110 protein-coding genes, 1 tRNA gene and 5 pseudogenes (2 of these 116 only partly in view) are annotated in these 111,057 nt (G+C 59.2%); 66 read left to right on the top strand and 50 right to left on the bottom strand.

Annotated features, from left to right (window positions below; translation table 11 throughout):
• On the bottom strand, nt 1–82 hold the 5' end (the start) of the coding sequence (locus tag BK658_RS19715; protein WP_123583734.1) for a helix-turn-helix domain-containing protein. Its footprint begins 767 nt before the window's first position; only the first 82 of its 849 coding nucleotides appear in the window; its start codon is at nt 80–82; its stop codon lies beyond the left edge, outside the window.
• Nucleotides 83–260: 178 nt separating this feature from the next.
• Between BK658_RS19715 and BK658_RS19710 the strand changes: the two genes are divergently transcribed.
• The 3 genes from BK658_RS19710 to BK658_RS19700 all read left to right on the top strand — a co-directional run bounded on the left by BK658_RS19710 (nt 261) and on the right by BK658_RS19700 (nt 2,434).
• The gene (locus tag BK658_RS19710; RefSeq protein WP_123583733.1) at nt 261–659 is read left to right on the top strand and encodes a DUF3224 domain-containing protein; all 399 of its coding nucleotides are present in this window, start codon (nt 261–263) and stop codon (nt 657–659) included.
• Nucleotides 660–952: 293 nt separating this feature from the next.
• The gene (locus tag BK658_RS19705; RefSeq protein ID WP_123583732.1) at nt 953–1,537 is read left to right on the top strand and encodes an eCIS core domain-containing protein; all 585 of its coding nucleotides are present in this window, start codon (nt 953–955) and stop codon (nt 1,535–1,537) included.
• A 132-nt stretch (nt 1,538–1,669) separates the two neighbouring features.
• A complete protein-coding gene (locus BK658_RS19700) occupies nt 1,670–2,434 on the top strand; it encodes a tetratricopeptide repeat protein (protein ID WP_123583731.1) in 765 nt (254 codons plus the stop codon).
• Between the two features lie 36 nt (nt 2,435–2,470).
• On the opposite strand, the pseudogene BK658_RS30830 reads toward BK658_RS19700, so the two are convergent.
• Nucleotides 2,471–2,596: pseudogene (locus BK658_RS30830) on the bottom strand (GNAT family N-acetyltransferase); the annotation flags it as partial.
• Nucleotides 2,597–2,857: 261 nt separating this feature from the next.
• Here BK658_RS30830 and BK658_RS30365 point away from each other — a divergent pair.
• Complete coding sequence (locus tag BK658_RS30365; protein ID WP_123583794.1) at nt 2,858–3,244, top strand: hypothetical protein; 387 nt, start codon at nt 2,858–2,860, stop codon at nt 3,242–3,244.
• A 77-nt stretch (nt 3,245–3,321) separates the two neighbouring features.
• Here BK658_RS30365 and BK658_RS19690 read toward each other — a convergent pair whose 3' ends face one another.
• Nucleotides 3,322–3,483: a DUF2986 domain-containing protein gene (locus tag BK658_RS19690; protein ID WP_123583730.1), complete on the bottom strand. Its 162-nt coding sequence runs from the start codon at nt 3,481–3,483 to the stop codon at nt 3,322–3,324.
• A gap of 110 nt (nt 3,484–3,593) precedes the next feature.
• A complete protein-coding gene (locus tag BK658_RS19685) occupies nt 3,594–4,334 on the bottom strand; it encodes a Mut7-C RNAse domain-containing protein (protein WP_123583729.1) in 741 nt (246 codons plus the stop codon).
• 208 nt (nt 4,335–4,542) lie between these two features.
• On the opposite strand from BK658_RS19685, the pseudogene BK658_RS30825 reads away from it, so the two are divergent.
• Both BK658_RS30825 and BK658_RS30820 read left to right on the top strand, forming a co-directional pair.
• A pseudogene (locus BK658_RS30825) lies at nt 4,543–5,736 on the top strand (HAMP domain-containing protein); the annotation flags it as partial.
• Nucleotides 5,737–5,823: 87 nt separating this feature from the next.
• A complete protein-coding gene (locus BK658_RS30820) occupies nt 5,824–6,591 on the top strand; it encodes a methyl-accepting chemotaxis protein (protein WP_404943192.1) in 768 nt (255 codons plus the stop codon).
• 268 nt (nt 6,592–6,859) lie between these two features.
• Here BK658_RS30820 and BK658_RS19675 read toward each other — a convergent pair whose 3' ends face one another.
• Nucleotides 6,860–8,458 carry a winged helix-turn-helix domain-containing tetratricopeptide repeat protein gene (locus BK658_RS19675; protein WP_123583727.1) on the bottom strand — a complete coding sequence of 533 codons (1,599 nt, stop codon included), beginning with the start codon at nt 8,456–8,458 and terminating at the stop codon, nt 6,860–6,862.
• 259 nt (nt 8,459–8,717) lie between these two features.
• Here BK658_RS19675 and BK658_RS19670 point away from each other — a divergent pair, with 259 nt between their 5' ends.
• From BK658_RS19670 to BK658_RS19655, 4 genes are all read left to right on the top strand, one after another.
• Entirely contained in the window at nt 8,718–9,479 is a 762-nt protein-coding gene (locus tag BK658_RS19670) for an SDR family oxidoreductase (protein ID WP_123583726.1), read from the top strand.
• 82 nt (nt 9,480–9,561) lie between these two features.
• Complete coding sequence (locus tag BK658_RS19665; protein WP_123583725.1) at nt 9,562–9,975, top strand: cupin domain-containing protein; 414 nt, start codon at nt 9,562–9,564, stop codon at nt 9,973–9,975.
• A gap of 97 nt (nt 9,976–10,072) precedes the next feature.
• Nucleotides 10,073–11,170, top strand: a complete 1,098-nt coding sequence (locus BK658_RS19660) for an HlyD family secretion protein (RefSeq protein WP_123583724.1) — start codon at nt 10,073–10,075, stop codon at nt 11,168–11,170.
• Complete coding sequence (locus BK658_RS19655; protein WP_123583723.1) at nt 11,167–12,762, top strand: DHA2 family efflux MFS transporter permease subunit; 1,596 nt, start codon at nt 11,167–11,169, stop codon at nt 12,760–12,762. Before BK658_RS19660 ends, BK658_RS19655 begins: the two co-directional genes overlap by 4 nt.
• Before the next feature lie 82 nt (nt 12,763–12,844).
• Here BK658_RS19655 and BK658_RS19650 read toward each other — a convergent pair.
• A pseudogene (locus BK658_RS19650) lies at nt 12,845–13,050 on the bottom strand (ubiquitin family protein); the annotation flags it as partial.
• Between the two features lie 91 nt (nt 13,051–13,141).
• Between BK658_RS19650 and BK658_RS19645 the strand changes: the two are divergent.
• The 6 genes from BK658_RS19645 (at nt 13,142) to BK658_RS19620 (ending at nt 19,026) form a co-directional block, all read left to right on the top strand.
• A complete protein-coding gene (locus tag BK658_RS19645; protein WP_123583722.1) occupies nt 13,142–13,873 on the top strand; it encodes a GntR family transcriptional regulator in 732 nt (243 codons plus the stop codon).
• Nucleotides 13,874–14,010: 137 nt separating this feature from the next.
• Complete coding sequence (locus BK658_RS19640) at nt 14,011–15,294, top strand: MFS transporter (protein WP_123583721.1); 1,284 nt, start codon at nt 14,011–14,013, stop codon at nt 15,292–15,294.
• A gap of 28 nt (nt 15,295–15,322) precedes the next feature.
• The gene (locus tag BK658_RS19635) at nt 15,323–16,168 is read left to right on the top strand and encodes an amidohydrolase family protein (protein WP_123583720.1); all 846 of its coding nucleotides are present in this window, start codon (nt 15,323–15,325) and stop codon (nt 16,166–16,168) included.
• A gap of 157 nt (nt 16,169–16,325) precedes the next feature.
• Nucleotides 16,326–17,657, top strand: coding sequence for an MFS transporter (locus BK658_RS19630; protein WP_123583719.1), 1,332 nt, complete (start codon nt 16,326–16,328; stop codon nt 17,655–17,657).
• A 319-nt stretch (nt 17,658–17,976) separates the two neighbouring features.
• The gene (locus tag BK658_RS19625) at nt 17,977–18,285 is read left to right on the top strand and encodes a GFA family protein (RefSeq protein ID WP_259740108.1); all 309 of its coding nucleotides are present in this window, start codon (nt 17,977–17,979) and stop codon (nt 18,283–18,285) included.
• Between the two features lie 258 nt (nt 18,286–18,543).
• Entirely contained in the window at nt 18,544–19,026 is a 483-nt protein-coding gene (locus tag BK658_RS19620; protein WP_123583718.1) for a DUF2867 domain-containing protein, read from the top strand.
• Nucleotides 19,027–19,048: 22 nt separating this feature from the next.
• On the opposite strand, the gene BK658_RS19615 is transcribed toward BK658_RS19620, so the two are convergent.
• Together BK658_RS19615 and BK658_RS19610 are read right to left on the bottom strand one after the other, a co-directional pair.
• Nucleotides 19,049–19,909 carry a CAP domain-containing protein gene (locus tag BK658_RS19615; protein ID WP_123583717.1) on the bottom strand — a complete coding sequence of 287 codons (861 nt, stop codon included), beginning with the start codon at nt 19,907–19,909 and terminating at the stop codon, nt 19,049–19,051.
• A 283-nt stretch (nt 19,910–20,192) separates the two neighbouring features.
• Nucleotides 20,193–20,738 (bottom strand): DinB family protein, encoded by a 546-nt coding sequence (locus tag BK658_RS19610; RefSeq protein ID WP_123583716.1) that lies wholly within the window; start codon nt 20,736–20,738, stop codon nt 20,193–20,195.
• 74 nt (nt 20,739–20,812) lie between these two features.
• Between BK658_RS19610 and BK658_RS30605 the strand changes: the two are divergent.
• Nucleotides 20,813–20,911 (top strand): annotated as a pseudogene (locus tag BK658_RS30605) (recombinase family protein); the annotation flags it as partial.
• Between the two features lie 331 nt (nt 20,912–21,242).
• Complete coding sequence (locus tag BK658_RS19600) at nt 21,243–21,683, top strand: hypothetical protein (RefSeq protein ID WP_123583715.1); 441 nt, start codon at nt 21,243–21,245, stop codon at nt 21,681–21,683.
• A gap of 115 nt (nt 21,684–21,798) precedes the next feature.
• Here BK658_RS19600 and BK658_RS19595 read toward each other — a convergent pair whose 3' ends face one another.
• Entirely contained in the window at nt 21,799–22,278 is a 480-nt protein-coding gene (locus tag BK658_RS19595; protein WP_123583714.1) for a VOC family protein, read from the bottom strand.
• Between the two features lie 138 nt (nt 22,279–22,416).
• Here BK658_RS19595 and BK658_RS19590 point away from each other — a divergent pair, with 138 nt between their 5' ends.
• Entirely contained in the window at nt 22,417–22,953 is a 537-nt protein-coding gene (locus BK658_RS19590; RefSeq protein WP_123583713.1) for a dihydrofolate reductase family protein, read from the top strand.
• A gap of 361 nt (nt 22,954–23,314) precedes the next feature.
• The gene (locus tag BK658_RS19585; protein WP_123583712.1) at nt 23,315–23,686 is read left to right on the top strand and encodes a DUF6124 family protein; all 372 of its coding nucleotides are present in this window, start codon (nt 23,315–23,317) and stop codon (nt 23,684–23,686) included.
• Between the two features lie 104 nt (nt 23,687–23,790).
• Here the strand turns inward: BK658_RS19585 and BK658_RS19580 are convergent, their stop codons facing one another.
• A complete protein-coding gene (locus BK658_RS19580; RefSeq protein ID WP_123583711.1) occupies nt 23,791–24,504 on the bottom strand; it encodes a cupin domain-containing protein in 714 nt (237 codons plus the stop codon).
• A 69-nt stretch (nt 24,505–24,573) separates the two neighbouring features.
• The gene (locus BK658_RS19575) at nt 24,574–25,431 is read right to left on the bottom strand and encodes a GNAT family N-acetyltransferase (protein ID WP_123583710.1); all 858 of its coding nucleotides are present in this window, start codon (nt 25,429–25,431) and stop codon (nt 24,574–24,576) included.
• Nucleotides 25,432–25,673: 242 nt separating this feature from the next.
• Between BK658_RS19575 and BK658_RS19570 the strand changes: the two are divergent.
• The 13 genes and pseudogenes from BK658_RS19570 to BK658_RS19505 all read left to right on the top strand — a co-directional run.
• Nucleotides 25,674–25,832: pseudogene (locus BK658_RS19570) on the top strand (aldehyde dehydrogenase family protein); the annotation flags it as partial.
• 527 nt (nt 25,833–26,359) lie between these two features.
• A complete protein-coding gene (locus BK658_RS19560) occupies nt 26,360–27,028 on the top strand; it encodes a haloacid dehalogenase type II (protein ID WP_123583709.1) in 669 nt (222 codons plus the stop codon).
• A gap of 55 nt (nt 27,029–27,083) precedes the next feature.
• Nucleotides 27,084–28,358 carry an NAD(P)/FAD-dependent oxidoreductase gene (locus BK658_RS19555; protein ID WP_123583708.1) on the top strand — a complete coding sequence of 425 codons (1,275 nt, stop codon included), beginning with the start codon at nt 27,084–27,086 and terminating at the stop codon, nt 28,356–28,358.
• A 92-nt stretch (nt 28,359–28,450) separates the two neighbouring features.
• Entirely contained in the window at nt 28,451–30,088 is a 1,638-nt protein-coding gene (locus tag BK658_RS19550) for an ABC transporter substrate-binding protein (RefSeq protein WP_123583707.1), read from the top strand.
• 48 nt (nt 30,089–30,136) lie between these two features.
• Nucleotides 30,137–31,093, top strand: a complete 957-nt coding sequence (locus BK658_RS19545) for an ABC transporter permease (RefSeq protein WP_123583706.1) — start codon at nt 30,137–30,139, stop codon at nt 31,091–31,093.
• On the top strand, nt 31,090–31,965 hold the full coding sequence (locus BK658_RS19540) for an ABC transporter permease (protein WP_123583705.1): 876 nt from the start codon (nt 31,090–31,092) through the stop codon (nt 31,963–31,965). The genes BK658_RS19545 and BK658_RS19540 overlap by 4 nt, the downstream gene beginning before the upstream one ends.
• 1 nt (nt 31,966) lies before the next feature.
• Nucleotides 31,967–33,808 carry an ABC transporter ATP-binding protein gene (locus BK658_RS19535; RefSeq protein WP_123583704.1) on the top strand — a complete coding sequence of 614 codons (1,842 nt, stop codon included), beginning with the start codon at nt 31,967–31,969 and terminating at the stop codon, nt 33,806–33,808.
• Nucleotides 33,805–34,113 carry a (2Fe-2S)-binding protein gene (locus BK658_RS19530; RefSeq protein WP_123583703.1) on the top strand — a complete coding sequence of 103 codons (309 nt, stop codon included), beginning with the start codon at nt 33,805–33,807 and terminating at the stop codon, nt 34,111–34,113. Before BK658_RS19535 ends, BK658_RS19530 begins: the two co-directional genes overlap by 4 nt.
• Complete coding sequence (locus BK658_RS19525; RefSeq protein WP_123583702.1) at nt 34,095–35,486, top strand: FAD/NAD(P)-dependent oxidoreductase; 1,392 nt, start codon at nt 34,095–34,097, stop codon at nt 35,484–35,486. The genes BK658_RS19530 and BK658_RS19525 overlap by 19 nt, the downstream gene beginning before the upstream one ends.
• Nucleotides 35,483–36,637, top strand: a complete 1,155-nt coding sequence (locus BK658_RS19520) for an NAD(P)/FAD-dependent oxidoreductase (RefSeq protein ID WP_123583701.1) — start codon at nt 35,483–35,485, stop codon at nt 36,635–36,637. Before BK658_RS19525 ends, BK658_RS19520 begins: the two co-directional genes overlap by 4 nt.
• A complete protein-coding gene (gene argE / locus BK658_RS19515; protein WP_123583700.1) occupies nt 36,634–37,791 on the top strand; it encodes an acetylornithine deacetylase in 1,158 nt (385 codons plus the stop codon). The genes BK658_RS19520 and argE overlap by 4 nt, the downstream gene beginning before the upstream one ends.
• Before the next feature lie 257 nt (nt 37,792–38,048).
• A complete protein-coding gene (locus BK658_RS19510; protein WP_123583699.1) occupies nt 38,049–39,506 on the top strand; it encodes an NAD-dependent succinate-semialdehyde dehydrogenase in 1,458 nt (485 codons plus the stop codon).
• Between the two features lie 26 nt (nt 39,507–39,532).
• Nucleotides 39,533–40,612 carry a tartrate dehydrogenase gene (locus BK658_RS19505; protein WP_123583698.1) on the top strand — a complete coding sequence of 360 codons (1,080 nt, stop codon included), beginning with the start codon at nt 39,533–39,535 and terminating at the stop codon, nt 40,610–40,612.
• Nucleotides 40,613–40,671: 59 nt separating this feature from the next.
• Here BK658_RS19505 and BK658_RS19500 read toward each other — a convergent pair whose 3' ends face one another.
• From BK658_RS19500 to BK658_RS19480, 5 genes are all read right to left on the bottom strand, one after another.
• Nucleotides 40,672–42,159, bottom strand: coding sequence for an aldehyde dehydrogenase family protein (locus BK658_RS19500; RefSeq protein WP_123583697.1), 1,488 nt, complete (start codon nt 42,157–42,159; stop codon nt 40,672–40,674).
• Between the two features lie 266 nt (nt 42,160–42,425).
• Complete coding sequence (locus BK658_RS19495) at nt 42,426–43,283, bottom strand: GNAT family N-acetyltransferase (RefSeq protein WP_123583696.1); 858 nt, start codon at nt 43,281–43,283, stop codon at nt 42,426–42,428.
• Nucleotides 43,284–43,342: 59 nt separating this feature from the next.
• Nucleotides 43,343–44,527, bottom strand: coding sequence for an NAD(P)/FAD-dependent oxidoreductase (locus BK658_RS19490; protein ID WP_123583695.1), 1,185 nt, complete (start codon nt 44,525–44,527; stop codon nt 43,343–43,345).
• Nucleotides 44,528–44,609: 82 nt separating this feature from the next.
• A complete protein-coding gene (locus BK658_RS19485) occupies nt 44,610–45,029 on the bottom strand; it encodes a RidA family protein (RefSeq protein WP_123583694.1) in 420 nt (139 codons plus the stop codon).
• Entirely contained in the window at nt 45,019–46,155 is a 1,137-nt protein-coding gene (locus BK658_RS19480; protein ID WP_123583693.1) for a DSD1 family PLP-dependent enzyme, read from the bottom strand. Before BK658_RS19480 ends, BK658_RS19485 begins: the two co-directional genes overlap by 11 nt.
• 95 nt (nt 46,156–46,250) lie before the next feature.
• On the opposite strand from BK658_RS19480, the gene BK658_RS19475 reads away from it, so the two are divergent.
• Complete coding sequence (locus BK658_RS19475; protein ID WP_123583692.1) at nt 46,251–47,135, top strand: LysR family transcriptional regulator; 885 nt, start codon at nt 46,251–46,253, stop codon at nt 47,133–47,135.
• 190 nt (nt 47,136–47,325) lie between these two features.
• Here the strand turns inward: BK658_RS19475 and BK658_RS19470 are convergent, their stop codons facing one another.
• The gene (locus BK658_RS19470) at nt 47,326–48,252 is read right to left on the bottom strand and encodes a 2-hydroxyacid dehydrogenase (RefSeq protein WP_123583793.1); all 927 of its coding nucleotides are present in this window, start codon (nt 48,250–48,252) and stop codon (nt 47,326–47,328) included.
• 272 nt (nt 48,253–48,524) lie between these two features.
• Between BK658_RS19470 and gabT the strand changes: the two genes are divergently transcribed.
• The 3 genes from gabT (at nt 48,525) to BK658_RS19455 (ending at nt 51,103) form a co-directional block, all read left to right on the top strand.
• A complete protein-coding gene (gene gabT, locus BK658_RS19465; protein ID WP_123583691.1) occupies nt 48,525–49,817 on the top strand; it encodes a 4-aminobutyrate--2-oxoglutarate transaminase in 1,293 nt (430 codons plus the stop codon).
• Between the two features lie 95 nt (nt 49,818–49,912).
• Nucleotides 49,913–50,569 (top strand): HAD family hydrolase, encoded by a 657-nt coding sequence (locus BK658_RS19460; protein ID WP_123583690.1) that lies wholly within the window; start codon nt 49,913–49,915, stop codon nt 50,567–50,569.
• A gap of 45 nt (nt 50,570–50,614) precedes the next feature.
• Nucleotides 50,615–51,103 carry an Lrp/AsnC family transcriptional regulator gene (locus BK658_RS19455; protein ID WP_008055821.1) on the top strand — a complete coding sequence of 163 codons (489 nt, stop codon included), beginning with the start codon at nt 50,615–50,617 and terminating at the stop codon, nt 51,101–51,103.
• A 64-nt stretch (nt 51,104–51,167) separates the two neighbouring features.
• On the opposite strand, the gene BK658_RS19450 is transcribed toward BK658_RS19455, so the two are convergent.
• Together BK658_RS19450 and BK658_RS19445 are read right to left on the bottom strand one after the other, a co-directional pair.
• The gene (locus BK658_RS19450) at nt 51,168–51,569 is read right to left on the bottom strand and encodes a hypothetical protein (protein ID WP_123583689.1); all 402 of its coding nucleotides are present in this window, start codon (nt 51,567–51,569) and stop codon (nt 51,168–51,170) included.
• A gap of 100 nt (nt 51,570–51,669) precedes the next feature.
• Nucleotides 51,670–51,975 carry a panthothenate synthetase gene (locus tag BK658_RS19445; RefSeq protein ID WP_123583688.1) on the bottom strand — a complete coding sequence of 102 codons (306 nt, stop codon included), beginning with the start codon at nt 51,973–51,975 and terminating at the stop codon, nt 51,670–51,672.
• 314 nt (nt 51,976–52,289) lie between these two features.
• Between BK658_RS19445 and BK658_RS19440 the strand changes: the two genes are divergently transcribed.
• The 3 genes from BK658_RS19440 to BK658_RS19430 all read left to right on the top strand — a co-directional run bounded on the left by BK658_RS19440 (nt 52,290) and on the right by BK658_RS19430 (nt 54,386).
• Nucleotides 52,290–53,303: a GlxA family transcriptional regulator gene (locus BK658_RS19440; protein WP_185019860.1), complete on the top strand. Its 1,014-nt coding sequence runs from the start codon at nt 52,290–52,292 to the stop codon at nt 53,301–53,303.
• Between the two features lie 163 nt (nt 53,304–53,466).
• The gene (locus BK658_RS19435; RefSeq protein WP_123583686.1) at nt 53,467–54,120 is read left to right on the top strand and encodes a peroxiredoxin; all 654 of its coding nucleotides are present in this window, start codon (nt 53,467–53,469) and stop codon (nt 54,118–54,120) included.
• A 191-nt stretch (nt 54,121–54,311) separates the two neighbouring features.
• A tRNA-Gln gene (locus tag BK658_RS19430) sits at nt 54,312–54,386 on the top strand.
• Nucleotides 54,387–54,465: 79 nt separating this feature from the next.
• Here BK658_RS19430 and BK658_RS19425 read toward each other — a convergent pair.
• The 3 genes from BK658_RS19425 to BK658_RS19415 form a co-directional block, all read right to left on the bottom strand.
• Complete coding sequence (locus BK658_RS19425) at nt 54,466–55,380, bottom strand: LysR family transcriptional regulator (RefSeq protein ID WP_123583685.1); 915 nt, start codon at nt 55,378–55,380, stop codon at nt 54,466–54,468.
• A 90-nt stretch (nt 55,381–55,470) separates the two neighbouring features.
• The gene (gene mug / locus BK658_RS19420; RefSeq protein WP_123583684.1) at nt 55,471–55,995 is read right to left on the bottom strand and encodes a G/U mismatch-specific DNA glycosylase; all 525 of its coding nucleotides are present in this window, start codon (nt 55,993–55,995) and stop codon (nt 55,471–55,473) included.
• Nucleotides 55,996–56,032: 37 nt separating this feature from the next.
• Nucleotides 56,033–56,656, bottom strand: coding sequence for a TetR/AcrR family transcriptional regulator (locus tag BK658_RS19415; protein ID WP_123583683.1), 624 nt, complete (start codon nt 56,654–56,656; stop codon nt 56,033–56,035).
• A 257-nt stretch (nt 56,657–56,913) separates the two neighbouring features.
• On the opposite strand from BK658_RS19415, the gene BK658_RS19405 reads away from it, so the two are divergent.
• The 5 genes from BK658_RS19405 to BK658_RS19385 all read left to right on the top strand — a co-directional run bounded on the left by BK658_RS19405 (nt 56,914) and on the right by BK658_RS19385 (nt 63,102).
• The gene (locus tag BK658_RS19405) at nt 56,914–58,050 is read left to right on the top strand and encodes an HlyD family secretion protein (RefSeq protein WP_123583681.1); all 1,137 of its coding nucleotides are present in this window, start codon (nt 56,914–56,916) and stop codon (nt 58,048–58,050) included.
• On the top strand, nt 58,050–59,549 hold the full coding sequence (locus BK658_RS19400) for a DHA2 family efflux MFS transporter permease subunit (protein ID WP_123583680.1): 1,500 nt from the start codon (nt 58,050–58,052) through the stop codon (nt 59,547–59,549). Before BK658_RS19405 ends, BK658_RS19400 begins: the two co-directional genes overlap by 1 nt.
• A gap of 19 nt (nt 59,550–59,568) precedes the next feature.
• The gene (locus BK658_RS19395) at nt 59,569–61,065 is read left to right on the top strand and encodes an efflux transporter outer membrane subunit (protein WP_123583679.1); all 1,497 of its coding nucleotides are present in this window, start codon (nt 59,569–59,571) and stop codon (nt 61,063–61,065) included.
• Between the two features lie 64 nt (nt 61,066–61,129).
• Nucleotides 61,130–62,080, top strand: coding sequence for an aldo/keto reductase (locus BK658_RS19390; RefSeq protein WP_123583678.1), 951 nt, complete (start codon nt 61,130–61,132; stop codon nt 62,078–62,080).
• A gap of 65 nt (nt 62,081–62,145) precedes the next feature.
• Nucleotides 62,146–63,102 (top strand): LysR family transcriptional regulator, encoded by a 957-nt coding sequence (locus BK658_RS19385; RefSeq protein ID WP_123583677.1) that lies wholly within the window; start codon nt 62,146–62,148, stop codon nt 63,100–63,102.
• A 44-nt stretch (nt 63,103–63,146) separates the two neighbouring features.
• Here BK658_RS19385 and BK658_RS19380 read toward each other — a convergent pair whose 3' ends face one another.
• Nucleotides 63,147–63,419 (bottom strand): DUF2790 domain-containing protein, encoded by a 273-nt coding sequence (locus BK658_RS19380; RefSeq protein WP_123583792.1) that lies wholly within the window; start codon nt 63,417–63,419, stop codon nt 63,147–63,149.
• Between the two features lie 201 nt (nt 63,420–63,620).
• Complete coding sequence (locus BK658_RS19375) at nt 63,621–64,379, bottom strand: sulfite exporter TauE/SafE family protein (RefSeq protein ID WP_123583676.1); 759 nt, start codon at nt 64,377–64,379, stop codon at nt 63,621–63,623.
• Nucleotides 64,380–64,503: 124 nt separating this feature from the next.
• On the opposite strand from BK658_RS19375, the gene BK658_RS19370 reads away from it, so the two are divergent.
• Entirely contained in the window at nt 64,504–65,433 is a 930-nt protein-coding gene (locus BK658_RS19370) for a LysR family transcriptional regulator (RefSeq protein ID WP_123583675.1), read from the top strand.
• A 149-nt stretch (nt 65,434–65,582) separates the two neighbouring features.
• Here the strand turns inward: BK658_RS19370 and BK658_RS19365 are convergent, their stop codons facing one another.
• Genes BK658_RS19365 through BK658_RS19355 form a run of 3 tightly spaced genes read right to left on the bottom strand, consistent with a single transcriptional unit; the run spans nt 65,583 to nt 68,629 of the window.
• A complete protein-coding gene (locus BK658_RS19365; protein WP_123583674.1) occupies nt 65,583–65,933 on the bottom strand; it encodes a RidA family protein in 351 nt (116 codons plus the stop codon).
• Between the two features lie 28 nt (nt 65,934–65,961).
• Entirely contained in the window at nt 65,962–67,206 is a 1,245-nt protein-coding gene (locus BK658_RS19360; protein WP_123583673.1) for an NAD(P)/FAD-dependent oxidoreductase, read from the bottom strand.
• A gap of 4 nt (nt 67,207–67,210) precedes the next feature.
• Nucleotides 67,211–68,629, bottom strand: coding sequence for an aminotransferase-like domain-containing protein (locus BK658_RS19355; protein WP_123583672.1), 1,419 nt, complete (start codon nt 68,627–68,629; stop codon nt 67,211–67,213).
• 339 nt (nt 68,630–68,968) lie between these two features.
• Here BK658_RS19355 and BK658_RS19350 point away from each other — a divergent pair, with 339 nt between their 5' ends.
• The 9 genes from BK658_RS19350 (at nt 68,969) to hutH (ending at nt 78,879) form a co-directional block, all read left to right on the top strand.
• On the top strand, nt 68,969–70,402 hold the full coding sequence (locus tag BK658_RS19350; RefSeq protein ID WP_123583671.1) for an amino acid permease: 1,434 nt from the start codon (nt 68,969–68,971) through the stop codon (nt 70,400–70,402).
• 84 nt (nt 70,403–70,486) lie between these two features.
• Complete coding sequence (locus BK658_RS19345; protein WP_123583670.1) at nt 70,487–71,452, top strand: ABC transporter substrate-binding protein; 966 nt, start codon at nt 70,487–70,489, stop codon at nt 71,450–71,452.
• Between the two features lie 48 nt (nt 71,453–71,500).
• Nucleotides 71,501–72,277: an amino acid ABC transporter ATP-binding protein gene (locus tag BK658_RS19340; protein ID WP_123583669.1), complete on the top strand. Its 777-nt coding sequence runs from the start codon at nt 71,501–71,503 to the stop codon at nt 72,275–72,277.
• A 3-nt stretch (nt 72,278–72,280) separates the two neighbouring features.
• Nucleotides 72,281–72,961, top strand: a complete 681-nt coding sequence (locus BK658_RS19335; RefSeq protein WP_123583668.1) for an amino acid ABC transporter permease — start codon at nt 72,281–72,283, stop codon at nt 72,959–72,961.
• Nucleotide 72,962: 1 nt separating this feature from the next.
• The gene (locus BK658_RS19330) at nt 72,963–73,610 is read left to right on the top strand and encodes an amino acid ABC transporter permease (RefSeq protein ID WP_123583667.1); all 648 of its coding nucleotides are present in this window, start codon (nt 72,963–72,965) and stop codon (nt 73,608–73,610) included.
• Nucleotides 73,611–74,503: 893 nt separating this feature from the next.
• Nucleotides 74,504–75,472, top strand: a complete 969-nt coding sequence (locus tag BK658_RS19325; protein WP_123583666.1) for an ABC transporter substrate-binding protein — start codon at nt 74,504–74,506, stop codon at nt 75,470–75,472.
• A gap of 70 nt (nt 75,473–75,542) precedes the next feature.
• Nucleotides 75,543–76,394, top strand: a complete 852-nt coding sequence (locus BK658_RS19320) for an ABC transporter permease (protein WP_123583665.1) — start codon at nt 75,543–75,545, stop codon at nt 76,392–76,394.
• Nucleotides 76,391–77,215 (top strand): quaternary amine ABC transporter ATP-binding protein, encoded by an 825-nt coding sequence (locus BK658_RS19315; RefSeq protein ID WP_123583664.1) that lies wholly within the window; start codon nt 76,391–76,393, stop codon nt 77,213–77,215. The genes BK658_RS19320 and BK658_RS19315 overlap by 4 nt, the downstream gene beginning before the upstream one ends.
• A 140-nt stretch (nt 77,216–77,355) precedes the next feature.
• The gene (gene hutH, locus BK658_RS19310) at nt 77,356–78,879 is read left to right on the top strand and encodes a histidine ammonia-lyase (protein ID WP_123583663.1); all 1,524 of its coding nucleotides are present in this window, start codon (nt 77,356–77,358) and stop codon (nt 78,877–78,879) included.
• A 235-nt stretch (nt 78,880–79,114) separates the two neighbouring features.
• On the opposite strand, the gene BK658_RS19300 is transcribed toward hutH, so the two are convergent.
• A complete protein-coding gene (locus BK658_RS19300; RefSeq protein WP_123583662.1) occupies nt 79,115–80,029 on the bottom strand; it encodes a LysR family transcriptional regulator in 915 nt (304 codons plus the stop codon).
• A gap of 109 nt (nt 80,030–80,138) precedes the next feature.
• Here BK658_RS19300 and BK658_RS19295 point away from each other — a divergent pair, with 109 nt between their 5' ends.
• The 4 genes from BK658_RS19295 to BK658_RS19280 all read left to right on the top strand — a co-directional run bounded on the left by BK658_RS19295 (nt 80,139) and on the right by BK658_RS19280 (nt 83,704).
• On the top strand, nt 80,139–80,951 hold the full coding sequence (locus BK658_RS19295; RefSeq protein ID WP_123583661.1) for a phytanoyl-CoA dioxygenase family protein: 813 nt from the start codon (nt 80,139–80,141) through the stop codon (nt 80,949–80,951).
• 87 nt (nt 80,952–81,038) lie between these two features.
• Nucleotides 81,039–82,007, top strand: coding sequence for an ABC transporter substrate-binding protein (locus tag BK658_RS19290; protein ID WP_123583660.1), 969 nt, complete (start codon nt 81,039–81,041; stop codon nt 82,005–82,007).
• 102 nt (nt 82,008–82,109) lie between these two features.
• Nucleotides 82,110–83,228 (top strand): S-(hydroxymethyl)glutathione dehydrogenase/class III alcohol dehydrogenase, encoded by a 1,119-nt coding sequence (locus BK658_RS19285; protein ID WP_123583659.1) that lies wholly within the window; start codon nt 82,110–82,112, stop codon nt 83,226–83,228.
• A 92-nt stretch (nt 83,229–83,320) separates the two neighbouring features.
• Nucleotides 83,321–83,704: a VOC family protein gene (locus BK658_RS19280; RefSeq protein WP_123583658.1), complete on the top strand. Its 384-nt coding sequence runs from the start codon at nt 83,321–83,323 to the stop codon at nt 83,702–83,704.
• 188 nt (nt 83,705–83,892) lie between these two features.
• Here BK658_RS19280 and BK658_RS19275 read toward each other — a convergent pair whose 3' ends face one another.
• The 3 genes from BK658_RS19275 to pcsA all read right to left on the bottom strand — a co-directional run bounded on the left by BK658_RS19275 (nt 83,893) and on the right by pcsA (nt 85,485).
• Nucleotides 83,893–84,297, bottom strand: coding sequence for a cupin domain-containing protein (locus BK658_RS19275; RefSeq protein WP_123583657.1), 405 nt, complete (start codon nt 84,295–84,297; stop codon nt 83,893–83,895).
• A 73-nt stretch (nt 84,298–84,370) separates the two neighbouring features.
• On the bottom strand, nt 84,371–84,772 hold the full coding sequence (locus tag BK658_RS19270; RefSeq protein ID WP_123583656.1) for a DUF488 domain-containing protein: 402 nt from the start codon (nt 84,770–84,772) through the stop codon (nt 84,371–84,373).
• An 11-nt stretch (nt 84,773–84,783) separates the two neighbouring features.
• Nucleotides 84,784–85,485, bottom strand: a complete 702-nt coding sequence (pcsA, locus tag BK658_RS19265; RefSeq protein ID WP_404943190.1) for a phosphatidylcholine synthase — start codon at nt 85,483–85,485, stop codon at nt 84,784–84,786.
• Nucleotides 85,486–85,810: 325 nt separating this feature from the next.
• On the opposite strand from pcsA, the gene BK658_RS19260 reads away from it, so the two are divergent.
• Together BK658_RS19260 and BK658_RS19255 are read left to right on the top strand one after the other, a co-directional pair.
• Nucleotides 85,811–86,509 (top strand): AzlC family ABC transporter permease, encoded by a 699-nt coding sequence (locus tag BK658_RS19260; protein WP_123583654.1) that lies wholly within the window; start codon nt 85,811–85,813, stop codon nt 86,507–86,509.
• On the top strand, nt 86,509–86,820 hold the full coding sequence (locus BK658_RS19255; protein ID WP_024264669.1) for an AzlD domain-containing protein: 312 nt from the start codon (nt 86,509–86,511) through the stop codon (nt 86,818–86,820). The genes BK658_RS19260 and BK658_RS19255 overlap by 1 nt, the downstream gene beginning before the upstream one ends.
• 9 nt (nt 86,821–86,829) lie before the next feature.
• On the opposite strand, the gene BK658_RS19250 is transcribed toward BK658_RS19255, so the two are convergent.
• The 6 genes from BK658_RS19250 to BK658_RS19225 form a co-directional block, all read right to left on the bottom strand.
• On the bottom strand, nt 86,830–87,738 hold the full coding sequence (locus BK658_RS19250) for a MurR/RpiR family transcriptional regulator (protein ID WP_123583653.1): 909 nt from the start codon (nt 87,736–87,738) through the stop codon (nt 86,830–86,832).
• 120 nt (nt 87,739–87,858) lie between these two features.
• Nucleotides 87,859–88,623 (bottom strand): ABC transporter ATP-binding protein, encoded by a 765-nt coding sequence (locus BK658_RS19245; protein WP_123583652.1) that lies wholly within the window; start codon nt 88,621–88,623, stop codon nt 87,859–87,861.
• A gap of 18 nt (nt 88,624–88,641) precedes the next feature.
• A complete protein-coding gene (locus tag BK658_RS19240; RefSeq protein ID WP_123583651.1) occupies nt 88,642–89,754 on the bottom strand; it encodes a succinylglutamate desuccinylase/aspartoacylase family protein in 1,113 nt (370 codons plus the stop codon).
• A gap of 9 nt (nt 89,755–89,763) precedes the next feature.
• Nucleotides 89,764–90,459, bottom strand: coding sequence for an ABC transporter permease (locus tag BK658_RS19235; protein WP_123583650.1), 696 nt, complete (start codon nt 90,457–90,459; stop codon nt 89,764–89,766).
• A 17-nt stretch (nt 90,460–90,476) separates the two neighbouring features.
• Entirely contained in the window at nt 90,477–91,166 is a 690-nt protein-coding gene (locus tag BK658_RS19230) for an ABC transporter permease (protein ID WP_123583649.1), read from the bottom strand.
• Between the two features lie 185 nt (nt 91,167–91,351).
• Nucleotides 91,352–92,128, bottom strand: coding sequence for an ABC transporter substrate-binding protein (locus BK658_RS19225; protein ID WP_019689781.1), 777 nt, complete (start codon nt 92,126–92,128; stop codon nt 91,352–91,354).
• A 286-nt stretch (nt 92,129–92,414) separates the two neighbouring features.
• Between BK658_RS19225 and BK658_RS19220 the strand changes: the two genes are divergently transcribed.
• A complete protein-coding gene (locus tag BK658_RS19220; protein ID WP_123583648.1) occupies nt 92,415–93,200 on the top strand; it encodes a sulfite exporter TauE/SafE family protein in 786 nt (261 codons plus the stop codon).
• Nucleotides 93,201–93,254: 54 nt separating this feature from the next.
• Here BK658_RS19220 and BK658_RS19215 read toward each other — a convergent pair whose 3' ends face one another.
• On the bottom strand, nt 93,255–94,301 hold the full coding sequence (locus BK658_RS19215; protein ID WP_123583647.1) for a class I SAM-dependent methyltransferase: 1,047 nt from the start codon (nt 94,299–94,301) through the stop codon (nt 93,255–93,257).
• Nucleotides 94,302–94,845: 544 nt separating this feature from the next.
• On the opposite strand from BK658_RS19215, the gene BK658_RS19210 reads away from it, so the two are divergent.
• Nucleotides 94,846–95,391: a DUF4174 domain-containing protein gene (locus BK658_RS19210; protein ID WP_123583646.1), complete on the top strand. Its 546-nt coding sequence runs from the start codon at nt 94,846–94,848 to the stop codon at nt 95,389–95,391.
• Nucleotides 95,392–95,516: 125 nt separating this feature from the next.
• On the opposite strand, the gene BK658_RS19205 is transcribed toward BK658_RS19210, so the two are convergent.
• From BK658_RS19205 to BK658_RS19195, 3 genes are read right to left on the bottom strand one after another with little or no spacing between them, the layout of a single operon-like run.
• The gene (locus BK658_RS19205) at nt 95,517–96,698 is read right to left on the bottom strand and encodes an acetyl-CoA C-acetyltransferase (protein ID WP_123583645.1); all 1,182 of its coding nucleotides are present in this window, start codon (nt 96,696–96,698) and stop codon (nt 95,517–95,519) included.
• Nucleotides 96,699–96,721: 23 nt separating this feature from the next.
• Complete coding sequence (locus tag BK658_RS19200) at nt 96,722–97,381, bottom strand: CoA transferase subunit B (RefSeq protein ID WP_123583644.1); 660 nt, start codon at nt 97,379–97,381, stop codon at nt 96,722–96,724.
• Between the two features lie 36 nt (nt 97,382–97,417).
• On the bottom strand, nt 97,418–98,116 hold the full coding sequence (locus tag BK658_RS19195; protein ID WP_123583643.1) for a CoA transferase subunit A: 699 nt from the start codon (nt 98,114–98,116) through the stop codon (nt 97,418–97,420).
• Between the two features lie 148 nt (nt 98,117–98,264).
• On the opposite strand from BK658_RS19195, the gene BK658_RS19190 reads away from it, so the two are divergent.
• Nucleotides 98,265–99,149, top strand: a complete 885-nt coding sequence (locus tag BK658_RS19190) for a LysR family transcriptional regulator (RefSeq protein WP_123583642.1) — start codon at nt 98,265–98,267, stop codon at nt 99,147–99,149.
• Nucleotides 99,150–100,159: 1,010 nt separating this feature from the next.
• Nucleotides 100,160–100,492 carry a hypothetical protein gene (locus BK658_RS19185; RefSeq protein ID WP_123583641.1) on the top strand — a complete coding sequence of 111 codons (333 nt, stop codon included), beginning with the start codon at nt 100,160–100,162 and terminating at the stop codon, nt 100,490–100,492.
• A 153-nt stretch (nt 100,493–100,645) separates the two neighbouring features.
• Here the strand turns inward: BK658_RS19185 and astA are convergent, their stop codons facing one another.
• The 7 genes from astA to BK658_RS19150 form a co-directional block, all read right to left on the bottom strand.
• Complete coding sequence (gene astA / locus BK658_RS19180) at nt 100,646–101,680, bottom strand: arginine N-succinyltransferase (protein ID WP_123583640.1); 1,035 nt, start codon at nt 101,678–101,680, stop codon at nt 100,646–100,648.
• Between the two features lie 31 nt (nt 101,681–101,711).
• Nucleotides 101,712–102,728 carry an arginine N-succinyltransferase gene (locus tag BK658_RS19175; RefSeq protein ID WP_123583639.1) on the bottom strand — a complete coding sequence of 339 codons (1,017 nt, stop codon included), beginning with the start codon at nt 102,726–102,728 and terminating at the stop codon, nt 101,712–101,714.
• A gap of 131 nt (nt 102,729–102,859) precedes the next feature.
• Nucleotides 102,860–104,209, bottom strand: coding sequence for an APC family permease (locus BK658_RS19170; protein ID WP_123583638.1), 1,350 nt, complete (start codon nt 104,207–104,209; stop codon nt 102,860–102,862).
• A gap of 144 nt (nt 104,210–104,353) precedes the next feature.
• A complete protein-coding gene (locus BK658_RS19165; RefSeq protein ID WP_123583637.1) occupies nt 104,354–105,106 on the bottom strand; it encodes an N-formylglutamate amidohydrolase in 753 nt (250 codons plus the stop codon).
• On the bottom strand, nt 105,090–106,442 hold the full coding sequence (locus tag BK658_RS19160; RefSeq protein ID WP_123583636.1) for a type I glutamate--ammonia ligase: 1,353 nt from the start codon (nt 106,440–106,442) through the stop codon (nt 105,090–105,092). Before BK658_RS19160 ends, BK658_RS19165 begins: the two co-directional genes overlap by 17 nt.
• On the bottom strand, nt 106,439–107,083 hold the full coding sequence (locus BK658_RS19155; protein WP_123583635.1) for a cysteine hydrolase family protein: 645 nt from the start codon (nt 107,081–107,083) through the stop codon (nt 106,439–106,441). Before BK658_RS19155 ends, BK658_RS19160 begins: the two co-directional genes overlap by 4 nt.
• 2 nt (nt 107,084–107,085) lie before the next feature.
• Nucleotides 107,086–107,940, bottom strand: coding sequence for a MurR/RpiR family transcriptional regulator (locus BK658_RS19150; RefSeq protein WP_123583634.1), 855 nt, complete (start codon nt 107,938–107,940; stop codon nt 107,086–107,088).
• Nucleotides 107,941–108,196: 256 nt separating this feature from the next.
• Between BK658_RS19150 and cobF the strand changes: the two genes are divergently transcribed.
• Nucleotides 108,197–108,964 carry a precorrin-6A synthase (deacetylating) gene (gene cobF, locus BK658_RS19145; protein WP_123583633.1) on the top strand — a complete coding sequence of 256 codons (768 nt, stop codon included), beginning with the start codon at nt 108,197–108,199 and terminating at the stop codon, nt 108,962–108,964.
• A 9-nt stretch (nt 108,965–108,973) separates the two neighbouring features.
• Here cobF and BK658_RS19140 read toward each other — a convergent pair whose 3' ends face one another.
• Together BK658_RS19140 and xthA are read right to left on the bottom strand one after the other, a co-directional pair.
• Nucleotides 108,974–110,314, bottom strand: a complete 1,341-nt coding sequence (locus tag BK658_RS19140; RefSeq protein WP_123583791.1) for a substrate-binding domain-containing protein — start codon at nt 110,312–110,314, stop codon at nt 108,974–108,976.
• 183 nt (nt 110,315–110,497) lie between these two features.
• Nucleotides 110,498–111,057, bottom strand: partial view of an exodeoxyribonuclease III gene (xthA, locus tag BK658_RS19135; RefSeq protein ID WP_123583632.1) — the 3' portion only. It continues 253 nt past the right edge of the window; the window shows 560 of its 813 coding nt (coding positions 254–813); its start codon lies beyond the right edge, outside the window; the stop codon is at nt 110,498–110,500.

The following is a 111,057-nucleotide window of genomic DNA, read 5'->3' as shown; positions in this document are numbered from 1 at the left end:
GCGGGCTCGTCAATCGCTGATTAAGGACGCCTCGTGCGGGCTGCAGGATAACAGTAGAGGTCGGTCGTGTTTTTCCAATCATCTTCGATCGCCATCTGCTCCAATGCAAATCAGGGATAGGTCCGACTGTGTGGACCGGTCAAATAGGCCGCTGATCTCGGCATAGGTGGACTGTAAACAGTCGAGGGATTAGCGTCGACAACAACTGTGTCTGGTTTAGGCCGTACGGCATTACCTGGATTTTTAATGGAGATGACAGCATGCAAGCCAAGGGAACATTCGACGTCCAACTACCCGTCCACTCCGTTGCGCCCGGTACCGAGGCCGCTCAACTGAGCAGAAAGGCCATACACAAAACGTTTCAGGGAGACTTGGTGGCCAATAGTCTGGGAGAGATGCTTGCCTCCCTCTCGACAATCCCGGGATCTGCCGGCTATGTGGCGATGGAGCGGGTTGAGGGTAATCTGGCGGGAAGGCCAGGCAGCTTTGTGTTGATGCATTTTGGAATTATGGACAGAGGCCAGCGAACACTGACCATTCAGGTCGTACCTGACTCGGGTACCGGCGAGTTGGAGGGACTCAGCGGCACGATGGAAATAGATATTCGTGATGGGCAGCATTTCTACCTGTTCAACTATCAACTCATGCCAACGCGCTGAATTGTGATGAAGCGCAAACGCATAATCCTGATATCGGCCATCACCGTATTGACGTTACCAGCCGCGGTGCTGGCTTTCGTGAAGCCGCTCCGAGTCGTTGCCCCCTTGCTCGTTCCATCTGGGATGCAGCGCGCAGTGTGAATTGAAAAGCTGGGGAGTCTGTGACTGGACGTTATTCGAACTGGACCCGAAGCAGCCATCGAAAAGAGACCGATAGGGATGCGCTAAAGTTATGCGGGTCGTCGATCAATAGTGACCCACTGTTCGCGCTGCATCCGTCCCTGGAGCGCCCAATGCCGCCCAACATCACGCGCCTGGTGGCGCTGTTTGTTCTGTGCCTGACTCTTGAAGTGCCAGCCCAGACCAACGGCTGCCCAGCCGGCGAGAAACAAGTGTGCCTGGACGGCTGCATCTGCCTGCCGGATCTGGGGCAGATGCCTGATGGCATCTACCAGATCGCGGCACCTGCCCTGGCACTGTGGCTGACCCAAGCCCGTGCTGAAGCAGCCAACGCCGGCATCCAGCCCATTCCACCGCACATCCGGGAGCAGTTGCTGCGCTGGTACGACCCCAGTGTCCTCGATGCCGCGCGCTACAAAGTCAGCGACAACGGTCAACTCAGCGCCGCCACCGCCATGCTGCAAAACCCCGATGTCGGTGCCGTGACGCTGATCGACATCATCCTCTTCCGGGACGCTCAAACCGCAGAACAGGACATCGCGCTTTGGGCTCACGAACTCAAGCATGTGCAGCAGTATCAGGAATGGGGGGTAGAAGGATTTGCCCAGCGGTATACACAAGATTTCAATGCTGTGGAGGCGCCGGCTTATGCCATACAGGCTGAGGTCAGACGGTCGGTGCGGGCAGGGACTCACTGAAGATTGCCACGTTGAAGAGAGCCAAATCCCTTGTTCCAAGGCTGATGCTGCGGGAACTTCAGGGTACTCGCCAGGTCAGTTGGGAGCTGTTTTACGGCAGTGCCGTCCAAAATCAGTCGAGTCCGCCCCCTGATGCCAACCAAAAGTTTTCTGCCGGGTCTCATCCTGGTGTTCTGCGCCGTCGCGTCGCTTGGTTCGGTTGCTGCCGAGCGAAGAGCGCCCTCGCAAAGCAACAGCGCATCAACCACCCTGATCGAAACGGCCTCGCGGCAGTATGGAGACGGCCAGTTGGACCAAGCCGCCGCCACGCTGGAGCGTGCCCTGCATATCCAGCCGAACAATCCCGCGACACTGCATTACCTTGGCGTATTGCGTCTTCAGCAGGGTCAGTACCAGCAGGCTGAAACGTTGGCCGTGCGCTCGAACATGCGGGTAGGTAGCAACGTCGCGTTACGCAACCGCAACTTCCAATTGATCCAGGCGGCGCAGCAGGCCCAGGCTTCGAGTACCCCACCCAACGCCAAAGAGGACCCGGTCGTCGTACAGAAGATGCTGGAAGAGGAGGCCCAAAGGCGCCGCGACGCAGAAATGGCCGTTGCTGAACAATCCACTCTGGATACTGGGCGCGACGCTAGTAACTTCGCTCAGGCAAAGGCTGATTGGGTATCGGATTCATCGACGGCTGGCAGACCGCGGCCCGAAGGACAATTGCAAATGACTTCCGTCGAGCCAGAGCCGGCGTACGACGAGGTTGAGATTCCCCGCGGCCATTTGCCGCCTCCGGGTAAATGCCGAATCTGGTTTCCTGATCGCCCGCCGGGGCATCAGCCCGCACCCGGCAGCTGCAAGAAGCTGCGATATCGGGTTCCGTTAGGGGCCTACTTGGTACGCGGTTGAGTTTCTGAGTGTCCACCTCTGGCCGATTGCTGCCTGTCAGCAAGGGCGGTTTCTGATCCAAAGCATTGTCTGAACCGTGATATGCGGATGACTTTCTAACGGTTCCCATTCATCCAGGAAAGCAAACCCCTGCTTCAGATAGAAGTTCGAGGCTCTTGTGCTGTCGGCGGATTTATCTCGCCATAGCTAGGAGGTTCAAGCTCATTTCTGCGCCTGTCCCGGCAAGCCTTCGGGTCAGGAAGTGTGTCGCATCCATCTATTGTTTGAGTGCCCCGTCGGTTATTTATGCAGCGGCTTCCTAGAACTTTTCCCTATTTACTGGTCTATGTGGATACGCACATAAAGCTCGGTAAGCGCGACCCGAAGGTTTCCCGCAGCCAAATGGCGCCACGTCCAATTGTCAATCAGAGGTTGTCTTCGCCCATGAAATTTCATGTCCCACGGATGGTGCTCCTCAGCCTGTTCGCGTTTGCGGCAGTGGGCTCGGCATCAGCAACACAGATGAAGACCTCAACCCCTGTTTTCGCAACTGAGGTCGCAGCCGTTCAGGCTCCGGTCCAGGCTGCCGGAAACCCTTGGCCAAGCTTGGCCAGTACGGCCGGCAAGCAGCCAGGGCCGTTGCTTGCCGATGACGACCGATACTGGCGTGACGGCCGTTGGCACGATCGTAGGGAGGATTGGCGCCGAGACGAATGGCGTAGGGAGGAATGGCGCAGAGAACAAGAGCGTCGGGAAGCTGAACGCCATCGTGATTGGGAGCGCCATCATGAGCACCGCTACGATGACGATCACCGCTACTATCGTCGCTAGTGCGTAGCCGCGAGATAAATCCGCCGACAGCACTGCCTGCTGATTTGTAAATTCAGGTGGTGCTTAAGCTGCATCGATCAGCTCTCGGAAGAAGTGATTGAGTCGTGACTGGCTTCAGCCGCCAGCTTCAATCGGTCAGCTTTGCAAATGTATTTAGACTTGCTTTTCGGTGCCAATTTGGCGCTGGCCTTTTTGGCGTTAGCCTTTAATAACTGATTTATTTTTTTACGACGATTCATCTTTTCTACTCGGTTTGTACGTTTTCGAATGATATCAGCTTAAATATTGGGCCAGAGCCTTGTGGTGTGCATGTGAGCGCTTTTGACCGTTATCTGCCCGAAGCGCTCGACTATCGGTCCAGCAAAGGTGCCAGTAGGGCACACATGCCACGCCAGTGCGAACCCTCCCAGTAAATCCGTTGGCAGGCGTCACAGCGCACGAAGTGCGAATAGAGGGCGCCAACGCGTGGCGGAACTAGCGGACGGGCCAGTTCCGGGCTGATTTCGTGCAGCGGCAGGTTGCAATGCAGGCACAGGCTGAAGGGCCGTGCGCTACGCGCCAGGTCTAGGCGCTCGTACACCTCGCGCAGCTGCAGCGACGGTTTCAGGGCATGCACGTAACAGCCATGGCTGATGATCCGGCGCTTGAGCAGTTCGCGGTCGCGGGTTAGCACGATGCGTCCTTGCTGCGCAGCGATCTCGGCGATCTCGCCATCCTCGAAGCGATTGTCGTAGAGGGTGTCGAAGCCGCTCATGCGCAGCAGGTTGGCCAGCCCGCCAAGGTGCGCATCAGCGACGAAGCGCAGCACCCGTAAAGGTTGCGCACGAACCTTAAGCAGCGGGCTGATGTCCAGCGTTTCGAACTTGGGATACACCGCCAGCCGGTCACCGTCGAAGATCACCCGCTCGAAGCCCACCGACTCGCCGTTGAGCAGTACCAGTTCGACCTCGGTGTGCGGTATCCCGAGCGCCTCGATCATGTGCTTGACCGTCGCCCCTCGCGCGCACTCGCAGGTAAAGGACTGCCGCCGCCGTTCGGCCGGCAGGAAATCGTTGAGCTCCTCGTAGAAGCGGAAGGTTGCACGGGTCATGCTGAACAGTATGGCAGGGCTGCAGGATGAGCGAGTCCAGTCCGGAGATCTTCTCCGGCAGGCACTCATAGATGCGTCTGCAACTGGCGGATCTCAGTTGCACGCTGTGTCAGGTGCTCGATCATTTCGGCCTCAAGGGCCCGCTCGACCAGCCTCTTGATTAGCGAAAATATTGAGAGCAATCGTGGCTTTTTTTGTGTACGAAGAAATGGTAAAGATTCCACAAAATCAGCCGAGACAGACTCAACAGCAAATCGCCATTAATCCGTGTGATTCGGCTATTTGTACCTCACTTCCTCGGATGGTGATCGTCATAATGAAAATAAAAAACAAGCTCGTCCTTGCTTTTGTGTTGGTCGCCTTCATTCCGGTAAGCCTGGTGGCTGTGATATCGGTGCTGAATATACGGGCTCAGGCGGTCGATCAGTTTCTCGATGGCAGCACCCGTGAAATACGCCAGATCGACGGTAATATGCGGCAGTTTTTCGACGGCACACAGCAAAACGTCGATCAAATGGCCACTGATCCTGTATACACATCGATCGCCAGCCTCAAAAACTATCAGTTCGCCGATGCCGCCAGCCAGCCTCTGCCACCGGCTGCCCAGCATGTCATCGATGCGTTCGCGCGTTATGGCGCGATGCACCCGGCCGCCGCAATCCTTTCCATCGGCCTGGAAGATGGCAGCTACGTCAAATGGCCGGACGATCCGCAGCTGTCGAACTACGACCCGCGTTTGCGCCCCTGGTACAAAGCCGCCATGGCCAGCCCCGGCAAAACGGTGCGAACCCCCGCTTACTACTATGACAAGGACGCTGTGGCGCTGGTCGGTAGCGCCAGGGCACTGCTCGATGACGCTGGCAACGCCAAGGGTGTGTTTGTCGTGAGCGTTTCGCTGAAAAACCTCACCGAACTGGTCAAAAGCATCAAGCTCGGCGAAAGCGGCTACGTAATGCTGATCGAGGACGGCACCGTGCTGGTCGACCCGCGTGACGCCGGGCACAGCTTCAAGCAGCTCAAGGACCTGGGCGAGCCCTACGCCAAACTGGCTGCCACCACGCAGGGTTCCACCGAGGTGCAAATCAACGGGGTCAGGTACATGGCCAATATCTGGAAATCGCCCGGCCTTGGTTGGCGCTATGTCGGTTTGATCGAGTATGGCGAAGTCATGGGCGCGGCCACTCGCATGACCTACCTGACGGCGGCTATCGTGGCAGTGCTGGTGCTGCTTTTTGCGCTGCTCGCTGCGGCGTTCGCCAGGGTGATCGTCAAGCCTATCGGCCAGGTCAGCACGGGGTTGCAATCGATTGCCGAGGGCGAGGGCGATCTACGCCGCGATCTCGAGGTGCAGGGCAAGGACGAAACCGCAGAGCTGGCAGGCTGGTTCAACAAGTTTCTCGCCGCGATACGCCAGTTGATACAACGTATCGGTGCAGCATCGACCAACCTGCAGGATGCCTCACGCGTCAACAGCGAGGTGGCCAACAACATGAACCAGGCGGCCGCTCGCCAGCGTGAAGCGGTGGAGTTGGTGTCCACGGCATTCAACGAAATGGTCGCTACCGCCAACGAAGTGGCCCGTTCGTGCAGCACGGCAGCCGACTCCGCCGAGAACGGACACCACCGTGTGGCCGAAGGCAAACAGCAGATCGAGTTGACCACCCAGAACGTCAACCGTCTGGGTCGTCGCTTGACCGAGTCTTCCCAGGCCATGGTGGAGCTGGAAGAAGGCAGCCGCAGCATCAACCAGATTCTGGGCACCATCCGCGCCATCGCCGAGCAGACCAATCTGCTGGCGCTGAACGCGGCGATCGAGGCTGCCAGGGCGGGTGACCAGGGCCGGGGTTTTGCCGTGGTCGCGGATGAGGTCAGGGCCCTGGCCAAGCGCACGTCCGACTCCACCGGGGAAATCGACCAGTTGCTCAACACGCTCGGCAGCAAGACCCAGGAAGTTTCGCAGAAGATGGAGAGTTGCCTGGACCTGTCGCGTGCCAGTGTGTCCTCGATCGAGAGCGCACGTGACAGCTTTGAAGGCATCCAGTTGTCGGTCAATGAAATCAGGGATCAGAACCTGCAGATATCGGCGGCGGCGGAAGAGCAGCACAGTGTGGCCGAAGAGATCAATCGGCATATCCAGCAGATCTACGACGAGGCGCGGCTGGTCGAAAGCCTGGCCAGCTCTGCGCAAGAAGACTCAGGCCGGCTTTCGCACCTCTCGAATGAACTGAACGGACTGGTGGGGCGCTTCAAGTCGTAGAGGCATTGTGCGGTTGTAGTAGGTCAACCCGTGTGTACTCCGTCCGATAGTCAGCCGGATCGCCGCTGCGATGCGCAACACCGTGAGGCAGTCCATCCAGAGCGTCTATTGTGTGAGTGACCGGGTTTGGCTGTTATATAGCTGATGCAAAAGCCAGTAAACCCGTTGGCAGGCGTCGCAGCGCACGACTCCGCTCAGAACTGGCCAGCAAACGTATCGTCTGCCTGCACATTCCCGTTGATTGTGAGTACATGGAACCGTTCCACGGTCACTCAGGCAACCCGGCCAACCGCAGTCCATCGAAGAAGCGCGTGAAATCCTCGGGCCGTTGGATGGGCAGCCAGTCTTTCAGGTTGGAGAGGCGCAAAGTGGGATCCAGCTCGCGTAGACGCTGCATCGCCAACCTCGCTTTATCCATTCGTCCACTGAGGGCGTGACTGGCCGCCACCAGAGCCACCGGGGGCAGGAAACTGGGCAGGTTGCCCAAGCCCTTTTCCGCCCAGTCCGTCGCGAGATCGAAGCGCCCGGCGAAGAAATGCGCGAGCGCCATTCCGACCTGCATCCTGAACATTTCCGGATCCAGCGGACTCAAGCGAACGGCATGGGTCAGATGCTCGATGGCGGCGTCCGTTTCACCATGCAGTGCGCGCAGGATACCGCCCAGGAACCAGGCAGGGGCGAGGTTTGGATTGAGCAGGCGTGCCCTGTCGAGCAAGGCAATGCCGCCGTCAACATCACCGGCGAGATGGCTTAACGCATGTCCACCTCGCGTCAACGCGACCGCATCATCCCGGCCAAGCGTTACCGCCAGACGCGCCAGCCGTACGCCCTCGGCGATCTCTTGCGTCCGATCGGTCATCCAGCCATTCAGCTTGCGCCAGAAGTGACACCAGGCTGCCATGCCATAAGCCGATGCAAATTCCGGATCGAGATCGATAGCCTTGTAGAACAATGGCAGCGCCTGGTCGATGGCTTCACGGGTGCCGTTGTGCAGTTTTGCCATTGCGCGCAGATAGTAGTCGTAGGCGTCCAGGCTTTCCGTGGGTTTTCGTTTGGCGCGTTCGATTTCTGCCCGTTCAAGTTGCGGCGCAATGGCACCGACGACGCTTTCGGTGATTTGATCCTGCAGCTCGAAGATGTCGTTGAGCGCGCCTTCGAAGCGTTCCGCCCAGATATGTGTCCCGTTCGTCGCGTCGATGAGCTGGCCGGTGATGCGTACCTTGTTCCCGCACTTGCGCACACTGCCTTCCAGCACGTAGCGAACGCCCAGTTCCTGGCTGACGCCCTTGGCGTCCACCGTCCGCCCCTTGTAGGTGAAGCTCGAATTACGCGCGATGACGAACAGCCAGCGGATACGCGACAGGGCAGCGATGAGATCTTCCACGATGCCGTCAGCGAAATATTCCTGCTCCGGATCGCCGCTCAAATTCTGGAAGGGCAAGACGGTAATCGAGGGTTTGTCCGGGAGGACGAGCGAGGAGGAGGGTATTTCCTTCGGAGCTGTGGGTGAGCGTTCGTCGATGGCAGGCCGGTCAGGCTGCTGCGCTTCGCCGATCCCGCCGACCTTGATCTGGCCGACGAAGCGGTAGCCCTTGCGGGCGACGGTGCGCACCAGGCGCTGTTCTTCACCGGTATCGCCAATGGCCTTGCGCACCGCATTGATGTGGCTGGTGATCGTCGACTCCGAGACGACCCGGCCGTTCCACACCGCCTTGAGCAGGTCGTCTTTGCTGACGACGCGATCGGGGTTGTTGACGAACAGCAGCAATAGATCGAAAACCTGCGGCCCGACGGCCACGACTTGCCCGCGCAAGGTGAGTTCCCGGCGTTCCTCATCGAGCAAGTAGTCTTCAAAAACGAATGGCAAAGTGAGGATCCCCCGGTGACGCGCCCTCAACTCCGTGTCCCAGGCGGCTGGCGATTAGTATTTGATATTGATGATACGGCAGCGCTAAACCCGCCGCACCGTCTGCGGCAGAGACGACGTCGGACTGCGGCGTCTTTGGACGTAAAACCAAGCTTTCGTGGAGGGGAATCCACAGCAGGCACAAGGACTTCGTTCACGGGTGCAGGCAATCTCCCCTTACACCGACGCAATGGTTGCAGTCGATACGTGGAGAAAGCCCATGAAGATCGTCGTCATCGGAGGCTCCGGCCTCATCGGATCGAAACTTGTGAAAAACCTCCGCGAGCGCGGCCATGACGTGCTCGCAGCCAGCCCCAGCACGGGCGTAAACAGCATCACCCGCGAGGGCCTGGCCCAGGCGATGGATGGTGCTGACATCGTCGTCGACGTGGCGAACGCTCCGTCGTGGGAGGACCAGGCCGTCCTCGAGTTTTTCGAAACGTCGAGCCGTAACCTGCTGGCCGCCGAAGCAGCTGCCGGGGTTCGGCATCACGTTGCACTGTCGATTGTCGGGAGCGAACGGCTTCCCGAGAACGGTTATTTCCGGGCCAAGGTCGCACAGGAAAGCCTTATCAAGGCATCCGGCATTCCTTACTCCATTTTGCGTGCCACGCAGTTCTTCGAATTTGTCGGCGGCATTGCCCATTCGTTTACCGTCGGCGAAGAGCTTTGCGTTTCGCCGGCGCTGATCCAGCCGATGGCATCCGACGACGTGGTGGCGGCACTTACCGACATCGTGCTTGCAGCGCCGGTGAATGGCACCGTCGAAGTCGCGGGGCCCGAGGCCATGCCGCTCGACGAGCTGATCAGGCGCTTTCTGCGGGCCACTCAGGATACTCGCCAGGTCGTACCGGACGTACACGCGCGCTACTACGGCGCCGTGCTTGACGATCAATCGCTGACACCCGGCAAGAACCCGCGCCTGGGCGCGATCCGTTTCGAAGATTGGCTCAGCCAGTCAATGGCCGAAGCGGGCCGCTGAGGCCTCCAGGGATAACTCAGGAAGGCGTCGCCCCGGTAATGGGGCGCGCCGTCATAACGCCTACCCACGAAGGAGTATTGCCATGGTTACCCGATTTCTCTTAGCCGCTGCTTTCGCAGTACTGTCGATCAGCACAGCGTCGGCCACTGAGCCGCCCGCCGGCAAGGTGACAGTCGTGTTTGACCGTCCCATTCCGAACATTCCTGGCAAGAGCATGAAGGGTGTGGTCGTCGAGTATGGGCCGGGCGCCGCATCGCCGTCCCACACCCATCCGAAATCGGCCTTCATCTATGCAACGGTCCTCGAGGGCGCGTTTCGCATCAAAGTCAAAGGCCAGCCGGAGAAGATCTACCATGCCGGCGAAAACTTCGTAGAGGAGCCGGGTTCCGTGCACGAAGTCAGCGCCAACGCCAGCGCCACCGAACCTGCACGCCTGTTGGCCGTGTTCGTCCTCGACACCGATGAAAAGACGCTCGTCACACCTATCAAAAAGTGAGCCGATCAACGCGCTCATAAATGCTCGACAGCCGGGCGGCAGGCCACCGCCGCCCTGGGGCTGCTGCAGTGCATGGCATTGAACGGGAAATGAAAAAATGAACTCGCTCCAGGACAAGGCCGCCATTGCTTCCAGTGCAAGCGCCGAGACCCCCGTCGTAGTGGCTCGGCAAAGCAAGCGCAAGATATTCGGCATACTGCTGTGCGTTGGCGCCGTGGTGGTCGTGGCTGCCTGGGGGGCCATGGCTGTTTCGAGCAGCTCAACCTTGACCGATAACGCTTATGTTCGTGGTGACGTGACCTCACTCGCCGCCAAGGTGGCCGGCTACGTCACGGCGGTAGAGGTCGAGGACAACCAAACCGTCCAGGCGGGTGACATCCTGTTCCGTATCGATGACCGGGACTATCGCGCCAAGCTTGCGCAAGCGGAGGCTAATGTCAGCGCTGCCCATGCGCGCCTGATCCATGTTGATGCGCAGACCCAGCTTCAGCGTGCGCTGATTCGGCAGGCTGAAGCCCAAAGACGTTCGGCCACCGCCGATATGAATCTTGCGACCAAGACCCATGATCGCAGCCGCAAACTGATCGTCAGCAACGCGGTGAGCCAAGCCCTGGTCGATGAAACCGACACGGCGCGGTCCAGAGCCGAAGCGTCGGTATCGGCCGCTTCGGCAACGGTTGAGGCGCAACAGCAACACATCGCCGTCTATGCGGCCGAGAGAGAGGCTGCCGTGGCTGCCGTGTCGCAAGCACAGGCTGCACGTGATCTCGCCCAGATTGATCTCGACAACACCATTGTCCGCGCGCCTGTGGGTGGCGTCGTCGGAAATCGCCAGGTTCGTATCGGCCGGCTCGTGACGCCGGGCGTTGCCTTGCTCGATATCGTGCAGGTCAATGATGTGTGGGTCGTGGCGAACTTCAAGGAAACCCAGCTCGAACATATCCGCCCCGGTCAGCACGTGCGCATCACGGTCGATGGCTACCCTGACGCGGTACTTGAAGGCGTGGTCGATAGCTTTGCACCGGGGAGTGGGGCGGCGTTCAGCTTGCTGCCGCCCGACAACGCAACCGGAAACTTTGTCCGTGTCGTGCAGCGGGTTCCGGTCAAGATCCGGCTGGCCAACAATCCACTGCCGGGGCGCATCGTGCCTGGCTTGTCCGTGCGGGTGGAGGTGACGCAAGGGAAAGGCTCATGAACACCTTTGCCAGCGCCACGCCGAGCAGCGCCAAGGCTACGACGGGCGCCTTGCTCATCGTGGGCATCGTGCTGGCCACGCTGACGGAAGCGATCGCCGGCACCGTTCTATCGATCGGGCGCGGCCATATCATCGGTGACACCTACGCAACACCTGATGAGTTTGCCTGGCTGGACGTCGGCTACACCGCGCTAAAGCTGATCGGCTTCATCATGGCTCCATGGCTGATGCAGCGTTTTACTGCGCGTAACCTGATCATCGGTTCAACCCTGGCCATGGGTCTGGCGTGCTGCATCGCCGCCATCACCGCTCGGCTGGACCTGCTGATCGCGCTTCGCATCATTCAAGGCTTCGCTGGCGGCACCCTGCTGGTGGCGGGCCAGACGATGATTTTTCGTGCCTGGCCGCGTGCCCTTCAGCCGATCCTTCAAGCCGTGTTTGCCATGGGCTCCGTGGTCGCGCCGGCGACTCTCGCCCCGGCCCTTCAAGGGTGGTTGATCGACAGCCAGTCCTGGACCTGGATTTTCTTCAGTGTGGTGCCGCTGGCCCTGGCGGCAACCGGCCTTTTGCTCATCGCAGACCACCCCATGCCCGCCAAGGGCCGGCAGCGTCCCTTTGACTGGCTTGGCTTCTCCCTGATCTCGACCACCCTGTTCTGTGTCACCTACGTCCTCAGCCAGGGCAGCCGATGGGACTGGTACGAGGAACCTCGGATCCTGATGTCGACGATGATCGGTACAGCCGCGTTGCTGGCATTTTTCGGCCAACAAACGTTGGCCAAAGGTCAGGGATTGCTCGATTTCACGGTGTTCAAATCGAGCGATTTTACCTTTGCCTTTATCGTCAGTTTTGTCGCCGGTGCCGCCTTGTTCGGCAGTGCGTTTTTGATTCCGGCGTTCGCCTTGTCAGTGCTTGCGTTCACGCCGACTGATGCCGGTTTGCTCCTGCTGCCCAGTGGTGTTTTTTTTGTTGGCTCGCTGCTCATCGCTGCCTTTCTCATCAAAGTCCGTCGCGTTCCACCGGTTGCGACAGTGCCCTTTGGCATCCTGTTGATCATGGGGGCGATGTGGATGCTGTCCGGTTCCACCAGCGAAAGCGGCACCGACGACATGATGGCGGCCATCCTGTTGCGTGGCCTGGGCCTTGGCTTCCTGTTTCTGTCGATCACGCTGATCGCCTTCAGCGACCTCAACAGCCGCAACCTCGCCAGTGGCATTGGCCTGTTCAATACGGGACGTCAATTGGGCGGCTTAATGGGCGTCGCCGGGCTCCAAACCCTGATCGATCATCACATCGTCATCAATGTCGCGGCACTCGGCGCCAACGTCACCCCAGGGGGAAATGCCGTCATCGAACGGCTGACGACCATCACGGCGATGCTGGTGGGGAAGGGGATGGATCAAGCAGCCGCTGACCGGGCAGCGACCAGCCTGCTGGGCAAGGTCGTGTCAGGTCAAGCCACGGTGATTGCTTTCGATACCGCGTTCTACGCAGTGGCCCTGCTGTTTGTGGTCGCCGCGCCTATGCTGGTCGGCATCAAGATTGGTCTGGCGCGCCATGCGAAAGCGCGCGCTGCGCAAACTGGCGCGTGAGACGCGATACACCAGCCGTCGGGCTTTGGATCAAGGCGTTTTGCGAGTAGGGATTAGGTGGACGCGCCATCCTCGAAGCCATTAGCAGGGAGCTGATGTCCAGCGCTTCGAACTTGGGATACACCGCCAACCGGTCACCGTCGAAGATCACCCGCTCGAAGCCCACCGACTTGCCATTGAGCTGCACCAGTTCGACCTCGGTATCCCGAGCGCCTCGATCATGCGCTCGACCGTCGCCCCTCGCGCGCGCACGCAGGTAATGGACTGCCGCCACCGTTCGTCCGCCAGGTTCGGTAACCCTTATTGACAGAAAAATGCATCAGGAGAATACTCGGCCAATATTCATATATATGACTAGATAACAAGGTGAATAAAGTCGATGAATTCCCTGTCCAGTGACGTCCGCCTACCGCTTTATCAACGCCTGCGTGATCAGTTGGCTGAACAGATTGCCAACAATCGTTGGCGTCCGGGGGAGGCCATTCCGACTGAAGCTGCGCTTTCAGCGGAGTACAAACTGTCCACGGGCACCGTGCGCAAAGCGGTCGACGCGCTGGTCAGTGAGGGCGTTCTGGAGCGTCAGCAAGGTCGAGGCACCTTCGTTCGTCGGCCTCAGTTTCAATCTTCGCTTTTCCGGTTCTTCCGCTTCCAGACCGCAGCGGGTGAACGCCAGGTCCCAGAGAGTCGCATCCTGTCTATTGAACCGGTGGCCGCACCCTCGGCGGTGGCCCAGGCGTTAGGGCTGCCAATCGACGCGCCGGTCATTCGCATTGTCCGCGTTCGTCTTCTGGATGTTCAGCCGGTACTTGCCGAAGAAATCTGGCTGCCTCGCAGCCGGTTTCAGCCGCTGCTGGAGATCGATCTGAATCGAAAAGGGCCATTGCTTTACCCAATTTACGAAGAGGTCTGCGGTCAGGTCGTCGCCTCTGCCGAAGAAGCACTCACCGCCGAGTCTGTAAATGACGTGCATGCGCGATTATTGAAAATACCGGTCAACAGTCCCGTGGTGGTGATCGAGCGTCTGGCGCGTGACTACGCCGGTACGCCTCTGGAGTGGCGGCGCTCCCGTGGGCACGCCGAGCATTTCCGTTACAGCGTGGACATTCGCTAGCGCATTGCCTGCATAGCGGATTGCTCACCGGCGAATCGATCGCTGCCGGATTCATCGTTTTGTTTGCCATGACTGGCCTCGTAGCGGCGCGGTTCGCTCTCGGCTGCCTCATGTTCCACCTATAAGGATAAGAAATCATGTTCAGCTGGTATCGCCAAGTCACTCCTCGGGAGCGCAAAACGTTTTGGGCCTGCTTCGGTGGATGGTCGCTGGACGCACTGGAAGTACAAATGTTCGGCCTGGCAATTCCGGCGTTAATTGCCGCCTTCGCCCTGACCAAGGGCGATGCCGGGCTGATTAGCGGCGTCACGCTAGTCACTTCGGCCATCGGCGGTTGGGTAGGGGGGACGTTGTCCGACCGCTACGGCCGGGTGCGCACGTTGCAGTGGATGATCTTGTGGTTCTCCTTCTTCACCTTTCTGTCCGCCTTCGTCACCGGGTTCCAGCAGTTGCTGATCGTCAAGGCGCTGCAAGGCTTCGGCATTGGCGGTGAGTGGGCTGCCGGCGCGGTACTGATGGCCGAAACCATCAACCCGAAATACCGCGGCAAAGTGATGGGCACCGTACAAAGTGCCTGGGCCGTAGGTTGGGGCGTGGCGGTCGGGGTTTTTGCGTTGATTTATTCGTTCGTACCGCAAGACATGGCCTGGCGTGTGATGTTCATCGTTGGCTTGTTGCCGGCGCTCCTGATCATCTGGGTACGGCGCAATGTCGAGGAGCCCGACAGCTTCCAGCGTCTGCAAAAAGAACACGCCATCGCGCAAAGTTTTTTCAAATCCCTGGCCGGTATTTTCCGCCCTGAACTGATCCGCGTGACACTGTTCGGCGGGCTGTTGGGCCTGGGCGCACACGGCGGCTACCACGCCGTGATGACGTGGCTGCCGACCTTCCTCAAGACCGAACGCAACCTGTCGGTGCTGAACTCTGGCGGCTACCTTGCCGTGATCATCTTTGCCTTCTGGTGTGGCTGTGTCGTCAGCGGATTCTTGATCGACCGTATTGGCCGCCGCAAAAATATCGTGCTGTTCGCCCTGTGCTGCGTCGTTACCGTGCAGTGCTACGTGTTCCTGCCCCTGACCAATACCCAAATGCTATTCCTCGGCTTTCCGCTCGGCTTCTTCGCGGCGGGTATTCCGGCCAGCCTCGGCGCGCTGTTCAACGAGCTGTACCCGGCAGACGTGCGCGGCGCTGGCGTGGGGTTTTGCTACAACTTCGGCCGAGTGCTCTCGGCGGTATTCCCGTTTCTGGTCGGCCATATGAGCGATTCCATGTCACTGGGCTCGGCCATTGGCATCGACGCCGGGATCGCTTACGGCGTGGCCGTTATCGCTGCCCTTTGCCTGCCGGAAACACGTGGTCGCAGTCTCGACGCTGCAATCCCATCCGTCCCGGTGCAAGGCAGCGAGAGCGCCCGGGCGTGATGATCATTACTTGCGATAGATAAAACCCATGTCTGATACCTGTTCAACATCGATCACTGGCATCGACTCCCATGCTCATGTCTTTAGCCGAGGGCTGAAGCTGGCCGCTAAACGGCGCTACGCCCCTGACTACGATGCCACGCTTGCGGAGTATCTGAATCACCTGGGCGCCCATGGTTTGAGTCACGGCGTATTGGTGCAGCCGAGCTTTCTGGGCATCGACAACAGCTACCTGCTGGCGGCGCTGAGGCAAGTGCCGGAGCAGTTGCGAGGAGTGGTCGTGCTAGAGCCAGGCGTTAGTCGTGCCCTGTTGAATGACATGGCTCACATAGGTGTGGTCGGCGTTCGCTTGAACCTGATGGGCAAGGCGTTACCTGATTTTCGCAATCGCGCCTGGAGAGAATTTTTCAACCACATCGCTGATCTTGACTGGCATGTCGAATTGCATCGGGAGGTCGAGGATCTGCCGGCACTGATCCATCAATTGACGCCGTTCGGTTTGAAGCTGGTTATTGACCACTTCGGCCGGCCGGATGCCAGTTTGGGAATTGATCAGCCAGGGTTTTGCGAGTTGCTGGAATTGGGGGCGAGAGGGTCGATCTGGATGAAGGTATCGGGAATTTATCGTTTGGGAGGTACGCCGCAACAAAACATCAATTTCGCCCGATCGGCATTACCACTGTTGGAGCAAAGTTTCGGCCTCCACCAACTGGTATGGGGCAGCGACTGGCCACACACGCAGCATGAGGAAAGCATCGGTTTCGACACAGTAATCGATCAGCGGCAAGCCTTGGAGTGTTCGATGCAACTTAGCCATTCGTTGCTCGTGCAAGCACCTCAAAGGTTATTCGGTTTTGCAAAACGCGAAGGCTGAAGCTCACCCACGCATTTGCAGATGACCATTCATCCTACCCACGTTTAACCAAAACTTGCAGAAAGCCTGAAATGCGACGTTGCAGTCAAACCTCTCGTGTCGCATCGAGAGGTTCTGCGCAAGAGCAGCCTATTACAATTACAAGAGAGCGGTTTCCATGAACAAGCCATCCACTACTGACATTGAAAAATCGACCATGCGCAAGTTAGGGGTTCGCTTGATCCCCTTTCTCGTACTCTGTTATTTCATCGCCTACATTGATCGCGTCAATATCGGCTTCGCTGCACTGACCATGAACCAGGACATCGGCCTGACGGCCAGTGCCTTCGGATTCGGTGCCACGCTGTTTTTCGTCGCTTATGTACTTTGCGAAATGCCCAGCAACATGGCCATGGAGCGTTTCGGTGCCCGCCGGTGGATCGCGCGCATCATGATCACCTGGGGCATCGTCGGTTTCTGTTCGGCATTTGCGGTCGGGCCGATATCCTATTCGATTTCCCGGTTCCTCTTGGGTGCAGCCGAAGCCGGTTTCTTTCCCGGCGTCATTCTTTACCTCACGCAATGCATCCCCAAAGCGTACATGGCTCGAATCGTTGCGCTATTCATGGTGGCGATACCACTCTCCAACTTTCTCGGCTCACCGGTGTCGGCACTGCTGTTGCAATTAGACGGTCTGGCAGGTTTCAAGGGATGGCAGTGGTTGCTGATGCTTGAAGCCATTCCCGCCATCACCCTGGGATTGCTCGCGCTGAACGTGTTGCCAAATCGACCAAGCGAAGCGAAATGGTTGACTCAGCAGGAACAGGATTGGCTAGGCGAGCAACTGACTAACGATAAGGCCGCGCGCGAAAGTGGCATTCCTCAACACGCTCACAGCATAAGCGGCACCCTCAAGGCCGTGTTTACCAACAAATATGTATGGGTGCTTTCGATTATCTACATGGGCAGTTCGGCAACCAGCAACACGCTGTCGTTGTGGATGCCGCAGATCCTGAAATCCTTCCATCTGACCAACATGCAAACGGGGCTGCTGAACATGATTCCGTTCGGCATGGCCGCAGCGTTCATGATTTTCTGGGGACTGCGTGCAGACAAGAGCGGGGAGCGGATCAAGAGCACTGCTATTCCGCTGGCCATTACTGCGGTGAGCTTCGCTGCCACGCTGTTCACGGACTCCCTGACCATTACGCTGGTACTGCTGACGCTCGTATTGATGGGTAACTATGCGATCAAGGGGCCGTTCTGGGCACTTTGCTCCGAATCCCTGCCGCCAGCGACTTTGGCCACAGGGATTGCAGCGATCAATACCTTTGCCCACCTGGGTACGGGCGCCATGAGTTCGGTGATCGGTGTACTGCGTGATCAGACCGGGAGCTTTCCAATTGCACTGATGCCGCTCTGCATCGTGACCGCTATCGGTTCGCTATTGGTGTTTATTATTGGCAAACAGAACGATCGTGCGAAGCAAATCGCTACGGTCGGCAGCTGATCCATTGCTTCTGAGGAGGCTCGAAATTGGCGAGCCTCCTCGTTGCGCATGATCCAGTGTTCGACATTCGGCGTTGAATCAGGCTGGGCATTATCCATGGTAATGAAAGGCCAGTACCATGACGGCCACGCCTTTTCCGGTACTAACGCTCGAACCGGCAGAATACCGATGAATCGTTCTTCAAGGAGATATCCATGGCATCAGGGCAATGTCTTTGCGGGGCTGTACGCTTTTCCCTCGGGGTTGAACCACGATTTTTTATCGATGCCATTGCACCTTATGTCGCAAGCAAACCGGGGTCGGCCATAATCTCGCCACAGTGGTCAAAGCTCGCGACTTTCGATGGGAAGAAGGGTTAGGTGCGATCACAAGTTGGCGCAAATCCAGCGGGTACAGAAATGACTTTTGCTCACGATGTGGCTCGACTGTGCCTAATGCTCTTCGCGAGATGCCTTACTTCTGGATTCCGCTTGGACTTCTCGATGGCGAACTGAGCATGGAGTGTGTTGGAGATTTCTGCACTGATGACGCTATGCCATGGGATGAACAACGCTCGGAAAAAAATCATCGCTCAACCCCGGATTCACTTGGATTTCTTCTGCAGGAGCTCCAGGTCGACAATGATTGATTCAGGAGCTTGGTTGGCATAGGGACGAATGGGTAGCCTGGCCCAAACTCGGTTCACCACCGTCCGCTATAGGCTGTGGATTCAATCTGTTGCATCGACCGGTTGAGCCCACAACCCGTACCGGCCTGTAGCCGGCAGATATTTACCCAGCGAACCGTTAAGGGATATTTGGGATTAATTATGACGTAGCATGGCTACATGATAATCAGCTTCCGATTTTATCGGGAATGACAGTCGGGCCACTGAAAGGAATAATGTTTGGCTACCCCATCACCTGCTCACACTCTGCGTGCACTGTCCGATCTTGATTACTATGACAGCAGGTCGGTTCCGCTCCCTGTTGAAATCACCACTCTTGACGCTTGGAACATCATGACGGCCGAACCGGGACTGCTCATGCGGCTAGCTTTCCGAACGAGGGACGCGATTTCCTCGTTATTCGGCGTGAAGCGGGTCGACGGGTTCTCCGGCGCCAGGCGAGAGACAGTACACGCTGGCGAACAACTGTATTTCTTTCTGGTGGAACATAGTGCTCCCGACATGCTGGTTCTGACCGAACGTGACCGGCATCTGGATGTCATGATTTGCCTTTCGATAACAGATCGTGTGTTCACGATCACCTCATCTGTCGTAACGCATAACGTCTTTGGGCGCATCTACATGTTGCCCGTAGGTCTAGCCCATAAGCTGATCGTCAATAGTGATCTCAGGCGACTGAAACGAAAGCTTGAAGGGAAGTAGATTTTGGTTGTTTCAGCTTTCCTCATTTCGCGCCGAACAGCATCGTCCAATAGACGCCGTTGTCACTACGCGAGTTCGCGGCATAGGCCGCGCCAACCTGGGTAAACATCGGGTTCATCAGATTGGCGCAATGCCCGGGGCTGGCCAGCCAGCCTTCCATAGCCTTGCCCGGCGAACGCTGCCCGGCGGCGATGTTTTCTCCGATCTGCCGGCCACCGTAGCCGGCAGCCTTCGCTCGGTCCCACGGCATATCACCGTTGGGGTCCTGGTGCGCGAAGTAATTGTCGTTGGCCATCGCCCGGCTGTGCCCCTGCGCCGCTGTCCCCAGGGCGGCATTCCAGGTCAGCGGCGGTGCAGCGGCGAAGCGCTGACGACCACACAGGCGCGGTTTCGCCCGTGCCGCGTTGACTTGTGCCAGCAACGTCTTGCCCGCCGCTCGCGGGTCGTCCAGATGCCCATCGAGCAAAGGCCGCGCCAGCACCACCTGCCATTCACTCTCGTCGCGATACACGCCAATATCGGCGAACTGGGTATCGAGCAGGGCCCCACAGTAGCGGCTCTGGAGCATGTCAAAGGCCTCCTCGGCATCTTCAGCGTCGACCAGACGGATAGTCCGCACAGACACCGCCTGATAGCCGGAATCCTTCAACATCTCCCGCGTAACGCCTCCATAGCCGATCGGCAAGGCCAGGTGAGACTTCAGAGCCAGCGGCGTCAAGGCTTGGACCGTGCGCCCCGCGCAGCGCTGCGGTTGGGCGCGGTAGTCGTTGATGTCCTCCACCAGTTGCCTTTCCCCGCCGGCATGGGCGGGACTGGCGAACAGGGGGAGCAAAGGAATAAGGCAGAACGAGAAAACGCAGGAGGAGCGAACGGTCTGGCGCATGAGGCGGGCAGCTCTGATGGGATGACGACGGTAATGGCGATAGTTGGCTGAGGAATGACCGCAGAGCGTTTCGCTGTATTGGCTCGCAAATGGATTCCAAGGCTGGGCTAAGACTGTGGGCCTCAACACAAGTTTCACGAGCAAAGGGGGGAATTTATTGTTGGAGTCGTGCGTCGGCTCCTGGCCGTTTACCGTTACTCGGGATCGACAACCAGCCCGGATCGCTGCGCTGTTTCGCCGACCCGATCAGATGTGAAAATACCTGGTCTAGCGCCAGGCTTTTCTACTGTGTGCAGGGCTCGGATGGAATGAGGGCGACCAGATCCGTATCACCTATGTCGACACCCGCTTGTGAAAGCAAGGTAGTCACTTGTCCGCGGTGATGCGTCTGGTGGTTGAAGAAATGCATGATCAAACCATAAAAGCTCCTGTCAGCGGGTATTCCCTTCATGCTTGTGTAATTGAGGGTGTGATCTAGATCTGATTCTGCAATGGAGCGAGACCACTCGACAATTTTCTGGTCGAGCCACACTCGATGTGCCGACAGTTCTCGGATATTCGAGAACAGCAACTGGTCGAGGCTTTTGAGGGCAGGAAGCTGCTGAATCGGTTCCAGAGCCAAGTAGTTCGCTGGGTGCTTGGCGAATCGCTTTAGCCAGACCGTGTCGCCGGCCACCAGGTGGTTCAACGTCCCGAGAATTGAACCAAAGAATGCTTTCCTGTCCACTGAGAGCTCTTCATCTGACAGGCTTCTGGCTGCCTCATAAATCTTTGCGTTCATCCACTCGTTATAGGTCGCCATCAGGCGGATATGACTGGTTCGGTTCATCGTGCTCATCCTTTCAATGAATACTTTATAAGCGATCCACGCTCATCTAAAGCCTAACGAGACAAAACTTATCTATGGCGCTTTACGGATACGCTCGTATTTCCGGCAACGATCAGGATTTCGTACTGCAAGAAAAAACCTTACATGAAGCAGGCTGTGATGGGGTTCATGCCAATTGGCTAACTAAGTTCGCCGATCTTTTAGAATACGAATGTCCTCGGGCGTGGCCAGTGGGTATCCGGTGGGCATTAGGCTACTACAAAAACCGTTGGTCAGTTCTCAATGCAAGCCAACAGGCAAGAGGCTATTTTTGTGACCGGGTCGGTAAAATGACGGGAGCAATTATCAAGAATAGTTGAAGCGATAATTTGAGCCGGACCCAATGACGTTGATTTCAGGATGGATCTTGATTAAGGCGCGGGGGCATCGTTCAGTCGATGTGTATCCAGACTTTTAGTCTGGAACGCAAAACCGGCCACCTTTAGCGTGTTAAGGAGAACACAGATGGCAATCAGCCAAGTACTCGAAACACCAGATAAGACACCCCTCGTCGAAGCTGAGGTGTACCGTTGGTATAATCTCTTCTTTCCGTGGTCACGCGGCGTGTCTTCCAAGTCGGAAGGCGCCATCAAGCCCTTGTACGATGCGCTGGCGAGCGAGTTCCGAGTGGTGCTCACGGATGGTCGGATCATGGGGCGGGCGGACTACTGGGAGCGACTCTGGGACCTGCACGGGAAGCGTGCTGGAAGCCCCGAATCGCACATCATCAATCTCTCGATCACACCCCTTCCAGGGGACTTCTTCCTGACGGTATTCGATCTCGTCAAGGACGGAATTACCAAGAAGAAAATCGATTCGGCGCTCATGCGCATCGACCGCACCTCTCCATCGGGAGTCTCGTGGTTTTACGTCCACGAAAGCGAGCACGAGAGGTCGTTCACGTGAGTCGCTCATTTCCCATTCAGTACACTGGGAAGAAGGGGAAGAAGGGGGCAGATTTATTTTTCATTGCTGTCGAAGCTGAGAAATAAGTCTGTCCCCTGTTCAGAATCTCGACCGACTAACCCGCAAGTGCCGCTTCGATTGCCGCGATGTCTATCTTGGTCATTGTCATCATGGCGTCGAAAGCGCGCTTGGCCGCTGCTGGATCGGGATCGATAATCGCGGCGGTCAAGGCGCGGGGCGTGATCTGCCACGACAGGCCCCACTTGTCCTTGCACCAGCCACATACGCTTTCCTGGCCGCCGTTTGTGACAATCGCGTTCCACAAGCGGTCAGTTTCGGCCTGGTCGTCGGTCGCCACCTGGAATGAAAAAGCCTCGTTGTGCTTGATCCCCGGGCCCCCGTTCAACCCGAGGCAAGGGATGCCCATCACCGTGAACTCGACCGTTATTACATCGCCTTGCTTGCCCGCCGGATAGTCGCCAGGCGCGTGATGGACGGCGACGACCGCGCTGTCCGGGAATGTCCGGGCGTAGAACTCTGCAGCATCCTGCGCAGTGCCGTCGTACCAGAGGCAAATCGTGTTTTTGCTGACCATTTTTCTTCTCCTGAATCAGGTCTGATACCTTCATTCCAGCCGCGCAGTCAGCCGGGCTGAACGTTGGTAAATCAACAGGCAAACCCCAAGTATTGTACAAAGCGCTGATTTTTCAAAAATCGGCCAAAGGAGATTTTGATGGCCACGGCACATGTTTTCATCGCCACCAGTCTGGATGGCTTCATCGCCCGACCTGATGGCGATATCGACTGGCTGTTGCAGCGCGATGATCAGACTGAGGATCATGGCTACTCAGCCTTCATCGCCGATAAGGATGTGATCGTCATGGGGCGGGGAAGCTATGAGAAGGCGCTGACCTTCGACACATGGTTCTACGACCGGCCTGTAGTGGTGTTGTCTGAACAGCTGGCCGATTCGGCGGTTCCCGAGGCGCTGAAGGGCAAGCTGCGTTTTTCCAACCTCAAACCCGGGGACGTGATGGAGGAAATGGCCAGGCAAGGCGTGCGTCGGGTCTATGTCGATGGCGGGAAGTTGGTGCAATCATTCCTGCGCGAAGGGTTAGTCGCCGATATGGTGATTACCACTGTTCCTGTGCTGATCGGGTCGGGAAGGCCATTATTCGGGGCCCTTCAGCAGGACATTGATTTGAAACTGGTATCCAGCCGCTGCTTTCCTTCGGGATTGGTGCAGTCCACCTATCGGTTGACCCCATGACTCGCCCGCGTGGACGTTCGGTTCAGTCCTAGGAAACGCCTACAAACATCCGGCGCTCAAGAGAATTTTCCGACAGCTTTTCAAGGTTGCCGGGTGGGAAGGTGTATGGATAACCTCCGGGTGTCGCTGCCAATTCAGCGACCGGGCGTCGCGGCCCGGGTCAATCAAGGCGCATAGCGCCATCATTTCCTTTCAGTCGACGCTTTTTTATCGTCTACTGCTTAGCGTTATGGCGGCTGTGCGCGGGATACCTTCGGGTATGCCGGGTCCTTGATACCCGGTCCGCGAACCTGCGTACAGCTACCACCTCCCATCGCGTCGCGGCGATCGGTGGCGGCTCCACTTATCAAGGAGCTTCACCATGCACAAGGTCACTCCAAATCCACCAGAAACCCCAAGCACTTCCCCTTACGCCTCCACCGACTCCAAAAAGCTCCACGCTGCCGCCGAGCGGGCGTTGGATCACCACCTCAAGCCACCGTTCGACAAGGGCAACCTGCCCGACAAACGTCCCTCCAACATCTTCGCAGTCATCCCCGATCTGGATAACGAAACCCTGCTGGCGCACGCCTCGGAAACCCTGGCGTCGCTGAATGTGCTGGCCAGCGATCTGGCATTCGAGCTGGAAGGCACGCGCCGGCATGTGGCGTTGGCGATACAGCAGATGGTCTCGTTAGGGGAGTTGTTGGTGAATCGGGCGCTGGATAATTTTGATCAGCCGGAGGCGCCGTAGTACCGCGTTGTAGCGAGGCGCTTGCTCACCGGCCGGTCTGCGTTGGGTCGCGACCGGTCGGTGGGTTCAATGCCGGCGCGGTTACCGGCGTTGCGCCGTGGTGCTTATTTCACGGCGTAAAACTTGCGGACATACCGGGTGCTTTGCCAGGCGCACGGTGCGCCTTGCGGTACGAACACGGTGTCGCCGGTGTTGACGGTCAGGCTCGTACCATCGGCTGCTCGCAGGGTGACGCTGCCTTCGATCAGCTGCATCAGCTCGTTGAGTTTATGCGGCCGGCCATGGCGTTCGTAGGGGGTCGAATCCCAGACGCCGACGCGCAGGTCGGTGGTGCTGTCTTCGAAGGCATTGCGTGAGCGGCATTGCGGGGTAGGCCCGATCAGTATTTGCGGTTCTGGCGCGGCCGAAGGGGAGAGCATTGCTAACGGGTCCAGTGCTGTCAGCCCAGGTGTTGGTTCAGCGCTGGGGCTGATGACGGCACAGAATGCCCAGCACGTATCGGCTTGCACCTCGATTCGCAGCGTGGTCCCACGACCGATTACCGCGCTGGCACCGATCCCCAGTTCCAGTGTCTGGCCTTGGGATTGCAGCACGACGCGGCCGGCGTGGACCACGATCACTTCGGTGTGCGGGAAATCATCGATTTCGAGTGATTCGCTTGTATTCACGGTCCCGGCGCAGATGCCATCGGGCCCGGTGTAGGCGACTTGACGGTGTTCCTTGAAGGAATCGGCAGCGCTCAAGGGCGTTGCGTTGACAGACCTGGCGACACGGCTGCCGTCGGCGCGAGCCAACAGAAGAACGGTAGGTTGAGGCATGTGGGTGACGCTCCATGCAAATGGGGTGTGGAGGGTGTTGGATCGCGGCAATTTCTTTGCGCGCGGTTGTCAGCCAATGGCCTGGCTTACGAGTGCGAACTGTTGGACGCCGTTGACCGCTTGTGGCGGTGTGCCCCGTGCCATTTGCGCCACGGTGTCGACCTGCTTGAGGCCGACCGTTGCGAGCCAGTCGCTCAAGCCACTGTCCGCCGGAATGTCGATGCGCACGAAGGCATCCGGTACGTGGGCCAGTAACACGGCGATCAGGTGTTTGGCCTGTTCGATGTTCTCGGCGACCACCGGGCCAAGGCCGCGACCACGGCCATAAGGGCGCAGCAGGGCGAAGGCGCGCACCTGGCCATCGCGCTCAATGACAGCCGAGTGCTCGACCACATCGAACAGCTTGTTGAGCACCGTTTGCCGGTCCAGCCCGGCGCCCGCATTGGCCAGTTCCAGCACGCGGGTCTTATCGGCCTCACGCAGCGGGCGACAGGTTTCACCGTCGGCCAGCGGTACAGGTGTAACGGCTTGCGCCGGGCCCTGATGTTGCTGAATCCGCCCGAACTCGACAAAGCCCTGACTCGCGTAAAGCGGCGCACCGGCAAGAGTCGCATTGAGTACCGGGATGCGCGACTGGCAAGCATCAAGTGCCTGTTCCATCAGCTTGCGGCCGATGCCCTTGCCTTGATAGTCGTCGCTGACGATCACCAGGCCGATGGTGGCGAAGTCGCCTTGGGGACAGGCGAACGCCGTGCCGATCAGACGCTCGCCATCGAGTGCCACAAAGCCGTCGCTGATGCGCAATACCATGGCCCAGTCGTCCAGGCGATGGGGCCACTTCAATTGCACGGACAAAGCATGGGCCGAGGGCAGGTCGGCGGTCGTCATCGGGCGATAGACATAAGCAGAAGGGAGCGGGGCGGACATGGCGAGTCTCCGTTGGACAGTGTGCGCGATCAACCGGCTGTGCGGCGCGATGGTGCCTGTATCCCATCTGCGTGAAGGCCTGACAAGAGGGGCTGGAACATTCGGCAGATTCCGCACGCCCGGGGCCACAAGACCACACTTACTACTTAATTGCCCGGCAAGGTCGGCAGCAAATGCTTGGGCTTTTTTTCTACGATGGAGGCCTGAGTTGACGACTCGCCGTCCCTTTCTTGGAGTGCTCCATGGATAGCTTCGACCCTCGCCTTATTGCTATGCGCAGCGCTCATTTCATTGCCGGCCAATACCACGATGCTCAACCGGGGCTTGAGGTGATGCGGCCGTTGGATGGCCAGGTCTATGCCCAGTTGCCGATTGTCGATGCCGACTTGGTGGATGAAGCGTTCGAAGCCAATTTGTGCTTCAAGAGTGTGCTGATCGATATCGTGCCGTAACGCGCGAACCCCTGTGGGAGCGAGCCTGCTCGCGATGAGGCCAGTCCACTCAACATCAATGTCGCCTGTCAGGCCGCTATCGCGAGTAGGCTCGCTCCCACAGGTTCTCGATAACCTCCGGATTTTCAACACGCTTTAATCAGCACCCAAACGGGCGCTTCCTCAGGGAAGCGCCCGTTTTCGTTCTGCCCGGCGCAGGTTCTGCGGTGAATCAGTGTGCGCTTGAGCCTTGCGGCGTTATAAAGGCCCATAAGAGCGCATGAATACGGGGTTTGCCCAAGGCTGGAGCGACCCGCAAAGTCTGCTGAGGGCGGGCGCTAAAACGGTGGTTTGTATCGACCAGAGGTCGCTTTTAACGCCATCTGCTGATTTCACGGTGTTGTAATGACGGTGTGCTGCAGCGTTGCATCACGGCTCCCGGAACGGAGCGAATGCTTGTCACGCCATGACCTCAACGAACTTCAGGACCGCACTCAATGAGCTTTCTTCGCCCCAAATTCATTACGTTCGACTGCTACGGTACGCTGACCAATTTCCACATGGGTACGATGACTCGCGAACTGTTCGCCGATCGCGTGGTGCCCGAGCAGATGGATCAGTTCGTCAAGGACTTCTCGGCCTATCGCCTGGACCAGGTCATGGGTGACTGGATGCCGTATGACGACATCCTCAAGACCGCGCTGGCGCGAACCTGCAAGCGTTGGGGTATTGAATACCGTGACGAAGGTCAGCTGTATTACGACGCCGTGCCGACCTGGGGCCCGCACCCGGACGTACCGGCCGGCCTGTCGAAAATCGCCGACAAAATCCCGTTGGTGATTTTCTCCAACGCCAGCGACAGCCAGATCATGTCCAACGTCGATAAGCTCGGCGCACCGTTTCACAAGGTTTTTACCGCCGAACAGGCACAAGCCTATAAACCGCGCCTGGCCGCGTTCGAGTACATGCTCGACAACCTCAATTGCGGCCCGGAAGACATCTTGCATGTGTCGTCGAGCTTCCGTTACGACCTGATGTCGGCCCACGACATGAAGATCAAGAACAAAGCTTTCGTTGCCCGTGGTCACGAAGCCCCGGCCAACGCTTTCTACGAGTACCAGCAGATTGCCGACATCGGCGGGCTGGCGGCGCTGGTCGGTCTCTGAGTCGTCACGGCAACGGCATTCTCACGGCAGTCTTTTTGGTAGAGGCGGGTTAGACATGGGCAGTGAATCCTACTGGCTCGACACTGCACCGGCATTCACCGGTGCTCAGCCCGGCGCATTGCCCGGGCAAGTCGACGTGGCCATTGTCGGGGGTGGTTTCACCGGCCTGGCAGCGGCTCGGGCGCTGGCCTTGAAGGGCGCCAGTGTGGTGGTGCTCGAAGCCGGCAGGGTGATTGGCGAAGCCTCGGGTCGCAACGGCGGTCAGTGCAATACCGGCGTGGCCCAGGACTACGCCGGCCTGAGCGCCAGCCTCGGCGCGGACAAGGCGCGGGCTTATTACAAGGCTTACGAGAGTGCCGTGCACAGCGTGGTTTCGCTGGTGGAGCAGGAGCAGATCGCCTGCGACCTCAAGCGTAACGGCAAGCTCAAGCTGGCCGCCAAGCCAATGCACTACGAGGGCTTGGCGCGGACCTGCGAATTGATTCGCCGGGAAGTCGATGCCGAGGTCGAGTTGCTGACCGCCGAACAGATCCGCGCTGAAGTCGACTCGGCCCAGTTCCACGGTGGTTTGCTGCAGCGCAACGGCGTGCAGATGCATGTCGGGCGCTTCGGCGTCGGTCTGGCCGAAGCGGCGGCACGGCACGGTGCGTTGATCTACCAAGACACGCCGGTGACGGACTGGAAAGCCCAGGCCGGTGGCTATCGGGTCAACACCGCCAAGGGTTCGCTGCACGCCGGGCAAGTGCTGCTGGCGACCGGCGCCTGTCAGCACGGCGGGTTGGGCTGGTATCGGCGGCGGATCGTGCCGGTGGGCAGTTTCGTGATTGCCACCGAGGTCCTTCCCCAGAGCCTGATCGACCAGTTGTTGCCCGGTCGGCGAGCCTATGTCACCAGTCGCATGATCGGTAACTACTTTCGCCTGACCCCGGACAACCGCCTGCTGTTTGGCGGCCGTGCGCGGTTTGCCATGTCCGACAGCGTCTCTGACGCCAAGAGCGGCAAGGTGCTGCGGGCGGCGATGGTGCAGATGTTCCCGCAGTTGGCCAACGTGAAGATCGATTACTGCTGGGGCGGGTTGGTGGACATGACTTCCGACCGGTTGCCCCGTGCCGGCCAGCACGGTGGGGTTTATCACTCCATGGGCTACAGCGGCCATGGGGTGCAGATGTCGGTGCACATGGGCCAGGTGATGGCCGAAGTGATGGCCGGCAAGGTCGAGGCCAACCCCTGGCGCGAACTCGACTGGCCGGCGATTCCCGGGCATTTCGGCAAACCGTGGTTCCTACCGCTGGTGGGCGCTTATTACCGGTTCCAGGACTATTTGCATTGAGTTGAAGTTGTGGCGTTACCGTCGTTTGCGTTTCAAAACGCTCCGGACAACCGCGAGCATGAACCTTCTCATTATCGACAGGTACAACTGATATGACTGATAACAAGATCGACTCCAAACTGATCTCCGGCCAGGAAAGCCTGAGAGTCTTCGAAGGTCTCAATCGCGGCATGTCGCGCCGCAACGCGTTGCAATTGCTCGGTGTCGCCGGGGTGGCTGCAGCGGGCGCCGGCAGCCTGTTCGGCGCCGCCGGCAAACTGTTTGCCGACGAAGCTGCGAGCCCTGGCAAAGGCAAGCCGGGCGGGCGGATTCGTGTCGCCGGCATGACCAGTTCCACCGCCGATACCCTGGACCCGGCTAAAGGCTCCTCATCTACCGACTACGCGCGCCATTTCATGTTCTATAACGGTCTCACGCGTTTCGACAGCCATATGGTGCCGCAACTGGAGTTGGCCGAGCGCATCGACACCACGGATGCCACGCTCTGGGTTATCACCCTGCGCAAGGAGGTGACCTTCCACAACGGCAAGGCGCTGACAGCCGCTGACGTGGTCTTTTCTCTATTGCGGCACAAGGACCCGATCACCGGTTCCAAGGTCCTGCCGTTGGTGGAGCAGTTTGCCGAAATCAAGGCCACCGGGACCAACGAAGTGCAGATCCGTCTGAGTGGCCCGAATGCCGAGCTGCCGTCGATTCTCGCGGTTTCACATTTGTTGATCGTTCCCGAAGGCACCACCGACTTCAATCAAGGCATCGGTACCGGGCCGTTCAAGGTCAAGGAGTTCAAACCGGGCGTGCGTTCGATTGCCGCGCGCAATACCGGTTATTGGAAGCCGGGCCTGCCTTATCTGGACGAGATCGAGTTCATCGCCATTGGCGACGAGCCATCGCGGGTCAACGCGTTGCTCTCGGGCGACGTGCACGTGATCAACGAGGTCAACCCGCGCTCCACCACGCGAATCAAGGCCAGCGCCGGTCACCGCTTCGTCGATGCGCCCTCAGGCAACTACACAGACTTGATCATTCGTCAGGATCAGATGCCCGGCAAAAGCCCGGAATTCACTCAGGCCATGAAGCACCTGATGGACCGCGAGCAGATTAAATCCGCGGTGTTCCGTGGCTTTGCAGTGGTCGGTAACGACCATCCGATTGCTCCCGGCTCGCGCTACTACAACGCTGACCTGCCGCAGACCGTCTACGACCCGGAAAAAGCCAAATTCCTGTTGAAGAAGGCTGGGATGGACAGCATCAGCATGCCAGTGGCGGCATCTCCAGCGGCAACCGGTTCGGTGGACATCGCCGTGCTGTTGCAGCAATCGGCGAAACAGGCCGGGCTCAAGCTCGACGTCAACCGTCTGCCCAGCGATGGCTACTGGTCCAACCACTGGATGAAACACCCGTTGAGCTTCGGCAACATCAACCCGCGGCCGAATGCTGACGTGATGTTTTCGCAGTTCTTCCAGTCGAGCGCACCGTGGAATGAATCCGGCTGGAAGAACGACCAGTTCGACCAGTTGCTGATGCTCGCCCGGGGTGAAACCGACGATGCCAAGCGCAGCAAGATGTACGCGGACATGCAGACCCTGGCGCATGATCACTGCGGTATTGGCATCCCGGTGTTCATCAGCAACATCGACGGTGTCGACCAGCGCGTCAAAGGCTATGGCAGCAACCCGTTGGGCGGCTTCATGGGCTACATGTTCGCCGAGCAGGTCTGGCTGGATGCTTGATGGACCGATGAGGTTTGTGCCGCAGCGACATTGCAGGAGAACAGGGCGATGAATAGCAACACACTGTGGTTGATCGGCCGGCGCTTGGGTTCCGCGATCGTGACCTTGTTGATCGTGTCCATGGTGGTATTCGCCATCACGGCGGTACTGCCGGGGGACGCGGCGCAACAGTCTCTGGGGCAGTTCGCCACGCCGGAACAGGTGGCCGCGTTGCGCCTGAAACTGGGACTGGATCAGCCCGGTGTGTTGCGTTACCTGCACTGGTTGATGAACCTTTTGAGCGGCGACATGGGGGTTTCCGTCTCCAACGCCATGCCGGTCGGCGAGTTGATGGCCGGGCGGGTGCCAAACACCCTGATGTTGGCGGCCGCCACGGCGCTGGTGTCAGTGCCAGTGGCCTTGATTCTGGGCATCGACTCGGCCATGGGCCGGGGCGGGCGCATCGACAGTTTCCTCAGCTTTGTCACCCTGGCAATGGTGGCCGTACCGGAGTTTCTGGTGGCAACGCTGGCGGTGCTGGTTTTTGCGGTGAACCTGGGCTGGTTGTCGGCGCTGTCCTATGCCAGCGACATCACCTCACCGCTGCAATTTCTGCGCACTTACGCCTTGCCGGTGATGACGCTGTGCTGCGTGATTGTTGCGCAAATGGCGCGCATGACCCGGGCGGCGGTGATCGATCAACTGGACAGCCCCTACGTGGAAATGGCCCGGCTCAAAGGCGTGAGCCCGGTGCGGATCGTCCTGCGCCATGCCTTGCCCAATGCCATCGGACCGATCGCCAATGCCATCGCCTTGAGTCTTTCCTACCTGTTGGGTGGGGTGGTGATTGTCGAGACGATCTTCAACTATCCCGGTATCGCCAGCCTGATGGTCGATGCCGTGACCAACCGTGACATGGCGCTGGTCCAGGCTTGCACGATGCTGTTTTGTACGGCGTACCTGGGGTTGGTGCTGATTGCCGACCTGTGCGCGATTCTTTCCAATCCAAGGCTGAGAAACCAATGAACAAACTCATTGTGAAATCGATGCCTGCTGCGTCCGATGTGGCGCTCGGCAAGGTGGTCAGTGGGCGGTCCTGGCTGGGGCTGGTCGGGGCTGCGATGTGTTTTATCTGGTTGCTGGTGGCGATCTTCGGCCCTTGGCTGGCGCCACACCCCGTGGGCGAAGTGGTCTCCGACAATGTTTTCGACAGCCTGACCGCGGCTTACCCGTTTGGCACCGATTACCTGGGCCGCGACATGCTCAGTCGAATTCTCGTCGGGGCGCGATTTACCGTGGGATTGGCGCTGGTCTCGGCGGTCCTCGCCAGTGGTCTTGGGACCTTCAGCGCATTGCTGTCGGTAGTCGCACCGAAGTGGCTGGATGAGGTGATCAGTCGCTTGATGGACGCCTTCATCTCGATTCCGAGCAAGATGCTGGCGTTGATCATGGTCTCGGCTTTCGGCTCGTCAGTCACCTTGCTGATCTGCACGGCGGTGCTGAGTTACACCCCGGGCGCCTTCCGCGTTGCCCGCAGCATGGCGGTGAACATCGAAGCGCTGGAGTATGTGCAAGTGGCGCGTACCCGTGGCGAGCGCCGTTTGTACGTCGCTTGCATGGAAATCCTGCCGAACATGCTCAACCCGGTGTTGACCGATCTGGGCCTGCGTTTCGGTTACATCGTGCTGTTGCTCAGTGGCATGAGTTTCCTGGGACTGGGCGTGCAACCGCCGGATGCAGACCTGGGATCCCTGGTGCGGGAAAACATCGGTGGCCTCAATCAGGGCGCGCCGGCCATCGTGATTCCGGCCCTGGCCATCGGCACCCTGACCATTGGGGTGAATCTGTTCATCGACAGACTCTCGTCCCGGCGTGGTCGACGTTCGGGAGGCCATTGATATGAGTGAATTGATTCGAGTCGAGGACCTGCGCGTGGTTGCCTGCGGCGAGCGCGGCGAAGTAGAAATCGTCAAGGGCGTGAGCTTCTCCCTGGAGAAAGGCGAAGTGCTGGCGCTGATTGGTGAGTCGGGCTCCGGCAAGACCACCATCGCCCTGGCGCTGCTCGGTTACGCCCGGCGCGGTTGCCGGTTGGCCGGCGGGGTGGTGCAAGTCGGCGAGCACGACATGCTGGCGTTGAGCGAGCGCGAACTGCAAGGCCTGCGCGGGAACCGGGTGTCGTACATCGCGCAAAGCGCTGCGGCGGCATTCAACCCGGCGAAAAAGCTGATCGACCAAGTGGTGGAGGGCGCGTTGATTCATGGTCTGGGCAACCGGACCGTGCTCGAAGCCAAAGCCATCGAGCTGTTCCGCGACCTGGCCTTGCCGGACCCTGAACACATCGGTCAACGCTACCCGCATCAGGTGTCCGGCGGGCAATTGCAGCGGGTGATGGCGGCCATGGCGCTGATCAGCGATCCATTGCTGGTGGTGCTTGACGAACCGACCACCGCGCTGGACGTGACCACTCAGATTGACGTGTTGCGCGCCTTCAAACGGGTGGTGCGCGAACGTGGGGCGACGGCGGTTTACGTGTCTCACGACCTGGCGGTGGTGGCGCAGATGGCCGACCAGATTGTGGTGCTCAATGGCGGCCAGATCTTCGAACAGAGCGCCACCGCGCCGTTGCTCAAAGGCCCGGCCCATGAGTACACCCGCAGCCTGTTGGCGGCAGCGCGGCCGGATACGACAATCCGCCCACCCTGTGGTGTGGCCGAAGATCAGCCGCTGCTGACCATCAAAGGTTTGACCGCTGGCTACGGCAACAAGAATACCCAAGGCATGCCGTCGATCCGCGTGCTGGAAGACATCGACCTGACGGTGCGCAGAGGGCAGGCCATCGGCGTGATCGGTGAGTCGGGTTCCGGTAAGTCGACGCTGGCGCGGGTGGTAGCCGGGTTGCTGACGCCGGCGTTGGGTGGCCTGACCTTTGATGGTCAGCCATTGGGCGGCAGCCTTCGCGAGCGTACCGACGAACAGTTCCGGCGCATTCAAATGGTCTTCCAGAACGCCGACACCGCACTCAACCCGATGCACAGTGTCAGCACGATTTTGAGCCGACCGCTGAAGATGTATTTCGGCCTCAAGGGCGCCGCCTTGCGCGAGCGTATCGGCGAATTGCTGGACCTGGTGCGCTTGCCGCGGAGCTTGGCCGAGCGTCGGCCGAATGAACTCTCTGGCGGGCAAAAGCAACGGGTCAACCTGGCCCGGGCGCTGGCGGCCAAGCCGGACCTGATTCTGTGCGACGAGGTGACTTCGGCGCTGGATACGGTGGTCGGCGCGGCGATTCTTGAACTGCTGCGCGACCTGCGTCAGGAGCTGGGGGTGTCCTATCTGTTCATCAGCCACGACATCTCCACCGTGCGCGCGCTGTGTGACGACATCGTGGTGATGTACAGCGGCTACAAGGTTCAGGAGGGCAGTCGGCAGTCGTTTGCCCAGGCGCCTTTCCATCCTTACACCGACCTGTTGATTCATTCGGTCCCGGAACTGCGTCAGGGCTGGCTGGAACACTGCGACACCACCTGCGGCACGCTGCCGCCGATCGGTGCGAAGGCCAACGTGCCGGAGTTGTGTACGTTTCTCAATCGCTGCCCGGTGCGGGTCGACGGTCTGTGCAATCGCACTGCGCCGAACCGCCGGACGCTTGTCGGCGGCAGTGAAATCCTCTGCCACCACGACAGTGCCGAGTTACTGAAATCCCAGCAGGATTTGAACAGCATGATTCAGGGAGTCTATGCATGAAGGGGCGTTTTGTGAGGCTGGCCGAGCAGGGCCGGCCGACTGTCAAATTGAAGGTAGACGGCGCACCCATCGAGGCGTTGCAGGGCGACACACTGATGGTCGCGTTGCTGACCCAGGGCTCGGCATTGCGTCAGTCGGAGTTCGATTCGGGCCGCCGCGCCGGTTTTTGCCTGATGGGCGCCTGTCAGGATTGCTGGGTCTGGACCCGCAGTGGCGAACGTCTGCGCGCCTGTTCCAACGAAGTCCGTGAAGGGCTGGATATCGTCACTACACAACCGGAGGCGATATGGCCACTGCACGGCTGAGCACACATCGAGTGGTTATCGTCGGCGCCGGGCCGGCCGGTATTCGCTGCGCCGAAACCTTGCTGGCGGCGGGCTGCAAGCCGATCCTGATCGATGAAAATCGCCGCGATGGCGGGCAGATCTACCGGCGCCAACCGGAAGGTTTTACCCGCGATTACGCCACGCTTTACGGCACCGAAGCGGCCAAGGCCAAAGACCTGCACCAGAGCTTCGACCGCTTGCGTGGGTTGATCGACTACCGCCCGGACACGCTGGTGTGGAACCTCACGCCGGGGCAACTGTGCTGCGTCAGTCAGGGCAAGCACTCGACGGTGCAGTACGACGCACTGATCCTCTGCACCGGCGCCACCGACCGCTTGATGCCGATCGAAGGCTGGCAGTTGGCGGGGACGTACAGCCTCGGCGGGGCGCAGATCGCGCTCAAGTCCCAAGCGGTGTCGATCGGCCACGGCGTGGTGTTCATGGGCAGCGGGCCGTTGCTGTATCTGGTCGCCAGTCAATACCTCAAGGCCGGTGCCAACGTGTCAGCGGTGCTCGACACTTCGCCGCTGAGCAAGCGCATCGGCGCCTTGCCAAAGCTGCTGGCGCGTCCCGGAGTGCTGTTCAGCGGGATGAAACTGTTGGCGCAGCTGTACCGGGCGAAGATTCCCGTACACCTGGGCATCCAGCCCCTGCAAGTGCTGGGCGACGCAGCCAGCGGTGTCAGCGGTGTGCGGGTGCGTACCGCCAAAGGCGAGACCTTGACCGTGGCGTGCGATGCCGTGGCGCTGGGTTATCACTTGCGCCCGGAAACCCAACTGGCGGATCTGGCCGGTTGCCGTATGCGCTTCGATGAGGCGTCCAGCCAATGGTGGCTGGCCACCGATGAAGAAGGCCGGACGTCGGTGAATGGCGTGTATGCCGCCGGTGATGGCTCGAAGATTCGTGGGGCGGACGCCGCCGAACACGCCGGGCGCCTGGTGGCCATGGCGCTATTGGAGGATCTGCACCAGCCGGTGGACGCCGGGTTGCGCGACGAACAGCGGCACGCCCTGGCGGGAATGGACCGGTTTCGTCTCGGTTTGACCGAGGCATTTCCCTGGCCGTCGGCGCAAGCCAAAGCCTTGCCGGACGCCGCCATTGTCTGCCGCTGCGAGATGATCAGCGCCGGCGAGTTGCGGGCCGTGGTCTGGGAGAAAGGTGCTTGTGAGGTTAACCGGGCCAAGGCGTTCAGCCGGGTTGGCATGGGTCGGTGCCAGGGCCGTTATTGCTCTCAGGCCGGGGCCGAGGTGATTGCCGCTGCGGCGGGCGTCAACGTGCAACAGGTCGGCCGCCAGCGTGGTCAGGCGCCGGTCAAACCGCTTTCGATGCTCACCGAGGAGGTGTCGCCATGACGGTACAGAAAGCCGATGTGGTGATTGTCGGTGGCGGCCTGATGGGTTCGGCGGCGGCGTTTTTCCTGCGCCAGCGCGGGCAGTCGGTGATCTTGCTGGAGCGTGACCAGATCGGTCAGTACGCCAGCGGGGTGAACTTCGGCAATGTCCGGCGCCAGGGGCGATTCCTCGGTCAGCTGGAGTTGGCCAACCGTTCCTGGGCGTTGTGGAAACGCCTGCCGGAGCTGATCGACGACGACCTCGAATTCATCGCCAGCGGGCACATGCGGGTGTGTTATCGCGAAGACGAAATCTCCGAGCTTGAGGCCTATGCTGCCGCCCCCGAGGCGGCGCAACTGGACTTGCAAATCTTTCGCGGCGCTGAGCTGCACCGGCGTTTTCCGTTTCTTGGGTCGGATGTGAAGGGCGGCTCCTTCGCGCCCCACGACGGGCACGCCAACCCGCGTCTGGCAGCGCCGGCGTTTGCCCGGGCGGCACGGCGCCTTGGCGCACGGATCGAAGAGCAGACCGAAGTCGCCGACGTGCAAAAGGTTGGCGGCGAGTTCACCGTCACCACCACCGATGGACGCCAGTTCAGCGCCGAACAGTTGCTGATTACCGCCGGTGCCTGGGGCCAGAAGCTTTCGGCGCAGTTCGGCGAGCCGGTGCCACTGGACACTCACGGCCCGCAAATGGCCGTGACCGAGTCGGTGCCGTACGCCTTGCCGACGGTGATCGGCGTGTACACCAAGATTCCCGAAGAAGTGATTTACTTCCGGCAGATCCCGCGCGGCAACATCGTCATCGGCGGTGGCTACCGCAGCAAGCCGGATATGCTCACGCGTCGGGCTCAGGTCGAGCCGCGCAGCATCCTCAACCAGATCCAGCAGATGCGTCGCCTGCTGCCGGGTGTCGGCAATCTGAACATCATCCGCGTCTGGAGCGGCATCGAAGGCTACATGCCCGATTCCTTGCCGGTGATGGGCCCCAGCGGTACGGTCGACGGGCTGTTCTACGCGTTCGGCTTCTGCGGTCACGGCTTCCAGCTTGGCCCGGGCGTCGGCGACGTGATGGCCGAACTGATCAGTACCGGCAGCACCCGCACGTCGATTGAGCCGTTCTCCATTCGCCGGTTCGCCCTTCCAGCCGAGCAACGGAGCAAGGCCTCATGAAACCCCGTGTACTGGATATTCTCAAACGCCTGATGGCCTTCGATACCGTGTCTTCGGAGTCGAATATGGCCTTGATCGAGTACGTGCGCGACCTGCTGCTGAGCAAGGGCATCGAGTCGCTGATCGTCAAGGACTCCACCTGCAAAAAGGCCAACCTGTTTGCCAGCACTGGCCCAGAAGCGTTACCGGGGATTCTGCTGTCCGGGCACACCGACGTGGTCCCGGCAGCGGGTCAGGCCTGGACCTTCCCGGCGTTTCAGGCGACGGTGCAGGAGGGGCGGATTTACGGTCGCGGCAGCTGCGACATGAAGGGGTTTATCGCGTTGGCCATCGACGCCATGCTCGACGCCGCCGACCATTCGTTGAGCCGACCGCTGCAACTGGCCCTGTCCCATGACGAAGAGATCGGTTGCGTCGGTGTGCGGCGTTTGCTCGATGTGTTGCACCTGGCGCCAGTGCGGCCATTCCTGTGCCTGATTGGCGAACCGACCAACATGCAGTTTGTGCTTGGGCACAAGGGCAAGGGTTCTTACCGCACTTACTGTCGTGGCCTGGAAGCGCATTCCTCGCTGGCGCCGCGTTCCGTCAATGCGATTCACGTGGCCTGCGATTTCATCGCGGCACTGCGTCAAAGCCAACAGCAATTGCAAGAGCAGGGCGCGCAGGATACGGACTACGACGTGCCTTACAGCACGGTGCATGTAGGGCAGATTGTTGGCGGCAAGGCGTTGAACATCGTACCGAACCTGTGCACCCTGGATTTCGAAGTGCGCAATTTGCCGGCGGATAATCTGGATCAGTTCCTGGAGCAGATGCAAGAGCGTGCGGAAGTGATCGTGCGCGAGGCCAAAAAGCTGTCCAGCGTGGCGGACATCGAGATTCAAACCCTCAACGTCTATCCGGGTCTCGACACCCATCCGAGCGTCGAGGCGGTGCGCTTTCTGAAGAACTTCGCCGCACCGGATACCGGCACGGCCAAAGTCTCGTTCGGCACCGAAGGCGGGTTGTTCAAGCAGCGCCTGGATGTGCCGGTGGTGGTCTGCGGACCGGGCTCTATCGAACAGGCGCACAAGCCGGACGAGTTTATCGAGATCAGCCAGATGGAGGCCGGGGAGCGGTTTCTGGAAGGTCTAATCGGTTCTTTGAAGTTGTAAAAGGATCAAATGTGGGAGCGAGCCTGCTCGCGATGGCGGATTATCTCTCAACATCAATATTGCCTGACCCACTGCTATCGCGAGCAGGCTCGCTCCCACAGGGTTATTCATTTGTCTGTCAGGCCATGAATCTCCTTCGGTAGAGCCTGCCGTCCCACCGCGATTTTCAGCATCCGACACCGCCCCAACCGCGCTTTCAGCATCCTCTTCCGAGGCACCTCCCTAGACTGGCAAGTGTCTCGGATCAGGACTCGACCATGCTCAAGAATCGTTTGAAAGACCCAAGCCTTTTGGCAGAACTCGCCTACATTGACGGGCAGTGGATCGGCGCCGACAACGCCGCGACCCTCGACGTCATCGACCCGGCCAACGGCCAGTTGCTCGCCCGTGTACCGGCGATGCAAGGCCCGGAAACCCGCCGCGCCATCGACGCCGCCGAAAGAGCCTGGCCGGCCTGGCGCGCCCGCCCGGCAGCCGAGCGGGCGGCGCTGCTGGAGCGCTGGTATCAGGCGATGATCGACAACCTCGACGACCTGGCGCTGATCATGACCTGCGAGCAGGGCAAACCACTGAACGAAGCCAAAGGCGAAATTCGCTACGGCGCCGGTTTCGTCAAATGGTTCGCCGAAGAAGCTCGACGGGTTTACGGCGAAACCATGCCGGCCCCCAGCGGCGACCGCCGACTGCTGACCCTCAAGCAACCGGTGGGAGTCTGCGCGGCGATCACCCCGTGGAACTTCCCCAACGCGATGATCACTCGCAAGTGCGCGCCAGCCCTGGCGGCAGGCTGCCCGATCATCGTCAAACCCTCGGACCTGACGCCGTTGTCGGCGCTGGCCCTGGCGGTACTGGCCGAACGGGTCGGGATTCCGGCCGGGGTGTTCAACGTGCTGACCGGAATGCCTGCCGGTATCGGCGAAGAGCTGACCAGCAACCCGACCGTACGCAAGATTTCCTTTACCGGCTCGACGGCGGTGGGTCGGCTGCTGATGCGCCAGAGTGCTGAACACATCAAGCGTCTTAGTCTGGAGCTGGGCGGCAATGCGCCGTTCATTGTGTTCGACGATGCTGATCTTGAGCAGGCGGTGGCGGGCATCATGCTCAGCAAGTTTCGCAACGCCGGTCAGACCTGCGTCTGCGCCAACCGCATCCTGGTGCAAGACGGCATCTACGAACGCTTCGCCCAGCGTCTGGTGGAGGAGGTGGGCAAGCTCAAGGTCGGCAACGGCCTCGACGCTGACGTCACCATCGGCCCGCTGATCAATCCGGCGGCGGTGAGCAAAGTCGCCCGGCATATCGACGATGCCCTGAGCCAGGGCGCGCGTTTGCTCTGCGGCGGTGTTCCCGAGGGTGACAGTCAATTTGTCCAGCCAACGGTGCTTGGCGATGCCCACTCCGGCATGTTGCTGGCCAATGAAGAAACCTTCGGCCCGGTGGCGCCGCTGATGCGCTTTACCGAGGAGGCCGAAGCTCTCGCGCTGGCCAATGCCACGCCTTATGGCCTGGGCGCCTACTATTTCACTCAGGACCTGCGCCGCTCGTGGCGTTTCGGCGAAGCGCTGGAGTTCGGCATGGTTGGCCTCAATACCGGGATCATTTCCATGGAGGTCGCCCCGTTCGGCGGCATCAAGCAGTCGGGTCTTGGCCGTGAAGGCAGCAAGTACGGCCTGGATGAATACCTTGAAGTCAAAGCCTTCCATATTGGCGGGCTGTAACTCACAGACACGGGGAGCCACGATTGATGAGCAAGACATTCAGAATCGCCGCGATTGCCGGCGATGGCATCGGCAAGGAAGTCCTGCCCGAAGGGCTGCGGGTACTGGAGCAGGCCGCGAAGAAATGGCAGCTGGATTTGAGCATCGAGGTGCTCGATTGGGCGCACTGCGATTACTACCTGGAGCACGGGCAGATGATGCCCGACGACTGGTTCGAACAGCTCAAGGATTTTGACGCGATCTACTTCGGCGCCGTGGGCTGGCCGGACAAGGTGCCGGATCACATTTCGCTGTGGGGTTCGCTGCTCAAGTTTCGTCGCGACTTCGACCAGTACGTGAACATCCGCCCGGTGCGGTTGTTCCCCGGCGTGCCGTGTCCGTTGGCCGGGCGCAAACCGGGCGATATCGATTTCGTGGTGATTCGCGAGAACACCGAAGGCGAATATTCCTCGGTCGGCGGCAAGATGTTCGAAGGCACCGAGCATGAATTCGTGCTGCAAGAGTCGGTGTTCACCCGGCGCGGTGTCGACCGGATTCTCAAGTTCGCCTTCGAGCTGGCCCAGACCCGGCCGCGCAAACGCCTGACGGCAGCGACCAAGTCCAACGGGATTTCCATCAGCATGCCGTACTGGGACGAGCGCACGGCGTTGATGGCCGCGCAGTACCCGGACATCACCTGGGACAAACAGCATATCGACATTCTGTGTGCGCGTTTCGTGCTGCAACCGGACCGCTTTGATGTGGTGGTGGCGTCGAACCTGTTCGGCGACATTCTCTCCGACCTCGGTCCGGCCTGCGCCGGAACCATCGGCATTGCGCCGTCGGCGAATCTCGACCCGGAGCGGCGTTTTCCGTCGCTGTTCGAACCGGTGCATGGCTCGGCGCCGGATATCTACGGGCAAAACATCGCCAACCCGATTGCGATGATCTGGTCCGGGGCGTTGATGCTGGATTTCCTGGGTAACGGTGATGAGCGTTATCGCGCGGCGCATGACGGGATTTTGCAGGCGATAGAGCGGGTGATTGCCGAGGGGCCGATCACGCCGGATCTGGGCGGGAAGGGCTCGACTCAGGATGTCGGTAGGGCAATCGTCGCTGCGCTTTGAACTGAGGTAACAATAGGGCGGCTGCGAGCAGTTGCCCTATTGGTCCGATGAAGCGTGTTCTATGTGCGCGAAGGGAGATCGGGTGCTGCGCCAAATCCGATGATTGCTTTGGTTTCCAGGTACTCTTCAAAGCCGTAGACACCGTATTCCCGACCATTACCCGAGCGCTTATAACCGCCAAACGGAGCCATTGGATTCCAGGCGGGGTAGTTCAGATGCACTTGTCCCGCGCGAATACGAGAGGCAACGGCACGTGCAAGATCAAGGTCCTGAGCCTGAACATGGGCGCCCAGCCCATATACCGTGTCGTTTGCGATAGCGACCGCCTCATCGATCGTCTCATACGCAATGATGCACAACACGGGACCGAAAATTTCCTCTTGGGCGATCCGCATAGTGGAATCTACCTCGGAAAAAATAGTGGGGCGGGTGTAAAAGCCCTTTTCAAAGCCCGGCACACGTCCTGGTCCTCCGCAAATGAGTTTGGCGCCCTCACTAAGGCCCGCGTTGATCATGGCTTGCACGCGATTGAACTGGGCCTCGTTGGCAATGGGGCCGAGTACCGTCTCTTCCGATTGCGGGTCACCCACGATAATCGCATTGGCGGTTGCGGCAGCCAGGGATTCGACTTCGGCCAGCCGGTCCTTTGGAACGATCATTCGTGTCGGGGCGCTGCAGGATTGTCCGACGTTGCGAAACGCAGACATCACTCCCAGCGGGACGGCTTTGGCGAAGTCGGCGTCGGGAAGCAGAAGATTCGGAGACTTGCCTCCCAGCTCTTGCGTGACGCGCTTCACCGTATGGGCGGCTGCCTGTGCGACCAGCGCGCCTGCGCGGTTTGAGCCGGTAATTGAGATCATATCGATATCGGGATGCGCCGCCATGGCGGCGCCGACCTCGGGACCACTTCCGTTCACCAGGTTGAAGACGCCAGGCGGGAGGCCTGCGTCATGGACCAGTTGTGCAAAAAGAAGGGCGCTTAGAGGCGACAGTTCGCTGGGTTTCAAAACCACCGTGCACCCGGCAGCAATAGCCGGGGCAACTTTCGCGGTGATTTGATACAGCGGCCAGTTCCACGGCGTGATGAGCGCGCAGACACCTATTGCTTCGCGTTCAATCGCGGTGCCGCCTTCAACCGTTTGGAAGCGATAGCTGGAGAGGAGATCACGTGCGATCCGAACGTGTTCGGCCGCGAGAGGCACTTGCATTGCCCGAGCGAAACTGATCGCTGCCCCCATTTCGAGAGAGAGTGCCTGCGCGAGCACCTCTTTTCGCTCAAGGATGAGATCGTAGATCTTTCCAAGGACAAGCGCGCGCGACTCTGCCGAGGACGCAGACCAACTCGCAAACGCTGCACGCGCCGCAGCGACTGCCCGATCGATATCCTCGGCAGACCCGCGCGCGACCTGCGCAACAACGGCTTCACTTGCCGGATTGACCACCGGCAAACTGGCCGGGATGGCGGGGGAAGACCAACGGCCGTTGATATAAAACTTGTGAGACGTTTGCGGATCAACGCTGTAGCTATTCGAAGATTGTGTTGTCATCCAACGAGCTCCTTGGAGCGGTAATAGACACCGCGAACAGAAGGGCCGGGGAGGGAGCGAGTCACCAGAGCATCGCCGTGGCGACCCATACATCCCTATGCCCTGTTACCGCAATACGCTAACAAAATGACCCCGGCAAAAGATGCCGTTATTCAAGTCGGCGAGGGACAATCTGCTGTATCTGCCAGGCTAACGTTGCATCCATGCAACTGAGCCGTTTACGTGGGCAGTGCGTCCGATAAACCCCTCGCTGGCGGTTGTGATCGCTAGCCGATAGCTTGAGTCACCAGCGCAAACTGCTGGATTCCACCGCTTGACTGCGGGGGAAGTCCACGAACCATTCGCGGCGCTCTGTCGACGCACTGCAACCCCAGGCTCTCCAGCCAGCGTGCTAACCCGCAATCGGCCAGAATGTCGAAGCGAACAAAGGTACCCGGTATCAAACGCAGAAGGTGGGTAATCAACTGTTGGGCCTGTTCCTGGTTGTGTGCGACAACCGGACCAATGATATGGCCACGGCCAAAACGACGGAGCAGGGCAGTGCCTTGCAGCTGTCCATCCGCCTCAATGCCGACCGCGTGCTCGGCCATCGCAAGCAAATCGTTGAGTACCGCTGTGCGGTCCAGGCCGCTACCCGCATTGGCCAATTCAATCAGCCTCGGGTAATCGGCCGGGCCTAATGCGCGACACTGCGAGCCCTTGATCAAAGGGATCGGCGCAGGTGTCTGTGGCACGCCTTGATGCTGCTGGATACGCGCGAAGTCGACGAATCCCAGGCTTGCATAGAGCGGTGCGCCCGACTCGGTGGCATTGAGGATCGACGTGCGGGGTTCAGCGGCGTCCAGGCACAGGTTCATCAGCCGACGTCCGATCCCCTTTCCCTGGTGCTCATCACTCACGATCACCAGGCCGATGGAGGAGTAAGCACCTTGATGGCAGGCAAATGCTACGCCGACCAGCTGACCGTTATGTTCCGTGACAAAGCCTTCGGACGTGCGCTGTACCATGGCCCAGTCCTCTTCTCGGTGAGGCCATTTCAGGTGCGCGGAGAGAGCGTGTGCCGCGGGCATATCCGCCGCGGTAACCGTGCGGTACAGATAGGCAGAGTCCGGCGTTGCAGGCATGGAGCCTCCTTGAAGAGGGCAATCTTGAGTGGGGCGATCAGGGCGTTGCGGTGCGCGGCTCATATAAGTTTGCCTGTGCTGAGGAGGCTGGTAGATAACGGCATCGCAATCGCGGATGGGTTAGTAAACCGACGGATATCGAATGGACTGATCAAGGTACTGGTACGACCGCTGCTGATCAGTTCGGCCATCACATCGCCGACGCCCGGGCCAAGCTGGAAGCCATGACCGCAGAAGCCGAAGGCATAAAACAATCCATCGACGGTGCCGCTGGGGCCGATGACCGGCAGGGAATCCGGCGTATAGCTCTCGATGCCGCTCCAGACCCGGATGATGTTCAGCTTCTCGGCCCCCGGTAGCAGGCGACGCATTTGCCGCATCTGGTTGAGCAGGCTTTCCGGCTTGAAGTAAGCGCGCCGGTTGAGCATGTCCGGTTTGCAGCGGTTGCCGCCGCCGATGATGATGTTGCCGCGGGGGATCTGCCGGAAGTAAATCACCTCTTCCTTGATTTTGGTAAACACGCCGATCACCGTTGGCAAGGCGTAGGGCACCGGCTCGGTCACCGACATCTGCGGACCATTGGGTTCCAGCGGCACGGGTTCGCCGAATTGTTCGGACAGCTTGGCGGCCCAGGCGCCGGCGGTGATCAGCAGTTGCTGGGCGACGAACAGTTGGCCATCGGTGGTCGTGACGTGGAATTGGTCATTGACCTTCTGCACCTCGGCGACTTCGGTGCGCTCTTCGATCCGCGCACCGAGGCGCCGGGCCGCCCGGGCGAACGCCGGCGCTGCCAGACGCGGGTTGGCGTGGCCATCGTGAGGCGCATAGGAGCCGCCCTTGACCTCTGGCCCAAGAAACGGAAAACGCTGGCGCAGCTCAGCACCGCGATAAATTTTCAGGTCCAGTTGCGCCGCCTCGGGGGCGGCAGCGTAGGCCTCAAGCTCGGCGATTTCGTCTTCGCGATAACACACCCGCATGTGCCCGCTGGCGATGAATTCGAGGTCGTCGTCGATCAGCTCCGGCAAGCGTTTCCACAACGCCCAGGAACGATTCGCCAGCTCCAGCTGCCCAAGGAATCGCCCCTGGCGCCGGACGTTGCCGAAGTTCACGCCGCTGGCGTACTGACCGATCTGGTCACGCTCCAGCAGGGTGACGGAGAGTCCACGCTGACGCAGGAAAAACGCTGACGTCGAGCCCATGATGCCGCCGCCGACAATCAGGACATCGCTTTTTTGCGGTTTCATGAGAGTTCCTCGATGATCATCATCGTTGAGGGTGTGTTGACGGTCGGTCGACCCTGCTCGGCCAGTCGTGCAAAGCGCCTCGTCATCGGTAGGTTTCCGTTTGTTCGCCGCGGGCCAGTGCTTCGATTTCGATCAAATAACCATGATGCAATACCGGAACAGGCACCACGGCGCGGGCTGGCCGATGTTCTCCCAGATATTGGGCATAAATCCGATCAAAGACGGGCCAGTGTTCTATTCCTACGACATAGACAGTGACCTTCAGCAGGTCACTCGTGCTCCGGCCTGCTTCGCTGAGGATCGCCACCAGGTTATCGAGCACGATGGATGCTTGAATCTCGAACGGCTGGTCGGCACTGTGGTCGCCATTCGCGCGTAACGGCAGTTGTCCGGACACATATAAAACGCCCTCGTGCAATACCGCCTGGGAGTAGTGTCCGCCCGGAGTTGCTGCGTGGGTGGTGTGGATTAAGTCGATCGAACCTGCTTGATCACCAGCCATGTAGACGACTCCAGGTGTGCACGACGCCCTCGGCGTCACAGGCGTGATAATCCGGGAACTGCGCGCCCGTGGCACACGCATGGTTGGGGAGAATCCGCAGACGGCTACCGATAGGGAAGCGCGCTACGAGGTTGGCGCTCTCGGCCGTTCCAAGGGTGATGATGCCATGCTCCTGGTTGGCGCCCGTGAGCAGCGCGCCCTCGATCCAGTCACCGGCCTCGGTACACACCTGTCCGTAGCCGAAGTCCTGTCGCTGGCGCTGCGTACCGCGATCACGACTCATGGCCATCCAGCCGGCATCGGTGATGATCCAGCCTTTATCTTGCTGGTGACCGATGACGGTGGTCAGCACGCTCAGCGCCAACTCGCCTGCCTGGCAGACGCCGATGTTGTGCATGACCAGGTCGAAGAACACATAGACACCTGCGCGTACTTCAGTGACGCCTTCCAGACTCCGTGCCGACAGTGCCGTGGGAGTGGAGCCGATGCTGACCTCTGGGCACGCCAGTCCGGCTTCGCGGATTTTTTCGGCGGCCTCGACGCAGAGGGCGCGTTCTTGTTCGGCGAGGATTTGCAGTGCTTCAAGGCTGTCGAGTTCGTAGCTGGATCCGGCGTGGGTCATTACGCCTCGCAGTTGCATGTCCCCCTCAGAAAGGACGCGTGCGACCTCTATGAGTGCATGATCTTCAACGGTCAGACCTGAGCGGTGGCCATCGCAATCTATCTCGATCCAGACCTCGAATCGTTCGTCGTGTTTCTGTCCGAAGGAGACGATGGCTTGCGCCCCGGCAACACTGTCGGTGAGCACGCTCAGCTGACAGCCCTTGCGCCTGAGTATCAGTGCCTGGGCCAATTTGGCAGGCGCCATGGCAACGGCATAGAAAATGTCGCTGATGCCTTCAGCAAAACAATGCTCAGCTTCTTTCAAGGTGGAAACCGTGACACCGCTTGCGCCAGCGGCTATCTGTGCCTTGATCACGGGGAGGCATTTGCTGGTTTTGATGTGCGGGCGCAAATGCACACCCAGGGTGTCCATGCGCTGCTGCATGCGCTGGATATTGCGCTGCATTCGCGGGACATCGACTATCGCGGCGGGCGTATCGAGGGAGGCAATAAGGGCTGACATGACAGAACTCGGGTGGCTGGGTACGAGGTCCACTCTACTCAGCCGTCATGAAGGTGTGGTTCAATGAATAGTCATCAATCATTAAGTAGAATTGAATGATCTCCGTCGAAGACTTACGTCTGGCCGTAACGCTGGCGCGCTCCGAGTCTTTAAGCGCTGCCGCCAGAGTCTTGAATGTCTCACCACCGGCGCTGTCCATGCGTTTGCGCAAGCTGGAGACGCTGCTGGGTCTGACCCTGGCCAATCGCGATGCCCGGCGCCTGAGTCTCACTGCCGATGGCGAGCGTTTTTCCCGTGAAAGCGCGCTTTTGCTGGAACAGTTGGAGGCGCTTCCAGAGTCCTTCAGGCAGCATGATGAGCGGCTGGTTGGCACACTCAGGCTGGCAGCGCCGTTCGGCTATGGGCGCCAGCGCATTGCGCCGCTGCTGGCCCGTTTTGCCAGATTGCATCCACAGCTGTGCCTGCACCTGGATTTGCGCGAAACGCCATGGCCTGATCGTCACGACAGCGATGCGGTGATTCACATTGGTCACCTCAACGACAGCCTGTGGATCGCCAAACCCCTCACGCAAAACAACCGATGGCTGTGCGCCAGTCCGGCGTATCTGGAGCAGCACGGCGTGCCGTCGTCGCCCGAACAACTGGCCGAGCATCGTTGCATTTGCATTCGCGAGAATGATGAAGACGTCACGTTGTGGCATATGCGTAAGGGGCAGGGGCGCAAAACGCTGCGCATCGAGCCGGCGCTGTTGAGCAACGATGGAGGCGTGGCCCGGCGGTGGGCCGAGCAAGGCTTGGGGCTGGTGCTACGTTCGCAATGGGATGTCAGTGAAGCGATCGCCAACGGCAGCCTGACACGGGTGTTGGCGGATTGGCAATTCGACAGCGCGCCGATCAACCTGTTGGTCCCCTCACGCAAACTTCGCAGTGCGCGCGTACAGGCGTTGGTGGCCTTTCTGGAAGATGCATTGAAAGCGTGATGTATCGCGCGGCGCATGACGGGATTCTGCAGGCGATCGAGCGGGTGATTGCCGACGGACTCTGAATCATCCACCGGACTACTGTGGGAGCGAGCCTGCTCGCGATAGCGGACTGTCAGTCAACATCACTGTTGAATATCAGGCCCTCATCGCGAGCAGGCTCGCTCCCACATTTTGATTTTTTGTGTATTCAATAACCCTGGGTGCGATCGATCTCACCGACCATAGGCTCGCTACGCTGATGCCGCTGAATATTCTCCAGCAACACCCCGAACGCACTTTCCGGCTGTGTCATCGCCGCAATGTGCGGGGTCAGCAGAATCTGCGGATGATCCCAAAACGGATGATCCATCGGCGCCGGTTCTTCCTGTAGCACATCGAGTACGGCGCCGCTCAGTTGCCCGCTGTCCAGCGCCTCAAGCAAATCACTTTCCACCAGATGCCCGCCACGACCCATGTTGATCAGCGCCGCGCCACGGGGCAGTTGCTGGAACAGCGTGCGGTCGAGAATGCCTTGGGTCTGATCGGTCAGCGGCAGTACGCACAACAGAATGTCGCACTGGCTCAGGAACGCTGGCAGTTGCTCGTTGCCGGCATGGCAATCGACGCCCTGAATGTGATGGGCACTGCGCGCCCAGCCGGACAACGCAAAACCCAGGGGCTGCAAGGTCGCCAGAATCTGCCGGGCCTGGGTACCGAGGCCCATGACGCCAACCCGTCGCTTGGCCGCCGGTTGCAGCAAGTGTGCCTGCCAGTACCGGGCCATTTGTTGCTGGCGATAGCGAAGCATGTCCCGGTGCAGGCTGAGCACCGCGAAGCTGGCGTATTCGCACATGCCGCGAGTAATGCCAGGGTCCAGCAGGCGCACCACCGGCAGGCTCATCGGCAAGCGGCTCAGGTCCAGTTGATCGACCCCGGCGGACAACGCAAACAACACGCGCAGATTGGGCAGCAGCACCTCGAGATCGTCCGGGGCCTGCCAGGCGGCCAGGTACTGAATGTCGTTGGGGTCGCCAATGTCCGGCCAGGCGCGCCATTCGATATCCGGGGCGTGCGCGGCGAACAGCGCTTTCCACTGTTCGCCGCGCACCGGGTCAGCTTTATAAAGCAGGGCCATAGGCATTTCCTGAAGGGTGAAGGTGCTGTCCATCATCGCGCAACGCCAGCGCAGGATCTGTCGAAAGGGCCGGGTTAAACGGCTTGCGCCAGTTTCTATCAGGCATGCCCCGGCAGATTCGGCGGGCTGAAGGAATCTGCCGTTTGGCGGGGTGAAAACAGTTGATCCGAATTTCTCAGGGCGCAAGTTCGGCGTAGTTCGTTTCGCACAAGCCTTAACCTGAACACCATCGCAACCACTTCCCGGTTGCCGGACTCACGATGGGAAATGCCATGAACAGCAAAGTCGACGAAACCCCTCATTTGCTCCGTCAGCGCGATCAATTCGTGCCACGTGGCCTGGTCACCGCTCACCCGTTGGTGATCGATCGCGCCCAAGGTGCCGAATTGTGGGACGTGGACGGCAAGCGCTACCTGGATTTTGTCGGCGGCATTGGTGTGCTCAACATCGGCCACAACCACCCGAAGGTGGTTGCTGCGGTGCAGGCCCAGTTGCAAAAGGTCTCCCATGCGTGTTTTCAGGTGGTGGCCTATAAGCCTTATCTCGATCTGGCCCAGCGCCTGTGCGAAATGATCGGTGGCAACGAAGCGTATAAAGCGGCGTTCTTTACCTCTGGCGCCGAGGCCGTGGAAAACGCGGTGAAGATCGCCCGCGCTCACACCAATCGTTCGGCGGTGATCGCGTTTCGTGGCGGGTTTCACGGTCGCACCTTGCTCGGCACCACGCTGACCGGCATGAGCCAACCGTACAAGCAGAACTTCGGGCCGTTCGCGCCGGAGGTATTTCACACGCCGTATCCGAATGCCTATCGCGGCGTTAGCAGCGAGTTGGCCCTCAAGGCGCTGGACGAGTTGTTGGCCACCCAGGTCGCCCCTGAACGGGTCGCGGCAATCATCATTGAACCGGTCCAGGGCGACGGTGGTTTCCTGTCGGCACCCGTGGAGTTTCTTCAGGCGCTGCGTGCCCTCACTGAAAAACACGGCATCGTGCTGATTCTCGATGAAATCCAGACCGGTTTTGGCCGTACTGGCAAATGGTTCGGTTTCCAGCATGCCGGCATCCAGCCGGACCTGGTGACCGTTGCCAAGAGTCTTGCCGGTGGTTTGCCGCTGTCCGGTGTGGTCGGCAAGGCCGGGATCATGGACGCGCCGTTGCCCGGTGGCCTGGGCGGCACTTATGGCGGTAACGCGCTGTCATGTGCCGCAGCGCTGGCGGTGATCGAAGCCTACGAGCAAGAACAGCTGCTGGCGCGTGGCGACGCCCTGGGGGAGCGTTTGCGTCAGGGCTTGGTGCGCTTGCAAGCCCGTCACCGGCAAATCGGTGATGTGCGCGGCAGCGGGTTCATGCTGGCGATCGAGCTGATCAAGGATGATGACGCGCGTACCCCGGATGCGGACCTGAATCAGCGGCTGATCGACGAAGCCCGAGCGGGCGGTCTGCTGGTGATCAAATGCGGCGTGTACCGCAACGTGCTGCGTTTCCTTGCACCGCTGGTGACAACGGAAGATCAGATCGACGAAGCGCTGCAGATTCTTGAAGCAGCATTGGCACGCGTCTTGAACTGAGTTCACGCCTGCTCCGGGCGGTACTGCAGGGTATCGCCCGTGAGCATTTATGGCGCATGGAGTGACGGAGTGCATTATTGGAGGCTTGGCGTACCATGGGGCTGACTGATTATCGAGCGTTGCTCATCGATTGCGATGAAGTCCTGGTCGATCGCGATTCGGGAGTCTGGACGGCGCTGCAACCGCTGCTCGACAGCCTTGGCGGTCGTCCGGACAAGGAGCAGGTATTGGCCGAATACAGCGAGGTGGTGCGTGCGCTCTACCCGCGTTTCGGTGAACTGGGCTTTAGTGGCTTGCTGTGTTTCGCCCATCGCCAGTTGGCCGAGCGCTGGGGGCTGAGAGCCAGTTGGGAGGAGGGCATGAGTTTTGCCCGTTCGGTGGCCAATTGGTCGCTGTTCGAGGACGCGCCCGGCGCGATGTTGTACCTGCGCAAGTTCTACCGCTTGCTGGTGCAGGGCGATCGGGATGCCGAAGATCGAGGGCTGCTCTGTGAGCGTTTGGGGGTCATGCCCGACGACTTCATTTCACTGGCCAGCGATCCTTTGCTGGATCGGGACTGGTTACAGACCAATGGGCTTGAGGCCCGGGATATCCTGCAAGTGACCCGACCTTCTGCCGGGCGGCAGGCAGCCACCGATGTGTGCCTGATTTGTCGCGGGCGGGCAAAACCTGCAACCTCGTGTGCGGCGGATTACTGCATCAACAGCATGGCTGACCTGGTCGCTCAGCATCAGCTGTCTTTACGGCGCTGATTTTGCTAGAAGATTGTCCTACAAACGGCAATCAAGAGGTACGCAATGGAAGGTTTAGTGAAACTGGACCGGATCGACATCAGCATCTTGGTTGAGTTGCAAAAAGACGGGCGCATGACCAATGTCAGCCTGGCCGATGCCGTGGGGCTGTCAGCCAGTCCGTGCCTGCAACGGGTCAAGCGACTGGAGTCGGCGGGGTACATATCGAGCTACAAGGCACATTTGAACCTGGCCAAGATCACTGACTCGGTCACGGTGTTCACCGAGATCACCTTGAGCGATCACAAGCGCGAAGACTTCGCCAAGTTCGAGTCCAATATCCGTCTGGTGGATGAAGTGCTCGAATGCCATCTGATCAGCGGTGGCTACGATTATCTGGTGCGCTTCATGACCCGCAGCATCCAGCACTATCAGGAAGTGATCGAAAGCCTGCTGGACAAGAACATCGGCATCTCCAAGTACTTCAGTTACATCGTCATCAAGTCTCCCGTGCTCAAGGACGGCGTGCCGTTGCGCAAATTGCTGCGCCATTGAGACGTTCTCGATAATCGTTTGTCGCCCGCTGCGTCTTTGAAAGAGGCGCACGCCGGGTGGCACCTCAGGTATCGCGCAAAAGGTCGTGGGTGTTAAGCAGCTCGTAGGCAATCTCGGGGTGCTTTTCCAAACCGCGACGAATGGCGGCCGGAATCGACTGGCGGGTTTTGCGGCACAGCCCCGGCAGGTCCAGAAGCTGAATACCGATGCCGCGCATGCTTCGCACTTCGTGCGCGCTTGGGGTGATGTGCACACGAATGCCTAATTGCTCATACATCCGACGCTGCAAATGCTCGAGGTCGGCCAGGCTCTGCAGATTCTCCAGCCGGTCGAGCAGACGCTTTTCCTCCTGGCGGGTCAGGTGCAGGATGCGCAAATCCGCGCTGGGTATGTCCAGCAACTGTTCGCGCCTGCAATCGCAGGCACCGGGCGGGCAGGGTTGTCGAATCTGCAGAGAGGCTGTCATGGTCTCCAATCATAGCTATCGGTAACCGTTATTGCCCAGCGGGTTCGTCGCGACCCGATGATCGTTTGGGGCGGACATAACCGCCCCGTACTGATCGCCCTCAACCCCATGTGTTTCCGAGCGCTTCCAGACCGGCCTTTTGCAGGTCCTGTGGGCTCATGACAAGACGGAACTTGCAGGTGGCATTGAAGTTGAGAAAGAACGGTTCTGCAAAACTGGGGATCTGAGTGGAGTCTTGTACGTCGATCAGGAAAATCCCGCCGCGCAGTCCATCCTGCTCGGTAAAGTAGGCAGCCTCCGGTTTGATGCTTTCCAGGATTCGCCCGATGACTTCGCCGACCTTCCCGGCCCTGACGAGCGCGTTGAAAGGTTCATTCGGGCACTCGACCATCATTAGCATTTTCATTATTCGACTCTCTTTTCAGATAGCTGCCTCATCTCCCTGCCTTTGCTCCTGGCGCTCATGCCACGAAGCCCGTATTCGACCGCTCCAGCGGTGTGTGGTTAAGCATAGCGAAGCATGAGACGACGCCCGACCAGGGTTACGGGCGGTCATCGCGCCGAATGTGCCTGGATCATGTCACCCGCTTCGCCACGGCTTTCAGCTCGCCTGATCAGTTGCATAATGGTGCTGGTGGTGTTGAAACTTCTGCGGTTAGCATGGCGCTTTACCGACGCACCGAACGATAGGTGGGTTAACGTAACCGAGTAGGTCGAACATTGATCGAACGACGCCAATTTAGCGGAGGCATGAAGGGGAAAAACCTTCGCTATCTGAATGAGAATCCCAGTGAGCCTGCTCAAATGGCCCGGGCAGGATTTCTGCTGCTCGAGCATTTCTCGCTGCCCGCGTTCACCCAGGCGCTGGATACGATTGTCACCGCGAACCTGCTACGCCCCGGGTTGTTCGCTTCCCGAACGTTCGGCTTGAATGACGGGGAGGTCATCAGTGATCTGGGCCTGGTGATTCGTCCGGATGCGCGCATCGATTCTTCAGCTATTCAAGACCTGGATCTGTTGGTCATTTGCGGCGGCTACAGGACAGAACTGAAGGCGACTGATGAGTTGATCAGCCTGTTGCGAGCAGCGGCAGAGCGGGGCGTCAGTCTGGCCGGGTTGTGGAATGGCGCCTGGTTCCTCGGCGGCGCCGGCTTGCTGGATGGGTATCGTTGCGCCATTCACCCCGAACATCGCCCCGCACTCGCGGAAATCTCCAAGGCGACGCATGTCACCAGCGAAGCCTATGTCATTGATCGAGACCGGCTCACCGCTTCCAGTCCCTCGGGTGCATTCCATATGGCGCTGGACTGGATCAAGGGGCTACACGATAAAGCCCTGGTCGAGGGTATCGAGGACATCTTGGCTTTCGAAGAGTCTCGTTATCGGCGCATCAAACCGGCTGAGAATGTCTGTGTGAGCGCGCCATTGCGTGAGGTGGTCAAGCTGATGGATGCCAACCTCGAAGAGCCCCTGGAGCTGGAGCAACTGGCGGTTTATGCGGGCCGTTCTCGTCGACAGCTCGAACGCTTGTTCAAGGAGCAACTGGGCACAACGCCGCAACGGTATTACATGGAGCTGCGTATCACCGAGGCGCGGCGACTGCTGCAACACACCGAGCTCTCCCAGGTCGATGTGCTGGTGGCCTGCGGTTTTGTTTCACCCAGCCATTTCAGCAAATGCTATAGCTCGTACTTTGGATACAGGCCTTCCAAGGAAACGCGACTGGTCAAATAAAAACGACACCACCGCAAGGCCGGGACAAGCGATTGTCATGGCTGTCCTGATGCGTCTCCTATACTGATTCGCGTTGCCAGGCTCAACGCTGGCACCCAACGCCGTCGGGCCCGCTGTCAGGGTTCTGACAGCTTCCCTATCAGTCACTGTAAGGAGATAGAACATGGCAATTCGCATTGGCGATGAAGCACCGGACTTCACCGCCGAAAGTACCGAAGGCCCGATCCACTTCCACGAGTGGATTGGCGACAAGTGGGCGATCCTGTTCTCGCATCCGAAGGACTTCACCCCTGTCTGTACCACTGAACTCGGTTATATGGCCGGACTCAAGCCGGAGTTCGACAAGCGCAACACCAAGATAGTCGGGCTCAGCGTCGACCCTGTCAGTGACCACCGGGCCTGGCTCGGTGACATCGAAGAGACCCAGGGGCATGCGGTCAACTATCCGATGATCGGCGACGAGAACCTGGTGGTGGCGAAGCTCTACGACATGATTCACCTGAATGCCAGTGGCGGCTCACGCACCGCCGTGGACAACGCCACGGTGCGTTCTGTGTTCATCGTCGGCCCGGACAAGAAAGTCAAGGCGATGCTGATCTACCCAATGAGTGCCGGGCGCAACTTCGATGAAGTGTTACGCCTGCTCGACTCTCTGCAACTAAACGCCAAGCACACCGTCGCCACCCCGGTGAACTGGCGTCCGGGCGAGGACGTGATCATTCCCACGTCGGTGTCCGACGAAGAAGCCAGGAAGAAGTACCCGCAGGGCTTCAAGACGTTGAAACCCTATTTGCGCACCGTGGCGCAACCGAAGTAACTGAGCCAGCGTCCCTCCCTTGCAACGGTTGCCTCAGGCTCGGGCAGGGGAGGGTTCTTTAACCCGATCAATAGCAAGTGGCTGTTTTAAAACCAATTTATATTGTTTGGGGGCTTCCCAGACGAAGCGAAAGTTGATAAATTTCCGCGCGTTCTTGCAGAGGCCCGCACGGGGCTTTCAGCAACAGCTACAGGGGCGTCGCCAAGCGGTAAGGCAGCAGGTTTTGATCCTGCCATGCGTTGGTTCAAATCCAGCCGCCCCTGCCATTTTCCTATGCTCGAGCGCCGGTTGAAACGGCACCAGCAGTCTCCACGCCTTCGTAATCCCCTTACCCTTGCCGAACGATCAATGAACCGACTCCGGGTCCGTTAAGAAATCAATCAGCGCTCTTACTTTCATCGGTAGGTAGCGGGCATGGGGATACAGCAACATGAAGGGCCGGGTAGCGCCACCAAACTGCCCGAGTACCTCGACCAATTCACCACTGTCGATTTGCGCCTGAACGGTAAACCGGTACGCCTGCACGATCCCGGCGCCGAGTTTGGCCATCGTGATCGTTGCCAGGTAATCTTCAAGGCAGGTGGTATTTCCAGAGGTGTGCACGCTGACCGACCGCTGATCGACGATGAAGGTCCACGGTACATTTCTTCCGCTGCTGGGCAGTTCAAACTGAATGCAATCGTGTAACTCCAGGTCCGACAGTGCCTGCGGAACGCCATGCTGCCGAAGGTACTCAGGAGAGGCTACGACCACCAGCTCCGCATTCTCGAGTGTGCGCGCAATCAGCGCCGAGTCATCGGGCGCCCGACCGCGGATGGCCAGATCGTAACCCTCGTCAGCAAAATCGATGTTCCGGGTGCTGACGTGTACGACCACCTTGACCAGTGGATAGCGTCGACGAAACTCGGCAAGGCGTGGTAACAGTCGAAAATGCGCATAGGGCGTCGGTGCGCTGATTCGCAATTCCCCTGAGGGCGCCTGCTGCTGGCCCGTCACTTTGCGTTCCGCGTCAACCAGTTGAGTCAACGCTTGCCGGCATTGCTCGTAATAGACTCGACCCGCCTCGGTCAGGCGTATCTGCCGGGTGGTCCGCACGAACAAACGCACCGCCAGACGTTCCTCCAGGCGTGACACCGACCGGCTCACGGCGGCGGGCGTCACGCCGGCCGCCTGTGCAGCGGCAGTGAAACTTTCAAACTCAACGGCTAAACAGAACAGCTCAATGCTGCCGAGTTGCACATCGTCAAAATGCCGGGGCATCGTATCTCTCGATTGATTACATCAGGTATCAAGTAAGCAGCTAACACGCTATCTATCCCGGTCTGACGAAAAAGTAAAGTGCCCCCCTGATCAACCGGGAAACCGACTCGCACCTGCTGCCAAGCAGAGTTGGCGGTACGCGCCGACCAGTTGATCCTGCGTGAACGCGCGATTTCGCCCGCTGGGATTGGGCAGGACCCAGACCGAGGTATTAGCAAAGGTCTTTGACTGAAGTCCCCATGCAATTTCTCGTTGACCGGACAGCGCGCAGTACGCTGCTTTGCCGAGAAACGCCACAAAACGCGGTGCATAACGTGCGATCTTTTGTTCAAAATCCGCAGCGGCAGCGATGAATTCATGTGCAGACAGCTGATCCGCCTGCGCGGTTGGCCGTTCGACCACTGCGGTTAATCCACACTGATACTGCAAGATCGTTCGATCGTGTTCCGGGCGTACTTCCTGCGGCGTAAAACCGGCGAGATGAAGGGTGCGCCAGAAGCGATTGCCCCGACCCGCAAAATGATGCCCCTGGGCGGCGGCAGTCATGCCCGGATTGATGCCACAGAAAATCACGGCAAGCTGCTCGGCAAGAATATCTTCGAGTCTTTCACCCACGATAAAACCTCACAAACCCGACAGGTGCCGAGGTTAATTAGCCGCAGATCACGCTGACCGCATTACGTGCAAGCTCTGTCAGTTCAGCGCGGGATTTACCCGCCCGAGCACGTATCGAAATGCTGTGCAGCAAGGATGACGCGAGTACGGCAAGGGCCGCGGGGTCGGCATCGCCTTTCAGTTCGCCGGAATCGATTGCGGCTCGCAGACGCGTTTCGAGTTCGGCATCGAGCCTGCTCAGCCGATCCGAAAGCACGTCGCGTATTTCAGCATCCTCGACGGCCTCGGTAGTCGCCGTACCAATCGCAAAGCAGCCACGCGGTTGGCCTTCGCCCGAGAAGTAGATCGACAACTGCCCCTCATAAAAACGCATCAACGCCTGCTCCAGTGTCAGCGTGTTGTCCGTCAGCGCCTCATGCATGGCCGTCGCGGCAAATTCCCAATACTGCTCAAGCGCTTTGATATAGAGCGCGTGCTTGTCACCGAATGCCGCATAGAGGCTTGGGCGATTCATGCCAGCCGCAGTCGCGATGCTATCCAGAGAGGCGCCGGAATATCCAGTGCTCCAGAAAACCCCAAGTGCCTGCTGCAGCGCTGTCTGCGGGTCATACGCGCGAGGGCGGCCGCGGCCTTTGCCCTCTACAATCTTTTTTTGTGCCATGTTGTACAAAATCCTTGAATGAAGGTCGGACAGGGCATATTCTTACATCATCGCACAAAATTAAGGAACCAGAAGTTCCTGAATTTCAGGTTTGTTGCAGCGGAGCTCGAACTGGGTGTTGCGGCGATGAAACAGGTGCGGCAGAGCGATCCTCCTGACGCACACGAGCTTGATTCCTCACAGCAATTATTGACATCAGGGTCGCAGGCGATCGTTGCCGTGTTAGCCCGATTTCCCGGTTAAAGGTGTATTCGATCATGACTAAACAGTTCGACATCCCAGCTTCGCAGGCCTTCGAGCATCCAGGGCCGAACCAGGCTGACACGCCCCTCAAGAAACCGCTCAAAGAGAAATTACGACCACTCCTTATGGTGGGTTTCCCGGTTCTCGTCGCAGCGGTTGGGTACTCACACTATGTGACGGGCGAGCCCTATGTTTCGACCGATAACGCCTACGCCCGGGTAGCGAAGGCATCGATCAACGCTCGCGTTTCCGGACAAGTCGTCGAAATCGCGGTCGAGGACAATCAGCCTGTTCGCAAGGGCCAGGTGCTGTTTCGGATCAACCCGGAGCCGTTCCAGATCGCGGTTAACCGTGCAGAAGCACAGCTGAGCGTCGCGCGGCTTCGCATCGATGGACTCAAGGCAAGCTACCGGCAGCAGCAGGCTGAACTGCAATCGGCCAAAGAGTCGGCGGATTTCGACCAGCGGGAATTTGCCCGCAAGAAAGCGCTGGTGGCCACCGAGTTCGTCTCGCGCGCCATTTACGAGCGTGCGGACACGGACCTTAAAGTTGCACGGCAACGAATAGCGTCTATCGAACAGCAGATCGCCAGTACGGTCGTTGCCTTGAACGGCAATCCGGACATCGAAGCCGACAAACACCCGATGGTTCGCGAGGCCAAGGCTCAGCTCGACGAAGCGCAGCTTTATCTCTCGTACGCGACGGTGTATGCGCCGGAGGATGGCATCGTGGCCAAGGTCGACGATTTGCAGGTTGGCAACTATGTCAACAGCGGTGCGCCAGCCTTTGCTCTGCTGTCCGATCGCCAGACTTGGGTGGAGGCCAACTTCCGCGAAACGGAAGTGACCCATATGCATCCGGGCCAGGAAGCAACCATCAGCGTCGATACATATCCTGACCACGTATTCAAAGCCCACGTGGCCAGCATGAGCCCGGGTGCCGGGTCGGACTTCGCACTGCTGCCGCCCGAAAATGCGACCGGTAACTGGGTCAAGGTTGTCCAGCGGGTACCGGTTCGACTCGAACTCGATGAAGTGGATCCTGCTCTGCCGCTTTTCTCGGGTACCAGCGCCACGGTCAAAGTCGACACTGGGTATCGCACGCCCTGGTGGCACCCACTCAAGGCTCTGTTAACCGCAGGTACCGACTGATGAACGCCAATCTTGCTGGAAACCCGGTGGGGGAGGGTTCGCGCACGCTCAGGTTCGCCGCATTGCTCGCGACCTATATGCAGTCTGCGAACCTGCCTTTGCCGAATGCGGCACTGAGGTTTATTCAGGGCACCTTGTCGATGACGGATGACGAGGCGGGCTGGGTATTCACTTCATACCTCGCGGCGAGCGCCATTACCCTGCCGATTGCGCAGTGGCTCGCCGGACGCTACGGCTTGAAGGTTGTGTATCAAGCCGCAATAGCCTTGTTCGTCCTTGGCTTGTTGCTCGCTATGCAGGCAACGACTCCGTTGGAGTTCGTCGGTGCGCGCATCATTCAAGGTGCCGCGAGTGGCCTGCTGGCACCGCTTTCGATGGCCATTGCAATGGAGACACTGTCACCGGCGCGGCGCGCGAAATTTGCTTCGATGTTCACGGCCATTGTGCTCTTGGGCATCGTCAGCGGCCCGAGTATCGGTGGTTGGGTCTGCGAACATTGCGATTGGCACTCGATTTTCTCCATCAGCCTTCCGCTATCGGTATTTATCTTCGTGGTGGTGACGCTGTTGCTGGCCGAGAAAAAGGCCGAGAAAAGTCCGCCGTTTGACTTTTTCGGTGTCGGCACCTTCACGCTGGGAATGATCGGGTTGCAAATGCTGCTCGACCGCGGTGAGCGCCTGGACTGGTTTGCATCGCCCGAGATCTGGCTGGAAGCGTCGGCAGGTGCACTGGGGCTCTATCTGTTCGTTGTTCATGTGCTGACCGCGAAGGTGCATTTTCTCAACAAAAGTTTGTTCAAAGACCGCAATTTCGTGCTGTCGACGATCATCTTTTTCGCACTCGGTTTTGTGCTGTTGCCGACGATGGCCCTGACATCCCCGATGCTGGATGAAATTCTCGGATACCCACCTGACACGACCGGCTACCTGACGATACCGCGAGGTGTAGGGCTTGTAGGTGCATTTCTGCTGATGGGGCGTGTGCCCGCTCGTATCGACTCGCGACTCTTTGTTGCCGCGGGTGTGGCGCTGGTGGCTTATGCCAACTGGCTGATGCTCGGTTATTCGCCGTTGATGGACTGGTGGCCCGTCGCGGTGGCCGGTGCACTCCAGGGAATCGGCCTCGGTGTCTTGATGCCGGCGATCAGTAAGGTGGCCTTCAGCACGCTCGATCCAAGATTCCGCCCGGAAGGTACCGGTTTTTTCAACCTGGCCCGTGTTTACGGAAGCACCCTCGGCGTTGCGGTCGTGCAAGTGTTGTTCTTCAACAATGCGCAATCGATGCATGCGGCGCTGGCAAGCCATCTGACGCCTTATCGTGCTGCGGCACATTCCATGACGGCGTCGACGTCCTTGCAAGCACTCGGGGGGCTCAACGAAATGATCACCGGCCAGGCGGCTTTTATCGCGGTTATCGGCCAATTCAAGATTTTGATGCTGGCGATGCTGGTGGTGAGCCCGCTGGTTGTCTTTCTTCGCAAACCCGTTCCGACCAACTAGTTTTCGTGGAGTCTGCCAAATGAAATCCAATACGTTCGTACTCAACAGACAATGGTTCCAAACGATGGTCGGTGCGGTGTCGGTGTCGGTGTTGATGTTCCTGTCCGCCTGTACCGTCGGTCCTGACTATAAAGCGCCCGCGCAGAGCCTGTCGCAGCACTACGATCAACAGGCCGAGCAGCGTCTTGGCGAGGGCGGCAACAAGGTTGCTGAACAGCACATTGAGCTTGGCAAGAAGGTCAGCGGTGACTGGTGGTCTGCCTTCCATTCGCCAAAGCTCGACAAGGTTGTACGTCGGGCAATCGACGGCAATCTTGAGCTCGTGGCGGCGGATGCGACGATCCGGCAAGCAGCGTCTTCTGTTGCCGCAGCGGAAGGTGCTCTTTATCCGCAGGTCGATTTTGGCGCTCAGGCTGGCCGCCAACGGACACACAATGGGCCCGAGCCAACCGTCTCCAATTTCTACGCGATTGGGCCACGGGTCGGGTTTGACCTTGACGCTTTTGGCGGTACCAAGCGGCTGGTCGAGCAGAAGGAAGCGTTTACGAGTCTGCAGAAACATCGCTACGAAGCGGCGTACCTGACCCTGACGGGCGATGTTGCGAGCCAGGCGTTGTTGGTCGCTTCGGCAAATGCGCAGATGGAAGCCGTCGAGAAATTGCTCGCCAATGACGCGAAGAACCTTGAGCTCGTGCGCATGGCGCACACCAATGGCACCACCACGCAGATCGACGTTTCGCTGGCCGAGACGCGGCTCGCTCAGGACCGCACGCTGTTGCCGCCCCTCGCTCAACAGCGTGATTCGGCACGGCATGCGCTGTCGGTTCTGACGGGAAAAGGCCCAGGAGACTGGACCGCTCCCGACTTCAATCTCGCCGAGTTTGTCTTGCCGTCAAACGTGCCAGTGAGCTTGCCCTCGGAAATGGCCCACGACCGGCCGGATGTATTGCAAGCAGAAGCTGAATTGCACATGGCCAGCGCCGCCGTCGGGGTCGCGACAGCCAATCTCTATCCCCATGTAACGCTGTCTGCGTCTCTTGCGCAGGCGGCTTCAGGCAATGGTGGCGCCGCACTCTGGAGTCTTGCAGCGGGGCTGGCGGGGCCGATCTTCGATGGCGGCACGCTCAAGGCTGAACGTCAGGCAGCCGTCGACGGCTACAAGGCAACGCTCGCCGGCTACCAGCAAACGGTCATTCAATCCTTTGGCCAGGTCGCTGACACGCTGCAGGCAATCAACCATGACTCAGAGGAAAACCTGGCGCAGGAGGACGCGTTACGAGCGGCCGAAACGAGTTTTCGGTTGAACCAGCAAGCCTATGCGCAAGGTGAGAACAGCATTCTCCAGGTGCTGGAGGCGGAACGTGCCTATGAGCGGGCGTTACTGGGCCGAATCAGAGTGAAGACGGCGCAGTATCTCGACACGGTGCGGTTGTATGTGGCGCTCGGCGGTAATTCGGTGGGTGTGTCCGAGCAACGTGTTGCCAGTCGCGAAGAGCCAAAAACTGTTTATCAATAGCAGCTGCGTTTTACCAGAGACCACTACCGCCATGCGGCTGTGGCCCCAGCATCGGAGTAAAGACATGTCATACGAAGCGTTTCACGATGAACTTCGCGATACAAAGTTCCCTCTTGTCCACGGATCGGGTGAGATGCCGGCCGTTGGATTTGGCACGCTGTTCCGGGATCTGACCGTGACAACACAAGCCGTCAAGCACGCGCTGGAAACAGGCTTTCGCCATTTCGATTGTGCAGAGCGCTATCGAAACGAAGACCGGGTCGGAGCGGCCATAAAGGAATTCCTGGAGGCCGGTAAGGTCCGGCGCGAAGACCTGTTTATTACCACAAAGCTGTGGAACACCAACCATCGCCCCGAGCGGGTTTTACCGGCTTTTGAAGCAAGCTGCCGGCGACTTCACGTTGATTATATTGATTGCTATCTCATCCACACGCCCTTTGCTTTTCAACCGGGCGAAGACCAGGAACCAAGAGACGAGCAGGGGCGAATCAGTTACGACTCAGGCGTGACATTAATAGAGACTTGGCGAGCACTTGAGCGTCTAGTGGATGAGGGCCGGTGCAAGTCCATCGGGTTATCCGACATCACACTGCAAGCATTGCGAGAGATTGTGGCAGTGGCCCGGATAAAACCTGCCGTCGTGCAGGTTGAATCTCACCCTTATCTGCCTGAATGGGAGCTGCTTGAGTTTTGTCGGCAGCATGGAATTATCGTCCTTGCCTTTGCGCCACTGGGGCATGGCATGGAGCCGAAAGTACTGGAAGACGCGGTGATCACAGGCATTGCCCGGCGCTTGCAACAGACCCCGGCTCAAGTTGCATTGGCCTGGTCCGTACAGCGTGGCGTGGCTTTCCTGACGACATCTGCAACGCTGAGTCATATTCAGGAAAACTTTGCGATTTCTACCCTGCCTCGCAGGGCCATGTTTGAAATCAAGGAAGATATTACAACCCGGGTACGATTCAACTCGGTGGTGGAAACCGGTGTGCCCGGATTTATTCCGGGCAAGAAGTAACGCGCGACAAGGGGGGCGGTCTTCTGCAGGGGCACCCCCTTTTTATCCCCCCAGAGGTGATAGCAATGGACGTTTTCCAGACCATGCGTTTTTTCGTTGCTGTTGCTCAGAGCGGCAGCTTTACGGCGGCGGCTGAGCTATTGGACACCACCACAACTAACGTTTCCAAAGCGGTCTCCAGTTTGGAGGCCAGGCTTCAAACACGTCTGATTAATCGCACGACCCGACGCCTGGCGTTGACCGAGGCAGGTGTGCGTTATTTGCAGCGATGCGAGAAAATTCTTGAGGAGGTACGTGAGGCCGAAGACGAGGCAGGTACCGCCCAGGTCATGCCCGTTGGCAGGCTCAAGATCCACGCGATGGGAGCCATCGGTAATCATTACGTGATCAAAGCCATTGCCAGGTATAGAGAGACTTATCCCTTGGTAATGTTTGATTTGACCCTGACCAATCGGCTACCTGACTTGCTGGAGGAGGGCTATGACATATCGATTGTTTTAGCGCGGGATCTACCCGATTCAGGGTTTGTCGCTCAACGGCTCGGCATCACCTACAGCATTCTCTGCGCCTCGCCAGCGTACCTGAAGAAACGCGGGATCCCCGATTCTACGAGGTCGCTTTGCGAACATGATTGTTTGAGAATTGTTAATACGGTAATGCCGGTTGAAAACTGGGTATTTGAGGGGCCCGAAGGCGTGGAGACCGTCAACGTTCCGTTGTCGCCGTTTCACGTTAATACCGCCGACGCCATGACCGTTGCCATAACGAACGGGATGGGGATCGGTATCCAGCCTATTGCGTCTGCAGTCGACGGACTCAAGGCTGGCACGTTAGTGCGGGTACTGCCGGATTATCATTTCGAAGAGTTCAATGTATTTGCCATATACCCATCACGAAAATTCGTGGATGCAAAGATAAAGACATGGGTAGAGTTTCTTAAGGATTACATGCCGGGTTTGTTGGCATCCGATGAAGAAATCGTCGGCTCAGCAGGAAAAGATAACAGCTTTCGAGCTCGTTAACGCTGCAGGTATGGAGTGTCGACCCTCCATCGTCCGCACAGTGCTCAACCGTTTGAACAGCCTGTTCCCATGACTTGATACTGAAGGAGGTGCTGTTGACCGTGAGAGTCTTCATACGTCATTTGAACAGGAACCGGTCCGCACTGGTCCGCAGTGCCTGTCATTGCAATGACTTTTTTAATGTCGAGCTTGGTTGCATAAGTATAACTCTCAACCGGTGCCTGACGGGTCGCGGCTGTTGAATGGCTCTCGTCTGCAAATGCCTGTGCGCCTAAACTGCCAAGCGCAAGGAAGATCGCAACTTTTGACATATTCATCATGTTCACCGTATCGCTCAAGGGTTTGGTCTGCGTCGTTTTTACCTCGTGAGCTCGTTGATGTTTATTCAATTTGCTCACCGGGTAGAAACGATGCTAGATGTTTATCCCTTTCCCAGACAGCGGCCTATTGGACAAACACTGTTGTCGGATTTCGCATGAATAGAGCGCTACGGGGACAGTCAGCACCACGGCTCAGGTTTATATGAGCAAGTCGTAAGACAGTTTGCTGATCAGGATCACCAGCAACACCAGGAACAGACCCCGGACAAAGGGCACGCCTTTACGTACTGCCAGCCAGGTGCCGGTCAGCGCGCCGAGGATGTTGAATGCCGCCATGGGGAGGGCGATCAGGTAGAGCACATTACCCGTGGGAATGAAGAAAATCAGCGCCGCGACGTTGGTCGCGATGTTCACCAGTTTGGCCGACGCCGAGGCATGCAGGAAGTCGAACGCGAAGCAACGGATAAACAGGAAGATCAGGAAGCTGCCGGTGCCGGGACCGAACAGTCCGTCGTAGAAGCCGATGGCACCGCCGATGACGATCGCCAGCAGTTTCTCCCGGGTACCGATGTGCATGGGTTTGTGCAGGGCGCCGAAGTCCTTTTTCCAGAAGGTGTAGATCGCCATCAGCACGATCAACACCAGCACTGCCGGCCGGATCACCGACTGCGGGACAGACGACACCGTGGCCGCGCCGAAGAAGGACATGACAAAGGCCGCACAGGCCGCGGGGATCACCAGACCCCAGTCGATCACCACTTTACGCACGAAGGACCGGGCCGCGAATGCGGTGCCGCAGGCTGCCGCGACCTTGTTGGTACCCAGCAGTGCCGCGGGTTGTGCCGTGGGCAGCACGTTGAACAGCGCGGGTATCTGGATCAGTCCGCCGCCACCCACTGCCGCATCGATCAGGCCGGCAGCAAAGGCGAACACGCAAAGGATGACAATATCGATCATGAAATCAGACCCTGACGATGAAAGAGTAGTGAAGGTCCAGCGATGTGGATTGAGCGGGAAGGTTAACGGAAGGGCCGTTTTTGTGTTGCAATGCCACGTTGTGAAAAGTGCAACGAGGTGGTGGATGGCACTGGATATGTTGGGGGAGCTTGAAGCCTTTGCGACGGTGGCTCGCAAGCGCAGTTTTGTCGCGGCGGCACGCACTCTGGGGCGCTCCCCTAGTTCGCTGACCAGCGCCGTTCAAGCCCTGGAGGAAAGTGTCGGGGTCAAGTTGTTCAATCGCTCGTCCAACGCCGTGAGCTTGACCGAGGCGGGTGAGTGCTTGTTGCCCCACGCTTACAAAATGCTGGATCTGCAACGAGAGGCAGATGAAGACCTGGCCGGCCTCAGCGGCCTGGCCTACGGCTGGATCCGTTTATCCGCCCCCGAGATGCTCGGACACGGGGTATTACCCCGATTGATCGCGCAGTACTGCGAGCGTTATCCAGACGTGAACGTCGATGTGGTTTTCACCGATAAGACTATCGACCCGGCCAAGAGCAAGCTGGACTTCTCGATTCGCGGTTCGTTTCCGCAATCCAGTGACCTGATCGGATTTCCGCTCTGGAGTTATTCACGTTACCTGTATGCCAGCCCCGGGTATCTGGAGCGGCGCGGGATGCCCGATTCCATCGAGGCGCTGGAGGCGCACTCGCTGATCCTGCATACGGCGCCGCGGATTCTCAAGGAATGGAATTTTCGCAGTGAACAGCAGGCCGTCAGCGTTCGGGTTCATCCGAAGTTTCGATTCAGCTCTGGTGTGGCGGTGTTCCAGGCGGCCCTGGCGGGCGTCGGGATCGCCCGCCTGGCGGACTGGGTCGCAGAGCCCGAAGTGGAAGCGGGGCGCTTGCTCCGGGTCTGCCCCGAGTACACGCTCACTTCCAGCGGTGGTGAGAGCCCGCAGATGCATGCGGTGTACCCGGCCGGGAATCTGCCACTGCGGGTGAAGTCGTTGTTGCAGGTGATCCGTGGCTTTGGCGAAAACCTGGATCAAAAGCCGGTTCTAATGCCCTAGGCAACTGCCAGCCGCCGTTCCTGCACCCACTTGAGAATCGCCCACCTTGCCCCCTTATTGGATGAGATGGATGCGATCGGCAGGCGCTTGCGGGAGCAGGCGTCAAAGTGAATGAAAACGGGCGCTCTGAAGGCGTAATGCCTGTCGATTCAATCTCGGCGGGCGCAGGCTATCACTTCGACCAGTAGCGTCGGGTCGGCCAGTTTCGCCTCGCCACAGGCGCGGGCCGGGGCATGGCCGGACGGAATCCAGGCATCCCAGACGGCATTCATTGCTTCGAAGTCCGCCATGTCGGCGAGCCAGATGGTCACTTGCAACAATTGGTCGCGTGTTGAACCAGCCTCCTTTAGCAAGGCATCCACTCGCGCAAGAGCTTCGCGGGTCTGGTCGGCGATAGTGTGGCCGGCTTCGCCGACTTGTCCGGCCAGGTATACGGTGTTGCCGTGGATGACGATCTGGCTCATGCGTTGGTTGGTGTGTTTGCGTTCGATTGTTTGCATCAATTGCTCTCCTGTGAAATGGCGCCGCTCAGAAACGTTGCACTGAAAAACTGTCCAGCCATTGAGGTGCTTTGCCGGCGATGCAGTCGGCGACCAATTGGCCGGTTGCCCCGGCCAGGGTCAGGCCCAGATGCTGATGACCAAAGGCGTAAATCAACCGTGGTTCGTTCGGTGATGGGCCGATCACCGGCAATGAGTCGGGCAGGGAAGGACGGAAGCCAAGCCATTTGCGCGCGACCGGCTCTGTCAGACCCATTACCCGGCGCACGTGTCGCTCCAGATAATCAAACCGCTTGGGGTTGGCCGGGTCGTTGATCGAACCGAGTTCCACTGTGCCCGCCACCCTCAGGCGTCCGGCCATGGGCGTCATGTAGAACGCGCTTTCCACTGGGCAGCAAGGGCGGTTGAGCAGGGTGTCTTGCAGATCGAATTCGATGTGATAGCCGCGCTCGGTATCCAGTGGAATGTGATCGCCGACCTGACGCGCCAGCATCGCAGACCAGGCGCCGCCGCACAGTACGACTCGCTCCGCACGATAGACCTGGCCTTCGGCGCTGCGCAGATGCAGGCCGTCGCTGTGCTTTTGCAGATCAGTGATTGTTGCCTGATGCAGCGCTCCCTCAGCGATCAGCGGTGCCGCCAGTGCTTCAATGAAGGCACGTGGGTCATCCATGTGGGATGACTCGGGAAACAAAATGCCAGCCACGGATTTACCCGCGAGCGCCGGTTCCAGTTGTTCGACATCGGCGGCGCTCAGCACTTGCTGCGCGATACCCAGGGAGCGGCGTAACTCGATGGCTGCCTGGGCGCCGGCGAAACCTTGCTCGGTGCCATAGGCATAAATGCAACCATTGTGATGCAGGTGATGATCGGCTTGGGGGCAGTCGGCCAGCAGCGGTGCATAACCGCTATAGGTGTGTTGCAGTATTTTTGTCAGGGCCAGAGTGTTGGCTTCACAGCGGCTCGCGCGACATTCATTGAGAAACCGCAACAGCCAGGGCATCAACCGTGGCAGGCGGGCCCAGTTGATGACGAAGGGCGAGTCCGGCGAAAACAGCAGCGACGGAATCGCCTTCAACAGTGAAGGCTGGGCAATGGGCATCACGCCATAGGGCGCGAGGGTGCCGGCGTTGCCGTAGGACGCTCCGGAGGCAATTGCGTCGCGCTCCAGCAACAGCACCTGGTAACCCTGGCGGCGCAGCCAGAGTGCAGTTGCAACCCCGACCACCCCGGCGCCGATAACGGCAATTTCGCAATGAATTGGCTGTGTCATGTCCTCAGATCCGGTTGTGCATATAGAGATGACCCTGGCGCGCCAGTTGGCTGATAACACCCAAGGCTTTGACCAGCTGCTCCCGTGACAGGGCGGCTGAGATGTTGATACGCACCGCTTGCGGCGAGAGTTCCGGGCGCAAGGTGAACGCCCCACCGGCTAGCAACACCACGCCGCGGTCTTGACACAGGCGAGCGAAGCGCGAGCCGGTCCACGGTTCTGGCAGCACCAGCCAGGCATGAGTGCCGGTGGTGCTGTGCTGGAATTCCAGGCCTTCAAGATGAGTGGCCAACAGTGCTTGGCGGATCCGCAATTCTTCGCGCTGTTCCGACACCAGATGCTGGGCATGACCGTCCTCGATCAGCCGGGTGGCGATCAGTGCCGTCAGTGGCGAGGTGCTCCAGCAGTCGATGCGCTGCATGGCGGCGATGTCTTGCACCAACGGTTGGGGCGCCATGACAAAGCCCATGCGCAATCCCGGTGCGATGCATTTGGAGAGGGCTGAAATATAGATCGTGCGTTCCGGCATCAGCGATGCGAAGGCTGGGGGCGATTGATCCAGCAGCGGTCGATACACATCGTCCTCGATCACCAACAGGTTGGTTTCGCGAATCACCGCCGCTAGTTCTTCGCGACGCTCGGCATCAAGGGTAATGGCGGTCGGGTTATGGATCGACGGCACCAGGAATAGCAGCCGTGGCTGATGTTCAGTACAGGCCAGGCGCAACGCGTCGGGTGACATGCCGCGCGAGTCGGCGTCGACCCCGACCAGTATCAGACCCAGCGAGCGGCACAAGGCGTTGATGCCCTGATAGGTCACGCTGTCGGCCAGCACGGTGTCACCGCTGTTGGTCAGGCTGCGCAAGGTATTGGCAATGCCATGCTGGGCGCCTTCGACGATCAGCATCTGCGAGGCTTCGGCGTGTACGCCGGTATGGCGCAACCACTGCGCTGCGGCTTCACGAGCCCAAAGTGGACCTTCGGACGGGTGATAGTCCTTCATGTCACCGAAGCGCGGGTCGCTGGAAAGCCGTGGCAGCAACTGCGCCAACACCCGATTGAAACCATCGGTGGCCGGGCGGTTGACACTCAGGTCGACGGTGCCCGGGTCATTGCTCGGTGCCGACTGAAACTGTGCTGCCGGATGCCGTGGTTGTGCGACTTGCGTGCCTCGTCCCGGACGGCTTTCGACCAGTCCTTTCTGCTGCAACACAGCCATGGCCTTGGTCACCGTGGTGATGTTCACCCCCAGTGCGCTGGCGAACTCGCGATGGGGCGGCAGACGCTCGCCCGGCTTGAGCTTGCCATTGCCGATCGCCTCAGCCAGTGAATCGGCCAATTGGGCGTAAAGGGTTTCTGCTTTGTCGCGCTGCAAGCTCGCGTTGGCTTTGAGCTCGTCCAGCAGTTGTTCGAATTGACTCATGGCGCTTTATCCCTGCTTGTCATGCTTGTAGCAAGACAATAAGCAAATTTGTATTGCTTTTTATCCGATACAAAGCCCATTGACAAGCTAAAAAACCGTGATTAGTGTGTGAGTTGTAATGCTTGTCATGCAACACAATAAGAAAATGGCTGCCATGCTCAGCCCAACAGGTACGCACATGACTATCGAAACGTTCCAGCCGGGTCCGTCCCGGCACCACCGACCATTCTGCCGGCCAGCGGGCGCCACAGAGTATCCGGTGTGTTGTCCCCCTCGCGCAAAGTCTTCGATGAAATTATCCGGTCCAGCGACCCCAGGCGGCGAAGCGGAGGTCATCCAATGAGCAACACTCACCAATCCATAAAAAAAGCCGGCGAGCAGCGTCTCAGCGGAGCCTTGCGGCAGCGCCATATCACGATGATTTCGCTGGGCGGGATCATCGGCGCAGGCCTGTTTGTCGGCAGTAGCGCAACGATTCAGGCCATTGGCCCGGCGGCATTTCTCAGTTATCTCGCGGCCGGCATCGTGGTGATGCTGGTCATGCGCATGCTCGGCGAAATGGCCGTGGCCTTGCCCGGTGTCGGCTCCTTTACCGAGTACGCCCGAATCGGCCTGGGCAATTGGGTCGGGTTCACCAGCGGCTGGTTGTACTGGTACTTCTGGGTGATTGTGGTGGCAGTCGAAGCCGTGGTGGGGGCTAACATCCTCCAGCAATGGATACCGCTGCCGGCGTGGATGATTGGTTTGAGCCTGCTGGCACTCATGACTGCCATCAATTGCCTGTCGGTGAAGTCCTATGGCGAATTTGAGTACTGGTTCGCTTCATTAAAAGTCTTCGCGATCATCGTCTTCATCTTCGTGGTCGGCGCCTACCTCTTCGGATTCGCGCCGAGCACCAGCGCACAACTGGGCAATCTGGTGAGTGATCGCGGCTTCATGCCTTACGGCGTGAGTGCGATTCTGGCCGGTGTGCCAACGGTGATTTTTGCCGTCGGTGGCGCCGAGATCGCAACCATCGCCGCTGCTGAGTCCGATGATCCATCGAAGAGCGTGGCGAACATGACCCGTTCGGTGATCTTCCGCGTCATCACCTTTTATGTGGGCTCGATCTTCCTCATCGTCTGCGTGGTGCCTTGGGGTCAGATCGTTGCCGGCCATTCACCGTTCGTGGCAGCGCTGGAAGTCATGCGCATTCCCGGTGCTGCAATGATCATGCAGGCAGTGGTGTTGGTGGCCGTGCTCTCGGCGCTGAACTCCGGGTTGTACGTGTCGTCGCGGATTCTGTTCGGCCTGAGCCAGCGTGGCGATGCACCGGCGAAACTGTCGATCCTGACCGGCCGCAAAGTGCCAAGGGCTGCAGTGCTGCTGAGCAGCGTGATCGGCTACATCGCAATCATGGCGGCGATCATTTCTCCGGAGGGCGTGTTCCTGTTTCTGGTCAACGCGTCCGGTGCGGTGATGCTGTTTGTATACCTCGCGGTAGCGCTGGCGCAGATCAAGGTTCGCCGGCAGGTCGAAGCCACGGCGCCGGCGCGGCTGACCCTCAAGATGTGGCTGTTTCCGTGGTTGTCCTATGCTGTGGTGGCAGTGATTGCGGGTGTTTTGGTCGCCATGGCGTTCCAGGAATCCTTGCGTACCCAGTTCATGGCCAGCCTCGTCAGCCTCGGCGTGGTATCCGCCGCTTATCTGATGCTCAAGCGCCGACGCCAGCAGGCCAGCAAGCCACACGTTAGCGCCATCGACATCCTGGCGGGCTTGCCCACAAGGTCCTGATACGCAGGGAAGTCCTGCCAGGGAGGGCAGTTGAGTTGTATGGCTTGTAACGGTCCAAAACAATTATTTGCCAATAGGTGATCTATGTCCGACTTCAAGTTTGATACCCAAGGTTTCTCCCGGCGCGGGTTGCTCAAAGCCGCTGGCTACGGCTCATTGGCGGCATTGGTGGGAAGCGCGATGGGGCCGATGTCCTTCGCATTCGCTGCGGGGCAACCGATCAAGACCGTTCGCCCCGGCTATCTGACCGCGGCCTGTCTGGGCGACATGCCTCTGGGGGCATTGCGCGAAGGCACACCCGTCGGCACCGATCTGGAATTGCTCAAGCTCATCGCTGACCGCCTCGAGCTCAAACTCGATGTACTGACCATGGGCTTCCCGGCGGTCGTCGAAGCGGTGAGGTCGGGACGTGCCGACTGGTTCGGCGGCAACTTTGCCTGGAACCCAATGCGCTCGAAGATCCTGCTGTTGACCGACCCGGTGTTCTACACCGGTGCCTACGTGATCATGCGCGACAGCGAGCCGTTCGAAACCTCAATCACTGTGAACGACGTGAGGGGTCGCACCATCGGTGCCATTACCGGCTATTTCACTATCCCGGACATGAAGAAAATCGAGGGCGTGAAGGAGGTCAAACTCTACGACAACACCGACTCCTGCTTGCGTGACGTGCGGGCCGGACGGCTGGATTTTGCCGTGCTGGATGCCCCGACCATCGACTACATGATCCTTCAGGACCCGAGCCTCAAGCTCAAACAGATCCCTATGTCCTACGATGAAAAATTCCCCAGCCTGACCGCCAAGTTCGAGGCGATCTGGGGCGTTCATCCGCAGAACCAGGACTTGTTCGATGGCGTGAACCAGGGCCTGCGCTGGCTCAAGAGTACCGATCAGATCAAACCGATCCTCGCCAAGTACGGGATCAAGAACCCCGACTACCTCGTGCCTCCAGCCAAGGACCCGCGTATCGGCGTGGATCGGGACGAGAAGGGCAACCTCATCGGGCCGTTCCAGCACCCACCGCGAGATTTCAGTCAGGCCTTCGCCTGAGTCGACGTCGCGATCACAGTTTGCGTCATCCACTTACGGACATTGCTCATGGCTGAATCAACTCCACTGGTGCGGATCGAAGGGCTCTACAAGTCCTTCGGTAGCCTGGACGTTCTCAAAGGCATCGACCTCAACGTACAGCAGGGCCAGAAGATCTCGCTCATCGGACCCAGCGGGTCGGGCAAGACCACCTTGCTGCGCTGCGTCAACTACCTTGAAGAGCCGACCAAAGGTGACATTTACATCGATAACGAACTGATCGGCCAACGTCTGGTGGGCACACGAAAAGTGCCCATGAGCGATAAGGAGCTGGCGCGGATGCGCACTGAGATCGGCATGGTGTTCCAGCGTTTCAATCTGTTTCCGCACCTCTCGGTACTGGAAAACATCATCCTCGGCCCGCTCAAGGTGCAACAGCGCAACCGCGCGGAAGCGGTGGAACTGGCCGAGGACCTGCTGAACAAGGTCGGCATGTTCGCCAAGCGTGACGTGTACCCGGAACAGCTCTCTGGTGGGCAACAGCAGCGCATCGCCATCGCCCGAGCGCTGGCGATGCGACCCAAGCTGATGCTGTTCGACGAGGCCACTTCGGCGCTGGACCCGGAACTGGTGGGCGAAGTGCTGACCGTCATGCGCAAGTTGGCGGAGGAGGGCATGACGATGATTATCGTGACCCACGAAATGCACTTCGCCGAAAGCGTCTCCGATCAGGTGATCTTTATGGCCGACGGTAACATTGTCGAGCAGGGCCCGCCCCGGCAGATTTTCCGTGAGAGCCAGATCGAACGTACCCGCTCCTTCATCCGCGCTGTGCAGGAGCACTGATCGATGTTCGATTCGACTGCACTGAACAAAGCCATCGAGATGCTGCCGTACTTTTTGAATGTGTTGGGGATCGGTGCGCTGACGACGCTTGGCCTGACGGCGGCGGCGTTCATTGTGGCGGCGCTGCTGGGGTTTGCTCTGGCGCTGATGCGGCTGTCGCGCAGCCGTGTCATGCGCTTTATTGCCAGCGTTTATCTTGAGGTGTTTCGCAACGTACCGATTCTGACCCAGCTGTTCATCCTGTACTTCGGGCTCACCTACATCGGTATCACACTGCCGGCCATCGGCGCGGCGATCATCGGTTTTGGCCTGAACGGCGCGGCGATTCTGTCGGAAGTGTTCCGTTCGAGCATTCAGACGATTGATCGAGGGCAGGGTGAAGCGGCGTTTTCGATCGGTATGACCCGGTCGATGGCGATGCGCATCATTGTGCTGCCGCAGGCGTTCAAGGTCGCCATTCCTGGGATGGCGAATTTCGTCATCGGATTGCTCAAGGACACTTCCCTGGCGTCAGCGGCTGCTGTCCCGGAGCTGACATTCAAGGCCAAGATGCTGGTGAGCGAAACCTACCAGACCAACCTGATCTACTTCCTGCTGGCCATCATTTACCTGGTGCTGAGCCTGATAATTTCCCACTGGGCGGCTCGAACCGAACGTCGCCTCAAAGTTGTCAAGGAGAATTGATATGGGCTATGGCGAGCTGTGGGAAGCAACCCATGTCGAGTTACTGGCGGCGGCCTGGGCCACGCTACAGTTGGCGTTCGGCGCGCTGGTCATCGGTTTGATTGTCGGTTTGCTGGTGGCATTGGCGAGGATTTCGGGCGCTCCGGCATTGCGCCGCGCCGCGCTGATCTACATCGAATCTTTTCGTGGTACGCCGGCGCTGGTACAGCTGTTCATCGTGTATTTCAGCTTGACCTCGGTGGGCATCCAATTCAGCTCCTTCCAGGCGGCGATGATCGGGCTGGGGCTCAATGCCGCGGCCTACTTGTCGGAGATCTACCGCTCGGGGCTCGAGGCGGTGCCCAAGGGGCAGGTCGAAGCGGCGAAAGCGATTGGAATGGCGCGGCACAATGTTTTGCGTTGGGTCGTGTTGCCCCAGGCCATTCGCATCGTTCTGGCTCCGATTGGCAACGTTGCAATCTCTTTGCTCAAGGACACTTCCGTCGCCTCGTTGATCGCAGCCCCGGACTTGATGCTGCGGGCTCAGGATTTGAGCTCCGTATACTTCATGCCGCTGGAGATCTACATTCTGGTGGGCTGCATTTACTTTGCAATGTGCTATCCGCTCTCACTCGCCGTGCGTTTGCTGGAGCGCAGGACGAGGCACTGAGTTGAAATGAGGGCGAGCATGGGCTCGCCTCTCTTACGGCGGCCTTAGTCCGACATCAGGTGTTCGAGTGTGCACTTTTGGGGCGTTGCTTCAACACGGTGAATACCAATGTCTACTGTCGACTGATTGTGTTGAAAAAGTCGAGATTCGAGAAAGCGTGAAGCGGGCTTGAATACCAGTGGAGTTCCTGTTTGCCACACTTGATGGCTTTCAACCTTCGTTGATCGTTGCAGCCTGATTGTTAGGCTGATTTGAACTTCTGGTCTGGATCAGGCGCAGCAATACTCCTGTACCTCTTTTCCATCGTAAATCGTTGCTCGAGAAGCTGTCGTTGCCGTGCTCTACGTGCTGGTCATTACGTAGGAACAACTGTCTTGATTGACTCATTGTGCTTCTCATCGCGCACCATTTTGTTACCGAATGCCTCGGTGTGGTGCGAAACCACGTTGAAGTAACAGTTTCCATCTCCTTCAAAAAAATCTCGGAAAAATCGGCGCGCTCATAAGCCTTGCTGCGTGGGCATTTGAGCCTGCCCAAACACTTTTCAGATATTCATTCAACAAGTTGGCCGCTTGATTGCATAGGATTGTATGTACAAGTAAACACGTATGTTTAGTGGTGTAGGTGACTTGACCTGGTGCCCAATGATTTGCTTATCGCGCACCTTTGCACACCCACTGGCCGGGTCGGTTGGGATTGATTGCAGGTCTGGGATCGCTATCGACTATGCCAACAATCAGGGCCTGAACCTGCCAATAGAGCAGGACGTGTTCATCAGTACAAAAGATGAGTGGAAAGGCCGTGTTACTGCGGCCCAGACGTTGACTGGACGAAGACAGGGCTGGATGCCTCTTGACTGCCGTAATCCATTTCATGATTGGGAGCGTCACACAATGAAAATGAATAAGACCCTGCTGACCACGTTGCTTTCCATGGGCCTGCTGGCCGGTGCTGGCGCCTCGCAAGCAGCGGGTTGGTGCGAGTCGGGTAAGCCGGTGAAATTCGCCGGTCTGAACTGGGAAAGCGCCATGCTGCTGACGGACGTGCTGCAAGTCGTGCTGGAAAAAGGCTACGACTGCAAGACTGACAGTCTGCCAGGCAACTCCATCACCATGGAAAACGCCCTGGGCAGCAACGACATTCAGGTATTCGCCGAGGAGTGGGTTGGCCGCAGCGAAGTCTGGAACAAGGCCGAGAAAGCCGGCAAGGTCGTTGGTGTCGGCGCACCAGTGGTCGGTGCGATCGAAGGCTGGTACGTGCCGCGCTATGTGGTTGAAGGCGACGCCAAGCGCAAAATCGAAGCCAAGGCGCCAGGTCTGAAAAACATCGCCGACCTGGGAAAATACTCTGCCGTGTTCAAGGACCAGGAAGAGCCAGGCAAGGGCCGTTTCTACAACTGCCCGGCCGGCTGGACCTGTGAGCTGGACAACAGCGAAATGCTCAAAAGCTACGGCCTGGAAAACAGCTACACCAACTTCCGCCCAGGCACCGGTCCAGCGCTGGATGCTGCCGTGCTGTCAAGCTACAAGCGCGGCGAGCCGTTCCTGTTCTACTACTGGTCGCCAACGCCGCTGATGGGTCAGGTTGACCTGGTCAAGCTGGAAGAAAAACCAGGCGTAGACAAGACCGTGAGCATCAAAGTCGGTCTGTCGAAAACTTTCCACGACGAAGCCCCGGAACTGGTGGCCGTACTGGAAAAGGTCAACCTGCCAATTGACCTGCTCAATCAGAATCTGGGCCGCATGACCAAGGAACGTATCGAGTCGCCAAAACTGGCGAAAATCTTCCTCAAAGAACACCCTGAAGTCTGGCAGGCGTGGGTCAGCGCCGACGCTGCCAAAAAGATCAACGCGGCACTGTAGGTCGACACCTCCCGGCTCACCGAGGGGTTGGCCGGGACGCTCACCACATCCACTTGATTGAGAGTCTCTTATGTTTCCCGAAAGTTTCACCTTTTCTATCGCCGACTGGGTCAACGGTTGGGTCGACTCGCTGGTCACCAACTACGGTGATGTGTTCCGGCACATTTCCGACACGCTGCTCTGGGCCATCGTCAACCTCGAAGGTCTGCTGCGTGCAGCGCCGTGGTGGTTGATGCTGGCGATCGTCGCGGGCGTTGCCTGGCACGCGACCCGCAAAGTGGTGACGACGGCTGTGATCGTTGGTTTGCTGTTCCTGGTGGGTGCTGTCGGCCTCTGGGACAAGCTCATGCAAACGTTGGCACTGATGCTGGTGGCGACGATTATTTCGGTGCTGATCGGCATTCCGCTGGGCATTCTGTCGGCGCGCAGCAATCGTCTGCGTTCGGTGCTGATGCCGCTGCTCGACATCATGCAAACCATGCCCAGCTTCGTGTACCTGATTCCGGTGTTGATGCTGTTCGGTCTGGGCAAGGTCCCGGCGATTTTCGCCACGGTGATCTATGCCGCACCGCCACTGATTCGCCTGACCGATCTGGGCATTCGCCAGGTCGATGGCGAAGTCATGGAAGCCATCAATGCCTTCGGTGCCAACCGCTGGCAGCAACTGTTCGGTGTGCAACTGCCGTTGGCGCTGCCGAGCATCATGGCCGGGATCAACCAGACCACCATGATGGCCCTGTCGATGGTGGTGATCGCTTCGATGATCGGTGCCCGTGGTCTGGGTGAAGATGTATTGGTGGGTATTCAGACCCTCAATGTCGGGCGTGGCCTTGAAGCCGGTCTGGCGATCGTGATTCTCGCAGTGGTGATCGACCGCATTACTCAAGCCTACGGTCGGCCACGGCATGAGGTGAGCCAATGAGCAACGCAGCCAAGATCGAAGTCAAAAACGTCTTCAAGATTTTCGGTAACCGTTCGGCCGACGCGCTGAATATGATCCGACAGAACAAGAGCAAGGATCAGGTGCTGGCCGAGACCGGTTGCGTAGTCGGGGTGAACGACCTGTCGCTGAGCATCGGCAAGGGTGAGATCTTCGTGATCATGGGCCTGTCCGGCTCCGGCAAGTCGACCCTGGTGCGCCACTTCAACCGCCTGATCGATCCGACCAGCGGCGCGATCCTGGTGGACGGCGTGGACATCCTGCAATACGACATGCAAGCCCTGCGCGAATTTCGTCGGCACAAGATCAGCATGGTGTTCCAGAGTTTCGGCCTGTTGCCGCACAAGAGCGTGTTGGACAACGTCGGCTACGGTTTGAAAGTCCGCGGTGAAACCAGGCAAGTGTGCGCTGAACGTGCGCTGCACTGGATCAACACCGTGGGCCTCAAAGGCTACGAAAACAAATACCCGCATCAGCTGTCCGGTGGCATGCGTCAGCGCGTGGGCCTGGCCCGCGCCCTGGCAGCGGACACCGACATCATCCTGATGGACGAAGCCTTCAGTGCCCTCGACCCGCTGATCCGCGCCGAGATGCAGGACCAGTTGCTCGAACTGCAAAAGACCTTGCACAAGACCATCGTGTTCATCACCCACGACCTCGACGAGGCCGTGCGCATCGGCAACCGCATTGCGATCCTCAAGGATGGCCGCCTGATCCAGGTCGGCACGCCGAAAGAAATCCTGCATTCGCCGGCCGATGACTACGTTGATCGTTTCGTTCAGCGGCGTGCGGCGGTGGTTTGAAGGTTTTGTGGTGACTGGGCTGGCCTCATCGCGAGCAAGCTCGCTCCCACAGGGTACGCGTTTCAATGTGGGAGCGAGCTTGCTCGCGATAGCGTCGGAACAGCTGCACATAAATTCAGGTTTGTACGGTGAGGTTGAAGATGTCCCAGGCTGAAAAAATCGTTATCGCCGATGCCCCGTTGCGTTGGCAGGATGTGGTTGCTGTCGCGCGTGGTGGCTCGCTGCTGGAGTTGTCGGCTGCTGCCTGGGCGCGGATCGAAAACGCGCAGGCCATCGTCCAGCGCATTGTCGTCAGCGGTGAGCGCGCCTATGGCGTCAACACAGGTTTAGGTGCGCTGTGCAACGTCTCCTTGCAAGGTGAGCAACTGAGCCAGTTGTCGCGCAACACCTTGCTCAGCCACGCCTGTGGCGTCGGTGCGCCACTGGTCGATGAACAGACCCGGGCGATCATGTGCGCGGCCATTATCAACTACAGCCATGGCAAATCCGGCGTGCATCGGCAAGTGGTCGAAGCGCTGCTGGCGTTGCTCAACCGCGGTATCACCCCGCAAGTGCCGTCCCAGGGTTCAGTGGGCTACCTGACCCACATGGCCCACATCGGCATCGCCCTGCTGGGAGTCGGTCAGGTCAGCTATCGCGGGCAGATCGTTTCCGCGCAGCAGGCCCTCGCCGAAGAAGGTCTGAAACCTGTGCAGCTCGGTGCCAAAGATGGTCTGTGCCTGGTCAACGGCACACCGTGCATGACCGGCCTGAGCTGCCTGGCGATTGCCGACGCCACGCGACTGGTGCAGTGGGCCGACGTGATCGGTGCGATGAGCTTCGAGGCCCTGCGTGGGCAGATCGCCGCTTTCGACGCCGAAATCATTGCGCTCAAGCCGCACCCGGGTATGCAGAAAGTCGGTATCAATCTGCGCAGCTTGTTGGACGGCAGTGAAGTGATTGCCAGCAGCAAGGGTATTCGCACCCAGGACGCGCTGAGCATCCGTTCGATTCCGCAGGTTCACGGCGCGGCGCGGGATCAGTTGGACCATGCCATCCGTCAGGTCGAAACCGAACTCAATTCCATCACCGATAACCCGATGCTGCTGGGCACTCCGGACAACTTCCGGGTGATGTCCCAAGCCAACCCGCATGGCCAGTCGGTGGCTTTGGCTGCTGACCTGCTGGCGATTGCCATGGCGGAAATCGGTTCGATTGCCGAGCGTCGCCTCGACCGCTTGATCAATCCGCACGTCAGTGGCTTGCCGGCGTTTTTGGTAGCCAACCCCGGCGTGAACTCCGGGATGATGATCGTCCAGTACGTCGCCGCGTCGTTGTGCGCGGAAAACCGCCAGTTGGCGCAACCGGCGGTGCTCGACAACTACGTCACCTCGGGCCTTCAGGAAGATCACCTGAGCATGGGCACCAACGCTGCGCTGAAACTGCACCGGGCGCTGGAAAACTGCATGCAGATCCTCGCTATCGAGTATCTGCTGGCGGCTCAGGCCTTCGAATTTCTCAGGGAGCAGCGCTTCGGTTCCGGCACCGACACGGCGTGGAAGCTGCTGCGCGAACGCGTCCCGGCCTATGACCAGGACCGTTGGCTGGCGCCGGATATTGCCAACGCCGCGTCGATACTCAAAGACCCGACATTGCTGCAAAGCGCTTTACCGAACCTGAACTGAAACCGACTCCCACAATAACCCGCGCCATGGCGCCATCCCTTGTTTGAGAAGGCGGGATGGCGCATCGCATTGTCTTGCGTTGGGGCGTGCTGCCCCAGGCCATTCGTATCGTGCTGGCGCCGCTCGGTAACGTTGCGATCTTTCTTTTGAAAGACACGTCAGTGGCTTCGTTGATCGCAGCTCTGGACCCAATGCCGTGCGCTCGAGATTTGAACTCCGTGTGCTTGCTGCCTGTTCAACTTGACGCAAACGGCAGTCGTTCCGCGAACCAGGCCACCGCTTGCAGTTTGAATGCTTCTGCCGGCGGAGTTAAAGGGTAGCGCTGATCAAACGCCAAGACGATGCGTTGAGCGGGCAGCTCTTCGCGTATGGGACGACAGACCAGGGGCTGACCATCGTAGCTATGGTCGCCGAACGGTCTCGTATAGGTCAGCGCCACACCAAACCCGTTTGCAACCAGGCTGCGTTGAAACTCGAAGCTGTGTGTGCGTTGTACTCTAGCGGGTGAGTGTCCATGGAAATTGAACAGGTCCAGCACGTGCTGCCAGCTATGGACTTGATCAGTTACCACCAGATTGCACTCGCTGAGCGCTGCCAGACTGACACTGGTCTCGTTTGCCAGCGGGTGATCCGCCGACAATAGTGCCTGGGCGGTCAGCTGGCACAGCTCTACGCATTCCATGTTTACCGGCAATCCCAGATCGTACGTCAGCGCCAGCTCCAGGGTGCCTTCAGCGAGGCGCTTACCCAGGTATTCGAACCCCCCTTCGCGCATATCGACAGTGACCTGAGGATAGTCTTGCTGGAGACGTCTCAGGATCTGCGGCAGGCAATATGGAGCAAGGTCTTCGTAGCAACCCAGTACCAGTTCCCCGGCGAACTCGCTGCTATTGCTCCCGATATCGGAAAAGGTCCGCGCCTCGGCCAACACTCGTTTGGCTTGGGCCATAACCGTGCGGCCGAAGGGGGTCAGGGACACGCCGAGCCCTCTCTGACGAACAAACAATGGTTGGCCGAAAAGGATTTCCAGTTCGGTAATCGCTGTGGAGATCGATGGCTGGGAAACGTGCAACTCCTCGGCAGCCAGCGTGAGGTTGCTGTGCTTGGCCGCAGCGAGTGCGTATCGGAGTTGTCGCAGGCTGAACTTCATAGGTTTTTCTTGGGTGATAAATCAATACATATTATTTTATCATTGTTGAGTGTCATGGAATATTGGTCCTGCGCCCACCTTTATTTCTTGCTTGAGGGAGTTTCAGGTCATGACACACAGCCCATACACCATCGACGAAAAAGACATCGAAGCTTTTCAGCGCGATGGAGCGGTCTGCCTGCGCGGTATTTTTAGTGATTGGATCGAGACTATTGCCGCCGGGATTGAACGCAACCTGGTCGAGCCAGGCGTTTACGCCAGCAGATACGTCGAGAGTGATGACAAACCGGGCGGTTTTTTCGATGACTATTGCAACTGGCAGCGGATTCCAGAGTTTCGTGCAATGGTGGAGCAGTCACCTGCCGCCTCCATCGCTGCGGCCGTCATGCGTTCGCGTTCGGCGCAGTTCTTCCATGACCATGTGCTGGTTAAGGAACCGGGTGCGCAGAAAGCCACGCCCTGGCACCAAGACATTCCCTACTACTTTGTCGAAGGCAACCAGAACGTCAGTTTTTGGATACCCGTGGATCCGGTACGCGAGTCGACGCTGCGGCTGCTTGCTGGCTCACATCGTTGGGATAAAGGGATAAAACCCGTCCACTGGGCTGATCAGAGCGATTTTTACAAGGACGCTGACGGGTACCGCGATGCTCCCGATCCGGATACGGAAGAGGGCATGCAAGTTCTTGAGTGGGAGATGCAACCTGGCGATGCGGTGCTGTTCGATTTTCGGACGGTACATGGCGCCAGGGGCAATGCATCGGCACAGCGGCGACGTGTGTTGTCGCTTCGCTGGCTCGGCGACGACATACGTTACTTCGAGCGTCCAGGGCGGACCTCGCCACCGTATCCAGGGCACGCCATGCAGACCGGCCAACGGCTGCGCGAAGACTGGTTCCCGACGATACATCAGGGAGATTGAGTTCCACGTTGATGGCAGGTGTTCGCCACGACCGTGGCCAGCACCTGCACAGCCATAGTCCTGTTCACTGTGTAGGAGCATCCGATAATGAAATATAAAAAAAGCCTGATGACCTCGTTGCTTTCCCTCGGCCTATTGGTCGGCAGCGCTACGAGCCAAGCCGCCAGTTGGTGCGAGTCGGGTAAACCGGTGAAGTTCGCCGGGCTCAATTGGGAAAGCGGCATGTTGCTTACCGATGTGTTGCAGATAGTGCTCAAGGAAGGCTACGGCTGCGGGATCGACACGTTGCCGGGTAACTCCATCACCATGGAGAACGCCTTGAGCAGCAACGACATTCAAGTGCTGGCTGAAGAATGGGTCGGTCGAAGTGAAGTCTGGAACAAGGCTGCGGCCACCGGGAAGGTTGTGGGTGTCGGCGCTCCGATTATCGGTGCAACCGAAGGCTGGTACGTACCGCGTTATGTGGTCGATGGCGATACTAAACGCAACCTCAAGCCCAAGGCGCCAGACCTGAAAAGAATCGCTGATCTGACCCAGTACGCCGGACTCTTCAAGGATCAGGAGGAGCCGAGCAAGGGGCGTTTTTACAACTGCCCGGCCGGCTGGACCTGCGAACTGGAAAACAGCGAAATGCTGAAAAGTTACGGCCTCGAAGCCAGCTACACCAACTTCCGCCCAGGTACCGGCCCGGCGCTGGATGCCGCAGTACTGTCCAGCTATAAGCGTGGCGAGCCTATTCTCTTCTACTACTGGTCGCCGACGCCGTTGATGGGGCAAGTCGACCTGGTCAAGCTGGAAGAGAAGCCGGGCATCGACAAAAAGATCAGCATCCAAGTGGGCCTGTCTAGCGTCTTCCATGAGCAGGCGCCAGAACTGGTTACGGTGCTGGAGAAGGTCAATCTTCCGATCGACCTGTTAAACCAGAACTTGGCCCGGATGACCAAAGAGCACATTGATTCTCCCAAGCTGGCAAAGATTTTCTTCAAAGAACACCCGGAAATCTGGCACACCTGGGTAAGTGAAGCAGCAGCGAAAAAAATCGACGCGACGCTCTAACGCGATACAGGGGCATGGATGCCCTTTCTCTGATAGCTCATCCCAATAATGTTTTTCCTTCGCCCAATTACGAAGCGTTCCTTTGCACCCAGGAAAAATACAATGATCAAATCGCGAGCCGCTGTAGCCTTCGCAGCCAACCAGCCTCTGCAAATTGTCGAAGTCGATGTGGCGCCTCCGCAAGCCGGTGAGGTGCTGGTGCGCATCATCGCAACCGGCGTCTGCCATACCGATGCCTTTACCCTGTCGGGCGCTGATCCTGAAGGCATCTTTCCGGTGATTCTTGGTCACGAGGGCGGCGGTGTCGTCGAGGCCATTGGCGAGGGCGTCACCTCCTTAGCGGTGGGTGATCACGTAATCCCGCTCTACACCCCGGAATGCGGCGAGTGCAAGTTCTGCACGTCCGGCAAGACCAATCTCTGCCAGAAGATCCGTACCACTCAGGGCAAAGGCTTGATGCCAGATGGCACCAGCCGCTTCTCCTACAAGGGTCAACCGATTTTTCATTACATGGGCACTTCGACTTTCTCCGAATACACCGTGTTGCCGGAAATTTCGCTGGCCAGGATTCCCAAGACGGCGCCACTGGAAAAGGTCTGTCTGCTTGGTTGCGGCGTGACTACCGGAATTGGCGCAGTGCTCAACACGGCCAAGGTGGAAGAGGGCGCCAGCGTGGCCATCTTCGGTCTTGGCGGCATTGGTCTGGCAGCCATCATCGGCGCCACCATGGCCAAGGCCGGCCGAATCATCGCGATCGATATCAACCCTGCCAAGTTCGAGATCGCCAGGCAATTGGGCGCCACCGACTTTATCAACCCGAAGGATTACACCAGGCCGATCCAGGACGTGATAGTCGAGATGACGGAGGGTGGTGTGGACTACTGCTTCGAGTGCATCGGCAACGTCAATCTCATGCGCGCGGCCTTGGAGTGCTGTCATAAGGGCTGGGGCGAGTCGGTGATTATCGGTGTTGCGGGGGCGGGCCAGGAAATCAGTACCCGGCCGTTCCAACTGGTGACCGGCCGCGTCTGGCGCGGCTCGGCCTTTGGCGGTGTGAAAGGTCGTAGCGAACTGCCCAGCTATGTCGAGAAGGCGCAGCAAGGCGAAATCCCGCTGGACACCTTCATTACCCACACGATGGGTCTGGAGGACATCAACAAGGCCTTCGACCTGATGCATGAAGGCAAAAGCATCCGCACCGTCATCCATTTCGATCGCTGACTCAACAGGCTTGGCGATGGCGCCAAGACGAGACTCGTCCTGGCAAAACTGCAATACCAACCCACCGCATTTCTACCAAAGAGAACACTAAGATGACCATCTTCACTCACGTGACCGTCGGTACCAACAATCTGCAAAAAGCTCGCGATTTTTATGACAACGTACTGGGTACGCTGGGCCAAAAACGCATCGCCGATCTGGCGGACAATGGCTCGATCTGGGGAGAGAACGCCCCGTCGTTCTTCGTTCTGAAACCGGCCAACGGTGCCCCTGCCAGCGTGGGTAACGGCGTCACCATTAGCTTCGAGGCACCGGATCGCGCCGCAATTGACGCCTTCCACGCCGCAGCCCTGGCCAGTGGCGGCACCGATGAAGGAGCACCGGGCCCAAGAAACTGGGCACCCAACGCCTATGCGGCTTACGCACGAGACCTCGACGGTAACAAGCTGGCCGCGTACTGTTTCAAGCCAGCCTAAGCTTCAGGACGAGGCATCAACGGATGCCTCGCCATTAAGTCCAGCTACACCTGCTCGGCACAAGCGTGCACGGCTGCCTCATCGTCAGCAATGACGTCGTGTCTCGGTTTCGCTTGTGCGGTCAGAAAAACCTAATGGGTTATTCGCAACCCACCATGATTGAAAATGTTCGAGAAATAAAGAATATCCTATTCTTTATTGGTGTAGATGTTGAACTGTTTGCCTGGGATGGTTACCCAGGAAGCAATTGTTTTTGCCCCGGATGGGCCAGCTTTGGTGGTATGAACGTCTTTCGCTGCAAGTTGATAGCTCTCGCCTGCGCGAACGGTTTTCGCCAGTTGCCCATCAATAAGAACGATTATTTCTCCTTGGATGACGTACACAATCTCGGGTCCGATAGCCCGGTGACGCGGTTTTTCTGCATTGGGCGGAAACTCCGAGATTCCCATGCCCAACTCACGGTTAGTTCCATTTACCGCAATCCTCTGCAATGTTTCTGTCTCTTTTGCGGCAGGCGCAGTATCTGTAGCCATGGTTGGGTGAGCAGCCATCATGGTTCCGACTAAAATAGAAATTGATAGATATTTATTCATGGTCGACGCTCAGGTTTATTAGCGCTAACAGTACTGTTTTTCTGTGGTGTTAGCTTCTGATATCCAAGACCGGTTATACCTCTTGAGCCGCCACAATCACCGCTCCACGAGCCTTCAACAACTCCCGCAACACCGAACGATGGCAGTGGCGTTCTTCCTTGCAGTAGCAACCGATGGCCAGCGACGTTTGATGGGACAGGGCGGCCAGCAGATCCAGCAATTGGCTGGGGGCGGGGTGGTTCATTTCGGCCTTGAATTTACGTCGAAAGGCCTCCCAGTCTTTTTCGTCTTCTGCGGCTTTGGCTTCAGCTACCAGCTCTGCGCTGGGAGACAGGACGGGGACCCAGGTATCGTAGAAGTCGCGGCTGGCGAATTCGGCTTTCGGAACGCCACGAGGTGGGCGGCGGACTGTGCCCAGGCGCAGGCCTTCATGGGGTGTACGGGGTGTGCCCAGTTGCACGATATGGATAGGCATTCATGCCTCCATTAATGGTGGGTGCGCTCAAGCCAGTCAGCGGCCGAGCGGCAGATGCAGATCCCCAGGAAGTAAGCCGACATCGCAAGCCACAGCCCCATGACCCAAGGGTTGACGGTCGGGTGGTTGAGGACCAGTGACAGGCTGCACAGCAACCAGATGGATGTCACGGCAATGTTGATCGGCATGAACCGCCGCACGCGAAACGGGTGCAGGAACTTCATCCGGGTCACCGTCAACAGCGCCAGGCCGATGATGGTGAGCAGCGTCAGCCAGGGTGTCGGCGCAATGATGTAGAGACACAGGGTGACGACGTTCCACGCGGCAGGGAAACCCTGGAAGTAGTTGTCCTTGCTCTTCATGTTGACGTTGCAGAAGCAATAGAGCGACGACACCAGGATCACCGAGGTGGTCAGCAGCGGGGTGTAGGCCGGCAAGTCGATGTAACGGTAGATGAACAGGGCCGGGATGAACACGTAGGTCAGGTAGTCGATGACCAGATCCAGTATGGACCCGTCGAGATGCGGCAGTACCGTTTGGACATTCACCTTGCGCGCCAGCGCGCCGTCCACACCGTCGACGATCAGCGCCACACCCAGCCACAGCAGGCAGGCTCTGGGCTGGTTATCGAACAAGGCGAGGGTTGCCAGGAAGGCGGTCACCACGCCGGTTGCGGTAAAACCGTGGGCGCCCCAGGCTTTAAGCGTGGCCATGCGTCGGGTCGTTATCAAGGGGGCGTTCTCCAGCGAATGATACGGGCCAGTTGCTACCACCGACGGGGTCACCGGCAAACCTGGCTGGGCTGCACCTATCGACCGGGTATCCGGCGATAAGGTTCACCTGCGCTCAAACGACCCGAAGTCGACATCCATTAAAAGTAGACCATCTCCTGTCGCTGCCATGTCTATCGATCAGTACTTTTTACTGGTCAGTGCTCAACCACCGGCCTGCGCCTGAAGCGCAATTACGCAAGATTGTTCAAGACAGGGGGCTGATCGGCTGACACAGTTAGCAACCTTTCCTTCGTTGTAGAGAGCTATGTCTGACAATCTATTGCCGCGCAGTGCTTTCCTGCGCGGTGCCACTGCCGTCATGCCCTTGTCCCTGGCGACTGCGCCATGGGGGCTGTTGGCAGGTTCGATGGCCATTGAGGCCAACCTCACTCCACTGCAAGGCCAGGGGCTGTCGAGCATTGTCTTTGCGGGGGCTGCGCAGTTGGTCGCGATCGGGATGCTCAAGGGCGGCGCCGGGATTTTCTCGATTCTGCTGACCACCTTGCTCCTGACCTCGCAACACCTGCTGTACGGCATGAGCATGCGTCCGGTGGTTTCGCCGTTGCCAGGTCGCTGGCGGGTAGGGCTGGGCTTTTTGCTCACCGATGAACTGTTCGCGCTGACCAGTCAATTTGACCAACGGCAGTTCAATCGCTGGTATGCCCTCGGGGTGGGCCTGACCTTTTATGTGGCGTGGAACCTCTTCACCCTCGCCGGGATTGTGCTGGGCAGCAGCATTCCGGGCCTTGAACACCTGGGCCTGGATTTTTCCATCGCAGCCACGTTTATTGCATTGATCACCCCCGTGGTGCGCAACGTTCCGACGGTTGTCTGTGTGGCGGTTTCGCTGTTCTGCTCGGTGCTGTTCAACCATTGGCACTGGGGCTCGGCGCTGGTGCTGGCCGGCTTGCTGGGGATGAGTGCCGGGTTTGTCTGCAACAAGTTTTATGGAGCGCGCACATGATGGTCTGGGCGGTTATTTTCGGAATGGGCGTGCTGGTTTTCCTCAACCGCTATGTGTTCCTTGAACCACGGTTGCCGGTGCGTCTGAGCAGCAACGCGCGGCAATTTCTCGGATTTGCGGTGCCGGGCATGCTCACGGCAATCTGCGGGCCGATCGTATTCATGCCCGACCATCAACTGAATCTGCAGTACGACAATCCGTACCTGATCAGTTCACTGGTCGCCATCGGCCTGGTGCTCTACACCCGCAGTACCCTGATCAGCATGCTGCTGAGCATGGGCTTCTTTTTCCTGCTGCGCTGGTGGCTGTGACGCGCCGCCTCACTTTTTCGAGGTTTTGCTGCTGCCGGGAATGTGCAGGTAATTCATCACGCTTTCGGTGAGTTCGGTCGCCAGCTTCACCGCTTCTTTATTGCGCGCCATCACGCCGGCGACCAGGCCTTCGATCAGCGCCAATACCGCGATATTGGAACTGGTCAACACCGGGTGGTCGGCCGGCGCAAATAGCACGTGCTGAGCAATGTGAGTCAAGGGCGAGGCGGGCGAATCGGTGATTGCCAGCACCGTCGCGCCACGCTCATGGGCAAAGCGCGACAGTTGCAGGGTATCGAGGGAATAACGCGGCAGCGAGATCGCCAGCAGCACGTCCTGATCGGTAATCGCTGCCAGTCGATAGGCGGCGTTTTCGTTGCCGCCTTCCATGCTGATTGCCGTGGCGTCGGCGCAGAACGGCATCAGCGTCGAGGCCGCGAGACCGGCCATGTAGACGCTGTTGCCAAACCCGAGGATGTAGATCTTGCGCGCCTCGATCAGGCAGGTGACCACGGCTTCGAAGGTGTCAGGGTGATTGTTGGTGCCGGCGGTGCCGAGGTTGCTGGTGGCGCTCTGGATCTGCTCATGCAGCCCGAACGCACCACCGGGACGGTGAGCCAGTTCGTTACGCAGTTTGTCCACCGGGGAGACCATCTGCTGCAAGGTCGCCACCAGCTCGGCTTTCATGCCGCTGTAACCGCCCAGGTCCAACGCCTTGGCCAGACGGTTGACCGCCGCCGGTGAGGTGGCGGTTTCATGGGCCATCTCTTCGATGGTCAGTGTCGCGGCCTTCAGCGGATGACGCAGGATGAAGTCTGCCACCTTGCGCAGTGACGGCTGCAAGTCGGCAAGAATTTCTGCCAGTTTGCGCATGACCGGCGCGGCATAGACCGTGGTGTTTTTCGAAGGAGTAGGCATAACCGGCTCAACATCCGCAGGAGGTTGGAAGGGACCAGGTCTGGTCCCTGACATGAGTGCGCGCCAGTGTATCCGAAGCCGACCGTTGGCGTGCAGCACCCGGAACGGTCGGCAAGCGGCTTACTTCAGGCTGCCGGCCAGAAACTGCTGGAGGCGTTCGGACTGTGGGTTGACCAGCACTTCACGCGGGTTGCCACGTTCTTCGACCTGACCTTTGTGCAGGAACACCAGTTGGTTCGACACCTCCCTGGCAAAGCCCATTTCGTGGGTCACCACCACCATGGTCCGGCCTTCCAGGGCCAGGTCCTGCATGACCTTAAGCACTTCACCGACCAGCTCCGGGTCGAGGGCCGAAGTCGGTTCATCGAACAACATCACCTCTGGCTCCATCGCCAGTGCGCGAGCAATCGCCACGCGCTGTTGCTCGCCACCTGACATGTGCGCCGGATAAGCACCCATGCGATGAGCTACGCCGACCTTGTTCAGGTAGTGCTCGGCCTTTTCCCGGGCCAGCTTCTTGTCCAGGCCCAGCACATGCACTGGTGCTTCCATGACGTTTTCCAGGGCGCTCATGTGCGACCAGAGGTTGAAGTGTTGAAACACCATCGCCAGCCGCGAGCGCATGCGTTGCAGCTGTTTCGGCTCGGCCGCTTTGAGTCCGCCGATTTTGTTGGCGACCAGTTTCAGCTGCTCGCCATTGAGCAGGATGTTGCCTGAGTTGGGTTGCTCCAGCAGGTTGATGCAGCGCAGGAAGGTACTTTTGCCCGAGCCGCTGGAGCCGATGATGCTGATCACGTCGCCGGCTTTGGCTTCCAGGGACACGCCCTTGAGCACTTCGTGGGTGCCGTAGCGTTTGTGCAGGTCCTGAATTTCAAGTGTGTTCATGGTGTCGATTCTCTTGAGTCAGTCGCTGAGCAAGCGACCCTGGCGAATAGGGGTAGAGCCTGCGACCTTGGCCAGCCACAAGCCCGGTTGGGCAAAGCGCAGGCGTTCGCGGGCATAAAGAATGCCGTCGGTGCTGGCCTTCACCACGCTGTGGCGATCGGTCAACGGATCGAGCACTTCGAACAGCGGGTCGCCGACCGAGACGCGGGCACCCAGCGGTTGCAGAAAACTCACCACGCCGGGGTGTGGCGCATAGGCGTATTGCGCGCCGGCGAAGGGTGTCGCATCGCAGCAGGTGGCTGGCGCGTCTGGCCAGTCGCCGCGGATCAGGCCTTGTTCGGCCAGGTAGCCGAGGATCTGCTCGGCACTGGCCATGCACGGTTCACGTTCAGTGTCGGCCATGCCGCGCAGTTCGATGGTGGTCGCCACGCAGGCCAGTGGAATGTTCGCCAGCGGGAACAGTTCGGCCAGGCGCAACCAGGGGATCGCGCAGGCTTCATCGAAGGCATTGCCGCCGGCGTCCTCGGCCAACAGCACGGCGCCAGCGTTCAGGCGTGCGGCCAGTGAACGCAGGCGCGGCCAGTTTTGCGGCAGGGCATACAGCAACATGATCGACTCGAAATCGCAGTGCAGGTCCAGCACCACATCGGCATCGCAGGCGTGCTGCAACAGCAGGCGGCGCAGGCCGTCGAGTTCCGATTCGGCCAGCGGCATGTCGGCAATGACCTCGATCATGGCACGACGGATCAGTGCCACGTTGGCATCGGCATCCTCGCCCAGTTGGCCTTTCAACTGCACGGCCACGGCTTCGGCCAGTTCCGGGAAGTCACGGTTGAAGTTTTTGCCGCTGTTGAATTCGAAGCGTCCCTGATGGGTGGCCTGGAACATTTGCCCGATACCGATCGGATTGGCCATCGGCACCAACTCGATCACACCGGTCAGGCGGCCTTGTAATTCCAGCTCGCGCAGACGGCGCTTGAGTTCGACGGCGACGCGCATGCCGGGCAGTTCGTCGGCGTGCAGGGATGCCTGGATGTAAGCCTTGCGCGAGCCGCTGCCAAATCGAAACAGCGACAGCGTGCGTTCAGTGCCGCAGGCGCTCCAGGGCAAAACGTAGTGGATGTGTTCCATGGGACTTCCTTAGTGCTTGCGTGGGGCCAGGTACGCCAGCCAGTGACGTTCGGCGAGCTTGAACAGGCGCACGAGAATGAAGGTCAGGGCCAGGTAGATCAGGCCGGCGGTGATGAACGCTTCGAACGGCAGGTAGAACCGCGAGCTGACCGTACGCGCCGCACCGGTGATGTCGACCAGGGTGACGATCGACGCCAGGCTGGTGGTCTGCAGCATCATCAGCACTTCGTTGCTGTATTGCGGCAACGCACGGCGCAGGGCCGAGGGCAGCAGAATGCGGCGGTACAGGGTCAGGCGCGACATGCCCATCGCCTTGGCGGCTTCGATCTCGCCGTTGGGTGTGGACTTCAGACTGCCGGCCAGCAGCTCTGCGCTGTAGGCACTGGTGTTGATCGCAAAGGCCAGGCAGGCGCAAAAGGTCGCGCTGGACAAGTATGGCCAGAACACGCTTTGGCGTACCGCTTCGAACTGCGCCAGGCCGTAATAGATCAAAAACAGCTGTACCAGCATTGGCGTGCCACGAATGGCGTAGGTGTAGAGCCACGCCGGGAAGTTGATCAGTGGCGAGCGGGAGACGCGCATCAACGCCAGCGGAACGGCCAGCATCAGGCCAAAGGCCAGGGAAATCAGCAGTACTTTGAGGGTCAATAACGCGCCACTGAAATACAGCGGCAGGTTTTCCCAGATCAGGTTGTAGTCGAGCATGGTCGGTTCGCTCCCACTCACAGAACGGCGGCTTTGATGCCGACCGAGTAGTGTTTTTCCAGCGTGCGTAGCACCAGCAACGAGGCACTGGTCAGCACCAGGTACAGCGCTGCCACCGCGAGGAAAAACGTAAAGGGTTCATGGGTCGCGTCGGCGGCGTTCTTGGCCTTGAACATCATGTCCTGCAGGCCGATCACCGATATCAACGCCGTGGATTTGGTCAGCACCAGCCAGTTGTTGGTGAAGCCGGGAATCGCGAAGCGAATCATCTGCGGCACCAGAATCCGCCAGAACACCTGGGCGCTACTCATACCGTAGGCCGCGCCGGCTTCAGCCTGACCTTGCGGGATCGCCATGAAGGCACCGCGAAAGGTTTCCGAGAGGTAGGCGCCGAAGATGAAACCCATGGTGCAGACACCCGCCACAAACGGGTTGATGTCGATGTAGTGGGTGTAACCGAGCCCGAGGGCCATGCGGTTCACCAGGTCCTGGCCGCCGTAGAAAATCAGCAGAATCAGTACCAGGTCGGGGATACCGCGAATCACCGTGGTGTAGCCTTCGCCCAGCGTCGACAACCATTTGAGCGGCGAGAGGCGAAACGCCGCGCCGATCAGGCCCAGGGTAATGGCCAGTGCCATGGAGCTCAGAGCCAGATTGATCGACAGCCAGGCGCCATCGAGAATGCTCGATCCGTAGCCGTGAAGCATGATGAAGTTCCTCACCCGAAGCGCCGACAGGCGCGCGGGACCATACGGGTTAATTGCTATCAATCAAGGTGCAAACCTGTGGGAGCGAGCCTGCTCGCGATAGCGGAATATCAGTCAACATTGATGTTGAATGTGCTGCCGTCATCGTCGGAACGCCGCCCGGAGCCAGCTCGCTCCCACAAGGCTTATTCGCCGTAGATATCGAACGCGAAGTACTTGGCCATGACCTGCTGGTACTTGCCATTGGCACGGATCGCATCAATCGCCGTGTTCAGGCGTGCCGCGTTCGCGGTATCGCCTTTGCGCAGCGCAATCCCGGCGCCCCGGCCGAAGTATTTCGGGTCATTGATGTCCGGTCCCACCAGGGCGAAGCCGTTACCGGCCGGCGTCTTGATGAAGCTCTCGTTGGTGTTGACGATGTCGGCGAGGGTGGCGTCCAGTCGGCCCGACGCCAGGTCCAGGAAGGCTTCATTTTGCGAGGAGTAACGCACGACCTCGACGCCGGCGGGCGCCAGTTGCTCGGTGGCGTAACGGTCGTAGGTGGAGGAGCGTTGCACACCGAGTTTCTTGCCTTTGAGATCGACCTTCGGGTCATTGATCGCCTGGCCGGCCTTCGCCGCGAACTTGCCGGGGGTGTGATAGTACTTTTCGCTGAAGTCGACTGACTTCAGGCGGTCGTCGGTAATCGACATCGACGACAGCACCGCATCGATCTTGCGCACTTTCAACGAAGGGATCATCCCGTCGAATTCCTGGATGACCCACTGGCATTTGATCTTCATTTCTTCGCACAAGGCGTTGCCGATGTCGTAGTCGAACCCGCTGATGTTGCCTTCCGGGGTCTTGAAGGAGAACGGCGGGTAGGCGGCTTCGATACCGATACGCAAGCTGTCTTCGTCGGCGTGAGCCAGGGTGCTGACGGCGCAAAATGCCAGAGCAGCCAGAAGTCCGGTCTTGTTCATATTGTTGACTCCGTGGATAGGGTGTTTGGGGGTGAATGCCTTCCGGTCTGGCGGGGGTGTGCAGCGGGTTACGTGTCCATGGAGCGTATAAATGACACGTTTTATTCCATAAATCAAATTAGTGAAAATAAAAATATCAAAACAGGCTGCTGTGTCAGCCAGACGGTCAAGGCGAAATTGCCGAAAGTTATAAATTCAGATCATATTGGTATAAGTGGTTATAAGAAAAATCGCTATGCTGCCTGCGAGATTTTTTAGTCGTCGCGCTGGTTTGCAGGGTATGGCAATGGACTTCGGTAATTTGGGTTTTGTAGTCGCAGGCTTGGTTGTCGGGTTCGTTGTCGGAATGACCGGTGTGGGGGGAGGCTCGTTGATGACGCCGATTCTTCTATGGTTCGGCATCAATCCGGCCACCGCTGTCGGGACGGATTTGCTGTACGCCGCGATCACCAAGTCCGGTGGCGTGCTGGTTCATCAAAAGCACAGGAACATCGACTGGAAAATTACCGGCTGGCTGACGCTGGGCAGCGTGCCTGCGGTCGCTCTGACCCTGGTGTTCCTGAAGTACTTCAATACCGATCCGCAAACGACCAATGCGATTATCAAACAGGCCTTGGGGGTGGTGCTGTTGCTGACGGCGCTGGCGATTTTCTTCAAACGCCAGCTGCTGGCGTTTGCCCAGAAACACGCGGGCGACCATTACCATTTGAGTAACCGCAACCTGAACCTGCTGACCGTCGTTACCGGCGCGCTACTCGGCCTGATGGTCGCATTGACGTCCATCGGCGCTGGCGCACTGGGGACTGTCGCACTGTTTATCCTGTACCCGTTCCTGCCGACCAGACGTCTGGTCGGCACAGAAATCGCCCACGCCGTACCGCTGACCCTGGTCGCAGGGTTGGGGCACGCGAGCATGGGCAACATGGATTGGCACCTGTTGGGTTTTCTGCTGATGGGGTCATTGCCGGGAATCTACGTGGGCAGTCATTTGTCCGGGCGTATTTCTGATGGTGTCTTGCGTCCTTGCCTGGCGGTCATGCTGGTGTTTATCGGCTACAAATTAGTGTTTTGATCCCCGGCATGGTGCTGTCCCTCTCAGCGCCATGCCTGAGGCATACCCCCGCGATTATTTACGCGCCTCCAGAATCAGGTTGAACGGTGTCTCTGCTGCCCGGCGGAAATGCTTGAATCCGGCCTGGGTGAATACATCCCGCAGCCGTGCTTCACCTGCTTGGGCCCCGAGCCCCAGGCCGACTTCCTGAGACAGCGAGTTAGGTGTGCAGATGAACGTCGACGCGGCATAGAACAGCCGTCCTACCGGGGTCGCGTTTTCGTCGAGATGGTCATTGGCATACGGCTCCACCAGCAGCACCGTTCCGTCGGGCTTGAGCGACTCATAGGCATGTTTGGCAGCGCCCACCGGGTCGCCCATGTCGTGGAGGCAATCGAAGTAGCAGATCAAGTCGTAGTCATTGCCTGGAAAGTTCTTGGCGGTACTCTGAACGAAGCGAGCGCGATCGGCCACGCCACCTTCTTCAGCACGTTGGGTGGCAGTGGTGATGGACGGCGCGTGATAGTCGAAGCCGACAAAATTGGAGGCCGGGAACGCTTTGGCCATGACCACCGTTGAAGCGCCGTGGCCGCAACCGACATCCGCGACCTTGGCCCCGGCTTGCAGTTTGTCCACCACGCCTTCAAGCGCAGGTAACCACTCGCCGACCAGGTGTGCGCGGTAGCCGGGTCTGAAGAAGCGCTCGGTGCCGCTGAACATGCAGCGGTGGTGATCGCCCCAGGCGAGGGCACCATTGCCGCGCATGGCGGCGATCAGCTTGTCTTTGTCATGGTAAAACGAGGCAATCACTGCGGCGCCGCCTGCGACATAAACCGGTGAGTCCTCGACCGCCAGTGCCAGGGCTTGCTCTTCTGGCAGGCGGAATTTCCCGTCGACGTGCTCCATGTAGCCAGAGGCTGCGTGGGCGCTGAGCCATTCGCGCAACAGTCGCGCATTGCAGCCAGTCTTGCTGGCCAGCGCTTCAGGGGTGACAGGCTGGCTGTCGGCCATCGCCCGGTACAAACCGAGTTCATCGCCCAGGATCATGTTCGCGAGCATCGCTGCGCCGCCCATGTCGGAAACCACCTTGCCCATGAAGTCATTGAGTTTGGCTTCGTCCATAACCGCTCCTCCTGAAAAAAGACCACCGGTGAAGGAGGGCGTGTGCAGAGGCAGCAACCTTTCAGGCGGCAGTCGGATGGATGATCAGGACGACACAGCAGGCGCGTTGTGAAGCCAAACCGTCTGCCACGCGAATGCCCGGACACGCGACATGTCCGGGCGAGTTGGACGCGAAAACGTCGTCCTGCATGACGTCACTGTGGGGCAGTGCCCCACAGGACGATTACGAGTAGCCATTGGCTCCAGCGTCCAGAGCGGGCTTCTTCGACAAACCCGCTGCTTACGGATCCGGATTTGGCAACGTCCCCCCTACGGGGGACAAACTAAGTGTAGTACGCGATAAAACCCTGCGCCGCGTGTTTTGGCACCTGCTGGTGCGAGCCTGGACAAACGGAATGACCTGAACCCGTGTCGCTATATACGGTTGCGGATTAAGCCCGCTCGCCTAAGCTTCGCAACATGGTGATAGAAAATTCAGGCGACTGATCTGGATCTTTCGCTTTGATGCGCAATCATAAAGTGTGGAAATCAAAAGGAGATGCGCATGCTCATTCGGTCACTGACCCTTGCAACTCTGCTCGCTGTCGCCGGCCCTCTATTCGCCGCAGACAACGACACGCCCCTGGCCCAGGAACGCGGCAGGAACCGGCCGCTGATCGTTATCGCTCCCAGCAGCATCGACCCGACACTGGTCAGCCTGAAAAAATCCCTGGCGGAACCGGCCAACAGCCAGGCCTTCAAAGAACGCAATATGGTGCTGTACACCGTGGTCAATCTCATGGGCCAACGTGACGGCAAGGACCTCGATGCACAAACCACCATGGCGCTGATTCGCGAGTTGAAATTGGGCGTCAGTGGCGAGACCAAGGTCATTTTGGTGGGTAAGGACGGCGAGAAAAAACTCGACCACCTCGGCCCGATCGAGGCCAAGGATCTGTTCGCTACCATTGACCAGCTTCCAGCTGCCGAGAAAGAGGCAGCGCCACCTGCGCCGCCGCCCGTAGAGGCAACGCCGGTCAAGGGCGGTAAAGCGGGGAAGGGCGGCAAGGCTGCAAAACCGGCTGCGCCACCGCAACCCTTGGATGATTGATCGTCGCGCACCGCCTTTGCGCAAGGCAAAAAAAGACCCGGCGCCACCGAAGTTGCGCCGGGTGTGTTGCCAGTCAGCGAGCGGATATCGTGGGTCCGCACGCTGACTGTTGAACGCCTGTGGGTTTAGGCCCGCTCAATCGCCAGGGCCACGCCCTGACCGCCACCGATGCACAGGGTGGCAAGGCCTTTCTTGGCATCACGCTTGATCATTTCGTGCAGCAGCGACACCAGCACCCGGCAACCGGACGCACCAATCGGGTGGCCCAAGGCAATGGCGCCACCGTTGACGTTGACCTTGCTTGCATCCCATTCCAGCTCTTTGCCGACCGCCAGCGATTGTGCGGCGAAGGCTTCGTTGGCTTCGATCAGGTCCAGCTGATCAAGGCTCCAGCCGGCCTTGTCGAGGCAGCGGCGGGTCGCGGAAACGGGAGCAATGCCCATGATCGCCGGATCGACGCCGGCATTGGCGTAGGCGGCGATTTTTGCCAGTACCGGCAAGCCCAATTGCTTGGCCTTGTCGGCGCTCATCAACAGCACTGCAGCAGCACCGTCATTCAGCGAAGAGGCGTTGCCAGCGGTGACGCTGCCATCCTTCTTGAAGGCTGGTTTGAGCTTGGCCAGCGACGCAGCAGTGGTCTCGGCGCGCGGTTGTTCGTCGACCGCGAAGGACAATGGATCACCTTTGCGCTGTGGGATCAGGATCGGCGTGATCTCGTCGGCAAAACGCCCGGCTGCGATAGCCGCCGTGGCTTTTTGTTGCGAAGCGGCGGCGAACGCGTCCTGCTCCTCACGGGTCAGCTGGTACTTGTCCACCAGGTTCTCGGCGGTGATGCCCATGTGGTAGTCGTTGAACGCATCCCACAGGCCGTCGCTGATCATGCTGTCGACCATTTTCGCGTGGCCCATGCGCAGACCGGTACGAGCGGCCGGCAACACGTACGGCGCCAGACTCATGTTTTCCATACCACCGGCGATGATCACCTCGGCGTCGCCGCACCGAATCGCTTGCGCACCCAGGTGCAGGGCCTTGAGGCCCGAGCCGCAGACCTTGTTCAGGGTCAGCGCCGGTACGGCGTGAGGCAGGCCGGCGAGGATCGACGCCTGACGCGCCGGGTTCTGGCCGGAACCTGCGGTCAGCACCTGACCGAGGATCACTTCATCGACCTGATCCGCGGCCAGACCGGTTTGTGCGAGCAATTGACGAATCACTGCGGCACCGAGTTCCGGTGCCGGGATGCTGGCCAACGAACCCTGAAAACTGCCAATGGCGGTACGGGTGGCGGCAACAATCACAACGTCTTGCATCGAATTTCTCCTCAGGGTGCGGTTCAGGCGAACTGCATTTCCGGAACATGCTCGGGAACGATCAGTTTACCAGCTGTCTTGCTGACGATTTCCTCGACGCTCACACCGGGAGCACGCTCCTTGAGGATGAACGCACCGTTTTCGATTTCCAGGTAGGCCAGATCGGTCAACACGCGCTTGATGCAGTTGGCGCCGGTCAGCGGCAGGCTGCAATGGGGCAGCAGCTTCGATTCACCGTCCTTGGAGGCGTGGGTCATGGTCACGATGATGTTGTCTGCGCCAGCCACCAGGTCCATCGCGCCGCCCATGCCCTTGACCAGTTTGCCGGGGATCATCCACGAGGCGATATTGCCCTGTACGTCGACTTCAAATGCACCGAGCACGGTGAGGTCGATGTGGCCGCCGCGGATCATCGCGAAGGATTCGGCAGACGAAAAAATCGAGGCGCCGATACGGGCGGTAACGGTCTGCTTGCCGGCGTTGATCATGTCGGCGTCGACTTTATCGTCGGTCGGAAAGGCGCCCATGCCGAGCAGGCCGTTTTCCGATTGCAGCATGACTTCCATGCCTTCGGGGATGTAGTTGGCGACCAGGGTCGGAATGCCGATGCCGAGGTTCACGTAGTAGCCGTCTTTCATTTCGCGGGCAACGCGTTGAGCCATTTGTTCGCGGGTAAGAGCCATTTTTTTATTCTCCACTGTTCGGGCTGGGGGCGAGGATCACTTGCTCACGGTGCGTTGTTCGATGCGTTTTTCGAACGTGCCGCAGATGACCCGGTCGACGTAGATGCCTGGGGTGTGGATCTGTGTTGGGTCCAGCTCGCCGGGTTCGACGATCTCTTCGACTTCGACCACGGTGATCTTGCCGGCAGTGGCGGCCAGCGGGTTGAAGTTCTGCGCGGTGTGGCGGTAGATCACGTTGCCGAAGTGGTCGGCTTTCCAGCCTTTGACGATGGCGAAGTCGCCGGTAATGGACTCTTCCATCAGGTACGGACGGCCCTTGAATTCACGGATTTCCTTGCCCTCGGCGACTGGAGTGCCGACGCCGGTGGCGGTAAAGAACGCCGGAATGCCAGCGCCGCCAGCGCGCATTTTTTCCGCCAGGGTGCCTTGCGGGGTCAGCACGACTTCAATCTCGCCGCTCAGCAGTTGTTTTTCGAACAGGGCGTTTTCACCGACATAGGAGGCGACCACTTTGCGGATCTGGCGGTCTTCCAGCAGTACGCCGAGACCAAAACCGTCGACGCCGCAGTTGTTGGAAACCACGGTCAGATCGCGGGTACCTTTGCGCTTGATCTCGGCGATCAGGTTTTCCGGAATACCGCACAACCCGAAGCCTCCAGAGATCACGGTCATACCGTCTTCAAGGCCCGCCAGAGCTTCTTCATAGGAACTCACGCGCTTGTCGAAACCTGCCATATGCACCTCTTTTATTCTTTGTGGGCGGCTGGCTAGCCGTATGGAGTGGAGTGTTGCTCTATCAGATTGATTTGATAAGTTGATTTTTAAGGTTGATTGATAGATAAAACTCAGCAATCGATTGTAGTCAGCATGGTGAGGAACGGTGATGACAGTCAAGCAGATCAGGGCGTTTTTGGCGGTGGCGCAGAGTTTGAGTTTTGCAGTGGCCTGTGAGCGGCTGCACCTGTCGCAGTCGGCGTTGAGTTTGACCATCAAGGCGCTGGAAGACGGACTCGGCGGGCGGCTGTTTAGCCGCACGACCCGCAACGTTGCGCTGACCCCGGAAGGCGAGTCCCTGCTGCCGCTGGCCCGGCGGTTGATCGCTGACTGGGACAACGCCGAGGATGAAATGCGCCAGCGTTTCACCTTGCAGCGAGGGCGGGTGACGCTGGCGGCGATGCCCTCGTTTGCCGGCAATTTGCTGCCGCCGATTCTCAAGACCTTTCGCGCGCGTTATCCGAAGGTCAACGTCACGGTGAACGACGTGATCAACGAGCAGGTGCTGGAGATGGTCCGTGACCGTCATGTGGAGCTTGGCGTGGCGTTCGAGCCGACGCAGAGTTCGTCGCTGGAATTCACCCCGTTGTACATGGATCGCTTTGTCGCGGTAGTGCCGAGTGATTCGCCGCTGGCTGAGCGTGCCGAGATTGACTGGCAAACCCTGCTGGAGCAGCCGTTTATCACGTTGCAGCGGCCGTCAACGGTGCGGGTGATGCTTGAGGAGCACTTGCAGGCGCGGCAGATGAAGTTGCCGGTGGAGTTTGAGAGTCATCAGTTGGCGACCGTCGGGCGGATGGTCGCCAGTGGGCTTGGCGTGAGTGCGGTGCCGGCATTATGTGTCGAGCAGATGCGTGAGCTTGGGGCGTGTTGCATTACTTTGACTGATCCGGTGATTGAGCGGGCCATTGGGGTGTTGACCAAGCCGGGTCATGAGCTGTCGGCGGCGGCGCAGGCGTTGTTCGACATTCTCAAGGACGAAGTTAGCCTGTAGCTGCCGCAGGCTGCGATCTGTTGACCTTGGCGGCCTGATAGCCGACCAATCTCCCGCAGATGTACACCAATCAAACCTGTAGGAGCCGAGCTTGCTCGCGAAGGCGGCCTGACAGCCGACCAATCTCTTGCTGATGTACACCAATCAAACTGTGGGAGCGAGCCTGCTCGCGATGGCGGCCTGACAGCCGGCCAATCTCCCGCAGGTGTACATATCCATTTCTGCGGTAACGGCCACTTAGGGTTTCGCCCTGACGGCGACTCCCTTTGGCAGACGCCCCAAAGGAAGCAAAGGTCTTCGCCCCAAGCGTACGGCACCTCGCTTAGGCTCGGCGTCCCCTCACTCCGGTGTCCATCAGGGGGCATCGCCTACGGTCTGCTGCGCGACGACCTCCTCTCGATGTGTCCGGCTGCGCCGTACGGCGCTGCGCGCCCACCCCCTGATGAACACCTCCACTCGGCCTCCCGATAGGGGCGGGTGGATCAAGATCAAAAGCCACAGCACGGCGGCCTGACAGCCGGCCTGAGTGGTTGGGGCGCGTAGGGCTTGAGATCGTTCCCACGCTCCGCGTGGGAATGCCGCCCGGGACGCTCCGCGTTCCGATTCACGAGCTGACGCGGAGCGTCAGGGGATGCATTCCCACGCGGAGCATGGGAACGATCGAATCAAGCGGTGAGGTTTCTGGGCAAGCTCGTCGGAGATTTCCCGCACGTTTTGGCGGTGTCCATGAACTGGCGTGAATTGGGCTTCATCGATAGGCTTCAGGTGTCACTGCACATTCAGTGACAGGGTGTAGGAACCCTTCAAAACCATGAGAGACGCGTAAGCGTCGACACCTGATTTGCGGCCGTTACTGTGTGCCCGTAAGATCAGCTGCGGCGGCTATGCGCGGGCATGCTTCGGCGTGGTCGAGTTTCTCTGGTACTCGGTATTCCTACCCCGCGTATAGCTGCCACCCAAGCCTGTAGGAAGGCCGATGGCAGCTTCCATACCTACTAGAGGCTTCAATAATGAACACCTACACCCCCAATCCACCCTACGTCCCGCCAACCTCCCATCCTTCCAACCGCTACATGGCCCTCACCAGCAACTGCTCTGACATGCCGACCCTGTTCGTCGACACCCACGCGCCGCTCGATATCCTGCTCGACGCTGCCCGTTATCGCATTCGTGCGGTGACTCAGGTGCTGGAGAATCTGGCGATGCGCGGGGAGATTGCCAGCGATTCGGTGATCCTCAACGATTTCGCCTTGCTGTGCGCCATTCCGTTGCGTGATGGCTGTGATCTGCTGGATGTGCTCGGGCGGCGGTTGCCGGAGCCGGTTTTGGAGTCAGATAAATAGAGTGTTCAGTGCAGTCTGTCTTTTTCTCGATCCTACGACAGGTTTTTCACGAATTACTCACATCCTGGAGCGCAGATTGAGCTGACAAAAGGATTTGACCCCATCAAGCAGAAAGCCCGCCATGTGCGGGTTTTTTGCTGTTTGTTTGGCACATTATGCGGCAACTGCCTGCCGTTGTTGCTTGAGCAACGGCACGGCGCGTACCGAGCTGCCCGGTTGCAATTGCAGGCGCTTGGCGGTCAGGCGATCGACCAGCAAGCTGTTGCCGACCAGTCGGGCAGGGGCGGCGGTGATGCGGCAGTTTTCCAGGCGCTGATTATGGATCAGCCAGAGTGGTGCATTGTCGTCAGGTGTGCCGACCATCAGGTCCAGCGACTGGCTGTTGCGCACGGCACGGATTTTCGAGATCTGGGCTTCGATGACCGGACCGCCGTCGAAGATGTCGATGTAACCCTTATGGGCAAAGCCTTCGTTGCAGAGGATTCTGCGCGCAGGTTCGGCGTTTTGATGGGCCTTGCCGATCACCGCCTGAGCTTGCTCGGTGAGCAGGCAGGTGTACAGCGGCTGACGTGGCATCAGCTCGGCGATGAACGACTTGTTACCGAGCCCGGACAGGTGATCGGCGTGGCTGAAATCCATTTTGAAAAAATGTCGACCCAGGCTGTCCCAGAACGGCGAGCATCCGTGCTCGTCGGCGCTGCCGCGCAGTTCGGCGATCAGTTTTTCGCCGAACAAGTGTGGGAACTCGGCGACAAACAGTAATCGTGCGACCGACAGCAGCCGGCCATTATGGCGCTGGCGCTGATCCGGGCGCAGGAACAACGAGCAGATTTCCGATTGGCCGGTCATCTCGTTATTGAGGAACAAGGTCGGAATTTGTCGACGGATGCCTAGGTCCGCGGAAGTGTTGACCGTCAACCCGACGCGATAGTTGTACCAGGGCTCGCGCAGCCCGACTGCACCTGCCAGGGCGCTGACGCCGATCACTTGCTGATCGTCATCTTCGAGCACAAACAGATAATCGGCGTCAGCCCGTTCAACCTGCCCGGCAAAGGTTCGCTGCGCCCAGCGTATACGCAGGGTCAGACGTTCTTCGTTGGCCGGCAGCGTGGTGAACCCCGGGCCGGCGCGGCGTGCCAGCTCCAGTAATGCAGGCAGGTCGGTCATTTGAACCGGGCGCACGATCATGATGGAGCTCCTTGGGTGCGGAAGATCTGCTTCATAGCGCAATCAGCCGAACCTGGCTGCCATTGTCCAGTTGCAAGGCGTCGAGCTGAGTGGCATCGAGCATGACGGGCTCGTCCGCGCTCCAGTCCAGGTCGGCGACAATCGCCCGGTAGTTTTCCAGCGCGTCATTGCTCAGCAGGTACGGTGTCTTGCCGCCGCTGTGTGAGCTCAAGCGTGCAATGGCCGTGCGGGTCTGGGCGATCGAACGAATACTTGGGGTGCGTGCAAACAGTGTTGGCCCACCGTCGAAGAGATCGATGTAGCTGTTGGTCTCGAAGCCTTCACGTTCAAGGATATCGAAGGCTTCCTGGCCATCCGGATGAATCCGGCCAATACAGGCCTGAGCACTTTGCGGCAGCATCGGCACGTAGATCGGGTAGTGCGGCATCAACTCGGCGAGAAAGCTTCGGTTCTGCAAGCCGCAGAGACGTTCGGCCTCGACGTAGGGCAGGTCGAAAAAGTGCTTGCCCAATGCATCCCAGAATGGAGATTCACCCGCGTCGCTGCTGTAGCCGACGATTTCGGTAATCACTACGTCGGAAAAGCGTTGAGGGTGGGCGGCGATGAACATCAGTCGGGCCCGTGAAAGCATTTCCGAGGAGGGGGTGCGTTCAAACTCGGTGTTGACGTGAAAACCGCGCAGCAAGGTATGGGCGCTGAGGTCCTGGCATAACGACAACGCCGGCACCCCATGCTGAATGTTCAGCTCACGCGATTCACTGGTGAACGGGCGATTGCGCAGGCTGTAGAAGGGCTCGTTGAAGCCGGCGGTCGCGAGGACTTCCGAACAGCCCAGCAGCCGTTGACCGGCCAGATCCTCCAGCACGAAAAAATAGTTCTCCGGGCCAGGGTTCTTCACGTCACTGGCAAACGATGCGCAGGAAGCGAGAATTTTCTGGCGCAGGCGCTCGGTGTTGTCCGGCAACGAGGTGATACCCACCAGGCTGTCGCGCGCAAGTAGCTGCAACTGAGGCAGGTCGGATAACTGAACTGGACGTAAGGCCAGCATGGATGTACTCCTGTATCAAAGGGCCTGATACCGGGCATCAGGCTTGACTATCACTGTCGCTTTCCACGCATACAACGGCGGTCGGCTAATCCCTGTCAGCGACCGCTCGACGTTTCAAACACTGGCCTTTCTTAACTGTTGGAAGGGTCCGGCAACACAGCGCTGGCGCCGATTCTGTTGAGGAAAAACAGGTAGACCAGACCCGCCGCAATCCAGATGCCGCCGAGCTTTTGCGCATCGACACCCATGTTGTAGAGGATGGCGCTGACGATGATGAAACCGATCACCGGGCAGACCAGATGACGGATTACCTGGCCGGATTTCTGCCGGCGCCAGTAGTAGTTGATCACCGTCAGGTGCAGCAGCATGAAACCGCTCAGGGCCCCGAAGTTGACCAATGAAGTCAGGGTGTCCACCGAGTTGATGAACAAGTAGCAGATCAACAGCGACAGCACCGCCACCAGGTAAATGCTGATGTACGGGGTGTTGTGTTTAGGGTGGACCTTGGCCAGCACTTTGGGCAGTTTGCCGTCGCGTGCCATGCCGAACAGCAAGCGCGATACCGCGGCTTGCGAGGTGATCGCCACCGCCACGCCCCAGGCCAGTGCCGTGGCCACACCGGTGACAGTCGCCAGCCAGCTGCCGGCGGCGATTTCGGCGATTTCATAGAATGCGGTATCGGCGGACTTGAAGCCCATGCCGGCGGCCAGGTCCGTGGCGATCCAGGTCTGCACGACGAAAATCACCCCCATGACCACCAGCGTGATCAACGCGGCTTTGCCGACGCTGCGGCCCGGATCGCCCTTGATCTCTTCGGCCAAGGTCGAAATCGCATCGAAGCCGAGGAACGACAGCACCGCAATCGACACCGCTTGCATCAGCAGCGCGAAGCTGAAGTGCTCAGGGTTGTACAACGGCGCCAGGGTCAGTTGGCCGTTACCGGCGCCACCGTGCAAGGCGGTCCAGGCGTAGAACAGGAAGATCCCCAGCACCACCAATTGCGCCAGCAGAAAGATGATGTTCATCCGTGCGGTAAAGGTGATTCCCCGCAGGTTGACGAAGGTCGCGCTGACCAGGAAGGCGAGGATGAAACCGACCTTGGGAATGTCCGGGTACAGGTGATTCAACGCCATCGCCGCATACACGTAGAGCAGCGGCGGGATCAGCAGGTAGTCGAGCAGCATCAGCCAGCCGGCGATAAAGCCGACATGCGGGTTAAGCCCGCGCTGAGCATAGGAGTAGACCGAGCCGGCAATCGGGAAGGCCCGCGCCATGCTGCCGTAACTCAAGGCGGTGAACAGCATCGCTACCATGCCGATGATGTAGGCCAGCGGCACCATGCCGGGCGCCTCCTGGTTCACGTAGCCATAGACGCCGAACGGGGCGATGGGGATCATGAAAATCATCCCGTAAACCACCAGGTCGGTCAGCGACAGGCTGCGTTTCAACTCTTGCTTGTAGCCGAATTCTTCTATTTCCATGAAGCGGTTCTCCTTGTAAGCCAATACGGCAATGTGTTTGAACCTGGCAGGTCATTAACACGCTGACGCGTTTGTTATCGTTGCTTTACCGGTATGACTATCCGTGTTTTTTCAGCTTGAAACGGTTCGCTTGAGGCCGTGGCTCTACAGCAGTGGCGCCAGATAATCGCTCCAGGTCTGGACCGCCAGCCGATTGCGTAAAAGGTCGTTGCGCACCTCGATCAGCACCGAATCGATGCCACGGCCGTCGCCGTGAAACGGCACCGTCATGTCGCTCGCCGGATTGATTTTGTAGGGCTGATTGCCGGCGACCCGCAGTGGATGCCTGGCCAACCCGTCGATCAGCCGGTTCGCATAATCCTCGGCCTGTCCATACAGCACGCCGGCTTCCAGCGCTCGAGGCTGGCCGAAGTAGATCGGCGTGAAGCTGTGAATGCCCACCACCCGTACCGTACGGCCCTCGGCCATACGGGTATCGATCAGTTCGCCAAGGCGTGTGTGAAACGGCGTGAACAGGCACTGGCGTCGGTAGTCGCGCGTCGCTTCGTCGAGGTTCTGATTCCCCGGCACCGGGTAAATTTCGCTCTTGGTCGGGATGCTGTCCGGGGCCCGCAACGGACGGTTGAGGTCGATCAGCAGGCGTGAGTAGTTGGCCGCCAGCAGGGTCGCGCCGAGGACTTTGGACAGGTTCTCGGCGAGCGCCAGTGCGCCGATGTCCCAGGCAATGTGCTCGTGTGCGGCCACGCCGCTCAATCCCAGATCGTTCAAGGCCGTCGGGATGTAGCAGCTGGCATGTTCACACACCAGAATCAGCGGGTGCTCGGACGCTTCCCGGCTCAGGCTGTACGCCGGCTCGGTGTAGAGTCCAGACTCGGCGGACTCAGTAGAGGCGTGCATAGTGCTCACACAGTTGGGCGGGCGACAGGTGTTGGGTCAAGGCAAGTTCCTCGATTTTGACGGCGAAGTAGGTGTCGAGCAAGGCGCTTGGCAAGGCTTCAAGCAAGGCCTCGCTGCCCCGCAAGTGGCTCAGGGCCTGTGCGAGTGACGCGGGCAGGGCGACGATGCCGCGGCGCTGGCGTTGTTCTTCATTCAGGGAGTCAGGGACTTCATCGGTGATCGCGTTTAGCGCCAAGCGTTGCTCGATGCCCAGTCGGCCGGCAATCAGCACCGCGGCCATCGCCAGATGAGGGGAGGCCGTGGCGTCCATGGCGCGGAATTCGAGGTTGTATTGCGCGGCCTCGGATTTGCCACCCAGGCTCACGGTCGGGCAGATCCGCAGCGAGGCTTCACGGTTGCGTTGACCCAGGCACGCATACGACGCGCTCCAGTGATGCGGTTGCAGGCGCTCATAGGAAATCGGCGTCGGCGCGGTCAACGCGCAGAGGGCCGGCAAGTAATGCAGCACGCCCGCTGACCAGTGCTGGCCGAGGGTCGACAGGCCATTGGCGGTCCCGGCGTCATACAGCACCGGATCGCCGGACAGGTCGTGCAGGCTCAGGTGCAGGTGCACGCCGTTGCACACCGCGTGCTCGGAAGTCTTCGGCGCAAAGCTCAGGTTCAGGCCCATTTGCCGGGCGATCTCGCGCGTGATCTCGCGCACGTTGACCGCACGGTCGGCCGCTGCGACGCCCTGGGTCGGCCGGCAGGTGATTTCGTATTGGTGTTTGCCATATTCGGGCAGGAACATTTCCGGCTCGACCCCACCTGCGCGCAAGGCGCTGAGCAGCCAGCCGCCGAACGCCGCGCCCTGACGCTGGGCCTCCAGCGAAAACGCCAGATGCTCGGTCTGGGCGCTGTCGGTGGTGAGGTTGAATTCGTGCTCGAAGGCCGAAGTGATCCGCAGCCCCAGTTCATCGTGGTAACGCTGTACTTCGTTGCGCAGCAGCGTCCGCGGGCAGGCAGCCCATGGACGGCCATCGGTTTCGCAAATGTCGCCGTGGATAAAATCCAGGGCCGGCGCACTGGCATCAGGACCGTTGCTGACCGTTACGCGACTGGCCAGGTCGGGGATCAGCCGCAAGTCGCCGTAGGCGCCCCACGGGTTGCTGGAGGCAATGATGTCTTGCGGGGTCAGCGCACTGTTGGCCGGGACCCAACCGCAACCGGCGGTCTTGTAGTGTTCGAGTTCATCGCTGGGAAACGAGCGGCCGCGGGTCACGCCGATCAGGTCCGTGGTGACGATGGTGGTCATTGCCACGGGCGTCAGGGGCTCACCGCTGTTGGCGCGGCTCATGCCTGCAACGCCTGCAAACGGTCGAGCACGGTCTGCGTGTCGGTAATCCAGCAATAGCCCTTGATCGCGTTCAGGCACGCCAGATGGCGTTGCTCGGTGTAGGTCGCGCAGGCGTCTTCGACCAACGTCACCAGATAGCCGCGGTCAGCCGCATCGCGCACGGCTATGTCGACACACTGGTCGGTGACGATGCCGGCGATGATCAGATGGCGGGTTTGCAGGTTGCGCAGCACGTAGTCGATGTTGGTCGAGTTGAAAACTCCGGAGGAGGTCTTGGGCAAGACGATTTCGTTTTCGACCGGTGTCAGTTCTTCAATGATGGCGGCTTGCGGGCTGCCTTTTGGCAGGTGCATGTCCGACAGTTTGTGGTCCAGCGAGCGGTCGCGACCGTCGGCGGTGAGGCTTTCGATGATCGTGTGCAGAACGTTCTGCCGAGTCGTGCGCACGGCGGCCAACAGCCTGAGCTGGTTGGGAATCACCTGTTGGCGGGTGCGGTCGAGGAAGTACTGGGCATCGAGCCCTTGCAGATGCGGGTCGAACTGCGGCTCAAGCCAGGCGCGTTGCATGTCCACCAGCAGCAGTGCGGTGTGGTCGGTAACAAACGGCAGGTCACGGGGCGAGTGATGGGGGAGCATAAACATCCTTATTTTTCCTCCAGCAGGTGAGTGGTGAAGTCGCTTCGTAGCGCGTCGATGCCTTCCAGTCGCTCGGCGAGATCGGGGCAACGCAGCGTCAGGCAGGCAATCAATGCTTCGACCTGGGCCAGCGCCGGCACCAGGGTGTCGAAGGCTGACGCCGACTCCACGGGCGCAGTGATCACCAGATCCGCCATCTCGCGCAGCGGCGAGGCGTAGATGTCGGTGAACAGCACGACGCGCGCATGCCGGTTCCTGGCTGCGCTGGCAACGCGCAGTGCCTGGGATTGATAGCGTCGATAGTCGAACACCAGCACCACGTCCTGGCGTTGCACATCGAATAGGCGATCAGGCAGTTGCGCATTGTCTTCCAGGGCAAAGCAGCCTGCTCGCAACAGGCGCAAATGATTGAGCAGGTAGTGGGCGAGGAAACTGCTGAAGCGACCGCCGAAGCAATGCACTTGATGCCGTGCATCCAGCAGCCATTCGGCCAGAATGCGTACATCTTCGGGTTGAGTCAGGGCCTGGGTTTCGAGCAGGGCCCGGTGACTGTCCGCCAGGTAATGGGTCCAGACATCGTCTTGCTTGAGGTGCGAACGCGGTTGCAACAGCGCACTGGGCGAGCGCAGCCGGTGATCCATGTCGCTGAGGAGCGCGTCCTGAAAATCGGCATAGCCACCGAAGCCGAGTTTTTTCACCAGGCGCACGATGGTTGGATCGCTGACGCCGGCATGCTCTGACAAGCGGGACATCGGGCCCAGCCCGTTGCGCGGGTACTGATCCAGCAATGCACGTATGACTTTGCGTTCCGACGGCGTGAGGTCCAGGCCGGGATCGGTGATCCGGTCTCTGAGTGAGGGCATCCGAGCTCCTGCTAGGGGTGTGTTGCTTTTATTTCATAATCCGTTAAATCAGTATTTATGTAATTTATGCTACATGTCTAGTGAATTTTTTCATGTGCCTGAAAAGCACCCAAGTGGGGCGAAAGTCTTGTCCGACAAGGCCTGCGTGGGTTTCGCTTGATGTTGTACGCTAGTGCTTTAGTTCGTGTAGGAAATTGGCGCTTTTTTCTACGGATGAGCCGTTGGACACGATGACGCACAACGAGGTGAAGCATCCATGAAGCAGCTACTGGTCATTGGCATCGGTGCCGGCAATCCCGAATACATCACCATGCAGGCGGTCAATGCGTTGAACCGGGTCGATGTGTTCTTTCTGATGGACAAGGGGCAGAGCAAGGACAAGCTGATCGACCTGCGGCGGGAAATCTGCGAGCGCTATATCACCGACCCGGCTTATCGCTTCGTCGAGGCCCACAGCCCCGAACGGTTGCGCGGCGATGTGGACTACAACGCCAGCGTCGTAGAGCTGAACCGCGACAAGCAACAGATCTTCGAGCGATTGATTAACGAGGAGATGGCGGAAGACGAATGTGCGGCGTTTCTGGTGTGGGGCGATCCGGCGTTGTACGACAGCACCCTGCGCATCTTGCAGGCGATCATCGAGTCCGGTCGTTGTACCTTCAACTTCGAGGTGATTCCCGGCATCAGCAGCGTCCAGGCCTTGGCGGCGCAGCACAAGGTGCCGTTGAATCGCATTGGGCGCTCCGTTGAAATCACCACCGGCCGCCGGCTGGCTGCGGGCCAGGTCAGCGACGCCGACAGCCTGGTGGTGATGCTCGACGCAGAAGATTCCTACCGGCAGGTTGCCGATCAGGAACAGCAGATTTACTGGGGCGCCTACCTTGGCACGCCGGATGAAATTCTCATCTCCGGCAAGCTCAAAGACGTTGCGCAAGAGATTGCGCGGGTCAGGAAAGCTGCACGGTTGGCCAACGGCTGGATCATGGACACCTATTTATTGCGCAAGCCTGAATCGCCAGAATGAGCACGGCTGTCAGTAAACCCAGACTTCTACCCGGCGATTCTTGATCCGTCCTTCATCGGCGCTGTTGGCCGCCACCGGCATTTCGTCTCCAAAGCCACGAATCTCGCGAAATACCACACCACTTTTCACCAGCTCGCGGCGCACGGCCATGGCACGCAGCCTCGATAGCAGGGTCGCCCGCTGCGAATCGGTCTTGGCATCGCCGAAGCCAACCAGTGTTACCTGTTTGTTCAGCTTGTCGTGCTGCTTTAAATAGTCGAGCACCCGCGACAGGTCCTGTCGGGCCTTGTTGTCCAGGTTGGCGCTGCCTTCTTCGAAGCGAAAATTCACCGTGAGTCGTTGTGCATGATCGATGATTGCCCGGTAACCATCAGGCATCTGCGGGCTCGGTGTGACGTTCATGGCTTGCACGGTCTGCGCGATAAAACCATTGGCGGCAACAATCGCCTGGCCTTTGCTGCTCTGGGCGAATTTCACCAGCGCGTCGGCCCACGGATTCTGGGCATTGGGCGGCAAATAGAAATACAACCGCCGCGACAGCGGATAGTCCTCGGTGGCGATCAGGCTGTTGAGCGGCAACATTGGCTGTGAGTTGCCATCGACAATGGCCATGGCCTTGGCCTGACGCACGTAAGGCAAGCCGATGAAGCCGATGCCTTGCGGGTCCTGGCTGACCGCATCGGACAGTTGCTCGCTGGATTCGAAGCGCTTTGCCGAACCGGCCAGTGCTTTCCCGCGATGGCTCAGCAGCAGTTCCTTGAAGGTGTCATAGGTGCCCGAATGGTCATCCCGGGCGTAGAGGTTCACCGGGCCGCCGGTGCCGCCGAGTTCTTCCCAGGTTTTCACTTCGCCACTGAAAATCCGCGCCAGTTGTTCGGTGTTCAGCTGCGTCAGCGGGTTTTGCGGATGCAGGATGATCGCCAGGCCGTCGATGGCGATAACTTGCTCGGCGTTCGGGCTTTTCAGGTCGCCGAGGGTTTCGAGGTCGAGCAGTTCGCGGTCCTTGATCGGGCGCGAAGACGCCGCCAGATCGGCGCTGGCGTTTTTCAGTGCGGCGAAACCGGTGCTGGAGCCGTGGGCGGCGATGTCCACGACCACCCGCCGACCTTGGGTCGTCTGGCCGACAATCTGCTGTTCGTTGTCTCTGTCCGAGACTTCGCTATGGACCTTCAGCAGCCCCTGTTCCAGCAACAACCCTTTGACCAGCGCCGGGCCGAGGGTCGCCCCGATGGTGTTGGAGCCTTGAATGCGCAGGGCAGGGCCACGCTCGGGTGTCGGCAGCGCAGTGGCGGCGGCAGAGAGAGGAAGCAAACCGCAGAGCAGCAGCGGTAACAGAGCGCGCAGCATCAGGCCGACACCTTTCAAGGTCACAGGAAGTGTCGGGAGAATAAGACAGAAAAGTTGCCGAAATATGACGACACAACGATCGTTCCCACGCGCAGCAAAGGAATGCAGCCCGTGACGCTCCGCGTCACTGGACGCGGAGCGTCCCCAGAGGCATTCCCACGCAGAGCGTGGGAACGATCGCAGCGATCAGCTCAGCTCAAGCCAGATCGGCGCATGGTCCGAGGGTTTTTCCATGCCGCGCAGTTCGTAGTCGACACCGGCGGCCTTGACCCGTGGCAACAGCCCCTGGGAGGCGAGGATCAAGTCGATGCGCAGGCCGCGTTTGGGCTCGTCTTCAAAACCACGGCTGCGGTAATCGAACCAGCTGAAGCGGTCTGTCACGTCCGGGTTCAGGTGACGGAAGCTGTCCACCAGGCCCCAGTTCTTCAAACGGGCCATCCACTCGCGCTCTTCCGGCAAAAAGCTGCATTTGCCGGTTTTCAGCCAGCGCTTCATGTTGTCCGGGCCGATGCCGATGTCGCAGTCTTCCGGGGAAATGTTCACATCGCCCATCACTACCAGCGGCTGGTCATTGCTGAACTGGGTTTCGAGCAGCGTCTGCAAGTCATTGTAGAAGCGCTCCTTGGCCGGGAACTTGGTCGGGTGGTCGCGGTTTTCACCTTGTGGGAAATAGCCGTTCATGATCGTCACCGGCACGCCGTTGGCATCGGCGAACGTGCCCCAGATGAAGCGGCGCTGGGCGTCTT

Origin of the sequence: Pseudomonas brassicacearum, assembly GCF_003732175.1 — a bacterium.
GTDB classification, from domain to species: Bacteria; Pseudomonadota; Gammaproteobacteria; order Pseudomonadales; family Pseudomonadaceae; genus Aquipseudomonas; species Aquipseudomonas brassicacearum_G.
This window is presented reverse-complemented; position numbering and strand designations above follow the sequence as displayed.

Excerpts from the sequence above, each read along its gene's own strand:
- BK658_RS19510 (WP_123583699.1), top strand. The coding sequence starts at position 38,049 with ATGCTCAAGAATCGTTTGAAAGACCCAAGCCTTTTGGCAGAACTCGCC.
- BK658_RS19355 (WP_123583672.1), bottom strand. The coding sequence starts at position 68,629 with ATGAGTCAATTCGAACAACTGCTGGACGAGCTCAAAGCCAACGCGAGC.
- BK658_RS19435 (WP_123583686.1), top strand. The coding sequence starts at position 53,467 with ATGGCAATTCGCATTGGCGATGAAGCACCGGACTTCACCGCCGAAAGT.
- BK658_RS19500 (WP_123583697.1), bottom strand. The coding sequence starts at position 42,159 with ATGACAACACAATCTTCGAATAGCTACAGCGTTGATCCGCAAACGTCT.
- BK658_RS19530 (WP_123583703.1), top strand. The coding sequence starts at position 33,805 with ATGAAGGGGCGTTTTGTGAGGCTGGCCGAGCAGGGCCGGCCGACTGTC.
- BK658_RS19635 (WP_123583720.1), top strand. The coding sequence starts at position 15,323 with ATGTCTGATACCTGTTCAACATCGATCACTGGCATCGACTCCCATGCT.
- BK658_RS19190 (WP_123583642.1), top strand. The coding sequence starts at position 98,265 with ATGACAGTCAAGCAGATCAGGGCGTTTTTGGCGGTGGCGCAGAGTTTG.
- BK658_RS19230 (WP_123583649.1), bottom strand. The coding sequence starts at position 91,166 with ATGCTTCACGGCTACGGATCGAGCATTCTCGATGGCGCCTGGCTGTCG.
- BK658_RS19545 (WP_123583706.1), top strand. The coding sequence starts at position 30,137 with ATGAATAGCAACACACTGTGGTTGATCGGCCGGCGCTTGGGTTCCGCG.
- BK658_RS19480 (WP_123583693.1), bottom strand. The coding sequence starts at position 46,155 with ATGTCAGCCCTTATTGCCTCCCTCGATACGCCCGCCGCGATAGTCGAT.
- BK658_RS19685 (WP_123583729.1), bottom strand. The coding sequence starts at position 4,334 with ATGACCCGTGCAACCTTCCGCTTCTACGAGGAGCTCAACGATTTCCTG.
- BK658_RS19690 (WP_123583730.1), bottom strand. The coding sequence starts at position 3,483 with ATGAATCGTCGTAAAAAAATAAATCAGTTATTAAAGGCTAACGCCAAA.
- BK658_RS19555 (WP_123583708.1), top strand. The coding sequence starts at position 27,084 with ATGGGCAGTGAATCCTACTGGCTCGACACTGCACCGGCATTCACCGGT.
- BK658_RS19150 (WP_123583634.1), bottom strand. The coding sequence starts at position 107,940 with ATGCCCTCACTCAGAGACCGGATCACCGATCCCGGCCTGGACCTCACG.
- BK658_RS19225 (WP_019689781.1), bottom strand. The coding sequence starts at position 92,128 with ATGAACAAGACCGGACTTCTGGCTGCTCTGGCATTTTGCGCCGTCAGC.
- BK658_RS19405 (WP_123583681.1), top strand. The coding sequence starts at position 56,914 with ATGACTAAACAGTTCGACATCCCAGCTTCGCAGGCCTTCGAGCATCCA.
- BK658_RS19275 (WP_123583657.1), bottom strand. The coding sequence starts at position 84,297 with ATGAATAAATATCTATCAATTTCTATTTTAGTCGGAACCATGATGGCT.
- BK658_RS19320 (WP_123583665.1), top strand. The coding sequence starts at position 75,543 with ATGTTTCCCGAAAGTTTCACCTTTTCTATCGCCGACTGGGTCAACGGT.
- BK658_RS19455 (WP_008055821.1), top strand. The coding sequence starts at position 50,615 with ATGGAAGGTTTAGTGAAACTGGACCGGATCGACATCAGCATCTTGGTT.
- BK658_RS19610 (WP_123583716.1), bottom strand. The coding sequence starts at position 20,738 with ATGAACCGAACCAGTCATATCCGCCTGATGGCGACCTATAACGAGTGG.
- BK658_RS30820 (WP_404943192.1), top strand. The coding sequence starts at position 5,824 with ATGAACCAGGCGGCCGCTCGCCAGCGTGAAGCGGTGGAGTTGGTGTCC.
- BK658_RS19315 (WP_123583664.1), top strand. The coding sequence starts at position 76,391 with ATGAGCAACGCAGCCAAGATCGAAGTCAAAAACGTCTTCAAGATTTTC.
- BK658_RS19645 (WP_123583722.1), top strand. The coding sequence starts at position 13,142 with ATGAATTCCCTGTCCAGTGACGTCCGCCTACCGCTTTATCAACGCCTG.
- BK658_RS19175 (WP_123583639.1), bottom strand. The coding sequence starts at position 102,728 with ATGCTGGCCTTACGTCCAGTTCAGTTATCCGACCTGCCTCAGTTGCAG.
- BK658_RS19485 (WP_123583694.1), bottom strand. The coding sequence starts at position 45,029 with ATGGCTGGTGATCAAGCAGGTTCGATCGACTTAATCCACACCACCCAC.
- BK658_RS19250 (WP_123583653.1), bottom strand. The coding sequence starts at position 87,738 with ATGCCTACTCCTTCGAAAAACACCACGGTCTATGCCGCGCCGGTCATG.
- BK658_RS19245 (WP_123583652.1), bottom strand. The coding sequence starts at position 88,623 with ATGAACACACTTGAAATTCAGGACCTGCACAAACGCTACGGCACCCAC.
- BK658_RS19285 (WP_123583659.1), top strand. The coding sequence starts at position 82,110 with ATGATCAAATCGCGAGCCGCTGTAGCCTTCGCAGCCAACCAGCCTCTG.
- BK658_RS19200 (WP_123583644.1), bottom strand. The coding sequence starts at position 97,381 with ATGGCTCTTACCCGCGAACAAATGGCTCAACGCGTTGCCCGCGAAATG.
- BK658_RS19300 (WP_123583662.1), bottom strand. The coding sequence starts at position 80,029 with ATGAAGTTCAGCCTGCGACAACTCCGATACGCACTCGCTGCGGCCAAG.
- BK658_RS19585 (WP_123583712.1), top strand. The coding sequence starts at position 23,315 with ATGCACAAGGTCACTCCAAATCCACCAGAAACCCCAAGCACTTCCCCT.
- BK658_RS19700 (WP_123583731.1), top strand. The coding sequence starts at position 1,670 with ATGCCAACCAAAAGTTTTCTGCCGGGTCTCATCCTGGTGTTCTGCGCC.
- BK658_RS19395 (WP_123583679.1), top strand. The coding sequence starts at position 59,569 with ATGAAATCCAATACGTTCGTACTCAACAGACAATGGTTCCAAACGATG.
- cobF (WP_123583633.1), top strand. The coding sequence starts at position 108,197 with ATGAAGCAGCTACTGGTCATTGGCATCGGTGCCGGCAATCCCGAATAC.
- BK658_RS19525 (WP_123583702.1), top strand. The coding sequence starts at position 34,095 with ATGGCCACTGCACGGCTGAGCACACATCGAGTGGTTATCGTCGGCGCC.
- BK658_RS19290 (WP_123583660.1), top strand. The coding sequence starts at position 81,039 with ATGAAATATAAAAAAAGCCTGATGACCTCGTTGCTTTCCCTCGGCCTA.
- BK658_RS19600 (WP_123583715.1), top strand. The coding sequence starts at position 21,243 with ATGGCAATCAGCCAAGTACTCGAAACACCAGATAAGACACCCCTCGTC.
- BK658_RS19155 (WP_123583635.1), bottom strand. The coding sequence starts at position 107,083 with ATGTTTATGCTCCCCCATCACTCGCCCCGTGACCTGCCGTTTGTTACC.
- BK658_RS19160 (WP_123583636.1), bottom strand. The coding sequence starts at position 106,442 with ATGAGCCGCGCCAACAGCGGTGAGCCCCTGACGCCCGTGGCAATGACC.
- BK658_RS19295 (WP_123583661.1), top strand. The coding sequence starts at position 80,139 with ATGACACACAGCCCATACACCATCGACGAAAAAGACATCGAAGCTTTT.
- BK658_RS19370 (WP_123583675.1), top strand. The coding sequence starts at position 64,504 with ATGGCACTGGATATGTTGGGGGAGCTTGAAGCCTTTGCGACGGTGGCT.
- BK658_RS19560 (WP_123583709.1), top strand. The coding sequence starts at position 26,360 with ATGAGCTTTCTTCGCCCCAAATTCATTACGTTCGACTGCTACGGTACG.
- BK658_RS19210 (WP_123583646.1), top strand. The coding sequence starts at position 94,846 with ATGCTCATTCGGTCACTGACCCTTGCAACTCTGCTCGCTGTCGCCGGC.
- BK658_RS19505 (WP_123583698.1), top strand. The coding sequence starts at position 39,533 with ATGAGCAAGACATTCAGAATCGCCGCGATTGCCGGCGATGGCATCGGC.
- pcsA (WP_404943190.1), bottom strand. The coding sequence starts at position 85,485 with ATGGCCACGCTTAAAGCCTGGGGCGCCCACGGTTTTACCGCAACCGGC.
- BK658_RS30365 (WP_123583794.1), top strand. The coding sequence starts at position 2,858 with ATGAAATTTCATGTCCCACGGATGGTGCTCCTCAGCCTGTTCGCGTTT.
- BK658_RS19235 (WP_123583650.1), bottom strand. The coding sequence starts at position 90,459 with ATGCTCGACTACAACCTGATCTGGGAAAACCTGCCGCTGTATTTCAGT.
- BK658_RS19705 (WP_123583732.1), top strand. The coding sequence starts at position 953 with ATGCCGCCCAACATCACGCGCCTGGTGGCGCTGTTTGTTCTGTGCCTG.
- BK658_RS19365 (WP_123583674.1), bottom strand. The coding sequence starts at position 65,933 with ATGCAAACAATCGAACGCAAACACACCAACCAACGCATGAGCCAGATC.
- BK658_RS19205 (WP_123583645.1), bottom strand. The coding sequence starts at position 96,698 with ATGCAAGACGTTGTGATTGTTGCCGCCACCCGTACCGCCATTGGCAGT.
- BK658_RS19380 (WP_123583792.1), bottom strand. The coding sequence starts at position 63,419 with ATGAATATGTCAAAAGTTGCGATCTTCCTTGCGCTTGGCAGTTTAGGC.
- BK658_RS19450 (WP_123583689.1), bottom strand. The coding sequence starts at position 51,569 with ATGACAGCCTCTCTGCAGATTCGACAACCCTGCCCGCCCGGTGCCTGC.
- BK658_RS19260 (WP_123583654.1), top strand. The coding sequence starts at position 85,811 with ATGTCTGACAATCTATTGCCGCGCAGTGCTTTCCTGCGCGGTGCCACT.
- BK658_RS19240 (WP_123583651.1), bottom strand. The coding sequence starts at position 89,754 with ATGGAACACATCCACTACGTTTTGCCCTGGAGCGCCTGCGGCACTGAA.
- BK658_RS19490 (WP_123583695.1), bottom strand. The coding sequence starts at position 44,527 with ATGAAACCGCAAAAAAGCGATGTCCTGATTGTCGGCGGCGGCATCATG.
- BK658_RS19425 (WP_123583685.1), bottom strand. The coding sequence starts at position 55,380 with ATGCCCCGGCATTTTGACGATGTGCAACTCGGCAGCATTGAGCTGTTC.
- BK658_RS19580 (WP_123583711.1), bottom strand. The coding sequence starts at position 24,504 with ATGCCTCAACCTACCGTTCTTCTGTTGGCTCGCGCCGACGGCAGCCGT.
- gabT (WP_123583691.1), top strand. The coding sequence starts at position 48,525 with ATGAACAGCAAAGTCGACGAAACCCCTCATTTGCTCCGTCAGCGCGAT.
- BK658_RS19350 (WP_123583671.1), top strand. The coding sequence starts at position 68,969 with ATGAGCAACACTCACCAATCCATAAAAAAAGCCGGCGAGCAGCGTCTC.
- BK658_RS19590 (WP_123583713.1), top strand. The coding sequence starts at position 22,417 with ATGGCCACGGCACATGTTTTCATCGCCACCAGTCTGGATGGCTTCATC.
- BK658_RS19615 (WP_123583717.1), bottom strand. The coding sequence starts at position 19,909 with ATGCGCCAGACCGTTCGCTCCTCCTGCGTTTTCTCGTTCTGCCTTATT.
- BK658_RS19325 (WP_123583666.1), top strand. The coding sequence starts at position 74,504 with ATGAAAATGAATAAGACCCTGCTGACCACGTTGCTTTCCATGGGCCTG.
- BK658_RS19340 (WP_123583669.1), top strand. The coding sequence starts at position 71,501 with ATGGCTGAATCAACTCCACTGGTGCGGATCGAAGGGCTCTACAAGTCC.
- BK658_RS19255 (WP_024264669.1), top strand. The coding sequence starts at position 86,509 with ATGGTCTGGGCGGTTATTTTCGGAATGGGCGTGCTGGTTTTCCTCAAC.
- BK658_RS19195 (WP_123583643.1), bottom strand. The coding sequence starts at position 98,116 with ATGGCAGGTTTCGACAAGCGCGTGAGTTCCTATGAAGAAGCTCTGGCG.
- BK658_RS19170 (WP_123583638.1), bottom strand. The coding sequence starts at position 104,209 with ATGGAAATAGAAGAATTCGGCTACAAGCAAGAGTTGAAACGCAGCCTG.
- BK658_RS19665 (WP_123583725.1), top strand. The coding sequence starts at position 9,562 with ATGGTTACCCGATTTCTCTTAGCCGCTGCTTTCGCAGTACTGTCGATC.
- BK658_RS19335 (WP_123583668.1), top strand. The coding sequence starts at position 72,281 with ATGTTCGATTCGACTGCACTGAACAAAGCCATCGAGATGCTGCCGTAC.
- BK658_RS19360 (WP_123583673.1), bottom strand. The coding sequence starts at position 67,206 with ATGACACAGCCAATTCATTGCGAAATTGCCGTTATCGGCGCCGGGGTG.
- BK658_RS19475 (WP_123583692.1), top strand. The coding sequence starts at position 46,251 with ATGATCTCCGTCGAAGACTTACGTCTGGCCGTAACGCTGGCGCGCTCC.
- BK658_RS19165 (WP_123583637.1), bottom strand. The coding sequence starts at position 105,106 with ATGCACGCCTCTACTGAGTCCGCCGAGTCTGGACTCTACACCGAGCCG.
- BK658_RS19655 (WP_123583723.1), top strand. The coding sequence starts at position 11,167 with ATGAACACCTTTGCCAGCGCCACGCCGAGCAGCGCCAAGGCTACGACG.
- BK658_RS19220 (WP_123583648.1), top strand. The coding sequence starts at position 92,415 with ATGGACTTCGGTAATTTGGGTTTTGTAGTCGCAGGCTTGGTTGTCGGG.
- BK658_RS19400 (WP_123583680.1), top strand. The coding sequence starts at position 58,050 with ATGAACGCCAATCTTGCTGGAAACCCGGTGGGGGAGGGTTCGCGCACG.
- BK658_RS19535 (WP_123583704.1), top strand. The coding sequence starts at position 31,967 with ATGAGTGAATTGATTCGAGTCGAGGACCTGCGCGTGGTTGCCTGCGGC.
- BK658_RS19710 (WP_123583733.1), top strand. The coding sequence starts at position 261 with ATGCAAGCCAAGGGAACATTCGACGTCCAACTACCCGTCCACTCCGTT.
- BK658_RS19345 (WP_123583670.1), top strand. The coding sequence starts at position 70,487 with ATGTCCGACTTCAAGTTTGATACCCAAGGTTTCTCCCGGCGCGGGTTG.
- astA (WP_123583640.1), bottom strand. The coding sequence starts at position 101,680 with ATGATCGTGCGCCCGGTTCAAATGACCGACCTGCCTGCATTACTGGAG.
- BK658_RS19185 (WP_123583641.1), top strand. The coding sequence starts at position 100,160 with ATGAACACCTACACCCCCAATCCACCCTACGTCCCGCCAACCTCCCAT.
- BK658_RS19630 (WP_123583719.1), top strand. The coding sequence starts at position 16,326 with ATGAACAAGCCATCCACTACTGACATTGAAAAATCGACCATGCGCAAG.
- BK658_RS19460 (WP_123583690.1), top strand. The coding sequence starts at position 49,913 with ATGGGGCTGACTGATTATCGAGCGTTGCTCATCGATTGCGATGAAGTC.
- BK658_RS19540 (WP_123583705.1), top strand. The coding sequence starts at position 31,090 with ATGAACAAACTCATTGTGAAATCGATGCCTGCTGCGTCCGATGTGGCG.
- hutH (WP_123583663.1), top strand. The coding sequence starts at position 77,356 with ATGTCCCAGGCTGAAAAAATCGTTATCGCCGATGCCCCGTTGCGTTGG.
- BK658_RS19375 (WP_123583676.1), bottom strand. The coding sequence starts at position 64,379 with ATGATCGATATTGTCATCCTTTGCGTGTTCGCCTTTGCTGCCGGCCTG.
- BK658_RS19520 (WP_123583701.1), top strand. The coding sequence starts at position 35,483 with ATGACGGTACAGAAAGCCGATGTGGTGATTGTCGGTGGCGGCCTGATG.
- BK658_RS19670 (WP_123583726.1), top strand. The coding sequence starts at position 8,718 with ATGAAGATCGTCGTCATCGGAGGCTCCGGCCTCATCGGATCGAAACTT.
- BK658_RS19270 (WP_123583656.1), bottom strand. The coding sequence starts at position 84,772 with ATGCCTATCCATATCGTGCAACTGGGCACACCCCGTACACCCCATGAA.
- BK658_RS19445 (WP_123583688.1), bottom strand. The coding sequence starts at position 51,975 with ATGAAAATGCTAATGATGGTCGAGTGCCCGAATGAACCTTTCAACGCG.
- BK658_RS19280 (WP_123583658.1), top strand. The coding sequence starts at position 83,321 with ATGACCATCTTCACTCACGTGACCGTCGGTACCAACAATCTGCAAAAA.
- BK658_RS19660 (WP_123583724.1), top strand. The coding sequence starts at position 10,073 with ATGAACTCGCTCCAGGACAAGGCCGCCATTGCTTCCAGTGCAAGCGCC.
- BK658_RS19385 (WP_123583677.1), top strand. The coding sequence starts at position 62,146 with ATGGACGTTTTCCAGACCATGCGTTTTTTCGTTGCTGTTGCTCAGAGC.
- BK658_RS19495 (WP_123583696.1), bottom strand. The coding sequence starts at position 43,283 with ATGCCTGCAACGCCGGACTCTGCCTATCTGTACCGCACGGTTACCGCG.
- BK658_RS19415 (WP_123583683.1), bottom strand. The coding sequence starts at position 56,656 with ATGGCACAAAAAAAGATTGTAGAGGGCAAAGGCCGCGGCCGCCCTCGC.
- BK658_RS19575 (WP_123583710.1), bottom strand. The coding sequence starts at position 25,431 with ATGTCCGCCCCGCTCCCTTCTGCTTATGTCTATCGCCCGATGACGACC.
- argE (WP_123583700.1), top strand. The coding sequence starts at position 36,634 with ATGAAACCCCGTGTACTGGATATTCTCAAACGCCTGATGGCCTTCGAT.
- BK658_RS19550 (WP_123583707.1), top strand. The coding sequence starts at position 28,451 with ATGACTGATAACAAGATCGACTCCAAACTGATCTCCGGCCAGGAAAGC.
- BK658_RS19640 (WP_123583721.1), top strand. The coding sequence starts at position 14,011 with ATGTTCAGCTGGTATCGCCAAGTCACTCCTCGGGAGCGCAAAACGTTT.
- BK658_RS19470 (WP_123583793.1), bottom strand. The coding sequence starts at position 48,252 with ATGGCCCTGCTTTATAAAGCTGACCCGGTGCGCGGCGAACAGTGGAAA.
- BK658_RS19595 (WP_123583714.1), bottom strand. The coding sequence starts at position 22,278 with ATGGTCAGCAAAAACACGATTTGCCTCTGGTACGACGGCACTGCGCAG.
- BK658_RS19330 (WP_123583667.1), top strand. The coding sequence starts at position 72,963 with ATGGGCTATGGCGAGCTGTGGGAAGCAACCCATGTCGAGTTACTGGCG.
- BK658_RS19215 (WP_123583647.1), bottom strand. The coding sequence starts at position 94,301 with ATGGACGAAGCCAAACTCAATGACTTCATGGGCAAGGTGGTTTCCGAC.
- BK658_RS19390 (WP_123583678.1), top strand. The coding sequence starts at position 61,130 with ATGTCATACGAAGCGTTTCACGATGAACTTCGCGATACAAAGTTCCCT.